Consider the following 90,068-nt stretch of genomic DNA (forward strand, 5'->3'; position numbering starts at 1 on the left):
GCGCGTGCAGGGCGACTACCGCCCGCTCGACCCCACCCTGCCCGTGACCCTGCTGACGGTGGAAGTGCGTTCGCGCAGCGAAATCGACGAAGTGGCGCTGGGCCGCAACAAGGAAGCGCGCAGCTCGATGCTGCCGGCACTGCTCGAAGCGGGCCTGGACGTGCGCGAATACGCCTTGTCGGCCGAGGCGCTGGACGACGAGGTCAATGAAGCCATCGCCTTTGCGCAAGGCGCGCAACAGATCGTGCTGCAAACGTATAACGCCATGTTCGTCGACGGCCAGCGCCGCCTGGTCGAAGCCCTGCCGCACGACAGACTGTGGCTGGTGGCGGGCCGCCTGCCCTACGACCTGGACCTGGCGCCCCACGCGCAAGGCCGCCTGGCCGCCTTCGGCTGCCGCCCGGCCGCGCTGGTGCCCGTGGTGGAAAAACTGGCCGGCAAGGCGTAAAGCCACACCGCCCTCCTGCACATGCCGGGCATTGTCCGGCATTTTTTTATGCCGCTTCGCAATCGAAGCGCACGCCCGTCATCTGCTCGCTGAGCGCCCATAGCCGGCGTGCCTGCGCGGGGTCGGCCGCCCAGCGCCGCACGCCCGGCCCCGTGCTGTCGTCCGCCACCAAGGTAGCGATATCGCAATCCTCGCAATACACCCCGCCCAGACCCTCGAGCTGCGCGCTGGTGGCGCACCAGACGGCAGTGGCCGCGCCCTGCTCCACATTCTTGAAGCCCGATTGCGGCGGCGGATTCACCTGGCCCTCGTCATCGAGCGCCCCGACCCGGCGCAAGTCGTCGAGGTCCAGATGACGCACCAGCGGCGTCAGGATGGCGCCCGGATGCAGCGAAAAGGCGCGCACGCCGTGCGCCGCACCGCGCCGGTCCAATTCCACGGCAAACAGCGCATTGGCGCTTTTCGACTGCGCATACGCGCGCCATTTATCGTACGGCTGGCGCAGGAAATGCGGGTCATCCAGGTCGACGCCCGCCTGCCGGTGTCCCAGCGACGACACGCACACCATGCGCGCGCCCTGCGCCTGGCGCAAGGCGGGCCACAGGCGTGCCGTCAACTGGAAATGCCCCAGGTGATTCGTCGCGAACTGCCCCTCGTAGCCACGCGCATCGCGCCGCAAGGGCGTGGCCATGATGCCGGCGCCGTTGACCAGCACGTGCAAGGCGCGGCCGGTGGCAAGAAAGGCGGCGGCAAAGGCATCGATCGATTGCGGATCGAGCAGGTCGAGCGCGGCGACCTCCACGCCGGTCATGCCGTCCAGGGCCGCTTGCGCCTGATGCGGGTCGCGCGCCGGTACCAGTACCTTGGCGCCGGCGCCGGCCAGCACGCGCACCGTTTCCAGACCCAGGCCCGATGCGCCGCCCGTGACGATGGCCTGCATGCCGGACAGGTCGCGGCTAGCCAGCGCCTCGGTGGCGGTCGTGGCGGCGTCAAAACCGGAGCGCAGGGGAGTTTGTTGCTCGTTGATACTGTCCATGGGGTCTGCCTTTGCAAGTAGCGCCAGTCCGAATGGCTGGCAAGATGGATATGTTGCGCGCAAAGAACTGGACTGTGAATGGCGTAAAATCTTCAATACTATCGCCATCGTCCAGAATTGAACCCCGCCATGGATTTGCTCTCCGATGTACTCTCGCTATTTGATACGCGCAGTTCCTACTTTGCCGGCCTGAAGGCGGGCGGCGAGTGGGCCATCGACTTTCCGCCGCCGGACGGCATCAAGTTCAATGCCGTGATCGAAGGCGGCTGCTGGCTGACGGTCGCGGGCATCGACGCTCCCGTGCAGCTGCAGACGGGCGACTGCTTCCTGCTGGCGCCGGGGCATGCGTTCACCCTGGCCAGCACACCCGGTTTGCCGGCCGCGCCGGCGCTGGACGTATACCGGCACACGCAGCAGGGTGTGGCCCGCCACGGCGCGCCGCGGCACGATTTTTTCCTCATCGGCGGACGCTTCAGCTTTGGCGACGAGGCGGCCATCCTGCTCGACTGCCTGCCGCCGCTGCTGCACGTGCGCGGCGACACGGACCAGGCCGGCGTGCTGCACTGGGCCTTGCGACGCCTGGCGCAGGAACTGCAGGCGACGGCGCCCGGCGCGGCGCTGATGACGCGCCACCTGGGCCACATGATGCTGCTGCAGATGCTGCGCCAGTATCTGGCAGCGCAGGCCTCGCACCCGGCAGGCTGGCTGTTCGCGCTGGCCGATCCCCGGCTGCGCGCGGCCATCGAGGCCATGCATGCGCAACCTGCCCACCGCTGGACCTTGCCGCAGCTGGCCGCCGTCGCGGGCCAGTCGCGCTCCGCCTTTGCCGTGCATTTCAAGAACAGGGTGGGCGTGACGCCGCTCGACTACCTGCTGCGCTGGCGCATGCGCCTGGCCACGCGGCGCCTGAAGGGCAGCGGAGCGCCCATCGCCACGATCGCGCAGGCACTGGGCTACGATTCGGACAGCGCCTTCAGCCACGCCTTCAAACGCGTCATGGCATGCTCGCCGCGCCAGTACCGGCTGCACCACGCGGGCGCGCAGGCGTAAAAAAACCCGCGGTGGCGGGATTTCAAAAGACAGGATCAGAGTGTCGGCACGGGTGGCCAGGCAAAGGGCCAGAGAAACAAGCCGATGCCTCAATCCTGGCGCTGCACCTGCATCAGGATCACGCGCTTGCTGCTGCCGTCGGCCGGCGGCGTGGCGGACGGCGGCGGCGGGCTGTCGCAGGAGCCGCAGGAACCGCAGCCGCTGCCGCAACCCGGCGCCACCTTGAAGAAGGTCGACATCTTCGCCTCATCGAGGCCGCAGCGCACGAGGCCGCGCACGATGGCGCGGCGCACTCCCGCCGGCAGGTACTTGGTCGAAAAATGCAGCAACGCGGCTGCGACGATCAGGGCGACGATGAGGGTTTGCCACATGGTTTTCTCCTAAGCGCCCAGCAACAGGGCGACGCGGTACGTGATGAACGAGGCGGCATACGCGAGGGCGAACATATAGCCGGCCATCAGCAGCGGATAGCGCCAGCCGCCCGTCTCGCGTTTCACCACGGAGAGGGTCGACAGGCACTGCGGCGCGAACACGTACCAGGCCAGCAGCGACAATGCCGTGGCCATCGACCACGAATGGGCGATCAGCGGTTCCAGGGTGGAGGCCAGCGCGTCACCCGTTTGCGACAGCGCATACACGGTGCCCAGGGCGCCGACGGCCACTTCGCGCGCCGCCATGCCCGGCACCAGCGCGATGCAGATCTGCCAATTAAAACCGATGGGTGCGAAGATCACTTCCAGCCCGCGGCCCAGGATGCCGGCCAGGCTGTAGTAGATGGGCGGATGGATCGCGTTGTCCGGCGCGCCGGGGAAGGTGCTGAGGAACCACAGGATGATCATCAGGCTCAGGATGATGGTACCGACGCGCGTGAGGAAGATCTTCGCGCGCTCCCACAGGCTGACGGCCAGGTTGCGCAGATGCGGCCAGTGGTAGGCCGGCAGTTCCAGCAGCAGCGGCTGGTTGCCGCGCACGCCCATGCCGCGCTTCATGACCCAGGCCACGGCCATGGCCGAGATGATGCCGGCGAAGTACAGCACGAACAGCACCAGGCCTTGCAGGCTCAGATAGCCCCATACCTGGCGCTGGGGAATGAAGGCGGCGATGATCAGCGCATACACGGGCAGGCGCGCCGAGCACGTCATCAGCGGCGCGATCATGATGGTGACCAGGCGGTCGCGCGGATTCTGGATGGTGCGCGCCGCCATCACGCCGGGAATGGCGCAGGCAAAGCTCGACAACAGCGGGATGAAGGCGCGGCCCGACAGGCCCACGCCGCCCATCAGGCGGTCCAGCAGGAAGGCCGCGCGCGGCAGGTAGCCGCAGTCTTCCAGGCTCAAAATAAAGAAGAACAAAATCAGGATTTGCGGCAGGAATACCAGCACGCTGCCGACGCCGCCGATGATGCCTTCCACCAGCAGGCTTTTCAGGTGGCCATCGGGCATGTTCGCCGTCAGCAGGGCGCCCAGGTGGCCCACGCCATCGGTGATCATTTCCATCGGCGTGGCCGCCCAGGCAAACACGGCCTGGAAGATCAGGAACATCAGCACGGCCAGGATCATGGGGCCGAAGACAGGGTGCAGCACCACGTCGTCGATCTTTTCCGTCAGGTTGCCGCTGTCGCGCGTGTCGTTGCTGACGGCGGCCAGGATGCGGCGCACTTCGCGCTGGGTTTCTTCGACGCTGACGGCGTCGATGGCCGCCAGCGGTTTCGCTTCCACCACCGGCAGCGGCAGCATGGCGTCGATGGCGTCGAGCAGCGCTTTTTCGCCATCGTGCTGCACCGCGACGGTTTCCACCACGGGCATGCCCAGTTCCTGCGACAGCCTGGCCGTGTCGATGAGCATGCCGCGCTTGCGCGCCACGTCCGTCATGTTCAGCGCCAGCAGCATGGGCAAGCCCAGGCGCTTGACTTCCAGCACCAGGCGCAAATTCAGGCGCAAATTGGTGGCGTCGACCACGCAGATGATGGCGTCCGGACGCGGGTCGCCGCGGCGCAGCCCGCCCACCACGTCGCGCGTGATGGCTTCGTCGGGCGTCGTGGCCGACAGGCTGTAGGCGCCCGGCAGATCGAGCACGCGCACGGGCTGGCCGTTTGGCGACGTGAAATGGCCTTCCTTGCGCTCGATGGTCACGCCGGCGTAGTTCGCCACTTTCTGGCGTGCGCCCGTCAAACGGTTGAACAGGGCCGTCTTGCCGCAGTTCGGATTGCCCAGCAAGGCGATTTGCGGCTGGTGCGGCGGCTTGTGCGCGCCCGCTTCCACGATAGTTTCTACGGCACCCATAATTATTCCGGTTGAATCAGCGGTTGAATCGTGATCAGCGCCGCTTCGAAGCGGCGCAGTGCGAACGTGGCATTGCCCACCTTGATAGCCAGCGGATCGCCGCCGGGAATACCGCGCTTGAGCATGCGGATTCGTTCGCCGGGAACGAATCCCAGCTCCATCAAGCGGCGGACGAGGTCGACGCCGTCTTCCGTCTGTCCTGCCGCGTGGGGCGTGATATGCAACACCGTGCCGCTCTGGCCGACTGCCAGCGCGTCGAGCGTCATCAGGGGTGGAACTAGAGTCATGAGCAAATTCCGTTCAAATTAAGAACACCGGGGACTGACTGCTGCGCGTGGCGCATGCCCTGATGTTGTGAGGTAAAACGCAACTGTTGCGCATTACCGACAAGCGGCCTTTCAATGTGTCCGGACGGCGACCGTCCGAGACAATACCAGCATTATAAACATGAATGCGAATTGTTTTTATTTGGCCCGGAGAGCCGCCCCTGTCAAGGGCTGCATCATGCGCACGGACGGTCCAACCCGGCGCCACATCAGGCCAGCCAACTGCCACACACTTGATCAAAATCGCTTGCATTGTCCCGTACTTTGCGCGACAATGAAACGTAATGATAATGATTCTCATTAAAACACTAGCAACAATGCTTTACAGCACTAGTGCATTTCCATCCTCCAGCCAGAAGGTGTATCAATGATTGTATGTGTCTGCAACAACATATCTGATCGTGAAATCCGTCAAGCCGTCGATCTTGGCCTGTCCAGCATGGCCGAACTGCGCCGCGACCTGGGCGTGGCCACCTGCTGCGGCAAATGCCACACCTGCGCGCGGGAAGTGCTGAACGATCACCTGAACGCCACCGTGGCGCTGCAAGAAACCGTATTGATGCGAGCTGTACTGACAAACTAAAGAAAGCGATGAACGCCATGACGATGATGCCCCCGCCCGTATCGGTGCAGGCCGTGCAGCAATTTGCCGACTTCGACAAGAAGCGCAGCAAATTTGCGCCGCTGATGGCCATCGTCGTCCTGCATATCGCCGGCTTTTACGCCATCCAGAGCGGCTTGCTGAGCCGCGTCGTCACGGCGGCCATGCCGACCATCACGACCATCAGCATCATCGCCCCGCCGGCGCCACCGAAACCGCCTGCGCCGTCCGTGCCGAAAACCGTGGAACTGAGCGCGCCCGTGCCGCGCGCCGTGATCCCGCCGCTGCCGCTGATCGCCGTGGCGCCCACCGAACCGACGATCACGCCACCGCAGCCGACGCGCGCCGAAGCGGCGCCTGTCGCCACCGCCGCGCCGACGGCGCCAGCGGCCCCGTCGCCGACGCCACCGGCGCCTGCGACGCCGCGCACCGTCAGCAGCGTCGAATACATCAAGGCGCCGCAGCTGATCTACCCGAATCTGTCGCGCCGCCTGGGCGAAAGCGGCACCGTGGTGCTGCGCATCCTGATCAATGAAAAGGGCTTGCCCGAGCAAATCCTGATCCAGAAGTCGACCGGCTACACGAATCTCGATGAAGCGGGCCGCCAGGCCGCCCAGCGCGCGCTGTTCAAGCCCATGATCGAAAACGGCAAACCCGTCCCCGTGTATGTGCTTGTTCCCCTGACCTTCCAGCTGAGCTAGCCTTCCTGCGGCCACGGCGCCGCTGCCAGCCCGCAAGCACCGCACCCTGTGCCCTGCTTGCTTTTTTGCGCCCGTTTTTAGTCAAGCGATTTGCTTGTTTCAGTCTGCCAGCCTACATCCCCGGGCCAGGCAGACTTTTTTTTGCCCGTACAACGTGCGGTATCGTAGGTCGGATTAGCGCGCCCAAAGGCCGCGCTAATCCGACACCGCCACGATCACATCTCCGCCCACATCCTCAGCAGGTTGTGATAATGCCCCGTCAGTCCCACCGTCGCCGGCGAATCGCCATGCTCTGCGCGCACGCTCTGGATGTTCTGATCGAGCTCGAACAGCATGCTGCGCTTCCAGTCCTCGCGCACCATGCTTTGCGTCCACAGGAAGGAGCAGATGCGCTCGCCGCTGGTGACGGGCAGCACCTGATGCACGCTGCTCGACGGATACACGATCACGTCGCCGGCCGGCAGTTTCACTTCATGCGTGCCATACGCATCGACCACCACCAGCTCGCCGCCCTCGTACTCGTCCGGCTCGCTCAGGAACACGGTCGACGAGACGTCGGCGCGCATCGACTGCATGCCGTTTTTCGGCGTGCGGATGGCGCCATCGATATGCAGGCCATAGTGCTCGCCGCCCGCATAGCTGTTGAAGAAGGGCGGCAGGATGCGCAGCGGCAGCACGGCGGCAAAGAACAGCGGGTTGGCCATCAGCGCGCGGCTGACGATCTCGCCCAGCTCCAGCGCCAGCGGCGAACCCTCGGCCAGCTGGCGGTTGCGCTTGACTTGCGCGCCTTGCGCCCCGACGCTGGCGCGCCCGTCGACCCAGTCCGTCTGCGCCAGGCGCTGGCGAAACTGCGTCACCTGTTCCGGCGTCAGTACGCCGGGTATATGCAGCATCATCTTGCTATCCTTTTTTCAGTAAATATCGCTGCCTGATTATCGCATCGCCGGCAGCGGCCAAGAAGACACAAAAGCAAGAATGGCCCAACATTTCCCGCCTGTTCAGTGCGGCCAGGCAGGTGTGCCAGCAACCAAAAAATAGCGCCAGGAACGCGAATGAGAATGGCCTTCATTTTCCTTAACAAATAAAAAACGGCGCAATGGGAGAATCCACTTGAGAATGGGTTTTATTCGCACGATATTTACGTTAAAAAGACGGAAAAATGCCGTTTAGCACCGAAAACCGCCGGCATTTTGCGCTATCATGCGGGCATAGCGAAACCGGCAACCTGCGCGCCACCAGGCAGCCCTGCGCCACCCGGCAGTGAACGCCAGCAGCCTGCGGTTTCATCATCGAACGCGACACAGAACAAAGGAATTCCCATGAAGGGCGATAAAGAAGTCATCCGCATGCTCAATGCACAGCTCACCAACGAACTGTCGGCCATCAACCAGTACTTCCTGCATGCGCGCATGTACAAGCACTGGGGCCTGGAAAAGCTGGGCAAGAAGGAATACGAAGAATCGATCGGCGAAATGAAACACGCCGACAAGCTGATCGACCGCATCCTGATGCTCGACGGCCTGCCTAACCTGCAAGCGCTGCACAAGCTGCTGATCGGCGAGAACACGCCGGAAATGCTGGAATGCGATCTGAAGCTGGAACGCGCCGCGCACGCCACCGTCAAGGAAGGCATCGCCATCAGCGAAAAAGCGGGCGACTACGTCTCGCGCGACCTGTTCCTGATGATCCTGGAAGACACGGAAGAGCATATCGACTGGCTCGAAACGCAGATCGACCTGATCGCCAAGGTCGGCATCCAGAACTACCTGCAAAGTCAGATGGCCGTGGAAGAGTAATGAGGACACCTGCCAAAACCTACTGCGCGTCGGCATAGGCGGCCTGCGATGCTCACCGTACTAGAGTACGGTTGCGCTTCTCGACCACCTCTTCCTTCCGCTCGCTACGGTTTTTGTCAGGTGTCGTAACATCATTAGTGGAACAAGAAAAACCGGCAATTGCCGGTTTTTTTTCGTCCGTCCTCAAGTCTTTATGGCCTGCGGCGGGCGCAGCCTGACGAACAGCACCGCCACCGCCGCGCACAGCAGCAGGGCGCCGGCCAGCCGGATGACGTTCTCCGGATTACCGCCCAGCCAGCTGCGGTAATACAGGGGCAAGGTGAAGATCTGGATGATCATCGGGATGACGATGAACATATTAAAAATACCCATGTAGACGCCCGTGCGCTCGGGCGGAATGCAGCCGGCCAGCATGATGTAGGGATTGCCCATGATGCTGGCCCAGGCCAGTCCCACGCCCAGCATGGGCAGCAGCAACAGCGCCGGACTGTGGATCAGCGGGATGCTCAGCATGCCCACGCCGGCCGCGCACAGGCACAGGCTGTGCATGCGCTTGGGGCCGAACCGACGCGTGAACGGCACCAGCGCGAAGGCGGCGACAAAGGCGACGAAATTGTAGAAGGCGCCCACCTGACCGTTCAGCAGGCCCGCGTCGCGGAAGCCTTGCGACGCGGGGTCCGTCGTGTGAAACAGGGTCGCCGCCAGCGACAGCGCGATGTACTGCCAGTAGCAGAACAGGGCGTACCACTGGAACAGGTTGACAAGGGCCAGCTGCTTCATCGTCGGCGGCATGTCGCGCAGGGCCGCGCCGATATCGGCCAGCGTGTGGCGCCAGCCCGGCGGGCGGCTGCGGATGGCCGCCAGCTCGGCCGCCGTGAGCGGATTTTCCGGCGTCGTCTTCAGGGTCCACAGCACCGAGGCGAGCGAGAACACGGCGCCGATCAGGAAGGCGGCGATGACGATGTGCGGAATATGGCTGCCATTGACGGCGTCCTTGTTCATGCCCAGCATGACCAGCAGCGACGGCGTCAGGTAGGCCAGCGTTTGCCCCAGCCCCGTAAACGCGCTTTGTGTGAGAAAACCCAGCGAGTGCTGCTTCTTGTCGAGCTTGTCGCTGACAAAGGCGCGGTACGGCTCCATCGTCACGTTGTTGGCCGCGTCGAGTATCCACAGCAGGCTGGCGGCCATCCACAGGGTGGGACTGAACGGCATGGCCAGCAGGCCCAGGCTGCACAGGATGGCGCCGATCAGAAAATAGGGCGTGCGGCGGCCCCAGCGCGTCACCGTGCGGTCGCTCATCGCGCCGATCAGCGGTTGCACAAGCAGCCCCGTCATGGGACCGGCCAGCCATAGGTAAGGCAGGCTCGCCTCATCGGCGCCCAGGTATTTATAGATGGGGCTCATGCTGCTTTGCTGCAGCCCAAAACTGAACTGGATGCCGAAAAATCCGACGTTCATGTTGACGATCTGCCAGAACGACAGATGCGGACGGTGCGCGCTGGCGTCGCTCATGCTGGCTCCCGATCTTGCTCCCGCTCCAGCCACAGCATATGCCATGGCTGCAGGCCTACCGTGCCGGCCAGCACGCTGCCATCGAGGCTGTTGCGCCACTCGCCCGCAGGCAAAGTGAAACGCTGGCTGGCGCCGCTGAAGTTGCTCAGGTTGAGAAATCCGTCGCCGCGCAGTAGCGCCAGCACGGCCGGCGTATCGGCCGGCAGCACGCTGCGCGGCGCGGCGGCGGCCAGGGCCGGCAAGCGCCGGCGCGCGTCGATCAGCTGGCGCAGTGCCAGGTACAGCCGGCCGCTGGCGCTCACGCCATCGTGGCGCCATGCCAGCAAGCTGTCGTCGAACGCGGGACGCTGCAGCCAGCGGCTGTCCATCGCCCGGTCGGCCCGCTGCGTGTAGCTGTGATCGTTGGTCATGCCCAGTTCATCGCCCATGTACAGCACGGGCAAGGCGCCAAAGCTCAAGGCCAGGCCATGCAGCAACAGCAGGCGGCGCAACGCGTATTCCTGCTCCTGCACCGTGGCGGCGCTTTCCAGGCCGGCCAGCGAGGCGGCCATGCCGTTGCTGCCATGCGCCCTGTCGGCGCTGCTGCTCTGGAAGGCGGCGCCGCGCGCATAGCTGCCGGTGGCGCCGGCAAAGAACTGCGCGATGCGCGCCAGGCGCGCGGGTCCGTTCGCGCCCGCCTCATTGAGCAGCACGTTCCAGCCGATGTCGTCGTGGCAGCGCACATAACTGAGCCAGCTTGCGGCCGGCGGCAGCGGCGGCGTGGCGGCGATCACCTGCTGCAGCAAGTCCGTGCTTTCCTCCGCCAGCGCGCCCCAGCCGGCGGCCATCAGGCTGCTGTGATAGGCGATATGGCATTCGGGCGCCGCATCGCTGCCAAAGTAGGCGGGCAGCTTGGGCGTGGGCACGATGGCTTCGGCCTTGAGCAGCACACCGGGCGCGACGATGGCGGCGATGGCCCGCAAGGCTTGCAGCAGGCTGTGGGCTTCGGGCTGATTCATGCAGTCCGTGCCGTCGCGCTTCCACAGGAAGGCCGTCGAATCGAGGCGGAACACCTCGATGCCCTTGTTGGCCAGGCCCAGCATGGCGCCGGCCATGGCCGCGAAGACGGCCGGATTGGCGTAGTTCAGATCCCACTGGTACGGGTAAAACGTGGTCCAGACCCAGCGCTGGAGTTCCGGCACGAACGTGAAATTGCCGGGCGCCGCCTGCGGAAAGACCTGGCCCACGGTACGCTCGTAACGGTCCGGCTGCACGCGGTCGGGATAGGTGTGGAAAAAATCGCGCAGCTGCGGATCGCCTGCCTTGGCGCCCAGCGCCCACGCATGGTCGTCGGCCACATGATTGAGGATCAGGTCCGAGCACAGGCTGATGCCGGCCGCGCGCAGCTGCGCCGTCAATGCCAGCAGGTCGGCATTGCCGCCCAGGGCGGGGTCGACTTCCTCGAAGCTGGCGACGGCAAAACCGCCATCGCTTTCGCCGGCCCGCGCACGCAAGAACGGCAGCAGGTGCAGATAGGTCACGCCCAGTTCGCGCAGGTGGCCGATGCGCGCCGCCACGCCCTGCAGGTTGCCGCCGAAGCGCTGCACGTAGGCGCTGTAGCCCAGCATGGACTGGCTGGCAAACCAGTCCGGCTGTTCTTCGCGCTGCGCATCCTGGCGCAGCAGCGCCGGCGCGCGCGCCGCATACAACCGCCCCACGCTTTCCATCAGGTCGCCCAGCCAGGGCAGGAAATCGGGCCGCTGGCCATACAGGCTGCCCAGGCGGTCGAGCAAGACCGCCTCCTGGCGTGCATAGCGGCGCGCCGCATCGTCGCGCAAGCGCGTGGGGAGCGGCGCCAGCAGGCGCGCCAGGGGGCTGCGTATCGACATCATGAATCCTATCCTTGCTTAAAATGCGTATTTCAGGCTGACCTTGACGGCGCGCCCCGTGATCGAGCGGGCCGCATGGCCATCGCCCTCGACTTCCGTATAGCCGATCTTGTTGAGCAGATTGTTCGCCGTCAGCGCCACCTGCATCTGCGGCGTGAGCTGGTAATTGACGAAGGCGTTGAGCACCTGATAGGCGGGCAAGGTGATCGTGTGCGCATCGTCGCCCCACGACTTGCCCGTGCCGACCAGGCTGGCGCCCAGGGTGGCGGCTCCCCATTCATAGGTGGGCGCGATCTGGTACACGACGCGCGCCTGGCGCCGCGGCGTATTGCCGATCAGCGCCACGTCGGCCGCCGCCGTGCCTGTGATCTCGGCATCCGTGAACGTCAATCCACCGTTGATGCGGAAATCGCCGGCGCTGTAGGCCGCTTCCAGTTCCACGCCCTTGGCTTCATAGCTGTTGGCCGTGCGCAGCTGGGTGGTCGCTTCGTAATTGCTTTCCCTGGTCTTGGCCTGGAACACGGTGACAAAGGTGCTCAGGGGACCCTGGCGCCATTTCACGCCGCCTTCGAGCTGGCGCACGGTGTTCATCGCCACCGGCACGCTGCCATCCAACGGCGTGCCGAACAGGATGCGGTCGGCATTGAAAGCCACGCCTTCGCTGACGCGGGCAAACACGGCCAGGCTGGCTTGCAGCTTGTAGTTCGCGCCCAGCGAGTACGACGTGTGGCCCAGGGTGTAATCGACCTGCTGCACCGTCGACGGCAGATAAGCTTGCGCACCGGTGGCGATATTGGCCGTGCCGCTGGCATGCTGGCGGTCGCGCCGCAGACCGCCGTCGAGGTTCAGCGCGCCGCTTTCCCAGGCCAGGTTCAGGTAGGGAGAAGTCGTGCGGTACTCCATGTCGACGGCGCGCGAGCAGCAGGCGCCGAAGGCCGGGCCGATGTAGCCGGGCGTGCCGCTGGCCGTTTGCAGCAGCGCGGGCTGGTCGCCCGTGGCCTGCATCAGGTACTCATTGAAGTTCCAGGTCAGGCCCAGCTTTTGCTGCGACAGGTACAGGCCGGCCGTGGTGGTCAGCTTGCCGCTGTCGAGCACGAACGTCCTGGCCAGCTTGGTGTCGCTCAGGGTGTTGCTGGCGTCGTCGATCGAGGTATTGAACACCACGGCGGAAAACGCGCGGCCCGTGTAGGGCTTGCCCCGATTCGGGCCGCTGGCAAACACATAGCTGCCGTCGCTGCCGTTATTCGACGGGAAGACGCCGGTGAAGCGCCCCGAATTGTCGGCGTGGCGGAAGTTTTCGCTCACGCTCCAGCCCTGCCCCAGCTTGAACGACGCCTCCAGGCCCACGGTATCGCTTTTGACGTGCAAGCCGTCGTTGACGCGGGTGGCTACGCGCTGGTTATCCTTGTTCAGTACCATGTCGGGCACCCAGTACGGCGAATAGAAGCTGGCCTTGCGCGGGTCGATGCCGGCGATTTCCCCGATGCGGCCATCGCGCACGCTGACCGGCACCGGCAAGGCCGTGGGCGACTGGTCGTCGAGGTGCTTGAACGACAGGCGCACGAAGCCGCTGTCGAATTCATGCGTGACATTGCCGCGGATCTGGCCGCCCTTTTCGCTGTTGACGCCACTGTGGCGGATGCCTTCGCCCGTACGCCAGGAGCCGCCGATGAAGAAGCGCGTGCGCTCCGACACCGGTGCGCCGTAGTCGAAGTCGACCCTCGTCTGGTCGTAGCCCAGGCCACGGCTGAGGGCCACACTGCCGCCCTTCTCCTTGCCATTCTTGCTGATGAAATTGATGATGCCGCCCGGCGAATTGGTGGCCAGGGTGGAAGCCGAACCGCCGCGCACCACTTCCAGGTGGTCGAGCGTGGAATCGATCTTGACGAAGCTGTCGGGCGTGGTGAAGTTGAAGTCGCCGAATTGCAGCACCGGCAAGCCGTCTTCCTGGATCTGCACATAGCGCGCGCCGCCGGCGGAAATGGGCAGGCCGCGCACGGTGATGTTGGCATTGCCTTCGCCGCCCGAAGACTCGGCCCGCAAGCCCGGCACCGAGCGCAGGACTTCGGCGGCGCTGGTCGGTGCATTGTGCAGGATGGTGTCGAGTTCCATGCTGCTGACGGAATTGCTCGATTTCATTTTGGACGTGCCGCCGGTGGTGCCCGTGACCACGATGCGTTCCAGGTTCAGGCCATCGGCAGGGGCGGCGCTGGCGGTGTCGCCGGCCGATTGCGCCTGGGCGGCGCCCAGTTGCAGCATGGCCAGGGCGACGGCTGCGGCCATGCCGCCGCGTTGAGCAGTACGTGTCTTCATCTTGTCTCCAGTGTTGTATGCCGATACGTCGAGGTATCGGCTTGTTATGAGTCCTGGCCGCCGCATGCCGTGTCGCGCTGACTGGGCCGGTACGTCATTATTCAACGAATAAGAATTTATTGCAATCGATTGCAATCGAGCACTGCAACATGAAAATGTTGTTGTTTTTAAGAGAAAAATACGGGCGATATAGAGGGAAACAGGCGGGATTTCAGGAAAACCCAGCCTTTTTTATGCTGCTGTGCAGCATAAAAATAAAGAGGGAAATTTGAAATTATTGCAATCGGTTGCAGCGACTGACAACGGTGCTTCAGCGGCCCGAGGCGCGTACGATCAGCTCGGTTGGCAATTGCCGGGATGGCGCAGGCGCGCCGTCGACCAGCGCCAGCAGCGAGGCCACCAGCGCGCGCCCGGCGGCGCGGATCGGCTGGCGCACGGTGGTCAGCGGCGGATGGAAATACGCGGCCAGTTCGATATCGTCATAGCCGACCACGGCCACCTGCTCCGGCACGGCCACGCCGTGCGCGCGCAGGGCGCTGATGGCGCTCATGGCCAGCAAGTCGCTGCAGGCAAAGATGGCGTCGAACGGCAGCTGGCGGTCCAGCAGTTCCTGCACGTCCGTCGCGCCGCCCTGCGGCAGGAAGGAGCCGGCCACGTACAGTTGCGGGTCGGGCGCCAGCCCTTGCGCGGCCAGCGCCTGTACATAGCCCTGGTGGCGCTGCGCCACTTCGGGCAGCTTGGCGTCGCCAAAGAAGGCGATGCGCCGGCACCCCGCCGCCAGCAAGTGTTCCGTGGCCAGCCTGCCGCCGGCGACGTTATCGCCGCCGACGGTGCAATACAGCTGCTGCGGCAATTGCGCGCCCCACACGACGATGGGCACCTGACGCGCGGCCAGCTGGTTCAGTTGTTCATGGTGGCGCCACTGGCCGATCAGGATGATGCCGATCACGCGGCCGCTATCGAAGGACTGGGCCGCCGCGTCGAGCGTTTCGGCATCGACGCGTGAAATGAGCATGTCGAAGCCCTGCTCCGTCAGCGCATCGGCCAGGCTGCCCAGCATGCCGAGGAAAAAAGGATCGGACAGGTGCTGGCGCGTGGCCGCGTCATACGGCACCACCACGCCCACCGTGCGGTTCTGTTTCAGGCGCAGGTTTTGCGCGCCGATATTGATGGAATACTTGAGCGAACGGGCCAGCGCGATGACGCGCGCGCGCGTCTCTTCATTGACCAGCGAACTGCCGCTCAGCGCGCGCGACACGGTCGACGTGGACACGCCGGCCAGGCGCGCGATATCGGCCATCTGCAAGCGTTGCTGCGCCTTCGAGTCGGAACCGGTCATCGTGCGCTCACTGCGGCGCGGTGTCCTTGAACGACTGCCGCTCGGACAATTTGTCGAACAGGCGCGCCAGCGCCGGATGCTCCGCGCGCCAGTCGATTTCCGGGAAGCGGAAGCTGAGCCAGCCCAGGGTACAGCCCACGGCCACGTCGGCCAGGGTGTAGTTCTTGCCGGCGCAATACGCGCTCTCGCCCAGGCGCGCCTCGAGCGCGGCCAGGCCCAGGGTGACTTTGTCCAGCTGGCGCGCGATCCAGGCCGCGCTTTGCTGCTCGGGCGGACGCTGCGTGCGCTCCAGGCGCACCAGCACGCCCGCGTCGAGGATGCCGTCGGCCAGCGCTTCCCAGTTCTTGATATCGGCCCGCTCGCGGCCATTGCCGCCGGCCGGCAGCAACTTGCACACGGGCGTGAGCGTGTCGAGGTATTCGACGATGACTTTCGAGTCGATCAAGGTGCTGCCATCCTCCATCACCAGGCAAGGCACCTTGCCCAGGGGATTGGCCTGGGCGATGCGGGTTTCCGGCACCCACACGTTTTCCAGCTCGAAGACATAGTCGAGCTTTTTTTCCGCCAGCACGATACGGGCTTTGCGGACATACGGGCTGGCGAGGGAACCGATCAGTTTCATAGGTACTTTAAGGTAAAGGAGCAGCAAGCAGTATAGCATCGGCGGCAGCGGCGTTTGGCAGCACGCGCCCAGCCGTCTCCATGGTGTGGCAGGCATGCCGCATCGGGGCCGGATTCGGCCCGAATGCGGTGCGCCGGCGCCCGATGGACGGCTGGCCAGCGGCCAGCGGTGGTAAAATCGCCCTTTACTGTGGCGCCGTTAGTGTTGCTGTATTGCAATAGCCCTGCCCTCCCCGCGCGCCACACGCCAACCGTTTCTTTAACTTGCGTCCGCTCTCATGACTTCTACTACTCCGTATTCCACGCTGTCGGCCCTGTCTCCGCTCGATGGCCGCTACGCCAGCAAGACCGATCTGCTGCGCCCGATCCTGTCCGAAGCCGGTTTCATGCACCACCGCGTGAAAGTGGAAATCTCCTGGCTGCAAGCGCTGTCGCAAGCCGGTTTCGCCGAAATCAAGCCGTTTTCGGCCGAAGCGAGCGCCCTGCTCGACAAGATGGCGGCCGATTTCTCGGAAGCCGACGCGGCCCGCATCAAGGCCATCGAAGCGGTCACCAACCATGACGTCAAGGCCGTCGAGTACTGGCTGAAGGAACAAGTGGCGGACGTGCCGGAACTGGTGGCGGCGTCGGAATTCATCCATTTCGCCTGCACCTCGGAAGACATCAACAACACCTCGCACGGCATGATGCTCAAGGCCGCGCGCGACGGCGTGATGCTGCCGGCATTGAACGGCCTGGTGGCCAAGCTGACGCAGATCGCGCACGACAACGCCGACGTGCCGATGCTGTCGCGCACGCACGGCCAGACGGCCAGCCCGACCACCCTGGGCAAGGAATTTGCCAACGTCGTGGCCCGTTTGCAGCGCGCCGTGAAACGCATCGCGCAAGTGGAAATCCTCGGCAAGATGAATGGCGCCGTCGGCAACTACAACGCCCACCTGTCGGCCTACCCTGGCTTCGACTGGCCCGCATTCTCGCAGGCCGTCATCGAACAGCGCCTGGGCCTGGTGTTCAATCCGTACACCATCCAGATCGAACCGCACGACTACATGGCCGAACTGTTCGACGCCTTCGCGCGCGCCAACACGATCCTGCTGGACCTGAACCGCGACATCTGGACGTACGTCTCGCTGGGCTACTTCAAGCAGAAACTGAAAGCGGGCGAAATCGGCTCGTCGACCATGCCGCACAAGGTCAACCCGATCGACTTCGAGAACTCGGAAGGCAACCTGGGCCTGGCCAACGCCGTGCTGAAACACCTGTCGGAAAAACTGCCCGTCTCGCGCATGCAGCGCGATTTGACCGATTCGACCGTGCTGCGCAACATCGGCGTGGGCCTCGGTTACACCTTGCTGGCGTATGACAGCTGCCTGCGCGGCCTGAACAAGCTGGAAGTGAACCACGCGCGCCTGGCGCAAGACCTGGACGCGACCTGGGAAGTGCTGGCCGAGCCCGTACAAACCGTGATGCGCCGCTATGGCATCGAAAACCCGTACGAGCAGCTGAAAGAGCTGACGCGCGGCAAGGGCATCTCGAAAGAAGCGCTGCAAACCTTCGTCAATGGCCTGGCCATTCCGCAGGATGCCAAGGACGTTCTGCTGACCATGACGCCGGGCAACTACATCGGTATCGCAGCGCAATTGGCCAAAGCCATCTAAGCAGTTTCCACATGGGGATCGTCCGATCCCACTCCCGCGGGGCGGCCAGCACACAAATGCTGCCCGCCCCGCGGTTTTTCCGGCACTCTTTCTTGTAGAATCTCCAGCACGCAGCGCAATTTGCTTTTCTTTGGTATATTAGGCCGAATTAGTCCTAATACGTACTACTTTCAAGAAAGCCGCCGATGCAACGCTACACCACCACCGCCATCATCCTGCACTGGCTGACCGCCTTGCTGATCGTCAGCGCCTTCGTCATGGGCCTGGTCATGACGGATATTCCCGGCCTGACGCCCACCAAGCTCAAATATTTCTCCTGGCACAAATGGCTGGGCGTGACCGTGCTGGCCATCGCCGCCATCCGCCTGCTGTGGCGCAAGGCCAACGTGCCGCCGCCGCATCCGGCCAGCATGGTTGCCTGGCAAAAGAAGGCAGCCGATGCCATGCATGTGCTGCTGTACATCCTGATCTTCGCCGTGCCCGTTTCCGGCTACCTGTACACCCTGGCCGCCGGCGTGCCGGTAGTCTACCTGGGCCTGTTCCAGTTGCCCGTCATCATGGCGCCGAACCCGGAACTTAAGCCGCTTTTAAAAGAGATTCATTATGTTCTGAACATGACGATGGCCGCTGCCGTGGCGGCCCATGTGCTGGCGGCGCTGAAGCACCAGTTCATCGACCGCGATGGCGTCCTCAAGCGCATGCTGCCCTGACACCGACTTCCCCTTGCTCACTGAAACTACAGGAAAAAAACAAGATGAAAACCTCCCAACGCATCGTCCTCGCTTCCCTGCTGGGCCTGTCCGTGGCCGCCACCGCCGCCACCCTGCTGAAAGTCGATCCCGCCAAGACCAGCGTGTCGGCCGTGTTCAAGCAAATGAACGTGCCCGTGGAAGCGAAGTTCAAGAAATTCAATATCGCCATCGATTACAACCCGGCCACGCCGGACGCCTCGAAGGCGTCGGTGGAAATCGACACGGCCAGCATCGATATCGGCGACCCCGAGTACAACAAGGAAGTGGCGAAGAAAGAATGGTTCAACTCGGCCCAGTTCCCGAAAGCCACCTTTGTCTCGAGCAGCATCAAAGCGGCCGGCGCGGGCAAGCTGACGGTTACCGGCAAGCTGAGCATCAAAGGCAAGACCACCGACGTGACCTTCCCCCTGGCGGTCAAAGCCGACGGCGGCAAATACGCGTTTGACGGCGCCCTGCCGATCAAGCGCCTGACCTACAACATCGGCGAAGGCGAGTGGAAAGACACGAGCATGGTTGCGGATGAAGTCACCATCAAATTCCACGTCGCCGCTCAGTAACACCTGAGAAAACGTCCATGACTGCGTTGCTCTTGCCTGGTTTTCCACCTTGTGCTTTTCGGACTGCACCAGGCAAGGCGCCTTGTCCTGAACGTTTTTCAGGCGTTACCAAAAACAACCCCACAACCTGTTCAACTTTAGGATCTGCATGAAATTTTCGCACTTGATGATCGCCGTGCTGGCAGCCGCCGGCGCGGGTTCGGCCATGGCCGCTACGGACACCTACAACCTCGACCCGACGCATACCTTCCCCAGCTTCGAAGCCGATCACATGGGCATGTCGGTGTGGCGCGGCAAGTTCAACAAAACCAAGGGAACCGTGACGCTGGACCGCGCCGCCAAGAGCGGCAGCCTGGACCTGGTCATCGATGCCGATTCGATCGACTTCGGCCTCGATGCCATGAACACGCACGCGAAAAAAGCGGACATGTTCAACGTCGAGAAATTCCCGCAAATCACCTACAAAAGCACGTCGCTCAAGTTCAACGGCGAGCAGCTGGTGGAAGTCGATGGCGAACTGACCTTGCTGGGCGTGACCAAGCCCGTCAAGTTGAACGTGAGCAAGTTCAAGTGCATCATGCACCCGCGCTACAAGCGTGAAGTGTGCGGCGCCGATGCCACGGCGGAATTCAAGCGCAGCGACTTTGGCCTGAACTACGGCATGCCGGCGTTCTCGCCGGAAGTCAAGCTGGCCATTCAGGTTGAAGCGATCAAGGCCGACTAAACACGACCTTGCCGCATGACAAGCCCGCCTCGCTGCCCGCAGCCAGGCGGGCTTTTGCATGCGCCATGCGAATCCGCTGGACTTTTCTATCGTGCGGCATCACTATCCATTGGCATGATGTTGTTATGACATGCCACACCCACTTATCCATCGCGCGGAGGACTACATGAATTTCATTATCTGGATCGTTATTGGCGGCGTCATCGGCTGGCTGGCCAGCATGGTCATGAAAACCAATGCGCAACAGGGCATCTTCCTCAATATCGTCGTCGGCATCGTCGGCGCCTTCCTCGGCGGCTGGCTGCTGGCCCCCCTGTTTGGCACGGGCACCATCAATAGCGACAATTTCAGCCTGGCTTCGCTGCTCGTTTCGTTCCTCGGCGCCGTGATCCTGCTGGGCATCGTGAATCTTTTGCGCCGCGGCAAAATACGCTAAGCAAACAAAAAGCAGGGCAGGGCAAGTGGCCGGGCCGCGCAAGCGCCCGGCCATTTTTTATTGCCGCCAGGACAAGTATGGACAAATACAACAGCCGCCACACGTAAAAATGCGCGTTGGCGGGCGGTTCCAGCCCCTATGCCAGCGAAAATCATGCTATTCAAGCAACGGCATGCGAGCATGCTGCCCGGAAAATGTGATTGACTAGTGCGAGTTCGATACGGATACTCTATGTCGCCCGCTGCACAATCAGCGGGTACTCCGCTGATTCCGACTTCCCTACAATGTAAAAGAACAGAACTCGAATGAAAAAATCTCTTATCGCGCTCGCCATCCTGAGCAACTTTGCACACGCCGACGAAGGCATGTGGATGCCCCAACAGCTGCCACAAGTAGCCAAGGAGCTGAAAGCCGCCGGACTGAAACTCGATCCGACCACCCTGACCAAACTGACCGAATTCCCGATGGGCGCCATCGTCAGCCTGGGCGGCTGCTCGGCGTCGTTCGTCTCGCCGCAAGGCCTGGTTGCCACCAACCACCATTGCGTCTACAACAGCGTGGCGGTCAATTCGACCAAGGAGCGCGATTTGCTGGCCAACGGTTTCCTGGCCAAGACTTTCGCTGAAGAATTGCCGGCCGCCCCGGGCAGCCGCATCTTCGTCACCTCGGCCGTGACGAATGTCAGCGACAAGATCATCAGCGCCGACGTGGCCAAGCTGCAAGGCAAGGCACGCATCGATGCGATCGAGAAAAACCAGAAGAAACTGGTCGCCGAATGCGAAAAAGAAGCGGGCTTCCGCTGCACCGTGTCGAGCTACTACGGCGGCCTGGAGTTCTACCTGATCAAGCAACTGGAAATCCGCGACGTGCGCCTGGTGCACGCGCCACCAGCGGGCGTGGGCAAGTTCGGCGGCGACACCGACAACTGGATGTGGCCGCGCCACACGGGCGACTACGGTTTCTACCGCGCCTATGTCAGCAAAGACGGCAAAGCTGCCGACTTCAGCAAGGACAACGTGCCGTACCAGCCAAAACACGTACTGAAACTGGCCAAGGATGGCTTGAAAGAAGGCGATTTCGTCATGGCGCTGGGCTACCCTGGCCGCACCAACCGTCACCGCCTGCCATCGGAAGTGGCGTTCACGTTTGACTGGAACTACCCGGCCTTCGTGAAGGCGTCGGGCGAAACCCTGGCCATCATCGCGCGCGAAACCAAGGACAACAAGGACGTTGCCCTGAAATACGCAGGTCAGGTTGCTGGCGTGAACAATTACTACAAGAACCGCCAAGGCATGCTCGATTCCTACGCCGGCAGCGACTTCCTGGCGCGCAAGACGGCCGAACACGAAGCCCTGAAAACCTGGGTCAACGCCAATCCTGCCCGCAAGGCGGAATTTGCCGGCGACATCGAGCAAGTGGAAAAGCTGATCGCCGAGCGCGATGCCGACACCAAGCGCGATTTCTTCCTGGGCTACGCCCAGCCACGCCTGCTGAACACGGCACGCAGCCTGTACCGCCTGTCCAACGAAGGCACCAAGGCCGATACGGAACGCAAGTCCGGCTACCAGACGCGCGACTTGCCACGCCTGGAAGCGGGCATCACCTCGGTCGAGCGCACCTACGATGAAAAAGTCGACAAGGCGCTGGTACTGAACAGCCTGACCAAGTACGCCGCGCAACCGGCCGCACAACGCCGCGCCAGCTTCGACGCCGCCATCGGCATCAAGGACGGCATGTCGCAAGCCGACCTGGCCGCCGCCCTGGACAAACTGTATGCCGGCAGCAAGCTGGGCGACAAGGCCGAGCGCGCAGCCTGGCTGAAACGCACGCCAGCCGAGTTCCAGGCCAGCAAGGACAGCTTCATCCAGGCCGCCGTCGCCATGTATCCGGATTCGCTGAAAAACGAAGCGGAAGACGAAGAACTGGCCGGCAAGATCCAGCAAGCCTACGCCAACTACATGAAAGCAAAAATCGCCTTCATGAAGAGCAAAGGCCAAGCCGTCTATCCTGACGCCAACAGCACCCTGCGTGTGACGTTCGGCCGTGTTGCCGGCCGTGACCATGGCGCCGACGGCACCACCTGGACCGCCTTCACCACCGTCAATGGCGTCGCCGCCAAAGCCACGGGCCAGGGCGAGTTCAATGCACCGGCGAATCAACTGGCCGCGATCAAAGCCAAGGACTTCGGCAAGTTCGTCGATCCGAAGCTGAAAACCGTACCGGTCGACTACCTGGCCACGCTGGACATCACCGGCGGCAACTCCGGTTCGGCTGCCCTGAACTCGAAAGGCGAATTCATCGGCCTGGCCTTCGACGGCACCTTGGACTCGATCATTTCCGACTGGGACTACAACAAGGCCAACACCCGTTCGATCCAGGTCGACCTGCGCTACATGCTGTGGAACATGAAACACATCGACCACGCAGACAACCTGCTGAAAGAAATGGGCGCCGAGTAATTCGCGGATAACAACAACTAATAAGCCCGGCAACGGGCGGTTGTTCCCTGAGCCACTCCTGCGGGAGTGGCTTTTTTTCGCCTAACGTTTTATTTTGGTGAAACGGTAAGGCACGGCTTGCTCCTCGCCAAACACGTGCGCGCGGCCGCTTCCCAGCGGCAGCATCACCCTCCGGCCATCGTGCAGCAGCAAGGCCAGGTCGGCGCCGGGAAAGCGCTGCGTCAGCAGCGGATACGCTGGCCGGGCGATGCCCGTGGCGGGAATCACGATGCGGTAATCGCCGTCGCCAAAGTCCAGCAGCAGTGCGGCCACTTCATCCGGCCCCGGCAGCGCCGTGATGCGCAGGCGCGTGCTGCCCTTGACGAGTTCAAAGGCCGACCATACGGGCAAGGCACGCTGCATCGCGCCGACCCGCAGCTGCGGCACCTGGCCCGCCTCCGCCGACGTCAGCAAGACGTCAGGCCGCTCCTCCGATACGGCGCCATCGACGGCCAGCAGCCAGCCCCGGTAGCGTATCAGCGCACCCTGCGCGCTAGCCGTCACGGACCCGCCCTGCGCCACCGGCTCCTTGCCCGCCGGCAAGCGCAACGGCGCCGCCTGTGCCGCCAGGCAAGCCCACCACACCAGCGCCGCCATCGCTGCCTTGCCCATGCCGCCTCCCTTGCGCGTGAAACGTATTCATAACACAAGTTCGGCCCGGCCCATCTGCCGCGCCTCAAGGCGCCAACGCCGGTGCTACAATTGGCCCCTAGCGGGCGTACTTACCCAGCGCGCCTTCCCCCTCCCAGACTCAGACCGCTATGCCACCAGACTTGCGCACGACCTACGAACTCGGTAACCACAACCAGACCACGACCTGGCTGGAATGCATCACCTTCTATCAAGATCTCGCCGCACGCTACCCGCAGGTGCTGCATTTCGAACAGATCGGCCTGTCCGATTCGGGCGTGCCCATCCACGCTGGCGTCGTCAGCGCAGACGGCGTGTTCGACCGCGAGCAAATCAAGCGCGCGGGCCGCACCGTGTTCTTCAACAACAACGGCATCCACCCGGGCGAACCGGAAGGCATCGACGCCTGCATGGCCATCGTGCGCGACCTCTGCACGCAGCCGGAACGCCTGGCGGCGCTGGGCAGCACCGTGCTGCTGTTCATTCCGATCTACAACGTCGATGGCAGCCTGAACCGCGCCAATACCTCGCGCGTGAACCAGGATGGCCCGGAGCAATTCGGTTTCCGCGGCAATAGCCGCCACCTGGACTTGAACCGCGATTTCATCAAGTGCGACAGCCTGAACGCGCAAGTGTTCAACCGCCTGCTGGCCAGCTGGGACCCGGACGTAATGGTCGACACGCACACGTCGAACGGCGCCGATTACCCGTACACGATGACCCTGATCCACACGCAGACGGATAAGCTGGGCAATGGCCTCGGTCCCTTCCTGCAAGACACCATGCTGCCGCATATCTTTGCGCAGATGGAACAAGCCGGCTGGCCCACCTGCCCGTATGTGAATCCTGTCAAGGACAGCCCCGACCACGGCATCGCCGAGTTCCTCGAAGTGCCCCGTTTCTCGACCGGTTTTGCGGCCCTGCATCACGTCATCGGTTTCATGCCGGAAACGCACATGCTCAAGCCCTTTGCCGACCGCTACGCGTCCATGCGCGCCCTGCTCGACATCACCATGGCCTTTACCATCGAACATGGCGAACAGATCAAGCAACTGCGCGCGCAAGCCAAGGCAGCGGGCCGCACGCAAGCCGAGTGGCCCATCCACTGGGCCATGAACGAAGAGCAACCGTCGACCTTCCCCTTCAAGGGCTACGCAGCAAAATACACGCCGAGCGTACTGGGCGACTACCAGCGCCTGTCCTACGACCGCTCGCAGCCGTGGGAACGCGACATCGCCTATTACAACCGCTTCGATGCGGACGTCACCGTAGCCGCGCCGAAAGCCTATGTGGTGCCCCAAGCCTGGCGCGAAGTCATCGAGCGCCTGCGCTGGAACGGCGTCGACATGCACCGCATCACCGCCGAACAGACGGTAACGGCACGCTACTACCACATCACCTCCGTCGGCACGCGCGCCACCGCCTACGAAGGCCACATGTTCCACGACACGGTGGAACTGGAAGCGCGCACGGGCCAGTTCACCTTGCAGGCGGGCGACTATGTGATCAGCCTGGAGCAGGACAACGCGCGCTATGCCGTGGAAACCCTGGAACCGCAGGCGCACGACAGCTTCTTCCGCTGGGGTTTCTTCAACAGCGTGCTGGAGAAAAAAGAAGCGTTTTCCGATTACGTGTTCGAAGACATGGCGTCCGAACTGCTGCGCGATGAGCCGGCGCTGGCGGCCAAGTTTGCCGACTGGAAAGCAGCGAATCCGGCCTTGCTGAGCAATCAGGAAGCCGTGCTCGACTTCATTTTTGAACACTGCCAGCGCTTTGCCGAGCCGGAATGGCGACGCTATCCCGTCATCGCCCTCATGTAACTGGGAACTGTAGCGAATGCAACATCCTGGCGCCGCATCGGACACCCCGGTGCGGCGCCTCTTTCTGTGCCCTGCCCACAAGGTAATCCCATGCACTACGCACTGAACCTGCGCACCTTTATCTACAGCCATTATTTTTACCTGGGCTTGCGCGTGGCTATCGGCCTGGTCGGCCTGGCCCTGCTGACCCAGGAAATCAGCGACAGCGCCACCGCCATGACCGTGTGCATCGGCGCCCTGTGCACGACCCTGATGGACATGCCCAGCCCGCTGCGCCACAAGTTCAATGAAATGCTGGCCTCGGTCCTGCTGTGCAGCGCCGTCACCTTGTTGATCAGCCTGTGCGGTCCCGTGCAGTGGCTGCTGATGACGGTTCTCGTGCTGGTCAGTTTCCTCGCCAGCATGATGGTGGTGTACGGCAAGAAATCGATGCCCTTGCAGCTGGCCGCCCTGTTCATCATGACCATGTCGATGGAACATCAGATGACGTGGCAGCAATCGTTTCACCACGCGGGCCTGTTCATGCTGGGGGGATTGATCTATCTGGCCTACGCCATGGCCATCGCCTGGGTCTTGCGCCACCGTATCAAACAGCAAGTGCTGGCCGAAGCCCTGTTCGAATTGGCCGCCTACATCGACATCAAGGCCGATTTCTACGACACGCGTTTTAATTTGACGGAACAGTTCAACAAGCTGGTGCGCCATCAAAGCATTTTGGCCGACCGCCAGCAGGCGTCGCGCGACTTGATTTTGCGCAGCCACAAGAACAGCAAGGATGCCATCGTCGTGCAAGTGCACGTGTGCATGCTCGATCTGTATGAACTGATCCTCTCCACGCACACGGATTACGCGCTGCTGCGCCAGCACCTGGCCGACTCCGACGTGCTCACATCCTTGCACGACCTGGCTTACAAGGCGGCGCGCGATATCGAATCCGTGGCCTACGCCGTCACGCGCAAGCGCGCCTCGTATGCGCAGATCAGCTACGACAAGGAATGGGCCGACATCGAAGCGGAGATCGCCCGCCTGCACGCAAAAGGCGACGGTGCGCAGGAAGCGCTGGCGACCCTGCGCGCGCAGCGCAACAAGATCCGCGCCATTTTAAAAATGATCGCCGAGCTGCATCTGGCCACGCAAAAAGTCTATGCCGACGTGCCATTCTGGAGCGGTGCGGACATGGCGCCGTTTTTGTCGCAGCAGAAATACGAACTGAAGACCTTGCTATCGAATCTGCGCCTGGATTCGCCCGTATTCCGCTTCGCCCTGCGCGTGTCGATGGCCATCTCCGTGGGATTGCTGATCGGCCACTGGCTGCCGTATGCGGCGCACAGCTACTGGATCGTCCTGACCATCGTCATCATCCTGCGCCCCACGTTCAGCATGACGCGCCAGCGCCGCGCCGACCGCATCATCGGCACCATCATCGGCTGCGTGGTTACGGCCATCGTGATCCGCTTCGTGCACAGCAATATCGTGCTGATGGCCATCCTGTTCCTCTCCATCGTGGCCACGCCCACCTTCATCTATCTGCGCTACCGCTACACGGCCATTGCCGTAAGCCTGATGATTCTGCTGCAAATGCATCTGGTGGCGCCCAGCAACCCGAACCTCGTCAGCGAACGTTTGATCGATACCCTGATCGGCGCGGCGGTGGCCACCGTGTTCAGCTTTGTGCTGGCCAACTGGGAATACCAGAGCCTGCCGCGCCTCGTGCGCCAGGTGCTCAACGTGAACCTCAGCTATATGCAGGCCAGCTTCGCGCTGCTGCAGGGAAAATGCTTCGATGACTTCGCCTACCGCATCGAACGCAAGCGCCTGATGGACAGCCTGGCCGCGCTCAGCTCGGCATTGGTGCGCATGCTCGATGAACCAGCCAGCAAGCAGCGGGCCGTGGAAGACATCAACCTGTTCATCGTGCAAAATTACTTATTGGTCGCCCACGTGGCGGCGCTGCGCTCGATCCTCGGGCGCCATGCCAGCCAGCTGCCCGTCACGCCCGTCAATGCCTTGCTCAGCCATAGCCACACGCAAGTGTGTTTGACCCTGTCGCGCGCGCTGGAACAGCTCGACGACAAGACCGCCATCAGCGCGCCGCAGGCTACCGCTGCCGCACCGCCCGTCAGCGACGTGGCCTGGTCGGGCTGGCCGCTGGTGCAGCGGCGTATCCGGCTGTTGCAGGCGGATGCGGACAAGATCGTGGTACATAGCGCGGCGATCGTGCATATCGTCTCGCCACGCGCCTGACAAAAAGTCCATGGCGTTGTTGCCGCGCCTCGTCGTACATTCGTACTGCCTTCGGCACGGCGCCTAGCCCTGAACATTTTGTCAGCCGCTTTATCCAGGCTAGCCTGCCTGCGGCAGGCCGTCAATGACTACTTCAAATAACGCTCAAACCAGCCGATGGTGCGCTTTTGCAAGTCGCGCTGGTTTTCCGGCTTGCGGAAGGAATGGCCTTCGCCGTCATAGATGAACAGGCTGGACGGCACGCCCATGGCGCGCAAGCCGTGCCAGAATTCCAGCGACTGGGCGGCCGGCGTTTCCACGTCGCGCTCGCCCACGTAGATCAGGGTCGGCGTCTTCGCCGCCTTGATCGATTCGATGGGCGAAGCCTTGCGATACACGGCCGGATTGTCATACGCGGAAGCGCCAAAGAACGGGATCATCCACTGGTTGATGCCGTTCTGGCCGTAATAGCTGATCCAGTTCGACACGCCCGCGCCCGCCACGGCCGCCTTGAAGCGGTCGCTGTGCGTGACGCCCCACATGGTCATGAAGCCGCCATACGAATGGCCGATCAGGCCCAGGCGCTGGCCGTCGATGGGCGCCACTTTTTGCGCGGCATCAATACCGGCCAGGATATCGCGCCAGTCGCCGCCGCCAAAGTCAGCCATATTCGCGCGTGTAAAAGCCTGGCCCTGGCCAAAGCTGCCGCGCGGATTGGGCAGGAAGACGAAATAGCCTTTTTGCGTCAATTCATGGATCAGGGTGCTCGCCGCCACGTAACGGGGCGACGCGGCCGCGCCGGGCCCGCCATGCACGTTGACGATCATCGGGTAGCGCTTGCCTGCTTCCGTCTTCAACGGCCCCAGCAGCCAGCCCTGTACCTTGTATTGCTCGTTGTTCCAGCCCACATTTTGCACCGTCAGCTGCGGCGCAAAGCCGTCATTGTCGCGCGTGATCTTTTTCAGCTGGCCCACCGGTCCCGCCACCAGGTAGCCGGCGTGCGTAAAGTCTTCCTGCGCGGCGGCGGCCTGCAAACCATCGGCGCTGAAGGACAGACGGCCATCGCTGCCGCCGCTGCTCAGTTCTCCGAGCAGCACGGGCTGGGCGGGACCTGTTTGCGCATCGACGGGCACCAGCGCCAGCTGCGAATCGATCAGGGCCGTCGCCAGCAAGCCGGCGCCGCGCCAGACGACGCCATTGAAGGTGCCGCGGTAATCGGGCGTAAGATTGCGCGGCGTGCCGCCGGCCAGCGGCACGGTATAGATATCGCCGCCGATGGAGCCGAAGTCGCTCATCAGGCCGCCGATGAAGACCACCGTCTTGCCGTCCGGCGAGACCGACGGCAGGTTCAGCTGCATGGCCGGTGACGCGATCACGCGCAGGGCGCCCGTGGCCGCATCGATATGGCTGAGCTTGGCGACCCACCAGTTGCTGTCGCCATTGCCCTGCGCGCTGGTGGCGACAAAGCCGCGGCCGTCGGGCGTCCAGTTGTATTCATACACATAGGTGTCGGCGGGTGACAGCAGACGCGGTTCGCCGCCGCTGACAGGCACGACGGCGATGCGCTGGGCATCGTCTTCGCTGCCCACCTCGCCCACCTGGCGCGCGCCCGCCTCCACGGCGCCGGCCAGCTTGCGCGCCCCCACCGTGGCGAGCAGCGCCAGTTGCTTGCCGTCCGGCGACCAGCGCGCCGTGCTGGCCACGCCCTGGATACTGGTCAATATCCGCGCTTGCGCCTGCGACAGGGTAGCCAGGTACAGCTGCGCCGTGCCCGCCTTGGCGTCGTAGCCGACGAAGGCCAGCTGCCTGCCATCGGGTGACCAGCTGGGCTTGTCGTAGGAACACACGGCGCACGGGTCGAATAGCTGCACGATGGCGCCGTTGGCGGCGTCGCGCACGACGATGGCCGCATGCGGACGCTGCGGCTGCGGCTGTGGCTGTTTCGCCGCCTTGCTCGATTCGATGGCGGCGATGCGCTGGCCATTGGCCGACAGGGCGACGGCGCGGTAATCGCGCAGCACCGGGCCGCTGGCAGGCGCGGCTTGCGCCATGGTTCCCATAAAGCTGCTTGCCAGCAAGCCACAAGCGGCCAGATCAGTTATTTTCATCATGTAAATTCCAGTTAGAAATAAAAAAAACCGCCGGCAAGCGCGGCGGTTTTGGATGGAACAGACTGCATTAACGGGCCTTCTTGCCCAGGTGCGAATGCCGCATGCTGTACAGGAAGTAAATGGCCACCGTCACCGCCATCCACACGCTGAACACGACAAACGTCGTATGCGGCAAATCGCGCATGATGTACAGGCAAGCCATAATGCTCAGGCCAGGAATCACGTACGGCCCGAACGGCACGCTGAAGCCTTCAATGCGGTTGGCGCCCTGCTTGTGGCGCAGCACGGGCACGGCGATCGAAACCACCATGAAGGCCGTCAGGGTACCGATGCTGACCATGTCCCACAGGTAAGTCGCATCGACTGAACCGGCCACCAGAGCCACCACCAGGCAGACGATGATGGTATTGCTGACCGGCACCAGGGTGCGCGGGTGGATCTTCTGGAACGATTTCGGGATCAGGCCGTCGCGGCTGACGGCAAACAGGATGCGCGTCTGGCCGTAGATCGTCACCAGAGTCACGCTGAAGACGGAAATGACGGCGCCGGCCGACAGCACCAGCGCGGGCCAGGTCTTGCCCGTCACGTTTTGCAAAATCACCGCCAGACCCGCTTCCTGGCCTTCGAACAATTTCGCCTGTTGCGCACCGAGGGCGGCCACGGCCACCAGCAAATAAAACACGGTAACGATCAGCAAGCCATACAGGATGCCGCGCGGCACATTGCGCTTGGGATCTTTCACTTCATCGCCCGCCGTCGCCACCGTATCGAGGCCGATGAAGGAGAAGAAGACAGTACCGGCCGCAGCGGTGACGCCCGTCATGCCGGCAAAGCCCTTGCTATTGTCGGTATTAAAGAAGGGCACGAAGTTGTCGGCATTAAAACCCGAAAAGGCAATGGCAATGAAGAACACCAGGATGGACAGCTTGATGATGACCATGATGGCGTTCATCAGGGCCGATTCCTTGGCGCCGCGCAGCAGCAGGAAGCCGCACATGCAGATCAAAAAGATGGGCGGCAGGTTGATGTGGCCGGCGTGGAACTCCATGCCATGCGGGCCGGAAACGATCATCGGCGTGCGCAGCATCTCGGGAATATGCCAGCCGAAGGCATTTTCCAGGAAATTGTTCAGGTAGGACGACCAGCCGATGGCCACGGCACTGCCCGCCAAGCCGTATTCGAGCAGCAGGCAGGCGGCCATGATGAAGGCAAGAAACTCGCCCACGGTGGCGTAGGCAAACGAATACGAGGAGCCGGAGGCGGGTATGCGGAACGACAATTCCGCATAACACAAAGCCGTCAGGCCGGCCGTGATGGCGGCGATCAGGAAGGACAGGACGACCGACGGGCCCGCCTTGGGGACGGCTTCGACCATGGTAAAGAAAATGCCTGTGCCGATGGTGGCGCCGACGCCGATCATGGTGAGGGAAAACAGGCCGATGGACCGGCTCAAGCCGCTGCTGCTGAGGCCTTCACCATATTCGACCGTGGTATCGATCGGCTTGGTGCGGCAGAGTTTCTGGACCAGGGTTTGGCTCACTAGACATCCTTTATGAGGCATACGTATTTTCGTACGACGGGTAAAAACAAATAGCGCTCCGGCCCTACCTGGCAAAAAACCGGAAAGATCGCGTCCATTTTCAAAACTAAGCGATTATAGGGCTTTCATCGCCTCAGCTAAACAGAACTTTGATGCAAGGAAACAACGCCAAGCGTGCGCCGCGAAACGCGCATGGACGCTAGCGGGGCCTGGAATTGTCAATATGAAATAAAAAGCGCGCCGCTGCAGGGGCAGGGGCGCGCTTCTGGCTCAGCTCAACGACGCTGGCTTATTTCTTGATGTGCGGCGCATCGGCCGCTGGCCAACCCGCTTCGTAGCCTTGCGGCACGTCATCGCGCTTGTCCTTTGGCGCCAGGCCCAGCACGTAGTACAGCACCGTCAACAGGATCAGCCAGGCTGGTCCCACCATCAGGGCGATGCGCGTATCGGGGAAATACGCCATCAGGCCGATCACCAGCGCCAGGAACGCCAGCGAAATCCAGGAACCATACGGCGCGAACGGCATGCGGAAGGCCAGGTTCTTGATTTCCAGCGGCGTCAAGGTCTTGCGGAACTGAATCTGCGTGACCAGGATCACGCCCCAGGTCCAGACGGCGCCAAAGGTGGAGATCGAAGTGACCCAGATAAACACTTTCTCCGGCACCATGTAGTTCAGCAGCACGCCCAGCAACAGCGCCACGACGGACACGAGGATGGCGCGGCGCGGCACGCCGCTGGCCGTCGTTTCCGCAAACGCCTTCGGGGCCTGGCCTTGCAGCGCAAGGTTGTACAGCATGCGGCCCGTGCTGAAGATACCGCCATTGCACGAAGACAAGGCTGCCGTCAGCACGACGAAGTTGATGATGCCGGCGGCCGTCTTGATGCCCAGGCGTTCGAACGTCATGACGAACGGGCTGCCGGTAGTGCCGATTTCATTCCATGGGTAGATCGACAGGATGACGAACAGCGCGCCGACATAGAAAATCAGGATGCGCCAGAACACGGAATTGATGGCGTCGGGAATCGATTTCTTCGGGTTCGCCGCTTCGCCCGCCGTCAGGCCGATCATTTCCACGCCCAAATAGGCAAACATCACCATCTGCAAGGACATCAGCACGCCCTGCGCGCCGTTCGGGAAGAAGCCGCCATGCGTCCACAGGTTCGAGATACCGATGGCCACGCCGCCGTTGCCAAGACCGAAGATGATCATGCCCGTGCCGCCGACGATCATCAGGATGATGGTGACGACCTTGATCAGGGCGAACCAGAACTCGAACTCGCCGTAGGCTTTCACCGCCAGCAGGTTGATGGCGCCCATGGAGCCGAGAGCCGCCAGGGCCCAGATCCAGCGCGGCACGTCGGGGAACCAGATGCCCATGTAGATGGCGACGGCGGTAATTTCCGCCACGCACGTGACCAGCCACAGGAACCAGTAGTTCCAGCCCGTCAGATAGCCTTGCAGGGGGCCCAGGTAATCCTGGGCATAGCGGCTGAAGGAGCCGGCAACCGGGTTGTGCACGGCCATTTCGCCCAGCGCGCGCATGATCATGAAGATGACCGCGCCACCGATGATGTACGACAGCATGATGCCGGGACCGGCCATCTTGATGGCGTTGCCGGAACCCAAAAACAGGCCCACGCCAATCGCGGCGCCCAGCGCCATCAGGCGGATTTGCCGCTCGCCCAGGCCGCGGTGCAAGCCTTGTTCACTCGTTTTCATTACGTGTCTCCGTTTTTTTCTTGAATACACCGATCCCTCCACCCCAATGGCGGTTCCGCTCTTGCTGGAAAGGAGGAAAAGGCGAGCCGGCGGCAAGCGCCGGCATGCTCATGTGGTCAGGCTACTGCCTCAGGCCAGTTCGGCGATCAGCTCGATCTCGACGCAAGCGCCCAGCGGGATTTGCGCCACGCCAAAGGCGGAGCGGGCGTGCTTGCCGCTGTCGCCGAAGACTTCAACGAACAGTTCCGAGGCGCCATTGGTCACCAGGTGCTGTTCCGTGAATTCGGAGGTGGAATTGACCAGGCTCATGACCTTGACGATGCGCTTGACCTTGCTCAAGTCGCCGCCGCAGGCGTCTTGCAGGGTAGCGATCAGTTCGATGGCGATGCCGCGCGCAGCGATCTTGCCTTCTTCCGTGGTGACGTCCTTGCCCAATTGGCCGACCCAGACCTTGCCATCCTTCTTGGCCAGGTGGCCGGACAGGAAGACGGTGTTGCCCGTGCGGGCATGCATCACGTAGGCCGCAGCTGGCGCGGCAACGACTGGCAGTTCAATGTTGAGGGCTTTGAGTTTTTCGTAAAACGACATGCTATTTCTCCAAGAAAACAATATAAGCGAAACCAAAATTCATGCACGGCAGGGCACGGAGGATGACGCCCTGGCAGCGCGGTAGTGACCGACAACAGTGCCAGATTAAACGTCATCATATTGGTGAACCAGCAGTTTTAGTTCACAAATAGGCCCGGTTATTCAGTGGATTATACCGACAATCAAACAAAATTCAGCATCGGTTCATGAAGCATGCTCTAGAGGCATCGAGCGTGACTTTTTTCATTAAATTGTCACTTGTGCAATGTCAAGCCCTCGGGGTCAAGGTTTATCGCCTGCAAAAATGCCTGGTCGTGCGAAACCACAAGTAACGCCCCCTGGTATTGCAGCAGCATCTGCTCCAGCGCCTGCAGGCTGGCCAGGTCCAGATGATTGTCGGGTTCGTCGAGCAGCAGCAGTTGCGGCGGCGCCTGCGCATACAGTTCGGCCGCCAACGCTACCTTCATGCGCTCGCCGCCGCTGAGCAAACGGCTGGGCATGGTGGCGCGCGCGCCGGCAATGCCCAGCAGCGCCAGCCGCGTGCGCAGCTCGCCTTCCGGCAAGACGCTGTTGCGTGCCTGCAAGCGTTGCACGGCGCTGCACTCGCCATCTTGCAATCCCGCATGCTGGTCCAGCCAGGCCACCCGCGCATGGCAGCGCAGCTCGCCGCTGGCGGGCGCCAGTTGGCCGGCGATCACGCGCAGCAGGGTCGACTTGCCACTGCCATTGTCGCCCGTCACGGCCAGGCGGCGCGGCCCGCACAGTACCAGCTTGATCGCCTGCGCCTGGCCATGCGGCAAGACCACATCGCGCAATTCCAGCAGCAATTTGCCATTCGGTACCATGCTCTCGGGCGCCAGCAGCAGCCGTTCGGCCTCGGGTGCGCAGCGGGCGCTGGCGTCCATCACGCGCTGCTGGCGCGCCTGCTGCGCCTCTTGCGCGCGCACGCGCAGCTTGCCCTGGCTATCCTGGCTTTTCTCCTTTTTCGCGTCGAGCAGCAGCTTGCTCTGGTTGCCTTCGCGCCCTTCCCTCTCGCCGCGTCCGACTCGGCGCTGCTGGCGCTCGGCGTGCTGCTGCGCTTCGCGCTGCTCGCGTCTAGCGCCGGCCTTTTCCGCCTGCAGGGCGGCAGCAAAACCGGCCTGTTCCAGCGCGCGCTGCTGCGCATACAGCGCGTAATTGCCGCCATAACTGCGCAAGCCCTGCGGCGACAGCTCGGCGATTGCATCGACGTGCTCGAGCAAGCCGCGGTCATGGCTGATCAGCAGCAAGCCGCCGGGCCAGCGCGCCATCTGCGCCACCAGGCGGGCGCGCTGCCGCGTGTCAAGGTGGTTGCTCGGTTCATCGAGCACCAGCCAGTCCGCCTGCGACAGCCAGGCGCCCTGCAGGGCGATGCGCTGGCGTTCGCCGCCGCTCAGGGTACTCGTTGGCGTATCGGCATCGACATGGCGCAAATCGAGCGCATCGAGCGCCTGGCGCAGGCGGGCGTGGGCATCCCAGCGTTCGCCCACCAGGGCATAGTCGGCCTCGTCGACACTGCCTTCAGCGATGCGCGCCAGCGCCGCCAGCAAGTCGTCCATGCCGGCGAGCGCCGCCACGGTGGGATAGCGCTGCGGATCGAGCTCCTGCGCCACGTAATGCACGCTGCCGTCGCAGCGCACGGCGCCAGAAGACGGCTGCGCCCGGCCTGCCAGCAGGCGCGCAAGCACGCTCTTGCCCACGCCGTTATCGCCGACAAGGCCGATACGTTGGGGGGCAAAAGCAAATTGCAAATCGGAAAACAGGGCGCGGCCATCGGGCAGCACAAAGGAAAGACGGTCGAGTTGCAGTAATGCGGGCATAGATACTCCTTGAGCAAGGCTGGCGAACCCGCGCGGCGCAATGGCGCGCTGGCGGGACGGGCGAGGCCGTGCACAGCACGGCAGTATCAATGGCGCATGTCGAAGCGTCCTGGAGAAATGGGAAAGAAGCGTCAGTGTAGCAGAGCAGACCTGTTAGCGCTGGCCCAGCGTCGTGTCGCCAAACAGGTGCTTGTATTCGCGCGGCTGCGAGCGCCAGTACTGCGGCGGCGCCTGCACTTGCGCGCCCAGCTGGGCCGCAGCGTGCCAGGGCCAGCGCGGGTCGAACAGGATGGCGCGCGCCAGCGCCACCATGTCGGACTGGCCATTGGCAACGATATCTTCCGCCTGCTGCGCTTCCGTGATCAGGCCCACGCTGATGGTGGGCAAGCCGCTGTCGCGCTTGATGCGTTCGGCAAATGCCACCTGATAGCCAGGTCCCACGGGAATCTGCTGCTGTGGCGAAATACCGCCGCTGGAGACATGGATGAAATCGGCGCCCAGCTGCTTGAGTTCCTGCGCGAAACGCACGCTTTGCTCGATGTCCCAGCCGCCCTCGACCCAGTCGGTGGCGGAAATGCGCACGCCCAAGGCCATGCTGGCGGGCACGGCGGCGCGCACGGCTGCATAGACTTCCAGCGGGAAGCGCATGCGGTTGTCCAGGCTGCCGCCATACGCATCGGTGCGCTGATTGGACAGGGGCGACAGGAACTGGTGCAGCAGGTAACCATGCGCCGCATGCAGTTCGATGCCCTCGATGCCGAGCGCATGCACGCGCTGGGCCGCGGCCACAAACGCTCCCTTGATTTGCAGCAAACCCATCTCGTCGAGGGCGAGCGGCACGGTTTCACCCGGTGCGTGGGCGATGGCCGACGGCGCCACCGTTTGCCAGCCGCCCTCGGCCAGATGCACGCAGGTACCGCCCTGCCATGGCGCGCGGCTCGACGCCTTGCGTCCCGCATGACCCAGTTGCACCACCAATGGAATCGGCGCATGGCGGCGGATCGCCTGCACCACCTTGGCCAGCGCCGTTTGATTCGCGTCCGACCACAGACCCAGGTCGTCGGCCGAGATGCGTCCCTCGGGCGAGACGGCCGTCGCTTCCGTCATCAGCAAGCCCGCGCCGGACAGGGCCAAATGGCCCAGGTGGATCATGTGCCAATCGGTGGCGTTGCCGTTGTCGGCCGAGTACTGGCACATGGGCGCGATGGCGATGCGGTTGGCCACGTGCAGCGGCCCCAGTGCATACGGCGTGAATAACTGGCTCATGGCGGACTTTCGGAAAAGGGGAAGCACCGATTCTACTGTGCTTTGGAAAGCGCGGCTTACACCTGCTTACGTTTGATACAGCGCAAGGGCTAGCCTTGGGCAGGCGGGGCCGCTAATCTGGACACATCAACAACACCCGCAATACCACCCCAGGAGAACACATGAACACGACGACTACCGCCAACCGCATCCACCCCTTGATGGCCGGCGCCGCCATTTCCGTGACGGTCCTGTGCCTGGTGGGCGCGGCGTCCATCGCCGGCATCCTGCCCAATTCGCGGGCGAACGTGCCAGCCGTGCCTGCCGATGTGGCCGCCATGACGCCGGCCAACGCGGCAGCCCTGGCAGCGCCCGTGACTGCACCGCTGGCCGCTCCCGTGGTGGCGCAAGCTGCTCCGGCACCAGCCCCGGCACCCGTCGTGCACAAGCGCGTCGTACACCACACGCAAGTGGCGCAGGCCCGTCCTGCCTACAATGACAACAATGATGGCTACCGCGACACCGCCTACCGCGAACCCGTACGCCAGCAGCAGCCAGTACCAGCGCCGGCTCCCGCCCAGCCCAACTACGTGGGCATCGGCACGGGCGCCGTCATCGGCGGCTTGATCGGCAATCAGGTCGGTGGCGGCCGCGGCAAGGCGCTGGCGACGGTGGCCGGCGTGATCGGCGGCGGCATGCTGGGCAATGCGGTGCAGAACCAAGTCCAACAGCCACAACGTTAATCGTACGGTCCCAGATAATCGAGCTTGCCCACGGCCACGCCATTGTTGCGCAGGATGGCGTGGACCATGGAGACGTGGAAATAGAAATTCGGCAAGGCAAAGCTGAGCAGGTAATCGTCGCCCGAGAATTTTGTCCCCTCGTCCGTCCAGTTCAGCACGACTTCCTTCTGGGCACTGCCCGCCATCTGGCCCGCGTTGACGCTGTCGATATAGGCGATGGTGTTGGCGATGCGTTCCTGTAACTGCTCGAACGACGCTTCGTTATCCTCGAACTTCGGCGCCGGCACGCCGCTCAAGCGCTCGACCGACATCTTCGACGTATCGCTGGCGCGCTGTACCTGCGCCGTCAAGTCCAGCATGTCGGGCGCCAGCTGCGCGCCCAGCAAAATCTCGGGCACGATGCCGTCTTCCTCCACGTGGGCTTGCGCTTTTTCCAACAGGGCCGAGACGACCCGCAAGCCGCGGATGAAGACGGGGATGGTTGCCTGATACATGGACACGGACATGGCTGACTCCTGATAGTGAACGATGAGTCAGTGTACCCGAGGCGCTGTTTTCCGGCGGCGCGCACGATGCCACTCCCGTGCGTCAGCGCACCGAGCGGCTCAGTTCATCCTACTTTTCCAGATTCACCTTGCCATCGGGCGCATGAGCGGGCTGTTCGGCTGGTTCCGGCTGCCGTGCTGGCTGCGGCTGCGGCGTGTCCTTGCGCTTGCCGCCGAAGAACTTGACGATGGCCGCACCGGCACCGACCACGGCCAGGATCAGCACTTTCTTGAAGGCCAGCAGCAAAGCCAGCAGTTTGCCGAACAGGCCCAGCTTGCTGGCCACGCCACCGGCCACCAGCGCCGCCAGGCCGTATTCCGCCACCTTGTCCGTCTTGCTGTCGAAATCCGTGTAGCGGTTACCGTCGGTAAATTCCGTGAACGCCGTCACTTGCTGCATCTCTTTCTTGATCGCTTCGATCTGCTGCATGCTGGCGATCGCATTCAAGTTCAGTACGCCTTCGCGCCCCAGCACGCGCACGTTGTAGTTCAGCGAGTGCTCGCCGCCATCGACCATCAAATCCTTGGCCCAGTACAGCTTGTGCGTATCCTTGGCATAGCTGGGCTTTTCCGCCCAACCCATCAAATGGATGCCGGGATAACCCTGCTTCTTGCGCTCCGCATTATTTTCCAGCACGGACGCCTGCATATCCTTGAGCAATTCGTCGTATTTGATGCTGTCCGCATCGTCATCCTTGATATGCCCTTCCTTTTCATACGTGACGATGACACCCCAGCTATCGCGCTCGAGCACGCTGGTCTTGGCAGGCACGATCATGCCCAGCGATTCCATGCCCGGCGGATTGCCCCAGGCATCGACCAGCACGCGCTCGGCATCGGCCGGCGACAGATAACGGAAGCTGGCGGGCAAATCCAGGGTGGCGATGCCGCCCGGCAAAGTAATCTTGCCGCGCTGCAGGTGCAGCTGGGCGAGGAACTGTTCCGCCGTCATTTCCGGTGCGGCCGCCTTCTCATCGGCAGGGGCGGCAGCCGTGAGGCCGGAGAGGGTCAGGCACAGCAAGGCTGTCAGCAGGCGTTTCAACATGATCGGTCCAAAAAATTGCAAAGGGTAAATATTTTAAACCAATCAATTGCTTAATGGATAATTATTTCTGTGCGGAATTTTTTATGAAAAAAGCGCCAGGCGGGTTTCCCCGGCTGGCGCCTGATACGGCGTCATCGCTGGACAATCACGCCACGCGCACCACCATCAATCCCGCGCGCAAGCCCACCCGCACATCGGGGTTGGGGAATACCACCAGCTCTTCCGCGTGCCGCACCGTGTAGACGTGGTCGCCATCGCTGGCGATCACAGCGTGCTGCGGCAAGGAGGTGAAATTCTGCGTGCCGCGATCGAAGGCCATGCGGAATTCCTCGCTGTGCTTGATGATTTCCTGCGCCACCTTGAACACGTGCGGTTGCGCCTTGACGGGCTGCGCAGGCAAGCCGCGCAACAGGCCGTCCAGCGCCCGCGACACGTCGTCGAACAGCGATAAATCGTTCTGCCCCAGAGTGCCCACGCGGCCCAGCTCCACCGTGCTGGCGGCCGCGCCGCAATGCTCGGCCGAATAATAACTGTAGGTGCCGGCAGACTGCGGGTTCATGATGATGGCGCCAATGGCCGCCTGGCCCAGCCAATCGATCAGCTGGGCCTTGGCGTCGTCGGCCACCAGGTCCGGCACGATGGCAAACGTGGGGTACACGGAAGGTCGGATGGCCGTGTGCAAATCCAGGTGCCAGCGCACGGGACCGGCCGCGTCAAAGAACGCTTTTGTCGCGGCGATCATTTCATCGGCGCGCGCGCTTTCCGCCGCTTGCGCCAGGCTGCCCCGCACGGGGCGGAACATGCGATTGAGGTCGGCGTCGATGAAACGCTTGCCGGCCCGGATCGCATCGACATTTCCCACGCAGACGAGCAGGTCGACGGCCAGCTGCGACGCATCGCGCGACAGCGCATCGAGCAGATGCGCGAGCACTTCGATCGGTCCCGTCTCATCCCCATGCACGCCCACCGAAACGGCTACGCTGGCGCGGCCTTTATCGGCTTGCGGCTTGACGACTTGCAGCATGCCGGGCGCCGGCAAGGCCACCGTGAAACCGGCGTTGGCGAACAACTGCGCCACGCCGCTGAAATCGGCCTGCGCCAGCGCCTGCACGGCCGGCGGCAAGCCGCCAGCGCCCTGTACTACCTGGGTTACTACTTGCGTTGCTTCTTGCGCCATTACACCGCCGCTTCCGCTGGGGTTTTCGCCGTGATTTTATTCACGGCTTCCGACAAGGTCCACACGTCCAGCATGGCTTGCTCCAGTTCCGTCGCCGCCACATAGGCCGACAGACCCAGCGCACCCGTCACGGCATCGACGGCCTGGCCGGCATTGCCTTGCTCGGCACGCGCCAGCACCTGCGTCAGCAGACGCTGTTGCGTGCGGCGCAGGGCTTGCTGCGCGTAGTTGCGCAACTGTTCCTGCGACTTGCCTTGCGCGGCCAGCTTCAGGCCACGCTCCAGCGTGTCGATGCCCGCCTGGCTGCGCAGGGCCAGGCCCACTTGCAGGAAGGCCGCCAGGTCCATCGAGGCAGGACGCGGCACGGACAGGGCCGGGAACAGGAAGCCGGCGACGACGTCCAGCGCATCGACCGCATCCCACGCTTGCACGAAGGCGGGCGTCAGACCCGGCACCAGCGCCGCTTCCGACTTGATGCCGACCGCTTTGAGCAGCTCGCGCTTCGATTCCGCGCCAAACAAACGCGTCAGTTCGGCCAGGCCGGCGCCGCGCAGCTGCTCGGCCGGCACGGACAGCACGCCGGCGATCATCGTTTGCTGCAGCACGCGCGTTTGCGCATCGACCTTGATCGACACGTCGCGCGGCACCGTCAGGGCATCCGCGTCGAGCGCGTCGAACACGGGCGCCAGATTCAGCGCCACCCATGCCTGGCCCCAGGCCAGGATCACTGCCGACTCGTCCACGCCGTGTTCCGCCGCCAGGTTGCGGATCATCAGCGGGCCGCAGCGGTTGATCACTTCATTGGCCAGCACGGTCGCCAGGATGGCGTTGGCCAGCGGGTGGTCCAGCGCCGAACGGGTTTCCACCAGCAAGGATGGGAAGTACGGTTTCAGGACCGGCTCGGCCCACGTTTCGTCCGTCAGCGGCAGGGCGGACAGAATGCGCTTGAAACGGTTCTTCACGTTGGCGATTACCACAGCCAGTTCCGGCGTGGTCAGGCCCCGGCCATCGGCCTTGCGACGCGCCAGTTCGGCCACCGATGGCAATTGCTCGAGTTCGCGCGACAGGGCGCCCTCTTCTTCCAGGCTGGCGATCAGGGCGGCATAGCCATCCTGCACGGCGCTCTCGCCTTGCGCCTGCAGTTCGCGCACCAGCAAATGCGTCTGCTGCGTGTTGTCGCGCAAGACCAGGCGCTCGACGTCGTCCGTCATCGCATACAGCTCGCGGTTGCGTTCCGCTTCCGTCAGCTTGCCCGCATTGACTTCCACGTCCAGCCAGATTTTCACGTTCACTTCATGGTCCGAGCAATCGACGCCGGCCGAATTGTCGATCGCATCGGTGAAGATGCGTCCGCCCGCCAGCGCGAATTCGATGCGGCCCGCTTGCGTCGCGCCGAGGTTGCCGCCTTCGGCCACGACCTTGACACGCAGCTCGTTGCCATTGACGCGGATATGGTCATTCGCGCGGTCCTTCACCTGTGCGTGCGTCTCGGTCGAGGCCTTGATGTAGGTACCGATGCCGCCGTTGTAGAACAGGTCCACCGGGGATTTCAGGATGCGGTGCATCAGTTCTTCCGGCGCCAGCGAGGTCTCGGCGATATCGAGCGCGGCGCGGATCTGCGGCGACAGTTCGATCGTGCGGGCGGAACGCGGATACACGCCGCCGCCAGTTGATATCAAGTCCTTGTTGTAGTCGTCCCACGAGGAGCGCGGCAAGGCGAACAGGCGCGCGCGTTCGTCGAACGAGACGGCAACGTCCGGTGTCGGATCGAGGAAGATGTGGCGGTGGTCGAACGCGGCCACCAGTTTGAGCTGGCGCGACAGCAATACGCCATTGCCGAACACGTCGCCCGACATGTCGCCCACGCCGACCATGGTGATCGGCGTGGTGTTCAGGTCGTGGTCCATTTCATAGAAGTGGCGCTTCACGGCTTCGAATGCACCCTTGGCCGTGATGCCCAGTTTCTTGTGGTCATAGCCGTTCGAGCCGCCCGAGGCGAACGCATCGCCGAGCCAGAAACCGCGCTGCACGGCGATGCCGTTGGCGATGTCCGAGAACGTGGCCGTGCCCTTGTCGGCGGCGACCACCAGATACGGGTCGGCGTCGTCGAAGCACACGGTGTCGACGGGCGGGACGATATTGCCCAGCGAACGGTTGTCCGTTACTTCCAGCAGACTGGAAATGAACAGGCGGTAGACGGCTTCGCCTTCGGCCGCGATGGTTTCGCGCACGGCATCCTTCGGCATCATCTTGCAGACAAAACCGCCCTTCGCGCCGGCCGGCACGATGACGGCGTTTTTGACCATCTGTGCCTTGACGAGGCCCAGCACTTCGGTGCGGTAGTCTTCCATGCGGTCGGACCAGCGCAAGCCGCCGCGGGCGACAGGGCCGCCGCGCAGGTGCACGCCTTCGAAGCGGCGCGAGAAGACGAAAATCTCACGGTAAGGACGCGGTTCCGGCACCAGCGCCAGGCTGCTGGTGTCGAACTTGAAGATGATCTTGTCGCCTTGTTGATTGTTCTGGAAGTAGCTGGTGCGCAGGGTGGCCGCCATCAGGTCGGCCAGCGCGCCAAGGATTTCCTCGGTATCGGCGTGGTTCACGGAGGGCAGGCCGGCCTTGATGGCGGCGATTGCCTCCAGGGCGGCGACGTGCTGCGCATCGGACAGCGAAGGATCGAAGCGCTGCAGGAAGGCTTCGACCAGGGCTTTGACCTGGGCCGGCTGCTTGCGCAGGCTCTCGGCGATGTAGCGCACCGAGAAGCGGCTGCCCGTCTGGCGCCAGTAGCTGGTGTAGGCGCGCACCAGTTGCACTTCGCGCGTCGACAAGCCGCCTTCGATGACGAGGCCATTCAGGCGGCCATCTTCGGCCGTGTCGTTGAACAGGGCGGCAAACAGTTCCTGCGCCACGGCGACGACGGATGGTTGCGCCAGTTTCGCCGCGCTGGCGGCATCGACCGTCAGGCTGGTGATGAAATAGCGCGTGCCGTCGGACAGCGACACCGAATACGCCTGTTCGCGGTCGATGGCCACGCCCGCATTGTGCAGGGCCGGCAGGATGGTCGACAGCGGCGGCACCTTGTTGGCCGAGTACAGGCGAATCGTGGTCACAACGCCCGTCTCGATGCGCACGGCCACGTGCGCCGGATCGGTATTGCGCAGGATGGTGTCGAGGTCGCGGAAGGCGACGGCCGGCGCGGTAGCGGCCACGTAATCGAGCGGCAGCGTAGCGCAGAGTTTGCGCAGGCTGGTGCGCAGGGCCACGTCGGGCACGGCGTCGGCCACGGCGGCAAAGCCGTTATGCCAGCCATCGAGCACGCCCAGCAGCGGCTGTTCGATATCCGTTTCCAGGTCCAGCGGGTAGCGGGCGGCATGGGCGATCAGGTAGACGCGCGCCAGGGGGCCGTCGGCCACCAGTGTCTGCGTGCTCACGTGCGTGGCGCCGGAACTGGCTTGCAGGGCCTTGGCCAGGCTCGATGCGACGCTGGCGCTGTAGCGCTCGCGCGGCAGGTAGACCAGCACGTTCAGGTGGCGCGCGTACACGTCGCGGCGCGCGAAGACCTTGGTGCGCGGCTGCTTGTACAGCGACACGACGGAGCCGCACACTTGCGCCAGCCAGTCGAGGTCCGCTTCCAGCGCTTCCGTGCGCGGCAGGGATTCGAGGATTTCGCGGAATTTCTCGGCACGGAAGCCTTGCTGGCGCACGCCGGCCAGGCTCAGTACCTTGGCCACGCGGCCGCGCGCAAACGGCAGCGCCGCCAGCGGGGTGGAATTGCCGGCACGGGTGAACAGGCCGACGAAGCAATGCTCGCCCAGGATCGCGCCTTGCGCATCCATGTCGCGCACGCCGATGAAGTCGAGCTGCTGATCGCGGTGCAAAGTGCCCGCCACGTCGGCCTTGACGATGGACAGCGCCGAGTCGCGCTTGGCCAGGGTATCGAAGTCGCCCGGGATATTCGCCAGGCAGGTGCCGTAGACCGGGTGCGCCGTATCCTGCAGCACGCCGACGCGGCTGGGGATGTCGCGTTCCAGTTCGCGCACGCCCGGCTTAACGCGGTAGTAGGCGTAGCCGAATACTTCAAAGCCGCCGCTGCGCGCCCATTCCAGGAAGGCGGCCACTTCCGCGCCTTCTTCGCCATGCTGCGCTGCAGCCGTGGCGACGGTGGCCAGGCGCTCGCTCATGGCGGCGGCATCGCGGCGCACGATGGCGGCGTCACGCGCGACCGTTTCCAGGGCGGCGACCAGCGTAGCCAGGGCTTCCGGCGCCAGCTCTTCGTCGAGCAGCACCAGCACATACGATTCGAGCGGGTCGCCCGGCTGGCGCACCGCTTCGACGCTGCCGTCAAGAGCGCGGCGCACCGGCAGCACGGTGTTCATCACGCCGCGCACGGCCAGGTGCTGGCGGCGCATGGCCATGACGATGGAGTCGACCAGGTAAGGCATGTCTTCGTTCAGGATCAGCAAGGCGCTCGCCATGCCGCCACGGCCATCCGCATAACGCAGGGTGGCGATTTGGCAGCCGCTGCCGGTGCGCTTGGCCGCTTGCGTGAAGCCGTCGACCAGCACGGGCGCCAGGCTGTCGGGCGCGATGTCGGCCAGGTCTTCGGCATCGAGCGAGTCCAGCCATGCCTGCACCAGCTGCACGACAGGCGCTGCCGCCTTGCCTGCATTGCCAGCCGCGTTAATCAGCTCCAGCGTTTGTGTACGCAAATCTTGTGGCGTGTGATTCATCTTGCATCTCCATTACGGTAATGTGAATGTCCAACGCTGTCGTTCGGGCTTGTGGCTGGGCGGCAGCGGTGTCAAGAGACGGGGGTCGCCCGTCCAATTCTGTGTTGCGGATAGTCTGTCTCGGATTTTCTGTGTGTTTTTCTATCGCCTACAAGTCGTACAATCCAGGTAAGTTGAGGATGATCGTCAATTCTTCAAGCGCCGCATGCACTTCCAGCGCCAGCTGCGGATCGGCCAGGTCGCCCGGCTCCAGATGGTCGCGGTAGTGCTTTTCCACCCACTGCACCAGACGATGGTACAGCGTTTCCGTCATGATCACGCCCTGGTGCATGGCGCGCGCCTCGGTTTCCGTCAGGGCCACGCGCAAACGCAGGCAGGCGGGCCCGCCGCCGTTGCGCATGCTCTGGCGCAGGTCGAAATGGATCAGTTCATTGATCGGACCACCGCTGGCCACCAGGCCTTCCAGGTAGCGCGACACGGCGCGGTTTTCCTGGCATTCCTGCGGGATCACCAGCGCCATCTTGCCGCCTTCTTTCGTCAACAGCTGGCTGTTGAACAGATAGCTGCTGACGGCGTCCGCGATCGGCACCTGGCCCGTGTCCACGCGCAAGGCCTGCAGCTCCGCCCTGGTGGCGGCGACGGCGCGGCGCAGCTGCGACAGGCTTTCCCCTTCATCGGCAAACGCCTGCTCGTGATAGAACAGCACATTGCCATTGCCGACGGCGATGACGTCGTTATGGAACACGCCCTGGTCGATCACTTCCGGATTCTGCTGCACGTACACGGTGCGCTTCGCGTCCAGGCCGTGCAGGCGCGCCACAGCTTGCGACGCTTCCAGAGTCTGGCGTGCCGGATAGCGCTTCGGCGACGGCGCGGAAGGATCGAACTCCACGCGACCATACACGAACAATTCAACGGACGGCGCGCCGTGGCTCGCGCCCAGGCGCGTGTGGTTGGCCGCGCCCTCGTCGCCGAAGGCGGACGTCGAGGGCAGCGCGTCGTGCACGGCGAAGTGCTTGTCGTCGCTGAAAATGGCGCGCAGGCTGCGCGCCGACTGCGCGTGCTCGAAGGCGCGGTGCAGCTTGTTATTCAGGTTGGCGGCCGTGAAATGCACGCGGCCATCCTGCGTATCGGCCGACGGGCTGACCGTGGCGGCGTTCGCCGTCCACATGGGCGAGGCGGAATACGCGCAAGCCAGGATGACGGGCGACTCCTTGTAGGCGCGCGCCAGCACCTCGGCGTCCGTGCCAGTGAAACCGATAGCGCGCAGCAGGCGAAAATTGGGCCGGTCCTGCGGCGGCAGCAAGGCTTGCGCAAAGCCGCGCGCGGCCAGCGCACGCATCTTGGCCAGACCCTGCAAGGCGGCCTGCTTCGGATTCGAGGCGCTTTTCACATTGCTGAACGAGGCCACGTTGCCGAACGAGAGTCCGGCATAGTTATGCGATGGCCCGACCAGGCCGTCAAAATTGTATTCGCGCGTGCTGTGCATGGGATTTCCTTAAAAATTCAGGCCGGGCGACAGCTTGGCCGGCATTTCCAGCGCGCTGTTCTCGATCGAAGCGACCGGGTAGGCGCAGTAATCGGCCGCGTAATAGGCGCTCGGACGGTGGTTGCCCGACTTGCCGATGCCGCCGAACGGCGCCGTGCTGGCCGCGCCCGTGGTCGGACGGTTCCAGTTGACGATGCCGGCGCGCGCGCGCGTCTGGAACGTTTGCCACAGTGCCGGATCGTCGGACAGGAGCGCCGCGGCCAGGCCGAATTCGGTAGCGTTGGCAACCTTCAGGGCCGCATCGAAATCGGCCACGCGGATCACTTGCAGCAGGGGGCCGAACCATTCTTCATCGGGGATGCCAACGGCATCGGTGACGTCGACGATGCCGGCCGTGACAAAGCCCGCCGCGGGATTCAACTGGCGCATCTGCAGCAGGGTGGTGCCGCCCTTGGCGACCATGTCCGCCTGCGCCTGCACCAGGCGCGCAGCCACGGCACTCGATACGACGGGGCCCATGAATGGCTGCGGCTGCGCATCGGACGCGCCGATGCCCAGTTTCGCGGCCACTTCCACCAGGCGCGCCACGAAGGCAGACCCCGCAGCGTTATCTTGCACTACCAGGCGGCGCGCGCAGGTGCAGCGCTGGCCGGCCGAGACAAAGGCGGAGAAGATCGCATGGTGCACGGCGGCGTCCACGTCCTTCACGTCCCATACGACGAGGGCGTTGTTGCCGCCCATTTCCAGCGCCAGCATCTTGCCCGGCTGGCCGCCGAACTGGCGGTGCAGGCTGATGCCCGTCTGGCAGGAACCCGTAAACAGCACGCCGTCGAGCAAGGCATTCGCGCCCAGGGCCACGCCCGTGTCGCGCCCGCCGTTGACGAGGTTGACGACGCCATTCGGCAAGCCGGCCTGCTGCCACAGCTGCACGGTTTTGATGGCCGTGCGCGGCGCATATTCGCTGGGCTTGAAGACGATGGTGTTACCGGCGATCAGGGCCGGCACGATGTGGCCATTTGGCAGGTGACCGGGGAAATTGTACGGACCGAAGACGCCGAACACGCCATGCGGGCGGTGACGCAACACGGCGTCGCCGTCGGCGATCTTGCTTTGCGTGATACCCGTGCGCGCATGGTACGACTGCACAGAGATATCGATCTTGTTGGCCATGGTGGCCACTTCCGTGCGCGACTCCCACAATGGTTTACCCACTTCTTCCGAGATCAGGAGCGCCAGCGCTTCCGCATGTTCCTTGAGCAGCTCGCGAAAGCGCACGCAGATGGCGATGCGCTCTTCGACGGGCGTATCGGCCCATGCTTCAAAGGCGGCGCGGGCGGCCTGACAAGCTTGCCCGACTTCGTTTTCCGTCGCTTCCAGGCTGGCCCAGGTCTGCTTGCCGTTCGACGGATCGATGGTAACTAGTTCGCGGCCCGTGCCCGGCAGCCAGGCGCCGTTGATGAAGTTCGATTGCGTGGTATTCACATTAGACATGGGGATGCTTCCTCGGGTTGAGTGACAAGGTGCGCACGGTATCGCCTTGATGGCAGCGCAGCAGATGCAGTTCATCGTCGCCCAGCGCGAGCTTGCCGCTGTGCGGATTGGCGCTGGTGACGATCATGCGGAAATCTTTCAGGTCGGTGTTCGACACCAGGTAAGGTTCGGCCTGGGCGGCGTCGCCGCACGCTTCCGGCACAGCCCCGGCGTCGAGCACGGCCGGCATACTGTCGCGCATGGCGCGCAGTTCGGAGACGCGCGCCTGCAGCACGGGACCGGCGTCGAAAATGTCGACATAGCCCTCGAAGTGCAAGCCTTCCTGTTCCAGCAAACGGCGCGCGGGCGCCGTGCTCAGATGGACCTTGCCGATGACTTCCTGCGCCTCGTCGGGCAAGTAGGCCACGTACATGGGCTGGCGCGGCATCAGTTCGGCGATGAACGATTTCTTGCCCAGGCTCGTCAGGTCGTCGACGTGGTGGAAATCCATCTTGAAGAAGTGGCGGCCCAGTCCCTCATAAAACGGCGAGCTGCCGTCCGGCGCCTGGTAGCCGCGCATCTCCGCGATCAGCTTTTCCGTGAACAGGTGCGGGAACTGGGCGATGAACAAAAAGCGGCTTTTCGACAGCAGCTTGCCGTTGTTCCCGCTGCGGTAGTCCGGGTGCAAAAACAGCGAGCACAGTTCCGTGCTGCCTGTCAGGTCATTCGACAGGTACAGGGTTTCCATGCGCGTAAACACGTCGAGTTCGCGGCTGGAATGGACCAAGGTGCCGATGCGGTAGTTATAGAACGGTTCTTCCAGGCCCACGGCGCCCTTGATGGCGCACACGCCGGCCAGGCGGCCCGTCTCCGTATCCTCCATGACGAACATGTAGTCGCGCTTTTCGGGCGCGATGGTTTCGGCGAACGAGGCGCAGGCGATGGCCAGGCGGTCGCCCAGCATTTTCATGTCCGGCTTGAGGGTGGTCATGCCGGTGCCGACCTGGCTGGCCAAGCCGTACAGGGCGTCCAGGTCAGAAGCGTTGATGGCGCGTACTACTAGCATAGTGTTCTCTCGGTTAGATGCGCACGCAAATGACGCTGTCGCCTTCGGCCACGGCCAGCGCTTCAAGCAACTCGGGCGGCAAGCCGACGGTGTCCTGTGCTTCGAGCGCATCGCAGGTAAAGGTGACGGCGCGGAAATTGCGCTCCGCGCCCGACGCGATCGCGTAATGCACTTTCAGGCCCGTGCGGCTGGGCGTGACGCCGGCGACGACGCGGCGCGTGAGCGACCCCGTAAACGAGCGCAGCGCATGCTTGTGCGCCTGCAGGATCGGGCCGCCATCGAAGATGTCGATGTAATCGTCCGCTTCAAAACCTTCTTCCGTCAGCAGATTGAACGCCAGTTCGCCGCTCGGGTGGATCTGGCCCATGGCCGCCTGCGCGTCGCCGGGCAGCAGCGGCACGTACACGGGATAGTGCGGCATCAGTTCGACGATCAGGGTGCGGTTGCGCGCGCCGCCGATGACCTTTTCGGCATCGAGGAAATCCATCTGGAAGAATTTGCGGCCCAGCGCATCCCAGAACGGCGACTGGCCGTTGGCGTCCGTGATGCCGGCCAGCGGCACGAAGAAGCGGTCGCCGAAGCGGTGCGGCGCCAGCACGGCGAACAGCAGCCGCGCGCGCGACAGCAGCGCCGCTTCCAGGCCCGCCTGCTCCATGTTGCGCACATAGAAGCCGGACAGCTGCGAATACGCCGTCAGTTCCGAGCACAGGGTCAGCGCATGCACGCTGTGGCTGATGTTCAGGTCACGCGAGACTTGCTGGATGACGTCGTTGCGGAAGGAAAAATAGGTGCCGTTCGAGCCGGCCGAGGCGAAGATGGCGGCCGTGCCGGCGATGCTCTTGTCGAGCAGGGATTCAAGCACGAAGAGGTACGACTCTTCGCTGGGGATGTCGACATGGGCGGCAAACGAGGCGATGGAGCGCTCGACGGAGGCGGCGATTTTCTCGCGCGTCTTCGGCAGGGTATGGACACCCGGCATGGTTACCGCGGCCAGCGCTTCGAGGGCTGCAATATCCGCAATTTCTACCGGACGGACAACATACATGGGTACTCCTTCAATGCTGACGATACATGGGCTGAAAACCCGGGTAGAACCAAGCCGGCCCGCAGCAAAGCGGCGGGCCGGTGATCAAACAGGGAGCGAGGCTAGCCTCAGGCTTTCAGCATGCCGTCGATGGCGGCGCGCAGCAAGCGGCCCGCTTCGGCAATCTGCTCGTCCGAGACGATCAGGGCCGGTGCCAGGCGCACCACGTCCATGCCGGCGATCAGCACCATCAAGCCTTGCGCTTCGGCCGCTTTCTGGATGTCTTTCGCGCGGCCCTTCCAGGCATCGCTGACGACCAGGCCCAGCAGCAAACCGCTGCCGCGCACCACGGAGAACACTTGCGGGTAATCCGTGATCAAGCCTTGCAGCATGGCGATGGTGCTGACGCTCGCTTCTTTCACGCGCGCCAGGAACGCTGGCGTGTTGATCGTGTCCAGCACGCTCAAGGCCACGGTAGCGGCCAGCGGGTTGCCGCCGTAGGTGGTGCCATGCGTGCCGACGGCCAGCGTTTGCGCCAGTTCGTTGGTGGTCAGCATGGCGCCGATCGGGTAACCGTTGCCCAGCGCCTTGGCGGCCGTCAGGATGTCCGGCGTGACGCCATAGCCCATGTAGGCGAACAACGCGCCAGTGCGACCCATGCCGCACTGGACTTCGTCGAAAATCAAGAGGGCGCCGGTCTTGTCGCACAGGGCGCGCAGTTCCTTGAGGAACTCAGGATTGCCTGGCACCACGCCGCCTTCGCCTTGTACCGGCTCGACGATCACGGCGCACACGTCATCGCCGATGGCGGCGCGCGCCGCTTCGATGTCGTTGTAGGCGATATGGTCGATCGATGGCGGCAGCGGCTCGAAGCCTTCCGTATACTTGGCCTGGCCGCCGACGGAGACCGTAAACAGGGTGCGGCCGTGGAAGGAGCTGAAGCACGAGATGATGCGCGACTTGTGCGCGCCGAACTTGGTGTGCGCGTACTTGCGCGCCAGTTTCAGGGCCGCTTCGTTAGCTTCCGCGCCCGAGTTGCAGAAGAAGGCGCGGTCGGCGAAGGTCGCTTCCGTCAGGGCCAGCGCCAGACGCAGCACAGGCTCGTTCGTATAGCCGTTGCCCAAATGCCACAAATTATTGATTTGCTTGGTCAGCACATCGACCAGCACGGGATGGCAGTGGCCCAGGCTGTTGACGGCGATGCCGGAGGTGAAATCGAGGTAATGCTTGCCTGACTGGTCCCACAGATCCAGCCCGGAACCGCGCACGGGCACCATGGCTGCAGGGGCGTAGGTAGGAACGAGGACCTGGTCAAAGGTTTCCCGGGTGACTGGACGAGCCGTTACGGTCGAATCAAGCTTGGCATTCATAGCATTTCCCCATCAATATGTTAGGTACTCCGCAGCTACGACAGCTACGTGTGTACTGCATTATAAAAAGCGGGATGCTAAAACTCTTTTGAATCTGCGACAAGGATTTTCACAATTCATCACAGCCGGGCTTGCCTTAATCAAACAGGCGGCATCAGCTTTCTTTGCCGCTCTTCGCGCGGGGTATTGCCAAACAGGGTACCGAACGCCGTGGAAAAGTGCGAGCCGGAGGAAAAGCCGCACATCAGGCCTACTTGCACGATGGAATAATGTGTATCAAGCAACAGTTGCCGTGAGCGCTGCAGGCGCAGCTCCAGGTAGTAGCGCGACGGCAGGCTGCCCAGGTACTGCTTGAACAGCCGCTCCAGCTGGCGCCGCGACAGGCCCACCAGGCTGGCGATGTCGTCGGTCGACAGCGGCTCCTCGATATTGGCTTCCATCAAGGTCACCGCTTCGGACAGTTTCGGCTGCAACACGCCGAAGCGCGCCTGCAGGGCCACGCGCTGGCGCTCTTCCTTGCCGCGCACCTTGTCCACGCACAACGCTTCCTTGACGAGCGCCTGCACGTCGGCGCCAAAGATGGTCTCGATCAGGGTCAGCGAAAAATCGATGCTGGCCGCGCCGCCGCAGCAGGTGATGTGCGGGCCGTCGATGTCGAACAAGTGCGGCGTCAGGATGGCCCGTTCGGCCTTCGCTTCCGCATCGGCATACAAGGCCCAGGGCAAGGCGATGCGCACGCCATCCATGACGCCCGCGTCGGCCAGCCACAGCACGGCCGCCCCCACGCCGCCCCAGAAGGGCGCCGAACGGCAGCGCTCGATCACGGCCCGGCACAGCTCGGCGCGCAGCGGCGCCTGCGTTTCATCGGCCACCAGCAGCGCGATATGCCAGTTGCCGCCCTGCGCGGCCACCTGTTCCGGCGAGCGCACCTCCAGTTGCAGGGCCTGCGGCCCCAGCGCACGCGCGCACAGGCGCAGCGGCTGCACCAGGCCGGCCCAGGTGATCGACTCGGCATCGCCGGCATGCACCAGCAGCAAGCGCAGCGGTTTGTCGAGGCCGATACGGGAAAGATTAGCGAAGGACATCGGCGGGGCGGGATCGGGGCAAGGGCTGAGTTGCCCACATGATACCGGACTTCCGCCCCATCGAGACCCTCATGCAAGGGCGCATCCTGGCGCGGCGGAAAAAAGCGGAGCGGAAGGATATAATCACTGCCATGGGTGAACGATATTTAAAAAGTATCCGGCTGCTGGCCGAATGCATGCAAGGCTTCGAGCGGTTTTCTAGCGACTTCGTGCGCCAGTACGGCTTGACGCATGCGCAATTCGACATCATTGCCACGCTCGGCAACACCCGCGGCATGTCCTACAAGGAACTGGGCCAGAAAACCCTGATTACCAAGGGGACTTTGACGGGCGTGGTGGACCGGCTGGAACAAAAGGGGCTGGTGATACGCGAACGTTGTCCACGCGACAAGCGTTCCTATTATGTGCGCCTGAGCTGCGAAGGCGAACAGGTGTTCCATGACGTGTTCCCCAAGCTGACACGACAGGGCCAGCGCCTGTTCGACGGCTACACCGAAGACGATTTCATACGTCTGGAAAGCACCCTGGCAGGCTTGAAGCACGCGATCGCCAACGGCCACGGCTGACCATTCACCAAGCACAGACATTCAAACAAGACAAAGGAAACCAAGTTGAAAACCACATTGCTCGAAGGCAAAAAGCCTGCTCATTTCGATAAACACATCATCGGCAACCTGCTGCTCAACGCCAGCACGCCGGAACTGGTGCGCCAGGAAAAACTGATCATCGGCGTGCGCAACGAAGACGGCGAAATCTACCGCCTGATCGGCGCCACCAAGCACAACAGCTTCATGAACGCCGTCGAGGAACTGTTCGACCTGGGCTTGACGGATGAGCTGGAAGACAGCGACGAACTCGTTGAAGGCTGCGACGCCATCTTCAGCGAATCTCTCTAACAACGCGTAACAAAACCTGCTGCGCGGTGCGCTTTGCGGCCTGCGATGCTCACCGTACTAAAGTACGGTTGCGCTTCTTAGCCACAAATCCCATCCGCTCGCAATGGTTTTGTTAAGCGTTCGGAATTTCGTCGTTCAAAATGGGCACGCGTCGACTGTACGCGTGCCCATTTTGCGTTTACGGGGCTTTGCTTGCCTTTTGCCCGGCTGTTTGCGAAAAGATCACGGTTAAAAAGTTCCGCACGGAAATATTGCGAGTATAATTTTTTCAATGAACAGACTCGACGCCTTTAAAAGCATCGCCGCGCAAGCCGCTCGTGGCGAGCTGACCTTTCCTGCCAATGTGGACGCTTCGCTCAAGCTGCAAGAGGCGCTGGCCGATCCCGACTGCCATATCGAAGCCGCCGCCAAGCTGGTGCAGGCCGACCCGCTGCTGGCCGCGCGCACGGTGGCCATCGCCAATTCCGTGGCGTTCAACCGTTCCGGCAATGAAATCACCAGCGTGCGCAACGCCGTGCAGCGGCTCGGCGTGCGTACCTTGCAGTCGGTGGTGGCCTCGCTGATCGTGCGCCAGCTGGGCAGCACCATCACCGATCCCGTGCTGCAGGCGAAGGCCAACCAGCTATGGGAACATACGGCCCACGTGGCGGCCCTGTCGCAGGTACTGGCCCGCCGCGTCACCAAGGTGGACCCCGATACGGCCCTGTTTGCCGGCATCATGCATGAAGTGGGCGGCTTCTATCTGCTGTCGCGCGCGGCCGAATTCCCCGGCATCCTCGATGGCGAACCGCAGGATTGGGTCGAGCATGGCGAACAAGCCATCGGCCACGGCGTCCTGACCAAACTGAAGGTGCCGGAAGCGGTGATGAGCGCCATCGATGCACTGTGGGAAGGCATGCGCGCCATCCCGCCCGAATCATTGGGCGACACCCTGCTGCTGGCGAATGACCTGGCGCCCGTCTCGTCGCCCCTCAACGAAAGCCCGGCCGCCATCGCCGTGCGCGCCGCGCGCGCCGCCGGCAGCATCGATTGCGTGATCGGCGATGATGCGACCTTGTCGAGCATCATGGAAGAATCGGACGATGAAGTGCAGTCGCTGCTGAAGGTGCTCGTGCATTGATGCGCTCACGCGCAAAATGTGAGCACTTACCACCAACAAAACACCAATAACGCCGGACAAAAAAAACCCGCTCGAAAGCGGGTAAAGTCCAAAGCTAGGGATGTCCTGAAAGAGACAGCCCTATCTTATGCGGTGCGCCGCGCCCGCTCCGTGCGTTGGCACACTTAGCGCGCACATTATCCCGGCAACAGTTCTACCTCCGTTTCCTGCCAGGCGCGCAACTGCCGCACGCGGGCAAACCACGCCTCGATGTGCCGGTACTGCGCCAGCGGCAGCCGCACGGCTTCGCTGTACATCAGGGGCGCGGCCACGGCGAAATCGGCCAGCGTCACATCGTCTCCGCTGAGCCAGCTGCGCGCTGCCAGATGCGCGTCCAGCACCACGGCGCATTCATGCAGGTCGCGCTCGCCGCGCGCCTCTTCCAGCGGGTCCGCCGGACCATTGCCCGTCATGCCTTTCCAGGCGCGTTCCCATGCCAGCACGCTGATGGCGGGTGCGAAGTGCTGCGCGGCCCAGAACAGCCAGCGGTTGACGTCGGCGCGCGCTTGCGGCGCCTGCGGATAAATCGTCTGGCCCGGCACCTGCTCGGCCAGGTATTGCATGATGGCGCACGATTCCCACAGCAGGAAAGCGCCGTCGGCCAGCACGGGCACCTTGCCGTTCGGGTTCAGTTCGGCCAGACGTCGGCGGTCGTCCGCATTCATCAGGTCGACTTCGGCCAGTTCCAGAGGCAGGCCAAGGTGGATCGCCGTCATCAGGGCACGGCGGGCATTCGAGGACATGGGGTGGTGATACAGGCGCATGGTGCGTAACTCCGGTGAGTGAGGAAGCCACCATCGTAGTCGCCGTCACTGACAGTTTTTGTCAGGAGCGAATGTCAGGATTCGGGGTCGATATCGTGGGCCTTGCGCCAGGTGTCGAGCAAGGCGTGGCGGCGCGTGGGATAGCGCTCCTCATGCTGCTGCACGCTGGCGATGCGGTCGATGCGGAAATGCCGGTAATCGCCGCGCAGCTCGCACCAGGCGGCCAGCAGGCGCTTGCCTTCGAAAAAGGCCAGGGCAAACGGCCACACCGTGCGCGAGGTGGCGCTGCCATGCTCATCCTGATAGGCGAGCGTGAGTTTCTGTTCGTAGCGGATCGCCTCGCGCACGGGCTGCACGTAACGGTCGTCCGGCTGCGTGCCATCGGCGGGGCGGCCCAGCGGCACCCACAGGCTGGTCTCGGCCATGCTGTCGCGCAAATCGCGCGGCGAGGCGGCCGCGATCTTCGCCAGGGCATTGCTGGCCGCCTGCGCCAGACCCGCATCGCCCTGGCGGCGCACCCAGCGCGCGCCCAGCACCAGCGCTTCCAGTTCATCGGGCCCGAACATCAGCGGCGGCAGGAAGGCGCCGCGGCGCAGCACATAGCCGATGCCGGCTTCGCCCTGCAGGGGCGCGCCCAGTTCGGCCAGGGTCTGGATATCGCGGTAGATCGTGCGCTCGGATACGCCCAGCTGCTGCGCCAGCTGGGCTGCCGTGACGGGCACGCGCCTGGCGCGCATGGCGTCCATCAGCAGGAAAAGACGGCCGCTGCGGCTCATGGGCAGCCCTGCAAGGCCTGGTCGCCCATGACGAGGGCGGACAGGGCCGGCACGTACAGATAGCCGTCGGGCGCCAGGCGCGCCGCGCGCGTCCCCTCGTCCACGCCGGCGATGCCGTAGCAGCGCTGCAGCCGTGCCGCCCCAGGCCACCAGTGGACGGCCGCCTCCTGGTCGGGAAAATGCCGGCGCACGCTCTCGGCCTGCGCCGCCACGTGCTGAAAATCGCGGTAAAACGCGGGGGCAATGCCCAGCTCCGCGGCAAACGCCGTTTCCTGCGCCGCCGTGTCGGCCAATCGGGCCGCCAGCGCCGCCGTTTCGCGCTCCAGGTCCTCGGCCGCCACGCCAGCCTCGGCCAAGGTGCGGCGCAATTGCGCCGGGCTCGCCTGCGCGCGCAGGAATGCCGATTCCTGCAGCGCCAGCACGGCATCGGCCGGAATGCGCTTGTGCCGCGCGGCCGGGAAGACATACAGGGCGCAGCTGCCCGCACACACGGTGTCGATGGCAATATCCCATTGCTGCCGGTGCAGATAGCGGCCCAGCTGCATGGCCGCCAGCGGGTCGCCACCCTCGCTATTGACGCGCAACAGCGTCGTACCCGGCGTGGCCAGCAGCCGCAGCTTGTCCACGTCGCCCTCGGCAATCGGGCCGCGCAGGGCGATGGCGCCGCTGTCCGCACGGCTCAATTGCGCGGCACTGGCCAGCGTGCCGATGCCCGCCATGATGCCCATCACTATCAAACGCTTCATCGTCATCCACCATAAAAAAAACGACCACCGCAAACGGTGATCGTTCTTCATTCGACCCGCAAAAACCTGCGCTTACACCACGGCGCCGTCGGTTTCGTCTTTTTCCTTGACCGGCTTGATCAAGTCTTCGCGCTTGACGCCCAGCCACATGGCGATCGAGGCCGCGACGAACACGGACGAGTAGATACCGAAGCAGATACCGATGGTCAGCGCCAGGGCGAAGTGGTGCAGGGTCTGGCCGCCGAAGACCAGCATCGACAGCACCATCATCTGGGTCGAACCGTGGGTGATGATGGTACGCGAAATGGTGCTGGTGATCGCGCTGTCGATCACTTCATGCACGGTCGCCTTGCGCTGCTTGCGGAAGTTTTCGCGGATACGGTCAAAGATCACCACCGATTCGTTGACGGAATAGCCGAGCACCGCCAGGATCGCCGCCAGCACGGTCAGCGAGAATTCCCATTCGAAGAAGGCGAAGAAGCCCAGGATGATCACCACGTCGTGCAAGTTGGCGATAATGGCCGAGACAGCGTACTTCCATTCGAAGCGGATGGCCAGGTAGATCATCACGCCGATAATCACCACCACCAGCGCGTTCAAGCCGTTCTGCGCCAGTTCCTCGCCCACCTGCGGGCCGACGAATTCAACCTTCTGCAGTACCACCGCTTCATTGCCGGCGGTGTCCATGCACGCGCTCTTGAGCACATGTTCGCCTTTGGCGGTGACGGTATCGATGGCCTTGGTCGTGCCTTGCTCGGCCTTGCACAGCGCATCAAACACGCGCTGCGAGGTGTTCGCGGCGCTGACGCCCTTTTCCACCGGCAGGCGGATCATCACGTCGCGCGCCGTATCGAAGCTCGTCACGCCCGGTTCTTCGTAGCCCATGGCGATGAGCGTGCCGCGTATGCCTTCAAGATTGGCCGCCTTGGGGTATTTCACCTCCATCAGGGTGCCGCCCTTGAATTCGACGGACAGATGCAAGCCCTTGTGCACCAGGAAGAAGACGGCGGCAAGGAAGGTCACCGCCGAAATCACGTTGAAAATCAACGCATGGCGCATGAAGGGAATATCTTTTTTGATCCGGAAAAATTCCATGAAATCCTCTGAGTTCTATTCTGTGCGTCCGGCGGCTGGGCCACCGGACGCGATCGCTGTTGTCGCTATTGGATGAGTCGGGGCCGTCGCTTATTTGCTGGTGCCCGGCACCCACACCGTGCCGATCGACAAGGTCGTCAGCTTTTTCTTGCGGCCATACCAGAGGTTGACCACGCCGCGCGAGACGAAGACGGAGGAGAACATCGAGGTCAGGATGCCCAGGCAATGCACGACCGCAAAGCCGCGCACGGGACCGCTGCCGAAGGCCAGCAGCGCCAGGCCGACGATCAGGGTGGTCACGTTCGAGTCCAGAATCGTGGCCCAGGCGCGGTCGAAGCCGGCGGCGATCGCCGCTTGCGGCGTATTGCCGGCGCGCAGCTCTTCGCGGATACGTTCATTGATCAGTACGTTGGCGTCAATCGCCATGCCCAGCGCCAGCGCGATGGCGGCGATACCCGGCAAGGTCAACGTCACCTGGATCATCGACAGCAAGCCGACCAGCAACAGCAGGTTGGTGGCCAGGGCCAGCACGCTGAAGGCGCCGAACAGCATGTAGTAGGCGATCATGAAGACGGCGATGGCGATGAAGCCATACAAGGTCGAATGGAAGCCCTTGGCGATGTTTTCCGCGCCCAGTTGCGGTCCGATCGTGCGTTCCTCGATGACGGTCATCGGTGCGGACAGGGCGCCCGAACGCAGCAGCAAGGCCAGTTCATTGGCGTTTTCCGCGCCGCCCATGCCGGTGATCTGGAAGCGCGAACCGAGTTCCTGCTGGATGGTCGCCACCGACAGCACTTCCGGCTTGCCCTTTTCAAACAGCACGATGGCCATGCGCTTGCCCACGCGTTCGCGCGTCGCTTCGCGCATCTTGCGTCCGCCGTCGCCATTCAGGTCGATCGACACGGCCGCTTGCTGGTTCTGGTCGAAGCTGGCCGTGGCGCTGGAGATATAGTCGCCCGTCAGGATCACGTCTTTCGCCAGCACGACGGGTACGCCCTTGCCGACGGTGAACAATTCCGAGTTGAACGGAATGGCGCTCGACAGTTCGGTGCCGGGCACGATGGTTTCATCGACCAGGCGCACTTCCAGGGTGGCCGTGCGGCCGATGATGGCTTTCGCGCGGGCCACGTCCTGCACGCCAGGCAGCTGCACCACGATGCGGTCGGGACCTTGCTGCTGGATCAGCGGCTCGGCCACGCCCAGCTCGTTGACGCGCTTGGACAGGGTGGAGATATTCTGTTTCACGCCTTCGTCGATGGTCGCCTTCAGGGCGGCCGGTTTCAGGGTGATGTTCAGTTTCAGGTCGCTGCCTTCGCCCGCATCGGCGAACGCCAGTTCCGACATCTGGTCGGACAGCACATTCTTTGCCTTCAGGCGCGTTTCCGCGTCGCGGAAGTTGATCTGGACGCTATCGCCCACGCGCTCGATGCCGGCGTGACGGATATTTTTGTCGCGCAACACGCTACGCGCGGCGGACTGGACGCCCTGGACTTTCTTGTTCAGTACGGCTTTTGCATCGACCTGCATCAGGAAGTGCACGCCGCCGCGCAAATCCAGGCCCAGGAACATGGGCAAGGCATGCATTTTCTGCATCCACATGGGCGTATTGGCTTGCAGATTGACCGTCACGATGTACGCGGGATCGCTGGCATCGGGATTGAGGTCCTTTTCCAGCACCAGTTTCGCCTTGAACTGGGTATCGGGATCGGCGAAACGCACGCGCACGGAGGCGAGGTTGCCGGCGCCATCCATGGTGACACCTTCCGACTTGACGTTCTCTTTCGTCAATATTTGCTCGACTTGCGTCATCAGCTCGCCCGTCACTTTGACGGTCGACTTGCCGCTGGTTACTTGCAGCGCCGGTGACTCACCGAAATAATTGGGCGCCGTATAGAGTGCGCCCAGCAATAAGGCGACGACGATGATGATGTATTTCCAGGCAGGATAGCGATTCATATTGATTCAGCGTTCAGTGTTGAGCGTCGGAGGCGTCGCGAGGGGCGGCGGATAGCCACCCCGTTCAATCATTGCCGGGGCAATGACAGCGAGGAATTACAGCGCCTTCAGGGTGCCTTTAGGCAGCAAGGTGGTAATGGAGCTCTTTTGCACCGTGATTTCGGTGCCGGTCGCCACTTCGATGGTGACGTAAGCGTCCACTACCTTGACAACACGGCCCAGCATGCCGCCGGCGGTGACGACTTCGTCACCCTTGGCCAGCGCGTCCATCATCGCCCGTTGTTCTTTGGCGCGTTTTTGCTGTGGACGGATCATCAGGAAATACATGACCACGAACATCAATACCAGCGGCAGGAAGCTGGTCAGGTTGCCGCCGAGGCCCAGGGCGTCGGTTGGGGCTTGCGCATAAGCGTTGGAAATGAAAAACACGGTGACTCCAGTTCTAATCAGTTTGAAAAAATAGCGCTGTATTCTAGCATTGGCAATCCGCCAAGCCTCCAATTGCAGGCATGGCAGCTTCAAATGGGGCTAAAAAGGCATTATGCAATGCTTTCTCGCCCCCGTCCAAGCACCAATACACAAAACTTCCAGCCCTGCTGCTGCCAGGGCGCAAGCTAAGGTTTTCTTAAGTTCCGCGTGCGCGTTCCGCATGGAATTGCAGCGTAAACGCGTGGAAACGGTCTTCATCGAGCGCTTCACGCATCTGGCGCATCAGGTCCAGGTAGTAATGCAGGTTGTGGATGGTGTTCAGACGCGCGCCGAGGATTTCCTTGGAGCGGTGCAGATGGTGCAGGTAGGCGCGCGAGAAGTTGCGGCAGGCGTAGCAGCCGCAGGTCTCGTCGAGCGGCGCCTGGTCTTCCTTGTACTTGGCGTTCTTGATCTTGATGTCGCCAAAACGGGTGAACAGCCAGCCATTGCGGGCGTTACGCGTCGGCATGACGCAGTCGAACATGTCGATGCCGTTCGACACGCCCGCCACCAGGTCTTCCGGCGTGCCCACGCCCATCAGGTAATGGGGCTTGTTGGCCGGCAGGCGTGGGCCCACGTGGGCCAGCATGCGCATCATGTCTTCCTTCGGTTCGCCGACGGACAGGCCGCCGATGGCGATGCCGGGGAAGTCGATCTCTTCGAGCTTGGCCAGCGACTCGTCGCGCAGCATTTCGAACATGCCGCCCTGCACGATGCCGAACAGCGCATTCGGGTTCTCGCCGCGGTGGAACTCGTCCTTCGAGCGCTGCGCCCAGCGCAAGGACATGCGCATGGACTTGGCCGCTTCCTCGATGGTGGCCGGACGGCCGGCGATTTCGTACGGCGTGCATTCGTCGAACTGCATGACGATATCGGAATTCAAGACGCGCTGCACCTGCATCGACACTTCCGGCGAGAGAAACAGTTTATCGCCGTTGATGGGCGAATTGAAATGCACGCCCTCTTCCGTGATCTTGCGCATGGCGCCCAGCGAAAACACCTGGAAGCCGCCCGAATCCGTCAGGATCGGCTTGTTCCAGCCCATGAAACCGTGCAAGCCGCCGAATTTTTCCATGACGGTGTTGCCTGGACGCAACCACAAATGAAACGTGTTACCCAGGATGATTTGCGCGTCGATCTCGTTGAGTTCCAGCGGCGACATGGCTTTGACGGAACCGTAAGTGCCCACTGGCATGAAGATCGGCGTCTGCACGACGCCATGGTTGAGTTTCAAGGTGCCGCGGCGTGCCTTGGTCAGGCCGCTCGTGTCGGTCTTGAGTAATGTAAATTCCAGCATGGTCAGTCTTTCACGGGGGTATCAAGGTTCAGCGCAGCGCGCGATTGCGTGGTGAGCAGCATCGCATCGCCATAGCTGAAGAAACGGTAGTTCTGCGCGATCGCATGCGCGTAGGCGTTGCGGATCGGCGCATAGCCGGCAAAGGCCGACACCAGCATCAGCAGGGTCGACTTCGGCAAATGGAAGTTGGTGATCAGCCGCGTCACCGTTTTAAACGCATAGCCAGGCGTGATGAACAGGGCCGTATCGGCGCTGCCCGCCACCAACTGGCCGCTTTGCGAGGCCGATTCCAGCGCACGCAGGCTGGTCGTGCCGACGGCCACCACGTCGCGTCCGGCAAGTTGGGCGGCGCGTACGGCGTCGACGGTTTCCTGCGGCATGGTGTACCACTCGGTATGCATCTTGTGTTCGGCCAGCACTTCCGTGCGCACGGGCTGGAAGGTGCCAGCGCCCACGTGCAGGGTCACATAGGCAAAGTTGACGCCCTTGGCCTTCAACTGGTCGAGCAGGGCCTGGTCAAAATGCAGGCCGGCCGTCGGCGCGGCGACAGCGCCGGGCACCTTGTTGAACACGGTCTGGTAGCGCGTTTCGTCGAATTCGTCCGCATCGTGCTCGATATACGGCGGCAGCGGCAAACGGCCATGCGCCTCGATCAGCTCGAACACGTCGGCCTCGAAGTGCAAGGTAAAGAATTCGCCGGCGCGCTGGCCGACCGTCACGTCAAAGGCGTCGGCCAGGCGGATGCGGCAGCCGGGCGGCGGCGACTTCGACGCGCGCACCTGGGCCAGCACGGTGCGGTCATCGAGTACGCGCTCGACCAGCGCCTCGATCTTGCCGCCGCTTTCCTTGACGCCGAAGAAGCGCGCCTTGAGTACGCGCGTATCGTTCATCACCAGCAGGTCGCCCGCGGCTAGCTGTCCTACGATGTCGGCGAACTGGCGGTCGACCAGGGTCTCGCCGTCCAGATGCAACAGGCGCGAGGCGCTGCGCTCGGCCAACGGAGTTTGCGCAATGTTTTCTTGCGGCAAATTAAAATCGAAATCGGAAAGCGAATACATGCGTTTTGCTTCAAAAGTACGTCAAAAATGATTAGGAGTGCGCAATGGAACATCTGGCACTATACTGTGCGCCTATACAGGCATTACAATAATCCGCCGCAACAATTACGACTGCGGTACGCACAGGGTGTGCCGGACAACCCTCTATTTTACGCTAGCGGCACCAAAACCTTGCATATGTCCGATCCCAAGCCCGATCTTCCTCCCACAGCCAGGCCTGCCGCCAAGCCGAAAGCCGCCAAAAAAGTGGTCAGCACGGAAAGCCGGCTGGCCAAACTGGGCTTGCGCACGGATATGGACCTGGTGCTGCACCTGCCGATGCGCTACGAGGACGAGACGAAGGTCTACACCATCCGCGACGCCTGTCTGCGCGGCGGCGAGTCGTGGCAAGTGGAAGGTGTCGTCACCAAGTGCGAAGTCAATTTCAAGCCGCGCAAGCAATTGCTGGTGACGATCGCCGACGAAACGGGCAATTTGCTGCTGCGCTTCATGAATTTCTACGGCAGCCAGGTCAAGCAGCTGGCCGAAGGCACGCGGGTGCGCGCGCGCGCCGAACTCAAGCACGGCTTTTTCGGCGCCGAGATGGTGCACCCGACGTATAAGGTGGTCAACGAGGGCGCGCCGCTGCCCACGGCCCTGACGCCCGTGTATCCGTCCGGCGAAGGCCTGTCGCAGCACGTGCTGCGGCGCGAGATCGCCGACGCCATGCGCCGCATCGACTGGCAGGATACCTTGCCCGATGATCTGCTGCGCGGGATGCAGCTGTCGCCGTTCCGCGCCGCCGTGCACCTGCTGCACTATCCGCCGCAGGACATCGATGAAAGCGCGCTGATGGACCGCTCGCACCCGGCCTGGGTGCGCATGAAGTTCGATGAACTGCTGGCGCAGCAGCTGTCGCTCAAACGCGCCCAGCGCGCGCGCCGCTCGAAAGGCGCGGCCTCCCTGCCCATCGTCGGCACCTTGTCGGAAGCCTTCGGGGCCGCCCTGCCCTTCAAGCTGACGGGCGCGCAGGCGCGCGTGCTCGAGGAAATCCGCGCCGACCTGCGCCAGCCCTATCCGATGCAGCGCCTGCTGCAGGGCGACGTCGGCAGCGGCAAGACGGTGGTGGCGGCACTATCTGCCACGCAGGCGATCGACAGCGGCTACCAGGCCGCGCTGATGGCGCCCACGGAGATTTTGGCCGAGCAGCACTTCCGCAAGATCGCCGCCTGGATGGAACCGCTGGGCGTGAAGGTGGCGTGGCTGACGGGCAGCCTGAGGAAAAAGGAAAAGACGGCGGCGCTGGCCCTGATCGAATCGGGCGAAGCGCAACTGGTGATCGGCACGCATGCGCTGATTCAGGATAACGTGCTGTTTGCGAAACTGGGCCTGGTGATCGTCGACGAGCAGCACCGCTTCGGCGTGGGCCAGCGCCTGACCCTGCGCAACAAGGGCGACAGCGCGGCCGTGCCGCACCAGCTGATGATGTCGGCCACGCCGATCCCGCGCACCCTGGCCATGACGTATTACGCCGACCTGGAAGTGTCCGTGATCGACGAGCTGCCGCCCGGCCGCAGCCCCATCGTCACGCGCGCCATCGACCAGAACCGGCGCGACGAAGTCATCGCCCGCGTGTATGCGGCCGCGCTGGAAGGCCGGCAGGTGTACTGGGTCTGCCCGCTGATCGAGGAATCGGAAGCGCTGCAGCTGCAGACGGCCACCGACACCTACATGATGCTGGCCGAAGCCCTGCCCGCGCTGCAGGTGGGCCTCGTGCACGGCCGCCTGAAACCGGCGGAAAAACAGGAAGTGATGGACGCTTTCATCGCCGGCCATATCCACGTGCTGGTGGCCACCACCGTCATCGAGGTGGGCGTCGATGTGCCGAACGCCTCGCTGATGGTGATCGAGCACGCCGAGCGCTTCGGCTTGTCGCAGCTGCACCAGCTGCGCGGCCGCGTGGGCCGCGGCTCGGCGGCCAGCGTCTGCCTGCTGCTGTACCAGGGCCCTCTGGGCGGCGTGGCGCGCCAGCGCTTGATGACCATGCGCGAGACGACCGACGGTTTTGAAATTGCCCGGCGCGACCTGGAAATCCGCGGTCCCGGGGAATTCCTCGGCGCGCGCCAGTCCGGCCAGGCCATGCTGCGCTTCGCCGACCTGGAAACAGACCAATGGTTAGTCGACCAGGCGCGCGACGTGGCGCACGATCTGCTGCACGCTTCCACGGCGGCGGCCGCAGCCACTGTGGAAGCGCACCTGGCGCGCTGGCTGGGTGGAAAAGAGGAATTTTTGAAGGTGTAAGGTCCTGCGCCCTACATGCACATCCAGAAGCGGTTCGCCAGGTCGAGCATGAAATCGGGCCGCAGATAGGCCAGGAAGACGAGAGCCAGCAGCGCGGCGCCGGCCAGGCGCCACAGCCATGTGCGCCAGCTGGCCATTACGCGGCCACCGCCGCGCGCTTGACGGCGCGCTCGTCGATGGGCAGGTTGATCAGCGCGGCCAGCAAGCCCAGGCCGATGGTGATCATCCACACGACGTGGTAACTGCCCTGGTGCTCGTACAGGTAGCCGCCCAGCCACGCGCCCAGGAAACTGCCCACCTGGTGCGAAAAGAACACCATCCCGGCCAGCATCGACAGGTGCTTGACGCCGAAGATGCCGGCGATGATGCCGTTCGTCAGGGGCACGGTCGACAGCCACAGCACGCCCATGCCGGCGGCGAACAGGTACACGGACCACGCCGACAATGGTGCCAGCAGGAACACGCTAATGACCACGGCGCGCGTCACGTAGATGGCCGACAGCAGGTAGCGCTTGGCGATCTTGCCGCCGAGTTTGCCCGCATAGTATGAGCCGACGATATTGAACAGGCCGATCAGGGCCAGCGCCGTGACGGCGATGTTCGGATTCATCAGGCCCTGGTCCTTCAGGTAGGCCGGCAAGTGCACGCCGATGAAGACCAGCTGGAAGCCGCACACAAAATACCCGGCCAGCAGCAGCCAGAACGAACGGGTGGCAATCGCTTCGCTGAAGGCCGCGCCCACGCTTTGCTGCGGGCCGCTGGCGTGCGAGACGGGCGGCTCGCGCAGGTAGAAGGCCATCGGGATCATGGCCAGCAGCACCAGCGCGGCCAGCACATAGAAGGCGTTTTGCCAGCCCACGGCGGAGATCAGCTGCTGCTCCACCGGCATCATCAGGAACTGGCCGAACGAGCCGGCTGCCGACGAAATGCCGAAGGCCCACGAGCGCTGCTCGGGCGGCGCGCTGCGGCCGATGATGCCGCTGATGGCGCCAAAGGCCGTGCAGGCCAGCGCCAGGCCGATGAAGATGCCCGAGCCGACGATGAACAAGGTGGGCTGCGTCACCAGCGCCATCCACACGAGGCCCGCCATGTAGCTGATGGCGCCGACGATGACGACGCGCATGGTGCCGAAACGATCGGCCGCCATGCCGGCGAACGGGCCGAAGACGCCCCACATCAGGTTTTGCATGGCCAGCGCCAGCGAATACGTTTCGCGCGTCCAGCCGTTCGCTTGCGAGATCGGCTGCATCCAGAAGCCCAGGCCGTGGCGCACGCCCATCGCCAGGGTCAGCACGACGCCGCTGGCGATGAGGACAGTCTTCAGGCTGGGACGGGATGCGTGCGATGTCATGGGGTTCCTGTTCACGCCTGGTCGGCTTTGTAAACGAGGCCGATCTGGCCGCGCATGGTGTCAAGGTTGTGCATCAGCGCCACGCTGTCGGCGTGCGGCATGACGGGGCTTTCCAGCAGGCCGGCGCGGATGCAGCGCATCGCTTCGATCGCTTCGTGCGCGTAGCCATTGCCCAGGTGCGGCGCGGCGATGACGCGGCGTGCGCCATCCATCGCTTCGACGATCAGGTGATCGGGCTTGTAAAAACGGTTGGGCAAGCGGATGCGGCCCAGGCTGCCGGAAATGGTCATTTCCGTCGGCGTCTGCGCGCGCAGGCTGCAGGCGCAGGACGAGGTGCCGCCGCCCGCGTGCAGCAGCGAGAACACCACCTGTTCATCGACGCCGGTGGCGCCCATCTCGGCCAGCGCCTGCATCTGCGATACCGGACCGAGAAAAAAGGCCGCCATCGACAGCGGATAGATGCCCACGTCGAGCAGCGCGCCGCCGCCGAGTTCGGGATTGAACATGCGGTGCTCGGGCGGGAAATGGGCGACAAAGCCGATATCGGCCTGCACCTGCCGCAGCACGCCGATCTCGCCGCTGGCGATGATGCGCTGCGCTTCCTGCACGGCGGGCAGGAAACGGCTCCACATCGCTTCCATCAGAAACAGCTTTTTCTCGCGCGCCATATCGACCACGGCCTGCGCCTCGCGTGCGTTCATCGTGAACGGCTTTTCGCACACGACGTGCTTGCCGGCGGCCAGGCACATCAGGGCATTTTCCGCATGCAGGGTGTGCGGCGTGGCGATGTAGATCACGTCCACGCCAGGATCGTCAGCCAGCGCCTGGTAGGAACCGTGGCAGCGTTCGATGCCGAATTCGGCGCCGAAGGCTTGCGCGCCGGCGCTGCTGCGCGAGGCGACCGCCACCAGCTGCGCGCCGGGTGCGTCGCGCAAGCCATTGGCCATCGCGCGGGCGATCTTGCCGGTGCCGAGGATGCCCCAGCGGACGGTATTTTCCATCTATTGATCTCTTTCTGCGCCAGCCACCTTGCGCTTCGGGCGGAATACCGCCGCGTCATTGTAAAAATCGTCGTCCTGGCCTTCGCACCAGCCGGGTAAACCGAGCACCGGCAGCGGCGTGAAGTCGGCCGTGGTGAGGCCTTGCTGCGCCAGGTCTTGCGCCACCCGCTCGTCGAGCCAGGCGCGGCGTGCGACATCGTCCAGGGTGAAATAGGCGTCGCCGGCAAAGATCACGCGCGTGTGCGCCGTGATGGCCTTGCGCGGCGCCACCAGTTTTTCCATCAGCGCGTGGCCGAACAGCCAGACTTCGGCGTCGCCGCCCGCGCCAAATTTCTCGCGCTGCGCGATAAATGCGCTGCGCCAGTCATGCCCGCGCAGTGCCGTTTCCAGCGCGCGTCCCGCATCGCTGTCGCGCAGCACCAGCAAGGCGGAATTTTCGTCAAAAATCGTCGCGCCGTCGCGCGCCGGGCCGCGCGATTTGCCCACGCCGGACAGGGCGATCTGCGCCGCCTGCAGCGCATTCAATTGCCGCTTGATGCGCGGGAAGGTGAGCCACACGAGCGCGTTGAAAAAGTCGTGCAGATTGTCGCGCGTGGGCACGCCGCCCGTAGCACCGATGAACTCCTCGTACGCCACGCCTTCGGGCAGGTCCGCTTGCGGCACGAAGGCCAGCGGCAGGCCGGACGGATTGCGCAAGTCCAGCGCCCGCGCCCGTCCGTTCAGCGCCGCGATCACCGTGTCGCGCTGCAGGTCCAGCTGCCGTCGCGCCGGCAGCACCGTGGCAAACCAGGGGCGGGTCCAGTCTATCGATGGCAGCATGAATGCCTAGACCATTTTCCAGTTGATCTGCTCGCCCGCGTTGAGCGGAATCACGTGGCTGTCGCCCAGCGGCAGCGAGGCCGGCAAGGTCCAGCTTTCGCGACGCAGGGTGATGGTGTCCGTGTTGCGCGGCACGCCGTAGAAGGCCGGGCCGTGGAAGCTGGCGAACGCTTCCAGCTTATCGAGCGCGCCAGCCCGTTCGAACGCTTCCGCATACATTTCCATCGCGTGCAGGGCCGTGTAGCAACCGGCGCAGCCGCAAGCCATTTCCTTGGCGCCTTGCGCGTGCGGCGCCGAGTCGGTGCCGAGGAAGAAGCGCTCGTCGCCGCTGGCGGCGGCCGTCATCAGGGCCAAACGGTGCTCTTCGCGCTTGAGGATGGGCAGGCAATAGTAATGGGGACGGATGCCGCCCTTGAAAATCTCGTTGCGGTTGTACAGCAGATGGTGCGCCGTGATGGTGGCGGCGATCGGGCCTTCCGCTTCGGCCACATACTGCGCCGCATCCTTGGTGGTGATGTGCTCGAACACGACGGACAAGGCCGGGAAGGCGCTGCGCAGCGGGCGCATCACGCGCTCGATGAAGACAGCTTCGCGGTCGAAAATGTCGATTTCCGGATCCGTCACTTCGCCGTGCACGAGGAAGGGCATGCCCACTTCCTGCATCACTTCGAGCACCTTGTAGCAATTCTTCAAATCCGTCACGCCCAGGTCGGAATTCGTCGTGGCGCCGGCCGGATAGAGTTTCACGGCTTGCACGATGCCGCTGTCCTGCGCGCGGCGGATTTCGTCGGGCGAAGTGTTGTTCGTCAGGTACAGCACCATCAGCGGATCGAAGTTCACGCCTTCCGGCACGGCGGCCAGGATGCGCTCGCGGTAGGCGCTGGCATCGGCCGTGGTGGTGACCGGGGGTTTGAGGTTCGGCATGACGATGGCGCGGCCGAACTGGCGCGCGCTGTGCGGCAGCACGCTGGCCATGACGGCGCCGTCGCGCAGGTGCAAATGCCAGTCGTCTGGACGGGTGATGGTGATGGAATCTGGGGTGTGATCGAGTGTGGACATGGCGGCTGCTCTCAGGCGGTCATTGCGGATAGCGCCATTTTACCAGCCGCAGGACCGTCCCGCCGGCCGGGAGAGCCCGCGCATGCTGGCTGGGAGACGGCAAAACGGCCGGTATCACCCGGCCGTTTTAACTAAAAGAATGAAGAGCATCAGGACTTGGCCGATGCCGTCTCCTGCCTGGCGACCCAGGCGCGGATCTCGGCCAGCATCCGGTCCAGCTTGGCGCGGTCGTATACCTGGCCACGGCTGACCACCAGACGGATCTGGCGCGTGGCGCCGATGTCCTGCAGCGGGTTCGCGTCGAGCACGAGCAAATCGGCCGCCTTGCCGGCCGCCACGCTGCCGTAGCGCTCCAGCTTGCCCAGGAAGCGGGGACCGTTGATGACGGCCGACTGCAAGGCTTGCTTTGGCGTCAGGCCGTATTGCACGTACAGGCCGATTTCATCGTGCAGGGCCTGGCCCGGATAGTCGAAGGAATTCAAGAAGCCCGCGTCGGTGCCGGCGATGATGCTCACGCCCTGCTGCTGCAAAATAGGCAGCAGCTTTGCCGATTGCTCGAACTGCGCGTGGCGCTGGGCGATCGCATCCGGGCCATCCTTGGCGGCGCGCTGCACGCGCCAGTCGTAGGTGGCGCGCAAGCCCTTGCCGATGTACTGCAGGGCAGGATCGTGCGTGTGGTCTTCGCGGTCCAGATACGCCGTTACGCGCGAACCCCACAGGGTAGGCACGATGGCCGTGCCGCGCGCGGCCAGGTAACTGAAAGCCTTGCGCGCAGTCGGCTCGTCGTAGCTTTGCAGGCTTTCGCGCATGGCCTCCTTGCCCGTCATCGCGCCCGCGGCCACCTTGTCCGTCAGCTCCTGTTCGCGCGGCGTCGTGGCGCGCAGCAGATACGATTGATGCTCGATCGTGCCCAGGCCCGCATCGGCCATCTGCTCCAACGTGAGCTGCACGGGGATATGGCCCGAGGTGCGCATGCCCCGTTCGCGCGCCTGGCGCAAGGCTTCCAGGTACAGCTCCGGCTTCAGGGTGTTTTCCGTGATCTTCACGAAGTCCACTTGCTGCGCCTGCAGGCCGTCCAGCGCGCGCGTGACTTCCTGCGGCGTGCCCACTTCGATGGTGCCCTTCCACAGCGGCTTGATGCCTTCGAGCTTGGCGCCAGAGGTAAAGATCGTCGGACCTTCCAGCTGGCCCGCATTGATCTGCCGGCGCCATGCCAGCACCGTGTCGGGCAAGTCGCCCGAGCAGTCGCGCACCGTGGTGATGCCGTGCGCCAGGTACAAAGGCAGCAGCTGCTTGTTCTCGTCGATCAGCTCGGGGCCGCCGCCGAAATGCACGTGCGTATCCCACAGGCCCGGCATCAGGTATTTGCCGGGCAGGCGGATGGTCCGCTTCGGCGCGTAGCTGCGCAGCTGCGGGTCATCGACGACGGCGACGATGCTGTCGCCCTTGAGCAGCACGGTCTTGCCCTTGACGGCGAGGCCACCGGCCACGTCGATCAGGGTGGCGTCGCGCAGGGCGATGTCGACGGCGATCTTGTCGGCCGCGTGGGCATGGGCAAGCATGCCCAGCGCCAGCATGGCGCCGGCGATGTGTTTCATGTCAGGCATTCGTACTCAACTTCAAGGTGATGGAAAATTAATGGATGATCTTGGCGAGGAAATCGCGCGCCCGGTCCGAGCGCGTCGTGTTGAAGAAGTCGTCCTTGCTGCAATCCTCGATGATCTTGCCCTGGTCCATGAAGACGATGCGGTTCGCCACACGCCGGGCAAAACCCATTTCGTGCGTGACGACCATCATCGTCATGCCTTCCTGCGCCAGGCCCACCATCACGTCGAGCACCTCGTTGATCATCTCCGGGTCGAGCGCCGATGTCGGCTCGTCGAACAGCATGGCGATCGGGTCCATCGACAACGCGCGGGCGATCGCCACGCGCTGCTGCTGGCCGCCCGACAGCTGGCCGGGGAATTTATCCTGCTGCGACAGCAGGCCCACGCGGTCCAGGTATTTCAAGCCCTTGGCATTGGCTTCGTCGGCACTGCGGCCCAGCACCTTGATCTGGCCGATGGTGAGGTTTTCGCGGATCGACAGATGCGGGAACAGCTCGAAATTCTGGAACACCATGCCGATGCGCGCGCGCAGTTTCGACAGATTCGTTTTCGGATCGTTGACGGTGATGCCGTCGACGATGATCTGCCCCTGCTGGATCGGTTCCAGGCCGTTGACGGTCTTGATCAGGGTCGACTTGCCGGAGCCGGACGGGCCACAAATGACCATCACGTCGCCCTTGGCGACATTGGTGGTGCAATCGGTCAGTACCTGGAACTGGCCATACCATTTGCTGACGTTATTGAGTTCAATCATCTTGTTCTTTCTTTTACGGTTAGCGAATGATGGCGACGCGTTTCTGCAGGCGTTTTACCAGGAACGACAAGGCATAGCACAGCACGAAATACACGACGGCGACAAACACGTACATCTCCACCAGGCGGCCGTCGCGCTGCGCGATTTTCGAGGCGGCGCCGACGAAATCGGGAATCGACAGCACGTACACGAGCGACACGTCCTGGAACAGCACGATGGTCTGCGTCAGCAGCACGGGAATCATGTTGCGGAACGCTTGCGGCAACACGATGTTGCCCATGGTTTGCCGGTAGTTCATGCCCAGCGCCTGGCCCGCCCACACCTGGCCGCGGGGAATCGACTGTATGCCGCTGCGCATGATCTCGCAATAGTAGGCCGCCTCGAACATGATGAAGGTGATCAGCGCGGAAGAAAACGCGCCCACTTTCACGGGCTCGTTGGCGCCGATGACCCAGGCGGCGATATACGGCACCAGGAAGTAGAACCAGAAGATCACCAGCACCAGCGGGATCGAGCGTATCAGGTTGACGTAGCTCGATGCCACGCCCGAGACGATACGGTTGCTGGACAGGCGCATCAGCGCCAGCAGGGTACCCAGCACGATGCCGCCCACCATGGCCAGCGCCGTCAGTTTCAGGGTAAAGACCATGCCGGTCTGGAACAGATAGACCCACGAGCGGGAGATGACGTCGAAGTCGAAATTGCCGAACATATCAGTGTCCTCCCGTCTTGGCGCCGGCGACGATGAAGCCGGGGATGGCGACCTTTTTCTCGATCAGGTGCATCAGCACCACGACCAGCAGGTTGACGACGATGTAGATGATGGTGGCGGCCGAAAACGCCTCGAATACCTGGAAGGAAAACTCCTGGATGGCGCGCGCGCTGGCCGTCAGTTCGATCAGGCCGATGGTCAGCGCCACGGAACTGTTCTTGATGATGTTCAAAAATTCGCTGGTCAGCGGCGGCAGGATCACGCGCGCGGCCATCGGCAGCAAAATGAAACGGTAGGTTTGCGGCAGGGTCAGGCCCAGTGCCGTGCCGGCCAGTTTCTGCCCGCGCGGCAGCGCCTCGATGCCCGTCGTCACCTGCACGGCCACGCGCGAGGAGGTGAAAAAGCCCAGGCACAGCACGGCCGTGAAGAACGGCGCGTTCGGCAGCGACTTGACCCAGGTGCCCAGGTCAGGCGGCAGCAGTTCCGGCATGACGAAATACCAGAGGAACATCTGCACCAGCAGCGGCACGTTGCGGAACAATTCGACGTAGGCATTGGCCACGCCCACCAGCCATTTGTTCGGCAGGGTGCGGATGGTGCCGACCACCAGGCCCAATATCAGTGCCATGATCCAGGCCGCACCGGCCGTGGCCAGGGTCCAGACCAGGCCGGACCACAAAGTGTCCATATACGTACCCACGCCATCGGGAGAAATCTCCCAGAAAATGCGCCAATTCCAGTTGTAATTCATGATCATCCTTCCCGTGCAGCTCAAGGAAAGCGGCTTGTCCGCCGCCCGTCCCGTAAATAAAACGGGAGGCTTGCGCCCCCCGGTTTGTTACGCAGTCTTGTTATTTTTTCCGTTTGTCCGAAGTCTTCTGCGCTTCGGGCACTGCCGCATATGCGGCCGGGTCACCGGAGTCGGTCGGATTGGCAAACACGGCCTTCAATTGCGGCGGCATCGGGAATTTCAGGTTGATGTTTTTCGGCGGGATCGGCGAGGTAAACCATTTCGCGTAAATGCGGTTGATGTCGTCGCTCTTGTACAGGCGGATCAGCGCATCGTCGACCACTTTCTTGAAGGCCGGATCGCCCTTGCGCAGCATGATGCCGTACGGCTCGACCGACAGCGCTTCCTTGGTGATTTCGTAGTCGTTCGGGTTCTTCGAGTTGGCCACTTGCGACGCCAGCAGAATGTCGTCGTTGGCTTCAGCCACCGCGCGGCCCGTTTCCAGCATCAGGAACGACTCGGGATGATCCTTGCCGACCGCAATCGTCATGCCCAGATTCTTTTCCTTGTTCAGGATCGTCATCTGCTTGATGGTCGACGTGCCGGCCGTGGCGACCAGGGTCTTGCCGCGCAAGTCTTCCAGGGTCTTGATGTTCGAGGATTTTTTCGACAGCACGCGGTTGCCGATGACGAACATGGTGGGAGCGAATGCCACCTGCTGCTGGCGCTCCAGATTGTTCGTCGTCGAGCCGCATTCAAGGTCGATGGTGCCGTTGGCCATCAGCGGGATGCGGTTGGCCGAGGTGACGGGGCTCATCACCACTTTCAGTTCGCTCATGCCCAGGTGTTTTTGCAGGGCCGTGACGACTTTCATGCACAGGTCGATCGAATAACCCTGGTATTGCTGCTTGTCATCGAGATAGGAGAAGGGCACGGAGCCGTCGCGCACACCGAGGGTGACGGAACCGGCTTTCTTGATCTTGGCCAAGGTGCCGGTCAATTCCTGAGCCTGGACTGGCGACATGCTGCTGATGACACCGACGCTGAGCAGCGTGGCGATGATTTTGGTCAATTTCATAAATTCTCCTGGGCGGACAAACGGGATGGACCCCGAACGAAACAACTGTGGTGCAGACGCCACCAATGGAATTAATTTTATTTCATTTTCAGCGCCGGACCAGCCGTTTTCTGCGATTGCCCTCAAATAGGCGCTATACGCGCGCCTGAAGGGGCGCGGCTGTAGCATTTTTCCTACTGATTTCCCATTCCCGATTTATTTTGCCGGCGCCAGCCCCGCCAACTCGTCCTCTTCCGCCTCATCATCCCTATTCGCCTGCTGGCGTTGCCACATCTGCGCGTACAGGCCATCCGCCGCCAGCAATTGCGGATGCGTGCCCCGCTCGACGATGCGGCCATGGTCGAGCACGAGGATTTGCTGGGCGTCGGCCACCGTCGACAGGCGGTGCGCAATCACCAAGGTGGTGCGGTTTTTGGCGATTTCCTTCAGCTGCGACTGGATCGCCTGTTCCGCCTTGGAGTCGAGCGCCGAGGTCGCTTCATCGAAGATCAGGATGGCCGGGTCTTTCAGCAAGGTGCGGGCAATCGCCACGCGCTGCTTTTCGCCGCCCGACAGTTTTAAACCCCGCTCGCCCACCATGGAGCTGTAACCATCTGGCAAGCTTTCAATAAAATCATGGATCGATGCGGCTTTCGCCGCCGCCACGATGGCTTCCTTGCTGGCGCCCGGCTTGCCGTAGGCGATGTTGTATTCGATGGTGTCGTTGAACAGCACCGTATCCTGCGGCACGATGCCGATGGCCGCGCGCAGGGAATCCTGCGTGATATTGCGCAAATCCTGGCCATCGATGGTGATGCCGCCGCCATCGACTTCGTAAAAGCGGAACAGCAAACGCGACAGGGTCGATTTGCCCGAGCCGCTGTGGCCCACCACGGCCGTCGTGGTGCCGGCAGGAATCTGGAAATCCACGTCGAACAGGATTTGCCGCTTGGCTTCATAGCTGAAATCCACGTGCTCGAAACGCACGGCCGCGCCCCGCGTGACGAGCGGTTTGGCGTCCGGCGTATCGGCGATTTCGCGGTTCTCGTTCAGCAAGGAAAACAATCGTTCCATGTCGGCCAGGCTTTGCTTGATTTCGCGGTAAATGACGCCCAGGAAATTGAGGGGGATATACAGCTGGATCATGAAGGCATTCACCAGCACCAGGTCGCCCAGGGTCATCGTGCCGGCGATCACGCCCACGGTGGCGCGCCACAAAATCAAGGTGACGGCCGTGGCGATGATCAGCGACTGGCCCGTATTGAGCAGAGATAACGAGGTCTGCGATTTGACGGCCGCCGATTCATAGCGCTGCAAGCCTTCGTCGTAGCGCTTCGCCTCGTAATCCTCGTTGCCGAAATATTTCACGGTTTCATAGTTGATCAGCGAATCGATGGCCTTGGTATTGGCTTTTGAATCGAGGTCGTTCATGGTGCGGCGGAAGTGCGTACGCCAGTTCGTCACCAGCACGGTAAACGCGATATACGACACGAGCGCCACGGCCGTGATCACGGTGAACCAGATATCGTAATGCAAGACCAGGTAGCCGAGCACGAGGGTGATTTCCACCAGGGTCGGCAGGATGTTGAACAGGGTGTAGGAAATGAGCGAGCCGACGCTGCGCGTGCCCCGTTCGATGTCGCGCGTCATGCCGCCCGTCTGGCGGTTCAAATGAAAACGCAGGGACAGCGCATGCAGGTGGCGGAACACTTGCAGCGCGATGGTGCGCACGGCCCGCTGCGTGACCCGGGCGAACAGGAATTCGCGCAATTCCGTAAACAAGGTGGTCGACAGGCGCAGCAAGCCGTACGCCACCAGCAGGCCGACGGGCAGCACCAGCAGCGCTTGCGGATGCGCGGCCGTGATCGTCATGGCGTCGACGAGTTTTTTCAGGATCAGGGGCACGCCCACGTTGGCGAGCTTGGCGCCGACCAGGCATAGCAGCGCCAGCAATACTCGCCATTTGTAGACCCACAGGTACGGCAGCAAGGTCTTGATGGTGGCGAAATCGCTGTGGCTGGCGGAAGCTGGCGAGCGGGGCGGAGGGGGAGTCTGGGAACGGCGCATGGCGAAGGTCGGCTTTTTATGGTTCAATCGCAGCAATTGTAGCCTTTCATGAGAATAAAAGATGAGCACCTCCCCCGACCGTCCCGACAACTGCCTCGCCTCCGGCCTGCCCGCCGGAAAAATGCCCGAACTGCGCATGATGCCCGCGCCGTCGGACGCCAATGTGTACGGCGACGTGTTCGGCGGCTGGATCATGGCGCAGGTCGATATCGCCGGTTCCCTGCCGGCCACGCGGCGCGCCAACGGCCGTGTCGCCACCATCGCCGTCAATTCCTTCGTCTTCAAAAATCCCGTCTTCGTCGGCGATCTGCTGTCCTTCTACGCCGACATCGTCAAGGTGGGCAATACCTCGATCACCGTCAATGTCGAGGTATATGCCGAGCGTAACCGCCTGCAGGCATGCATCGTGAAAGTCACGGAAGCGACCTTGATCTACGTGGCGACGGACTCCGACCGCAAGCCGCGCAAGGTGCCGCCGATCGAGACCTTATTGGCGCCTTGACTGTCGTAATCAATCCACACCATGGATAGCCAGCGCCGCATCTTCTTGCTCAGTGCTGCGCGCATCACGGCACTGGCCGCGGCCGGCAGCGTGCTGTCCGGTTCCAGCGCCAGCGCCGCCACGCGCCTGAACGGCACGGCTTATCCGTTTGCGCTCGGTGTCGCTTCCGGCTCGCCCTTGCCCGACGCCGTCGTGCTGTGGACGCGCATCTGCTACGACCCGCTGCAGGCCGCCGCCACGCCCGCCATCGCCCTGAACGTGCGCTGGGAAGTGGCCGACGATGAAACTTTCCGGCGCATCGCCGCCAAGGGCCAGGCTACGGCCATGCCCTCCCTCGCACACAGCGTGCACGTCGACGTGGGCGGCCTGGCGCCCGGACGCTGGTACTGGTACCGCTTCATGCTGGGCGACGCCGTCAGCCTCGTAGGCCGCACGCGTACGGCGCCCGAGCCCGGTTCCATGCCTGCCTCGCTGAAACTGGGTGTCGCCTCGTGCCAGCACTGGGAATTCGGCGCGTATGCGGCGCACCGGCATATCGCGGCGGCTGCGCCCGACCTGGTGGCCTTCCTCGGCGACTACATCTATGAATGGGGGCCGTACCAGCTGCAGCACCCGAGCCGGGCCGTGCGCACGCATGAAAGTTTTACGCTGGACGAGTACCGCGCCCGCTACGCGCAATACAAGAGCGACCGCGACTTGCAGGGCGCGCACCTGGCCGCGCCGTGGATCGTCACCTGGGACGACCATGAAGTGGCCAACGATTACGGCAACGACCGCGACGAGTTGCTCACGCCCACCTTCCTGCAGCGCCGCGCGGCAGCCTACCAGGCGTTTTATGAACACATGCCGCTGCGCCTGCTGCCGCTGGGGCGGCGCGGCTTCGTCGACATGCGCATCTACCAGCGTTACGACTGGGGCCGGTTGGCGCGCTTCCACGTGCTGGACGACCGGCAATACCGCGCCTACCACGCCTGCGCCAAACCGGGCCGCGGCGGCTCCAATTCCGTCACTACGCGCAACTGTCCCGACTTGTTCAAGCCCGACCGCACCATGCTGGGCGAGGAACAGCAGCAATGGCTGCAAGCCGGTCTCGATGATTCCCCGGCGCGCTGGAATATCCTGGCCCAGCAAACCCTGATGGCACAATCGAGCCAGGTGCCCATCGTGCGGCCAGGCGACGAGCGCGTCTGGACCGATGGCTGGGATGGCTATCCCATGGCGCGCCAGCACCTGCTCGACGCCTTGCGCAGCAGCAAGGCCAGCAACCCGCTCGTACTGTCGGGCGACGTGCACACTTTTTATGCGACGGACCTGAGCCGCAACGCCATGCGACCCACCGGCAAGGATAATCCCGTGCTGGCGACCGAGTTTTGCGGTACCTCGATCACGTCCAGCTCCCGCCCGCAGGCACGCACGGACCAGTACGTGGCGATGAATCCGCACATCCGTTACGGACGCAGCGACAAGCGCGGCTATATGTTGCTGGAGATCACACCGGAGAAAACCACGACCCTGTTCCAGGGGCTGGAAAATGTGCGCGACAGCGCGTCCGGCATCGCGACACTGGCCAGCTTCACCGTGCAGGACGGCAAGGCGGGCGTGCAACGCGCCTAGCCTATGCTTTTCAAGGCGTCGCGGTAGCGCCGGCTGACGGGCACTTCGCCGCCCGTGGACAGCACCGCGCGCGCATCGCCCGATTCCAGCGGCGTGATTGCCTGCACGAAATCGAGGTTAACGATATAGCTGCGGTGTACGCGCAGGAAGCGCTTGCCATCGAGGCGGCGCTCGATGGCCGCCATGGTCGAGCGCAGCGGGTAATCGTGCCCGCGCACATGCAGGTTCACATAGTTGCCCCAAGCCTGTATCCACTCGATCTCGGCAGCCGGCAACAGAAAATCCTTGCCCAGCTTGCGCACCAGGAAACGTTCTGGCTGCTGCACCGGTTCCACGGCGGGTCCTTCATCGGGCTCGTCCAGCAACGTCGCCTCGCCTTGCCAGCGCATCAGCAGCAACTGGTAAAAGCCGGCGAACAATAAAATGGAGAAGTAAGCACGCACATCCTTGACATATTCATAAGGCAATTCGCGCCACCAGTTACCGAAATCGTAATCGCTGCCGGCGCTCCAGTATGCCATTTTGCGCAAGGCCACCATGGCCAGCACATGCACCAGGCTGTAGACCAGCGACGCGATCAGATGCCAGCGCAGATTCTGGCGCTGGAAAACCAGGTGCAAGGGCCGAAACTGCTTAGCCAGGATCACCACCGGCACCAGCGCCAGCAACACCAGGTTGCTGCTCCATTCCCATACCGCCACCTCCCAGAAGGGTGTCGCGAGCCCGGCGCGTTGGTGGTCTGCCCAGCTGATCCAGCAGTTGAGCGACGTTTGCAGCAGATACAGGACGATCCAGAAAGCTGGCTCGGCGATCTGGCGCCAGCGTTGATATCGTTGCAACAAATCGGTGGAAGACAGGCGCATGGTGTCGAACGGTGAATTAGTTGCATGATTGTAAGGTCCCAAAGCCGTCCCAGCGTCACCGCTCGTCACAAACAGTCCGCCATTGATCACTTTTCGCTGGATCAGCCCCTGCGGCCTGCCTATGCTGGGGCATTCCTTCACCAACGGACGCCGCGACCATGACCACAGATTTTCGCCGTTACGATATCGATGCCTTGCGCTTTCTTGTCTTCAGCCTGCTGATCGTCTACCACACGGCCATGCTGTACCTGGATGGCGCCGCCTTCCACATGAAGAGCAGCTACTTGACGGACGCATTGAACTTCCCCATGGCCTTCATCAACCGGTGGCGCATGGAAATCGTGTTCCTCATTTCCGGCGTGTCGTGCGCCATGATGACGCAAACGTCCAGGGGCGCGTTCCTGCGACGCAGGCTCCAGCGCCTGTTCTTGCCCCTGCTGTTTGGCGTGCTGGTGGTGATCCCCGTACAGCCGTACTGCGAGGGCGTCAGCAACGGCTTGGTCGAGCCTGGCTATGGAGCGTTCCTGCTCCATTACTTTGGCGGCTACGCTTGGCCAGCCGGCGCATTTACGGGCTGGAAAACCAGTTTTACCTGGAATCATCTGTGGTATCTGGTGTATCTATTGCTGTACACCATCGTGCTGGTGGCCCTGCAACCGCTGCTGGCCAAGGCCAGGCCGCTGTTCACGGGACTGCGCGGCTGGCGCCTGTTGGTCCTGCCTGCCCTGCCCGCGTTGGCGGCAACGGCTTTCCTGAAACTGCGCTATCCGGAAACCCATGCGCTGGTGAAAGACTGGTACGCGCATGCCATCTATTTCACCATGTATCTGTATGGCTGGTGGCTGGGCAACGACAAGGGAGTGTGGCAGGAACTGGCGCGCTTGCGCTGGCATGCGCTGCTGCTGGCGCCCTTTGCATTTACAGTGTATCTGGGCTTTGATCTCGTGCATTCGGAAAACCTGCTGACCTGGGCCGCGTTTGGTTCCTGGCCCATGCGCAACCTGTACATGTGGCTGGCCATCTGCGCCATCCTGGGCTGGTCGCACACCTTGCTGAATCAACCTTTTGCCTGGCTGCCATGGGCGCGCCAGGCCGTGTTTCCCTGGTACATGCTGCACCAGAGCGCAATTATCCTGCTGGCCTACTGGCTGGTGCCGCTGAAGCTGGGTCCCGTGCTGGAACCGCTGCTGATACTGGCCGGCACGGTGGCGACTTGCTGGCTGGGGACGTCGCTGCTGATCAGCAAGGTGAACTGGCTGCGCCCCTGTTTTGGCTTGCCCGCCAGGCCACGGCAAGCCGTGGCGGCGGACACGGCCCTGGCGACGAATTAAGCTACTTTCTTTTCGTCGCGCAATTGACGGCGCAAGATCTTGCCGACGTTAGTTTTCGGCAATTCATCGCGGAACTCGATGTATTTCGGCTTCTTGTAGGCCGTCAATTCATGTTTGCAATGCTCGCGGATCTGTTCCACCGTCAAGTTCGGGTCCTTGCGCACGACAAACACTTTCACGGCTTCGCCCGAGTTGGCGTCCGGCACGCCGATGCATGCGCACTCCAGCACCCCCGGACACGACGCGACCACGTCTTCCACCTCGTTCGGATACACATTGAAGCCGGAGACGATGATCATGTCTTTCTTGCGGTCCACGATTTTTACGTAGCCGCGCTCGTCCATGACGCCCACGTCGCCCGTCTTGAAGTAGCCGTCGGCCGTCATCGACTTGGCCGTCTCGTCAGGACGCTGCCAGTAGCCGGCCATCACTTGCGGGCCGCGCACGGCGATCTCGCCGGGCTCGCCCAGCGCCACTTCCACGCCGTCATCGTTGAGGATCGCCACTTCCGTCGACGGGAAAGGCAAGCCGATGGTGCCCGTGAATTCCGTGATGTCGACGCGGTTGCCCGTCACCACGGGCGACGTTTCCGACATGCCATAGCCTTCGATCAGCGGGCAGCCCGTCAGTTTCAGCCAGCGTTCGGCCACGTTGCGCTGCAGGGCCATGCCGCCGCCATTGCACACTTTGTAGCTGGAAAAATCGAGCTTGGCGAAGTCGGCATTGTTCAGCAGCGCGTTGTACAAGGTATTGACGGCCGGGAAGACGACGATCTTGTGCTTGCTCAATTCTTTGACGAAGCCGGGGATGTCGCGCGGATTCGGAATCAGCACGCTCATGCCACCCAGACGCATGCCCATCAGGGCGCTGACCGTCAGCGAATAGATGTGATACAGGGGCAAGGCGCACATGAAGCCCATCGAGGTGGCACGCATTTCAGGCGTCATCACGGGCGACATCCACGCCTCGTTCTGCAGCACGTTGGCGATCACGTTACGGTGCAACAACATCGCGCCTTTCGACACGCCCGTCGTGCCGCCCGTGTATTGCAGGAAGACGATATCGTCATGGCCCTGCTGCACCGGCGTCAACGTCAGGCGGGAACCCTCGGCCAGCACCTTGTTGAAACTGATGGCGTTCGGCAAGGAAAACGCCGGCACCATTTTCTTGATCTTGCGCACGACGAAATTGACGATGGTGCCCTTCAAACCGCCCAGCAAGTCGCCCATGGTGGCGACGATCACATGCTTGACCTGGGTATGCGGCAGCACCTGCTCGACCGTGGTCGCAAAATTTTCCAGCACAATGATCGCTTCGCTGCCCGAATCGATCAGCTGATGCTGGAGTTCGCGCGGCGTGTACAGCGGATTGACGTTCACCACCGTGTAACCGGCGCGCAGGATCGCCGCCATGGCCACCGGATATTGCAGCACGTTCGGCAGCATGATCGCCACGCGCGCGCCACGTTGCAGGCCCTTGCTTTGCAGCCAGGCGCCCATCTGCAGCGACAGCTTGTCGAGTTCGCGGTAGGTGAGGAATTTATCCATGCACACGAAGGCATTGCGGTCCGCATATTTCTGGAACGACTCTTCCAGCAAATGCGTGACGGAACGGTATTGCGTGCAATCAATCTCTGCGGGAACGCTGTCCGGGTACGACTTCAACCAAATCTTGTCCATCTCGCCTCATCTTTATCTGTAAAAGGGATGCGCCTCCTGGCGCATCCACATTGTTTATGCTGCTATCTTCGTTTCGTCACGCAAGGCGCGACGCAAAATCTTGCCGACGTTGGTCTTCGGCAGTTCATCGCGGAATTCGATGTATTTCGGCCGCTTGTAGCCCGTGAACTGCTCCTTGCAATACGCGGCCAGCACGGCCTGGGTCAGGTTCGGGTCCTTGCGCACGACAAACACTTTCACGGCCTCGCCCGAATGCTCGTCCGGCACGCCCACGCAGGCGCACTCGAGCACGCCCGGATGGGCCGCGATGACGGCCTCGACTTCGTTCGGATACACATTGAAGCCGGAGACGAGAATCATGTCTTTCTTGCGGTCCACGATCTTCACGTAGCCGCGCTCGTCCATGATGCCCACGTCGCCCGATTTGAAATACCCATCGGGCGTCATGACCTTGGCCGTTTCGTCGGGACGGTTCCAGTAGCCGCTCATCACTTGCGGGCCACGGATGGCGATCTCGCCCGTCTGACCCAGCGGCACTTCCTTGCCGTCATCGTCGAGGATGGCAATGTCGGTCGAGGGCACAGGCAAGCCGATGGTGCCGGAAAACGCCGTGCTGTCGGCGCGGTTGCAGGTGGCAACGGGCGACGTTTCCGACAAGCCATAGCCTTCGATGATGGACACGCCCGTTACTTGCAGCCACTTGTCGTTGACGGCTTGCTGCACCGCCATGCCGCCGCCATTGGCGATCTTCAAGCCCGAGAAATCGAGCTTGGCGAAGTCGGGATGATTGACCAGCGCGTTATACAGCGTATTGACCGCCGGCAGCAGGTTGAACTTGTACTTGCCCAGTTCCTTGATCAGGCCCGGGATATCGCGCGGATTCGGGATCAGGATATTGAGCGCACCGACGCGCGTGCCCCACATGGCGCAGGCCGTCAGGGCAAAGATATGGTACAGCGGCAAGGCGCAGACGATGATCAGCTGTTCCTTGCTGTTCTGGTCGAGCGCCGCACCCGACCACGCTTCGCTTTGCAGCACGTTGGCGATCACATTGCGGTGGCTCAAGGTCGCGCCTTTCGACACGCCCGTCGTGCCGCCCGTGTATTGCAGGAAAGCGGCGTCGTTAATGCTCAGCTCGACGGGCGTGAGCTTCATGCGGCTGCCCAGCGCCAGCGCCTGCTTGAAACGCATGGCGTTCGGCAAGGAATACGCGGGCACCATCTTCTTGACGTTGCGCACGACAAAATTGACGATCATGCCTTTCAAGCCACCGAGCATTTCACCCATGCTGGCGACGATGATGTGCTTGACAGCCGTCTTGCTCAATACTTGCTCGACCGTATGGGCAAAGTTTTCCAGCACGATGATCGCTTCGCTGCCCGAATCGTTCAGCTGGTGCTCGAGTTCGCGCGGCGTATATAAAGGATTGACGTTGACCACCGTGTAGCCGGCGCGCAGCACGGCCGCGATCGCCACCGGATACTGGAGCACGTTCGGCATCATCAGGGCGACTCTGGCCCCCTTCTTCAGCCCACGGCTTTGCAGCCAGGCACCCAGCTGGCGCGAATAGGTGTCGAGTTCGGCATAGGTGAGAAATTTGTCCATGCAGACATAGGCATTGCGGTCCGCATATTTTTGAAACGCTTCTTCCAGCAAATGCACCAGCGAACGATATTGATCAGGATCGATGTCGGCGGGGACGCCGGGAGGATACGACTTCAGCCAAATTTTTTCCATCCTGTGCCTCTTGTCTCGAATAATCGTGGGGGAGCCGGCGCATCTTGCCGACGCGGATCATTGCTGCGGATTCTGTCGTCCGGCAGTCAGTTTGAGCATTCTGACGAGCAATTGCTCTATGCTACTAATGCGATGCTATCGGGCGCCGCGCTTCCATGCAAGCGCTTTCAACAGTATTCGAGCGGCAACTCTAGGGGCTTTTTATGCTGCATTGCAACATGATAAATACGCTGTTACCGAATCGCTTGCCTCGGCATACGGGACAATCTTTACGGGTCAGGGGCTGGACAATTGTTCCAGCGCATACCTGCGCTCAGGCTTCTTGAGCTGGGCCATTGTGTGCACTGCAGCATAAAAAGCACGAAAGTTCTTTTTTTCTTCCAGCAATTTTTTGAAGGCAGGCAAAAATTCATTGTAGGTAGACACGGAAGCCAGGTGCGCATTGCTCAATGGCTGCTCGAACCAGCGGTCGTAACCGGCAAAACCACCCCAGTTTTTCTTCAGCACCTGGTACGCGTCTTGCAATGCCGCAAACACCTGCGCCTTGCGCGTGCGCTTGTCCGCATCGCTGGCCTCGCTTGCATACACGGCTTCCAGTTTCCCCCGGTATGTCAGCAGCAAGGCCAGAAAATCCTGGCGCCGCGCCGCATACTGGGCGTATGACGCGCGCATGGCGTCATTGCCCTCGCGCGCCAGCCAGCGCTGCACGCCCGCCTCTTCCACGGCGCTGGCAAACGACTCGTTGAAGGCCGAATCGCCGGGCACGTACACCACCTGGTGCGCCAGTTCATGGAAAATCAGGCGCGCCAGTTCCGCATCGTTGTAGTTGATAAAGGTCGACAGCAGCGGGTCGTCGAACCAGCCCAGGGTGGAATACGCGGGCACGCCGCCCACCTGCACGTCGTAATGCTGGGCGCGCAACTCGTCGGCATAGGCGAGCGCCTCGTCCTTGCTGTAATAGCCGCGGTAATTGACGCAGCCGGCGATGGGGAAACACCATTGCAGCGGCTGCAGCGACAGTTCCGGCGTGGCCACCACGTTCCACAGCACGAAGGGGCGCCGCAGGGCGGCGTAATTCTTGTAGCTGCCATTGTCCGGTAAATCCAGCTCGCTGACGGCAAAGCGGCGGATCTGCTGCGCCTTGGCCAGACGCACTTTCAAGCGCGGTTCGGTGGCCGGGTCATCAAGCCAGGCATCGACGGGGCGCGCGCCGGACCACAGCGCATATTGCCCCTGCGCCGCCTGCGTGTAGTAGCGCAGCTGCGTGCAGCCGCCCAGCGGCAGGCACAGCATGCCAACAAGCAGGCGGGCCGGCCAGCGGGCCATGTCAGGCAACCTTTTCCACTTCGACCAGCGTATCGTAGAAGGTCGGCGCGCGGCCCATGTCCGTCAGGCGCTGGCTCGTCACTTCATTGGCGTTCTTGCCGTCGCTGGCGAGTTTCTTCCACCATACGGACAAGCCCACCACCAGGCCCCGTCTCGCCTTGTCCGTGACCCTGGCCTTGGCGACAAAGCTGCCGCGGTCATTGAAGATGCGCACCATGTCGCCGGCCGCGATGCCGCGCGCGGCACAATCGTCGGGATGGATATCGAGGTGCGGCTCGCCCTCGGCCGCGCGCAGGCTTTTCACGTTTACAAAAGTGGAATTGAGGAAGTTGCGCGCCGGCGGCGAAATCATGGCCAGCGGGAAGCGCGCCGCCAGCGCGGGATTGCTGGCTTGCGATTCGTGCGGTGCGATATACGTGGGCAAGGGATCGAGTCCCGCCTGCGCCATGGCCTCCGAATACAACTCGCACTTGCCCGATGGCGTGGGGAAACCACCTTCGGCAAAGGGCGCCTCGGGCATGGCCAGTTTTTGCCAGCCCCTGCGTTTCAGCGATTCCCAGTCAAAATGCACGGCGCGCGCATCTGTGTTGTCGAAGGCCTTGGCCGCCAGCGCATCGTCGCTTTCCTGGAAGCATGGATCATCAAAGCCCATGTATTGCGCCAGCAGGCGGAAGATTTCCGTATTCGCCTTCGCTTCGCCCAGCGGCGCCACGGCCGCATTGTTCGCCATCATGTACAGGTGGCCGTAGGTGGAATGCGCATCGACGTGTTCCAGCTGCGTGGTAGCGGGCAGCACGATGTCGGCGTAATCGACGGTATCGGTCTGGAAGTGTTCGAGCACGACCGTAAACAAATCCTCGCGGGCAAAACCCTGCGCCACTTTCGATGAATCGGGCGCCACCGCCAGCGGATTCGAATTGTAGACGATCACGGCCTCGACTTGCGGTCCGAACTCGGGCGAGCTTTCTTTCAGTAAATCGTCGCCGATGGTGCTCATGTTGATCGTGCGCGGCGTGCCTTTCAATAAATCAGGGCGCTGCAGGGCCTTGCGGTTGACGGGGAAGGAACCCGAGCTCGACAGCTGCATGCCGCCCGCAGGATGGCGCCAGGCGCCCGTCAGGGCCGGCAGGCAGGCGATGTTGCGCACGGCCATGCCGCCGCCATGCACGCGTTGCACGCCGTAGTTGGTGCGGATGGCGGCGCCCTCGCCAGAGCGGCACGCCCGGCCGTACAGGCGCGCCAGTTCCACCACTTCCGCGACCGTGATGCCGCATACCTCGGCCACGCGCTCGGGCGGCCATTCCAAAGCGCGCTGTTTCAAGCCATCGTAGCCGACCGTGTAGCGTTCGATGTAGTCATGGTCGACCAGGTCTTCGGTGATCAAGACATGCATCAAGCCCAGCGCCAGGGCCGCATCGGTGCCCGGCAGCAAGGCGATATGCTGGTGGCATTTTTCGGCCGTCAGCGAGCGGTACGGGTCGATGGCGATCAGGGTGGCGCCGTTGCGCTTGGCTTCCTGCGCCCGCATCCAGAAGTGCAGGTTCGAGGCGATCGGGTTGCCGCCCCAGATGATGATCAATTTCGCGTTCTGGAACTGCTCCAGGTCCGTGCCGATGCTGGCGCCCACCGTATAGCGGTAGCCGGTGGCGCCGGCCGAGGCGCAGATGGTGCGGTCCAGCAGGGAAGCGCCCAGCTGGTTGAAGAAACGCGAGGACATCGATTCGCCCTGCACCAGGCCCATGGTGCCGCAGTAGCTGTACGGCAAGATCGCCTGCGGATCGCGCGCGGCGATCGGTTTCAATCGGTCCGCGATGGTTTGCAGCGCCTCTTCCCAGCTGATGCGCTCGAACTTGCCTTCCCCCTTCTTGCCCACGCGGCGCAAGGGATGCAGCAGCCGGTCCGCATGGTAGGTGCGTTCCGTGAAGCGTGACACCTTGGTGCACAGCACGCCAGCCGTGGTCGGGTGGTCGGGATCTCCCTTGACGGCTGTTGCCACGCCATCGGTCACGGTGACCAGCAAGGCGCAGGTATCGGGGCAATCGAGCGGGCAGGCGGCGCGCACTTGGGTGGTGGTCATGGTGCAATCCAAAAACGTTGGGGGAAGGCGATACTGTAAACCATTCCGCGCGCTTGCTGTTGGCGCCATGGCAAGCACGTCCGTGCGCTGGATTTACCCGGCAAACAAGGGCTACAATGCACTATTAGCCGCGCCTGTTTTTGATCAAACAAGCGCGGTCCGGCGCGCCATACATTGCCGCGTGCCAGCATCCACAGGAGAGTCCCATGAAACTAGTTGATCCGATCTTGGCGTTTCAATCCGAGCTGCAAGGTATCCGCCGCGACCTGCATGCGCACCCCGAGCTGTGCTACGAAGAACAGCGCACCTCGGACGTGGTCGCCGCCAAACTGACGGAATGGGGCATTCCCGTGGTGCGCGGCCTGGGCCGCACTGGCGTGGTCGGCATCATCAAAAATGGTACATCGACACGCGCCATCGGCCTGCGCGCCGATATGGATGCCTTGCCCATGCAGGAAATGAATACCTTCGAGCATGCCTCGCGCCACCCCGGCAAGATGCACGCCTGCGGCCACGACGGCCACACGGCGATGCTGCTCGGTGCGGCCCATTACCTGGCGCAACACCGCAACTTCGACGGCACCGTCTACCTCGTCTTCCAGCCGGCGGAAGAAGGCGGTGCCGGCGCGCGCGAAATGATAGCAGACGGCTTGTTTACCCGCTTTCCCATGGATGCCATCTACGGCATGCACAACTGGCCAGGCGCGGAAACTGGCACCCTGAGCGTGGTGGAAGGCCCGATGATGGCGTCGAGCAATGAATTCCACGTCACCGTCAAGGGCAAGGGCGCGCATGCGGCCCAGCCCCACAAGGGCATCGACCCCGTGATGGTGGCCGTGCAAATCGCCCAGAGCTGGCAAACCGTCATCACGCGCAACAAGAGTCCGCTCGACACGGCCGTGCTGTCGATCACGCAAATCCATGCGGGCAGTGCCACCAACGTGATTCCCGATGACGCCAGCCTGGTCGGCACCGTGCGCACCTTTACCACGCCCGTGCTGGACCTGATCGAAGAGCGCATGCGCGACATCGCCGTGCACACGGCCGCCGCCTTTGGTGCGGAAGTCGATTTCCACTTCAAGCGCAACTATCCGCCGCTGGTCAACCATGTGAAGGAAACGGCGTTTGCCATCGAAGTGATGAAAAGCGTGGTGGGCGCCGGCAAGGTCAACGCGAATGTCGAACCGACCATGGGTGCGGAAGATTTCGCTTTCTTCCTGCAAGAAAAGGCCGGCTGCTACATCTTCATCGGCAATGGCGATGGTGAGCACCGCGATGGTGGCCACGGTCTGGGGCCGTGCGTCTTGCACAACGGCAGCTACGACTTCAACGACAACCTGCTGCCGATCGGCGCCAGTTTCTGGGTCAAGCTGGCCGAAGCGAGCCTGCCCGTCGCTTGATTCAGCTCAGCTTATCCGGGCCGCCGCCCAGGCGCTGGCCCGGATTCAACGCTTCCAGGGCCAGCAAGGCCGCCGCATGGTCTGCCGTCGGGTGGCTGGTGCCGAGGGTTTCATAGCGCTGCGTCACCAGTTGCGTCACCGGCAAGGTGACGTGGGCCGCCTCGGCCGCCGCGAGGATGTTGTGCATATCCTTGATCTGACTCTTTACCTGGCCGCCGGCAACAAAGTTGCGCTCCAACATGCGCTGACCATGCACCTCCAAAATCTTGCTCTCGGCAAAACCGCCGCGGATGGCTGCCCGCACGGCACTCGCATCGGCGCCCGCCGCCTGGGCCAGCAGCAAGGCTTCCGCCACAATATTCAGGGTCGCGCCGACGATCAGCTGATTGCACAGCTTGGCCACCTGGCCACTGCCGGGCGGGCCCACCAGAGTCGGGCGCCCCATCGCCGCCAGGATAGTTTCCACACGGGCGTAATCGCCGGTGCTGGCGCCGGCCATGATGGCCAGGGTACCCGCCTGCGCTCCGCCGACGCCACCCGACACGGGCGCATCGATGAAGCCATGGCCAGCGGCGTGCAAAGTGGCATGAAATTGCTGGGCTTCCGACTGCTTCGTGGAACTCATATCGATCCACAGCGCACCAGCGGACAAGGCCGGCAACGCTTCTTGCAACACCTGCGCCACGATGGGACCGGCTTCCAGCATGGAGATCACCACGTCCGCGCCATCGACCGCTTCAGCCTCGGATATGGCCGGCTGCGCCCCTGCCGCACGCAGGACTTGGGCCTTGCTGTGCGTGCGATTCCAAATTGTGACAGAATATCCAGCGCGTAGCAGGCACCGGACCATCGGATCCCCCATCAGACCGATACCGAGAAATGCGATTTTTGTAGAGAATGTCAATTGAACCCCTGAGATCAACAAGTGGCGAGAGCGGCATCAAAGCAGGTGCCTGTACAAACAAGACAATAGCCTAACGGCCAATTTTACGATGAAAGCCTCTATGTTCTTCAAGAAGAATCTCCTCACATCCATCGCCGCCGTTGCCGCGCTGATGGCGGCCAACGCCGGCTTTGCCGCCGACGACAAACTGATCGACTCCGTCTACGGCGAATATGCCAAGGGGGTCAAAGTGCAGATGTTGCGCGCTGGCGTAACGTCGAACTGGGATAAAGCCTGGTTTGTATCGAATGGCACGCAGCTGAGCGGTTACTGGGATGCCAGCATCGGCGGTTGGGATGGCAAGAGCTATCGCAACGTCCCTGGCCAGCATCAAAAACTGTGGGACCTGGGTTTTACTCCCGTGTTCCGCTTTGAAAACACGAATAAGCTGGGCTTCTACGCGGAAGGCGGCATTGGCGTACACATGCTGTCCAAGCTGTACGATAACGACGATAACCGCCTGTCGACCCACTTCCAGTTCGGCGACCATATCGGCGTCGGCTATGTCTTCAATAACAAATGGGAAGTCGCTGCGAAGATCCAGCATTTCTCGAACGGCGGCTACAAAAAGCCAAACAGCGGCGTCAATTACATGAACGTCAAAGTCGCTTATCACTTTTAATGGGTTTGATAAATGACAAAAGCAGCGCGCAGCGCTGCTTTTTTTACGCCTGCTGAACAACCGGAGGCAGCCCCCTCACACTGACCGTCGGTCGGCAGATCGGCCCAGGTCGGCGCAGGTCGGCGTAGGTCGGCTTAGCGCAGCGTAAGCCGACACCCACCCGCGGCGCCCCACAAAACCACCAGACGAAAAAAAACCCGACCATTGCTGATCGGGTTTTTTCTACTGCGTATAACAAGCCTGACGATAACCTACTTTCACACTGGTTGCAGCACTATCATCGGCGCAAAGTTGTTTCACGGTCCTGTTCGGGATGGGAAGGGGTGGGACCAACTTGCTATGGTCATC

Annotated in this window: 75 protein-coding genes and 1 rRNA gene (1 of these 76 running past the window's edge); 23 read left to right on the plus strand and 53 right to left on the minus strand. The window is 62.9% G+C overall.

The features are described 5' to 3' along the window. Positions 1–448, plus strand: partial view of a beta-N-acetylhexosaminidase gene (gene nagZ, locus ACQ4WQ_RS22705; RefSeq protein WP_436500166.1) — the 3' portion only. The gene continues 1,094 nt to the left of window position 1, outside the view; 448 of the gene's 1,542 nt are visible here — the last part of the coding sequence; its start codon lies beyond the left edge, outside the window; the stop codon is at positions 446–448. Positions 449–494: 46 nt separating this feature from the next. Here the strand turns inward: nagZ and ACQ4WQ_RS22710 are convergent, their stop codons facing one another. Continuing rightward, entirely contained in the window at positions 495–1,475 is a 981-nt protein-coding gene (locus tag ACQ4WQ_RS22710) for an oxidoreductase (protein WP_436500273.1), read from the minus strand. Between the two features lie 138 nt (positions 1,476–1,613). Here ACQ4WQ_RS22710 and ACQ4WQ_RS22715 point away from each other — a divergent pair, with 138 nt between their 5' ends. Next, the gene (locus ACQ4WQ_RS22715; RefSeq protein WP_326459836.1) at positions 1,614–2,534 is read left to right on the plus strand and encodes an AraC family transcriptional regulator; all 921 of its coding nucleotides are present in this window, start codon (positions 1,614–1,616) and stop codon (positions 2,532–2,534) included. A gap of 89 nt (positions 2,535–2,623) precedes the next feature. Here the strand turns inward: ACQ4WQ_RS22715 and ACQ4WQ_RS22720 are convergent, their stop codons facing one another. Genes ACQ4WQ_RS22720 through ACQ4WQ_RS22730 form a run of 3 tightly spaced genes read right to left on the minus strand, consistent with a single transcriptional unit; the run spans position 2,624 to position 5,103 of the window. Further along, entirely contained in the window at positions 2,624–2,905 is a 282-nt protein-coding gene (locus ACQ4WQ_RS22720) for a hypothetical protein (RefSeq protein WP_070220612.1), read from the minus strand. A gap of 9 nt (positions 2,906–2,914) precedes the next feature. After that, the gene (gene feoB / locus ACQ4WQ_RS22725) at positions 2,915–4,816 is read right to left on the minus strand and encodes a ferrous iron transporter B (RefSeq protein WP_436500168.1); all 1,902 of its coding nucleotides are present in this window, start codon (positions 4,814–4,816) and stop codon (positions 2,915–2,917) included. Positions 4,817–4,818: 2 nt separating this feature from the next. Then, positions 4,819–5,103, minus strand: coding sequence for a FeoA family protein (locus tag ACQ4WQ_RS22730; RefSeq protein ID WP_092712021.1), 285 nt, complete (start codon positions 5,101–5,103; stop codon positions 4,819–4,821). Between the two features lie 406 nt (positions 5,104–5,509). Here ACQ4WQ_RS22730 and ACQ4WQ_RS22735 point away from each other — a divergent pair, with 406 nt between their 5' ends. Next, positions 5,510–5,725: a (2Fe-2S)-binding protein gene (locus ACQ4WQ_RS22735; protein WP_034745611.1), complete on the plus strand. Its 216-nt coding sequence runs from the start codon at positions 5,510–5,512 to the stop codon at positions 5,723–5,725. A 17-nt stretch (positions 5,726–5,742) separates the two neighbouring features. Next, entirely contained in the window at positions 5,743–6,444 is a 702-nt protein-coding gene (locus ACQ4WQ_RS22740; RefSeq protein ID WP_326459838.1) for an energy transducer TonB, read from the plus strand. 215 nt (positions 6,445–6,659) lie between these two features. Here ACQ4WQ_RS22740 and ACQ4WQ_RS22745 read toward each other — a convergent pair whose 3' ends face one another. Then, positions 6,660–7,340, minus strand: a complete 681-nt coding sequence (locus tag ACQ4WQ_RS22745; RefSeq protein WP_035822772.1) for a Fe2+-dependent dioxygenase — start codon at positions 7,338–7,340, stop codon at positions 6,660–6,662. Between the two features lie 423 nt (positions 7,341–7,763). Between ACQ4WQ_RS22745 and bfr the strand changes: the two genes are divergently transcribed. Further along, positions 7,764–8,240 carry a bacterioferritin gene (gene bfr, locus ACQ4WQ_RS22750; RefSeq protein ID WP_010401839.1) on the plus strand — a complete coding sequence of 159 codons (477 nt, stop codon included), beginning with the start codon at positions 7,764–7,766 and terminating at the stop codon, positions 8,238–8,240. Positions 8,241–8,423: 183 nt separating this feature from the next. Here bfr and ACQ4WQ_RS22755 read toward each other — a convergent pair whose 3' ends face one another. From ACQ4WQ_RS22755 to ACQ4WQ_RS22775, 5 genes are all read right to left on the minus strand, one after another. After that, on the minus strand, positions 8,424–9,752 hold the full coding sequence (locus tag ACQ4WQ_RS22755) for an MFS transporter (protein ID WP_436500172.1): 1,329 nt from the start codon (positions 9,750–9,752) through the stop codon (positions 8,424–8,426). Then, a complete protein-coding gene (locus ACQ4WQ_RS22760; RefSeq protein ID WP_436500174.1) occupies positions 9,749–11,623 on the minus strand; it encodes an alpha-amylase family glycosyl hydrolase in 1,875 nt (624 codons plus the stop codon). The genes ACQ4WQ_RS22755 and ACQ4WQ_RS22760 overlap by 4 nt, the downstream gene beginning before the upstream one ends. Before the next feature lie 15 nt (positions 11,624–11,638). Further along, on the minus strand, positions 11,639–13,933 hold the full coding sequence (locus ACQ4WQ_RS22765) for a TonB-dependent receptor (RefSeq protein ID WP_436500176.1): 2,295 nt from the start codon (positions 13,931–13,933) through the stop codon (positions 11,639–11,641). 310 nt (positions 13,934–14,243) lie between these two features. Next, entirely contained in the window at positions 14,244–15,272 is a 1,029-nt protein-coding gene (locus ACQ4WQ_RS22770) for a LacI family DNA-binding transcriptional regulator (RefSeq protein ID WP_436500178.1), read from the minus strand. Between the two features lie 7 nt (positions 15,273–15,279). Beyond that, a complete protein-coding gene (locus tag ACQ4WQ_RS22775; RefSeq protein ID WP_436500180.1) occupies positions 15,280–15,894 on the minus strand; it encodes a glutathione S-transferase N-terminal domain-containing protein in 615 nt (204 codons plus the stop codon). A 277-nt stretch (positions 15,895–16,171) separates the two neighbouring features. Here ACQ4WQ_RS22775 and purB point away from each other — a divergent pair, with 277 nt between their 5' ends. From purB to ACQ4WQ_RS22805, 6 genes are all read left to right on the plus strand, one after another. Continuing rightward, positions 16,172–17,551: an adenylosuccinate lyase gene (gene purB / locus ACQ4WQ_RS22780; RefSeq protein ID WP_070220631.1), complete on the plus strand. Its 1,380-nt coding sequence runs from the start codon at positions 16,172–16,174 to the stop codon at positions 17,549–17,551. A gap of 185 nt (positions 17,552–17,736) precedes the next feature. Then, on the plus strand, positions 17,737–18,261 hold the full coding sequence (locus ACQ4WQ_RS22785) for a cytochrome b (protein WP_436500182.1): 525 nt from the start codon (positions 17,737–17,739) through the stop codon (positions 18,259–18,261). Positions 18,262–18,305: 44 nt separating this feature from the next. Beyond that, a complete protein-coding gene (locus ACQ4WQ_RS22790) occupies positions 18,306–18,860 on the plus strand; it encodes a YceI family protein (protein WP_326455970.1) in 555 nt (184 codons plus the stop codon). Positions 18,861–19,008: 148 nt separating this feature from the next. Continuing rightward, positions 19,009–19,584 carry a YceI family protein gene (locus ACQ4WQ_RS22795; RefSeq protein WP_436500184.1) on the plus strand — a complete coding sequence of 192 codons (576 nt, stop codon included), beginning with the start codon at positions 19,009–19,011 and terminating at the stop codon, positions 19,582–19,584. A gap of 166 nt (positions 19,585–19,750) precedes the next feature. Continuing rightward, complete coding sequence (locus ACQ4WQ_RS22800) at positions 19,751–20,020, plus strand: GlsB/YeaQ/YmgE family stress response membrane protein (RefSeq protein WP_034778894.1); 270 nt, start codon at positions 19,751–19,753, stop codon at positions 20,018–20,020. 305 nt (positions 20,021–20,325) lie between these two features. Continuing rightward, a complete protein-coding gene (locus ACQ4WQ_RS22805; RefSeq protein WP_326455972.1) occupies positions 20,326–22,479 on the plus strand; it encodes a S46 family peptidase in 2,154 nt (717 codons plus the stop codon). A gap of 81 nt (positions 22,480–22,560) precedes the next feature. Here ACQ4WQ_RS22805 and ACQ4WQ_RS22810 read toward each other — a convergent pair whose 3' ends face one another. Next, entirely contained in the window at positions 22,561–23,130 is a 570-nt protein-coding gene (locus tag ACQ4WQ_RS22810) for a hypothetical protein (protein ID WP_436500187.1), read from the minus strand. Positions 23,131–23,279: 149 nt separating this feature from the next. Between ACQ4WQ_RS22810 and ACQ4WQ_RS22815 the strand changes: the two genes are divergently transcribed. Both ACQ4WQ_RS22815 and ACQ4WQ_RS22820 read left to right on the plus strand, forming a co-directional pair. Further along, positions 23,280–24,968 (plus strand): M14 family zinc carboxypeptidase, encoded by a 1,689-nt coding sequence (locus ACQ4WQ_RS22815; RefSeq protein ID WP_436500189.1) that lies wholly within the window; start codon positions 23,280–23,282, stop codon positions 24,966–24,968. Between the two features lie 90 nt (positions 24,969–25,058). Beyond that, the gene (locus tag ACQ4WQ_RS22820) at positions 25,059–27,212 is read left to right on the plus strand and encodes an FUSC family protein (protein WP_436500191.1); all 2,154 of its coding nucleotides are present in this window, start codon (positions 25,059–25,061) and stop codon (positions 27,210–27,212) included. Between the two features lie 128 nt (positions 27,213–27,340). Here the strand turns inward: ACQ4WQ_RS22820 and ACQ4WQ_RS22825 are convergent, their stop codons facing one another. From ACQ4WQ_RS22825 to ACQ4WQ_RS22850, 6 genes are all read right to left on the minus strand, one after another. Beyond that, positions 27,341–29,302: a S9 family peptidase gene (locus tag ACQ4WQ_RS22825; RefSeq protein WP_436500193.1), complete on the minus strand. Its 1,962-nt coding sequence runs from the start codon at positions 29,300–29,302 to the stop codon at positions 27,341–27,343. Positions 29,303–29,369: 67 nt separating this feature from the next. Next, positions 29,370–30,842 carry an amino acid permease gene (locus tag ACQ4WQ_RS22830; RefSeq protein ID WP_326455977.1) on the minus strand — a complete coding sequence of 491 codons (1,473 nt, stop codon included), beginning with the start codon at positions 30,840–30,842 and terminating at the stop codon, positions 29,370–29,372. A 289-nt stretch (positions 30,843–31,131) separates the two neighbouring features. Then, positions 31,132–32,562 (minus strand): amino acid permease, encoded by a 1,431-nt coding sequence (locus ACQ4WQ_RS22835; RefSeq protein ID WP_326455978.1) that lies wholly within the window; start codon positions 32,560–32,562, stop codon positions 31,132–31,134. Between the two features lie 129 nt (positions 32,563–32,691). Beyond that, complete coding sequence (locus tag ACQ4WQ_RS22840) at positions 32,692–33,150, minus strand: RidA family protein (protein WP_076571881.1); 459 nt, start codon at positions 33,148–33,150, stop codon at positions 32,692–32,694. A 254-nt stretch (positions 33,151–33,404) separates the two neighbouring features. After that, a complete protein-coding gene (locus ACQ4WQ_RS22845; RefSeq protein WP_436500196.1) occupies positions 33,405–34,988 on the minus strand; it encodes an ABC-F family ATP-binding cassette domain-containing protein in 1,584 nt (527 codons plus the stop codon). A gap of 153 nt (positions 34,989–35,141) precedes the next feature. Further along, positions 35,142–36,254, minus strand: coding sequence for an NADH:flavin oxidoreductase/NADH oxidase (locus ACQ4WQ_RS22850; RefSeq protein WP_436500198.1), 1,113 nt, complete (start codon positions 36,252–36,254; stop codon positions 35,142–35,144). A 161-nt stretch (positions 36,255–36,415) separates the two neighbouring features. Here ACQ4WQ_RS22850 and ACQ4WQ_RS22855 point away from each other — a divergent pair, with 161 nt between their 5' ends. Next, positions 36,416–36,976, plus strand: a complete 561-nt coding sequence (locus tag ACQ4WQ_RS22855; RefSeq protein ID WP_436500200.1) for a glycine zipper 2TM domain-containing protein — start codon at positions 36,416–36,418, stop codon at positions 36,974–36,976. On the opposite strand, the gene ACQ4WQ_RS22860 is transcribed toward ACQ4WQ_RS22855, so the two are convergent. The 10 genes from ACQ4WQ_RS22860 to ACQ4WQ_RS22905 all read right to left on the minus strand — a co-directional run bounded on the left by ACQ4WQ_RS22860 (position 36,973) and on the right by ACQ4WQ_RS22905 (position 51,974). Beyond that, positions 36,973–37,482 (minus strand): DUF1993 domain-containing protein, encoded by a 510-nt coding sequence (locus ACQ4WQ_RS22860; protein ID WP_046684523.1) that lies wholly within the window; start codon positions 37,480–37,482, stop codon positions 36,973–36,975. The two genes, ACQ4WQ_RS22855 and ACQ4WQ_RS22860, sit on opposite strands and share 4 nt — an antisense overlap. A 109-nt stretch (positions 37,483–37,591) precedes the next feature. Further along, positions 37,592–38,566: a DUF2167 domain-containing protein gene (locus ACQ4WQ_RS22865; protein ID WP_326455983.1), complete on the minus strand. Its 975-nt coding sequence runs from the start codon at positions 38,564–38,566 to the stop codon at positions 37,592–37,594. 145 nt (positions 38,567–38,711) lie between these two features. Beyond that, positions 38,712–39,743: a succinylglutamate desuccinylase gene (locus ACQ4WQ_RS22870; RefSeq protein ID WP_436500202.1), complete on the minus strand. Its 1,032-nt coding sequence runs from the start codon at positions 39,741–39,743 to the stop codon at positions 38,712–38,714. Continuing rightward, positions 39,743–44,470, minus strand: a complete 4,728-nt coding sequence (locus ACQ4WQ_RS22875; protein WP_436500205.1) for an NAD-glutamate dehydrogenase domain-containing protein — start codon at positions 44,468–44,470, stop codon at positions 39,743–39,745. The genes ACQ4WQ_RS22870 and ACQ4WQ_RS22875 overlap by 1 nt, the downstream gene beginning before the upstream one ends. A 148-nt stretch (positions 44,471–44,618) precedes the next feature. Next, positions 44,619–45,959 (minus strand): N-succinylarginine dihydrolase, encoded by a 1,341-nt coding sequence (gene astB / locus ACQ4WQ_RS22880; RefSeq protein WP_436500207.1) that lies wholly within the window; start codon positions 45,957–45,959, stop codon positions 44,619–44,621. Between the two features lie 9 nt (positions 45,960–45,968). Continuing rightward, positions 45,969–47,450, minus strand: a complete 1,482-nt coding sequence (astD, locus tag ACQ4WQ_RS22885; protein WP_436500209.1) for a succinylglutamate-semialdehyde dehydrogenase — start codon at positions 47,448–47,450, stop codon at positions 45,969–45,971. Beyond that, on the minus strand, positions 47,443–48,495 hold the full coding sequence (gene astA / locus ACQ4WQ_RS22890; protein ID WP_436500211.1) for an arginine N-succinyltransferase: 1,053 nt from the start codon (positions 48,493–48,495) through the stop codon (positions 47,443–47,445). The genes astD and astA overlap by 8 nt, the downstream gene beginning before the upstream one ends. 13 nt (positions 48,496–48,508) lie before the next feature. Then, positions 48,509–49,540: an arginine N-succinyltransferase gene (locus ACQ4WQ_RS22895; RefSeq protein WP_326455989.1), complete on the minus strand. Its 1,032-nt coding sequence runs from the start codon at positions 49,538–49,540 to the stop codon at positions 48,509–48,511. 107 nt (positions 49,541–49,647) lie between these two features. Continuing rightward, positions 49,648–50,889, minus strand: coding sequence for an acetylornithine/succinylornithine family transaminase (gene astC, locus ACQ4WQ_RS22900; protein ID WP_436500213.1), 1,242 nt, complete (start codon positions 50,887–50,889; stop codon positions 49,648–49,650). Positions 50,890–51,029: 140 nt separating this feature from the next. Next, a complete protein-coding gene (locus tag ACQ4WQ_RS22905) occupies positions 51,030–51,974 on the minus strand; it encodes a GlxA family transcriptional regulator (protein ID WP_436500215.1) in 945 nt (314 codons plus the stop codon). Positions 51,975–52,105: 131 nt separating this feature from the next. On the opposite strand from ACQ4WQ_RS22905, the gene ACQ4WQ_RS22910 reads away from it, so the two are divergent. From ACQ4WQ_RS22910 to ACQ4WQ_RS22920, 3 genes are all read left to right on the plus strand, one after another. Next, on the plus strand, positions 52,106–52,540 hold the full coding sequence (locus tag ACQ4WQ_RS22910) for a MarR family winged helix-turn-helix transcriptional regulator (protein WP_436500217.1): 435 nt from the start codon (positions 52,106–52,108) through the stop codon (positions 52,538–52,540). A 45-nt stretch (positions 52,541–52,585) separates the two neighbouring features. Continuing rightward, the gene (locus ACQ4WQ_RS22915) at positions 52,586–52,870 is read left to right on the plus strand and encodes a hypothetical protein (RefSeq protein WP_070290811.1); all 285 of its coding nucleotides are present in this window, start codon (positions 52,586–52,588) and stop codon (positions 52,868–52,870) included. 271 nt (positions 52,871–53,141) lie between these two features. Then, positions 53,142–53,990, plus strand: a complete 849-nt coding sequence (locus tag ACQ4WQ_RS22920; RefSeq protein WP_436500219.1) for an HDOD domain-containing protein — start codon at positions 53,142–53,144, stop codon at positions 53,988–53,990. Between the two features lie 176 nt (positions 53,991–54,166). Here the strand turns inward: ACQ4WQ_RS22920 and ACQ4WQ_RS22925 are convergent, their stop codons facing one another. From ACQ4WQ_RS22925 to queA, 8 genes are all read right to left on the minus strand, one after another. Beyond that, positions 54,167–54,793, minus strand: coding sequence for a glutathione S-transferase family protein (locus tag ACQ4WQ_RS22925; RefSeq protein WP_436500221.1), 627 nt, complete (start codon positions 54,791–54,793; stop codon positions 54,167–54,169). Between the two features lie 74 nt (positions 54,794–54,867). Beyond that, on the minus strand, positions 54,868–55,569 hold the full coding sequence (locus ACQ4WQ_RS22930; protein ID WP_326458877.1) for a helix-turn-helix transcriptional regulator: 702 nt from the start codon (positions 55,567–55,569) through the stop codon (positions 54,868–54,870). Beyond that, entirely contained in the window at positions 55,566–56,315 is a 750-nt protein-coding gene (locus tag ACQ4WQ_RS22935) for a hypothetical protein (RefSeq protein ID WP_436500223.1), read from the minus strand. The genes ACQ4WQ_RS22930 and ACQ4WQ_RS22935 overlap by 4 nt, the downstream gene beginning before the upstream one ends. Positions 56,316–56,387: 72 nt before the next feature. Continuing rightward, positions 56,388–57,410 (minus strand): protein translocase subunit SecF, encoded by a 1,023-nt coding sequence (gene secF / locus ACQ4WQ_RS22940; RefSeq protein ID WP_436500225.1) that lies wholly within the window; start codon positions 57,408–57,410, stop codon positions 56,388–56,390. Positions 57,411–57,500: 90 nt separating this feature from the next. Then, entirely contained in the window at positions 57,501–59,366 is a 1,866-nt protein-coding gene (secD, locus tag ACQ4WQ_RS22945; protein WP_326458874.1) for a protein translocase subunit SecD, read from the minus strand. A gap of 96 nt (positions 59,367–59,462) precedes the next feature. Beyond that, entirely contained in the window at positions 59,463–59,795 is a 333-nt protein-coding gene (gene yajC / locus ACQ4WQ_RS22950; RefSeq protein ID WP_034745505.1) for a preprotein translocase subunit YajC, read from the minus strand. Positions 59,796–59,991: 196 nt separating this feature from the next. Next, positions 59,992–61,131 carry a tRNA guanosine(34) transglycosylase Tgt gene (gene tgt, locus ACQ4WQ_RS22955; protein WP_436500227.1) on the minus strand — a complete coding sequence of 380 codons (1,140 nt, stop codon included), beginning with the start codon at positions 61,129–61,131 and terminating at the stop codon, positions 59,992–59,994. A 2-nt stretch (positions 61,132–61,133) separates the two neighbouring features. Then, positions 61,134–62,189, minus strand: coding sequence for a tRNA preQ1(34) S-adenosylmethionine ribosyltransferase-isomerase QueA (queA, locus tag ACQ4WQ_RS22960; protein ID WP_326458872.1), 1,056 nt, complete (start codon positions 62,187–62,189; stop codon positions 61,134–61,136). 177 nt (positions 62,190–62,366) lie between these two features. Here queA and recG point away from each other — a divergent pair, with 177 nt between their 5' ends. Beyond that, positions 62,367–64,469, plus strand: a complete 2,103-nt coding sequence (gene recG / locus ACQ4WQ_RS22965) for an ATP-dependent DNA helicase RecG (protein ID WP_436500230.1) — start codon at positions 62,367–62,369, stop codon at positions 64,467–64,469. Between the two features lie 11 nt (positions 64,470–64,480). Here the strand turns inward: recG and ACQ4WQ_RS22970 are convergent, their stop codons facing one another. The 11 genes from ACQ4WQ_RS22970 to ACQ4WQ_RS23020 form a co-directional block, all read right to left on the minus strand. After that, positions 64,481–64,606 (minus strand): hypothetical protein, encoded by a 126-nt coding sequence (locus ACQ4WQ_RS22970; RefSeq protein ID WP_255206293.1) that lies wholly within the window; start codon positions 64,604–64,606, stop codon positions 64,481–64,483. After that, positions 64,606–65,820, minus strand: coding sequence for an MFS transporter (locus ACQ4WQ_RS22975; RefSeq protein ID WP_436500232.1), 1,215 nt, complete (start codon positions 65,818–65,820; stop codon positions 64,606–64,608). The genes ACQ4WQ_RS22970 and ACQ4WQ_RS22975 overlap by 1 nt, the downstream gene beginning before the upstream one ends. An 11-nt stretch (positions 65,821–65,831) precedes the next feature. After that, on the minus strand, positions 65,832–66,821 hold the full coding sequence (locus tag ACQ4WQ_RS22980; RefSeq protein ID WP_436500234.1) for a Gfo/Idh/MocA family protein: 990 nt from the start codon (positions 66,819–66,821) through the stop codon (positions 65,832–65,834). Next, positions 66,822–67,640 (minus strand): DUF3025 domain-containing protein, encoded by an 819-nt coding sequence (locus ACQ4WQ_RS22985; RefSeq protein WP_326458868.1) that lies wholly within the window; start codon positions 67,638–67,640, stop codon positions 66,822–66,824. Between the two features lie 6 nt (positions 67,641–67,646). Then, a complete protein-coding gene (pyrC, locus tag ACQ4WQ_RS22990) occupies positions 67,647–68,699 on the minus strand; it encodes a dihydroorotase (protein ID WP_070290804.1) in 1,053 nt (350 codons plus the stop codon). Between the two features lie 149 nt (positions 68,700–68,848). Continuing rightward, on the minus strand, positions 68,849–70,297 hold the full coding sequence (locus tag ACQ4WQ_RS22995) for an amidohydrolase family protein (protein ID WP_436500237.1): 1,449 nt from the start codon (positions 70,295–70,297) through the stop codon (positions 68,849–68,851). A gap of 37 nt (positions 70,298–70,334) precedes the next feature. After that, positions 70,335–71,060, minus strand: coding sequence for an amino acid ABC transporter ATP-binding protein (locus ACQ4WQ_RS23000; RefSeq protein WP_076571831.1), 726 nt, complete (start codon positions 71,058–71,060; stop codon positions 70,335–70,337). A 19-nt stretch (positions 71,061–71,079) separates the two neighbouring features. Beyond that, entirely contained in the window at positions 71,080–71,772 is a 693-nt protein-coding gene (locus tag ACQ4WQ_RS23005; RefSeq protein ID WP_326458866.1) for an amino acid ABC transporter permease, read from the minus strand. A gap of 1 nt (position 71,773) precedes the next feature. Beyond that, on the minus strand, positions 71,774–72,523 hold the full coding sequence (locus tag ACQ4WQ_RS23010; protein ID WP_326458865.1) for an amino acid ABC transporter permease: 750 nt from the start codon (positions 72,521–72,523) through the stop codon (positions 71,774–71,776). 100 nt (positions 72,524–72,623) lie between these two features. Further along, positions 72,624–73,580, minus strand: a complete 957-nt coding sequence (locus ACQ4WQ_RS23015) for an amino acid ABC transporter substrate-binding protein (RefSeq protein ID WP_070220709.1) — start codon at positions 73,578–73,580, stop codon at positions 72,624–72,626. A 195-nt stretch (positions 73,581–73,775) separates the two neighbouring features. After that, positions 73,776–75,626, minus strand: a complete 1,851-nt coding sequence (locus tag ACQ4WQ_RS23020) for an ABCB family ABC transporter ATP-binding protein/permease (protein ID WP_070220785.1) — start codon at positions 75,624–75,626, stop codon at positions 73,776–73,778. A 136-nt stretch (positions 75,627–75,762) separates the two neighbouring features. Here ACQ4WQ_RS23020 and ACQ4WQ_RS23025 point away from each other — a divergent pair, with 136 nt between their 5' ends. Both ACQ4WQ_RS23025 and ACQ4WQ_RS23030 read left to right on the plus strand, forming a co-directional pair. Further along, the gene (locus ACQ4WQ_RS23025) at positions 75,763–76,128 is read left to right on the plus strand and encodes an acyl-CoA thioesterase (protein ID WP_326458883.1); all 366 of its coding nucleotides are present in this window, start codon (positions 75,763–75,765) and stop codon (positions 76,126–76,128) included. A gap of 21 nt (positions 76,129–76,149) precedes the next feature. Then, the gene (locus tag ACQ4WQ_RS23030; protein ID WP_436500241.1) at positions 76,150–77,742 is read left to right on the plus strand and encodes an alkaline phosphatase D family protein; all 1,593 of its coding nucleotides are present in this window, start codon (positions 76,150–76,152) and stop codon (positions 77,740–77,742) included. On the opposite strand, the gene ACQ4WQ_RS23035 is transcribed toward ACQ4WQ_RS23030, so the two are convergent. Further along, complete coding sequence (locus ACQ4WQ_RS23035) at positions 77,739–78,605, minus strand: LytTR family DNA-binding domain-containing protein (RefSeq protein WP_436500243.1); 867 nt, start codon at positions 78,603–78,605, stop codon at positions 77,739–77,741. The two genes, ACQ4WQ_RS23030 and ACQ4WQ_RS23035, sit on opposite strands and share 4 nt — an antisense overlap. Before the next feature lie 158 nt (positions 78,606–78,763). Here ACQ4WQ_RS23035 and ACQ4WQ_RS23040 point away from each other — a divergent pair, with 158 nt between their 5' ends. After that, complete coding sequence (locus ACQ4WQ_RS23040; protein ID WP_436500245.1) at positions 78,764–79,936, plus strand: acyltransferase family protein; 1,173 nt, start codon at positions 78,764–78,766, stop codon at positions 79,934–79,936. Here the strand turns inward: ACQ4WQ_RS23040 and ACQ4WQ_RS23045 are convergent. The 4 genes from ACQ4WQ_RS23045 to ACQ4WQ_RS23060 all read right to left on the minus strand — a co-directional run bounded on the left by ACQ4WQ_RS23045 (position 79,933) and on the right by ACQ4WQ_RS23060 (position 86,755). Further along, complete coding sequence (locus tag ACQ4WQ_RS23045) at positions 79,933–81,615, minus strand: long-chain-fatty-acid--CoA ligase (RefSeq protein WP_436500247.1); 1,683 nt, start codon at positions 81,613–81,615, stop codon at positions 79,933–79,935. The genes ACQ4WQ_RS23040 and ACQ4WQ_RS23045 overlap by 4 nt on opposite strands. 54 nt (positions 81,616–81,669) lie before the next feature. Next, a complete protein-coding gene (locus ACQ4WQ_RS23050) occupies positions 81,670–83,352 on the minus strand; it encodes a long-chain fatty acid--CoA ligase (RefSeq protein ID WP_326458859.1) in 1,683 nt (560 codons plus the stop codon). A 276-nt stretch (positions 83,353–83,628) separates the two neighbouring features. Next, on the minus strand, positions 83,629–84,678 hold the full coding sequence (locus ACQ4WQ_RS23055; protein WP_436500249.1) for an aminopeptidase: 1,050 nt from the start codon (positions 84,676–84,678) through the stop codon (positions 83,629–83,631). A 1-nt stretch (position 84,679) separates the two neighbouring features. Next, on the minus strand, positions 84,680–86,755 hold the full coding sequence (locus ACQ4WQ_RS23060) for a molybdopterin-containing oxidoreductase family protein (RefSeq protein WP_436500251.1): 2,076 nt from the start codon (positions 86,753–86,755) through the stop codon (positions 84,680–84,682). Between the two features lie 206 nt (positions 86,756–86,961). On the opposite strand from ACQ4WQ_RS23060, the gene ACQ4WQ_RS23065 reads away from it, so the two are divergent. Further along, entirely contained in the window at positions 86,962–88,155 is a 1,194-nt protein-coding gene (locus ACQ4WQ_RS23065; RefSeq protein ID WP_436500253.1) for a M20 aminoacylase family protein, read from the plus strand. A gap of 1 nt (position 88,156) precedes the next feature. On the opposite strand, the gene ACQ4WQ_RS23070 is transcribed toward ACQ4WQ_RS23065, so the two are convergent. After that, positions 88,157–89,059, minus strand: coding sequence for an NAD(P)-dependent oxidoreductase (locus ACQ4WQ_RS23070; protein WP_436500255.1), 903 nt, complete (start codon positions 89,057–89,059; stop codon positions 88,157–88,159). A gap of 88 nt (positions 89,060–89,147) precedes the next feature. Here ACQ4WQ_RS23070 and ACQ4WQ_RS23075 point away from each other — a divergent pair, with 88 nt between their 5' ends. Beyond that, a complete protein-coding gene (locus ACQ4WQ_RS23075; RefSeq protein ID WP_436500257.1) occupies positions 89,148–89,720 on the plus strand; it encodes an acyloxyacyl hydrolase in 573 nt (190 codons plus the stop codon). Positions 89,721–89,958: 238 nt separating this feature from the next. On the opposite strand, the gene rrf is transcribed toward ACQ4WQ_RS23075, so the two are convergent. Then, positions 89,959–90,068, minus strand: a 5S ribosomal RNA gene (gene rrf / locus ACQ4WQ_RS23080); the annotation flags it as partial.

It is taken from the genome of Janthinobacterium goodfellowi, from assembly GCF_051380695.1.
GTDB lineage: Bacteria > Pseudomonadota > Gammaproteobacteria > Burkholderiales > Burkholderiaceae_D > Janthinobacterium.

Excerpts from the sequence above, each read along its gene's own strand:
- ACQ4WQ_RS22935 (WP_436500223.1), bottom strand. The coding sequence starts at position 56,315 with ATGAAGCGTTTGATAGTGATGGGCATCATGGCGGGCATCGGCACGCTG.
- ACQ4WQ_RS22715 (WP_326459836.1), top strand. The coding sequence starts at position 1,614 with ATGGATTTGCTCTCCGATGTACTCTCGCTATTTGATACGCGCAGTTCC.
- ACQ4WQ_RS22810 (WP_436500187.1), bottom strand. The coding sequence starts at position 23,130 with ATGGGCAAGGCAGCGATGGCGGCGCTGGTGTGGTGGGCTTGCCTGGCG.
- tgt (WP_436500227.1), bottom strand. The coding sequence starts at position 61,131 with ATGCTGGAATTTACATTACTCAAGACCGACACGAGCGGCCTGACCAAG.
- astB (WP_436500207.1), bottom strand. The coding sequence starts at position 45,959 with ATGCACAGCACGCGCGAATACAATTTTGACGGCCTGGTCGGGCCATCG.
- ACQ4WQ_RS22850 (WP_436500198.1), bottom strand. The coding sequence starts at position 36,254 with ATGAGCCAGTTATTCACGCCGTATGCACTGGGGCCGCTGCACGTGGCC.
- ACQ4WQ_RS22995 (WP_436500237.1), bottom strand. The coding sequence starts at position 70,297 with ATGAAACACATCGCCGGCGCCATGCTGGCGCTGGGCATGCTTGCCCAT.
- ACQ4WQ_RS23030 (WP_436500241.1), top strand. The coding sequence starts at position 76,150 with ATGGATAGCCAGCGCCGCATCTTCTTGCTCAGTGCTGCGCGCATCACG.
- ACQ4WQ_RS23040 (WP_436500245.1), top strand. The coding sequence starts at position 78,764 with ATGACCACAGATTTTCGCCGTTACGATATCGATGCCTTGCGCTTTCTT.
- ACQ4WQ_RS23075 (WP_436500257.1), top strand. The coding sequence starts at position 89,148 with ATGAAAGCCTCTATGTTCTTCAAGAAGAATCTCCTCACATCCATCGCC.
- ACQ4WQ_RS22730 (WP_092712021.1), bottom strand. The coding sequence starts at position 5,103 with ATGACTCTAGTTCCACCCCTGATGACGCTCGACGCGCTGGCAGTCGGC.
- ACQ4WQ_RS22795 (WP_436500184.1), top strand. The coding sequence starts at position 19,009 with ATGAAATTTTCGCACTTGATGATCGCCGTGCTGGCAGCCGCCGGCGCG.
- astC (WP_436500213.1), bottom strand. The coding sequence starts at position 50,889 with ATGAATGCCAAGCTTGATTCGACCGTAACGGCTCGTCCAGTCACCCGG.
- feoB (WP_436500168.1), bottom strand. The coding sequence starts at position 4,816 with ATGGGTGCCGTAGAAACTATCGTGGAAGCGGGCGCGCACAAGCCGCCG.
- ACQ4WQ_RS23065 (WP_436500253.1), top strand. The coding sequence starts at position 86,962 with ATGAAACTAGTTGATCCGATCTTGGCGTTTCAATCCGAGCTGCAAGGT.
- ACQ4WQ_RS22920 (WP_436500219.1), top strand. The coding sequence starts at position 53,142 with ATGAACAGACTCGACGCCTTTAAAAGCATCGCCGCGCAAGCCGCTCGT.
- ACQ4WQ_RS23025 (WP_326458883.1), top strand. The coding sequence starts at position 75,763 with ATGATGCCCGCGCCGTCGGACGCCAATGTGTACGGCGACGTGTTCGGC.
- ACQ4WQ_RS23010 (WP_326458865.1), bottom strand. The coding sequence starts at position 72,523 with ATGAATTACAACTGGAATTGGCGCATTTTCTGGGAGATTTCTCCCGAT.
- ACQ4WQ_RS22790 (WP_326455970.1), top strand. The coding sequence starts at position 18,306 with ATGAAAACCTCCCAACGCATCGTCCTCGCTTCCCTGCTGGGCCTGTCC.
- ACQ4WQ_RS22975 (WP_436500232.1), bottom strand. The coding sequence starts at position 65,820 with ATGACATCGCACGCATCCCGTCCCAGCCTGAAGACTGTCCTCATCGCC.
- ACQ4WQ_RS22785 (WP_436500182.1), top strand. The coding sequence starts at position 17,737 with ATGCAACGCTACACCACCACCGCCATCATCCTGCACTGGCTGACCGCC.
- ACQ4WQ_RS22760 (WP_436500174.1), bottom strand. The coding sequence starts at position 11,623 with ATGATGTCGATACGCAGCCCCCTGGCGCGCCTGCTGGCGCCGCTCCCC.
- ACQ4WQ_RS23005 (WP_326458866.1), bottom strand. The coding sequence starts at position 71,772 with ATGTTCGGCAATTTCGACTTCGACGTCATCTCCCGCTCGTGGGTCTAT.
- ACQ4WQ_RS22720 (WP_070220612.1), bottom strand. The coding sequence starts at position 2,905 with ATGTGGCAAACCCTCATCGTCGCCCTGATCGTCGCAGCCGCGTTGCTG.
- ACQ4WQ_RS22775 (WP_436500180.1), bottom strand. The coding sequence starts at position 15,894 with ATGAAACTGATCGGTTCCCTCGCCAGCCCGTATGTCCGCAAAGCCCGT.
- ACQ4WQ_RS22755 (WP_436500172.1), bottom strand. The coding sequence starts at position 9,752 with ATGAGCGACGCCAGCGCGCACCGTCCGCATCTGTCGTTCTGGCAGATC.
- ACQ4WQ_RS23020 (WP_070220785.1), bottom strand. The coding sequence starts at position 75,626 with ATGCGCCGTTCCCAGACTCCCCCTCCGCCCCGCTCGCCAGCTTCCGCC.
- ACQ4WQ_RS22825 (WP_436500193.1), bottom strand. The coding sequence starts at position 29,302 with ATGATGAAAATAACTGATCTGGCCGCTTGTGGCTTGCTGGCAAGCAGC.
- recG (WP_436500230.1), top strand. The coding sequence starts at position 62,367 with ATGTCCGATCCCAAGCCCGATCTTCCTCCCACAGCCAGGCCTGCCGCC.
- ACQ4WQ_RS23015 (WP_070220709.1), bottom strand. The coding sequence starts at position 73,580 with ATGAAATTGACCAAAATCATCGCCACGCTGCTCAGCGTCGGTGTCATC.
- ACQ4WQ_RS22925 (WP_436500221.1), bottom strand. The coding sequence starts at position 54,793 with ATGCGCCTGTATCACCACCCCATGTCCTCGAATGCCCGCCGTGCCCTG.
- ACQ4WQ_RS23045 (WP_436500247.1), bottom strand. The coding sequence starts at position 81,615 with ATGGACAAGATTTGGTTGAAGTCGTACCCGGACAGCGTTCCCGCAGAG.
- ACQ4WQ_RS22910 (WP_436500217.1), top strand. The coding sequence starts at position 52,106 with ATGGGTGAACGATATTTAAAAAGTATCCGGCTGCTGGCCGAATGCATG.
- ACQ4WQ_RS22835 (WP_326455978.1), bottom strand. The coding sequence starts at position 32,562 with ATGAAAACGAGTGAACAAGGCTTGCACCGCGGCCTGGGCGAGCGGCAA.
- ACQ4WQ_RS22970 (WP_255206293.1), bottom strand. The coding sequence starts at position 64,606 with ATGGCCAGCTGGCGCACATGGCTGTGGCGCCTGGCCGGCGCCGCGCTG.
- ACQ4WQ_RS23000 (WP_076571831.1), bottom strand. The coding sequence starts at position 71,060 with ATGATTGAACTCAATAACGTCAGCAAATGGTATGGCCAGTTCCAGGTA.
- ACQ4WQ_RS22800 (WP_034778894.1), top strand. The coding sequence starts at position 19,751 with ATGAATTTCATTATCTGGATCGTTATTGGCGGCGTCATCGGCTGGCTG.
- ACQ4WQ_RS22735 (WP_034745611.1), top strand. The coding sequence starts at position 5,510 with ATGATTGTATGTGTCTGCAACAACATATCTGATCGTGAAATCCGTCAA.
- ACQ4WQ_RS22865 (WP_326455983.1), bottom strand. The coding sequence starts at position 38,566 with ATGTTGAAACGCCTGCTGACAGCCTTGCTGTGCCTGACCCTCTCCGGC.
- secF (WP_436500225.1), bottom strand. The coding sequence starts at position 57,410 with ATGGAATTTTTCCGGATCAAAAAAGATATTCCCTTCATGCGCCATGCG.
- ACQ4WQ_RS22740 (WP_326459838.1), top strand. The coding sequence starts at position 5,743 with ATGACGATGATGCCCCCGCCCGTATCGGTGCAGGCCGTGCAGCAATTT.
- ACQ4WQ_RS22820 (WP_436500191.1), top strand. The coding sequence starts at position 25,059 with ATGCACTACGCACTGAACCTGCGCACCTTTATCTACAGCCATTATTTT.
- ACQ4WQ_RS22845 (WP_436500196.1), bottom strand. The coding sequence starts at position 34,988 with ATGCCCGCATTACTGCAACTCGACCGTCTTTCCTTTGTGCTGCCCGAT.
- ACQ4WQ_RS22985 (WP_326458868.1), bottom strand. The coding sequence starts at position 67,640 with ATGCTGCCATCGATAGACTGGACCCGCCCCTGGTTTGCCACGGTGCTG.
- ACQ4WQ_RS22770 (WP_436500178.1), bottom strand. The coding sequence starts at position 15,272 with ATGACCGGTTCCGACTCGAAGGCGCAGCAACGCTTGCAGATGGCCGAT.
- ACQ4WQ_RS22855 (WP_436500200.1), top strand. The coding sequence starts at position 36,416 with ATGAACACGACGACTACCGCCAACCGCATCCACCCCTTGATGGCCGGC.
- ACQ4WQ_RS22875 (WP_436500205.1), bottom strand. The coding sequence starts at position 44,470 with ATGAATCACACGCCACAAGATTTGCGTACACAAACGCTGGAGCTGATT.
- ACQ4WQ_RS23035 (WP_436500243.1), bottom strand. The coding sequence starts at position 78,605 with ATGCGCCTGTCTTCCACCGATTTGTTGCAACGATATCAACGCTGGCGC.
- astA (WP_436500211.1), bottom strand. The coding sequence starts at position 48,495 with ATGCTAGTAGTACGCGCCATCAACGCTTCTGACCTGGACGCCCTGTAC.
- queA (WP_326458872.1), bottom strand. The coding sequence starts at position 62,189 with ATGTATTCGCTTTCCGATTTCGATTTTAATTTGCCGCAAGAAAACATT.
- ACQ4WQ_RS22895 (WP_326455989.1), bottom strand. The coding sequence starts at position 49,540 with ATGTATGTTGTCCGTCCGGTAGAAATTGCGGATATTGCAGCCCTCGAA.
- ACQ4WQ_RS23050 (WP_326458859.1), bottom strand. The coding sequence starts at position 83,352 with ATGGAAAAAATTTGGCTGAAGTCGTATCCTCCCGGCGTCCCCGCCGAC.
- ACQ4WQ_RS22905 (WP_436500215.1), bottom strand. The coding sequence starts at position 51,974 with ATGTCCTTCGCTAATCTTTCCCGTATCGGCCTCGACAAACCGCTGCGC.
- bfr (WP_010401839.1), top strand. The coding sequence starts at position 7,764 with ATGAAGGGCGATAAAGAAGTCATCCGCATGCTCAATGCACAGCTCACC.
- ACQ4WQ_RS23055 (WP_436500249.1), bottom strand. The coding sequence starts at position 84,678 with ATGGCCCGCTGGCCGGCCCGCCTGCTTGTTGGCATGCTGTGCCTGCCG.
- ACQ4WQ_RS22805 (WP_326455972.1), top strand. The coding sequence starts at position 20,326 with ATGAAAAAATCTCTTATCGCGCTCGCCATCCTGAGCAACTTTGCACAC.
- ACQ4WQ_RS22870 (WP_436500202.1), bottom strand. The coding sequence starts at position 39,743 with ATGGCGCAAGAAGCAACGCAAGTAGTAACCCAGGTAGTACAGGGCGCT.
- ACQ4WQ_RS23060 (WP_436500251.1), bottom strand. The coding sequence starts at position 86,755 with ATGACCACCACCCAAGTGCGCGCCGCCTGCCCGCTCGATTGCCCCGAT.
- purB (WP_070220631.1), top strand. The coding sequence starts at position 16,172 with ATGACTTCTACTACTCCGTATTCCACGCTGTCGGCCCTGTCTCCGCTC.
- ACQ4WQ_RS22765 (WP_436500176.1), bottom strand. The coding sequence starts at position 13,933 with ATGAAGACACGTACTGCTCAACGCGGCGGCATGGCCGCAGCCGTCGCC.
- ACQ4WQ_RS22930 (WP_326458877.1), bottom strand. The coding sequence starts at position 55,569 with ATGAGCCGCAGCGGCCGTCTTTTCCTGCTGATGGACGCCATGCGCGCC.
- ACQ4WQ_RS22815 (WP_436500189.1), top strand. The coding sequence starts at position 23,280 with ATGCCACCAGACTTGCGCACGACCTACGAACTCGGTAACCACAACCAG.
- ACQ4WQ_RS22840 (WP_076571881.1), bottom strand. The coding sequence starts at position 33,150 with ATGTCGTTTTACGAAAAACTCAAAGCCCTCAACATTGAACTGCCAGTC.
- ACQ4WQ_RS22980 (WP_436500234.1), bottom strand. The coding sequence starts at position 66,821 with ATGGAAAATACCGTCCGCTGGGGCATCCTCGGCACCGGCAAGATCGCC.
- secD (WP_326458874.1), bottom strand. The coding sequence starts at position 59,366 with ATGAATCGCTATCCTGCCTGGAAATACATCATCATCGTCGTCGCCTTA.
- astD (WP_436500209.1), bottom strand. The coding sequence starts at position 47,450 with ATGTCTAATGTGAATACCACGCAATCGAACTTCATCAACGGCGCCTGG.
- ACQ4WQ_RS22745 (WP_035822772.1), bottom strand. The coding sequence starts at position 7,340 with ATGATGCTGCATATACCCGGCGTACTGACGCCGGAACAGGTGACGCAG.
- pyrC (WP_070290804.1), bottom strand. The coding sequence starts at position 68,699 with ATGTCCACACTCGATCACACCCCAGATTCCATCACCATCACCCGTCCA.
- ACQ4WQ_RS22860 (WP_046684523.1), bottom strand. The coding sequence starts at position 37,482 with ATGTCCGTGTCCATGTATCAGGCAACCATCCCCGTCTTCATCCGCGGC.